Raw genomic sequence first — 83,601 nt, 5'->3', positions numbered from 1 at the left:
CGAGATCGACGACCTTCGTCGCGCGGCCCGCGAGCGGCATCACGTCCGCGTCGTGGCCGACCGCGACGAAGCGGCCGTCCTTGATTGCGACGGCGCTCGCGACGGGGTTCGCGCGGTCGAGGGTCGTGAACCTTCCGTTGTGAAGGATCAGATCCGGTTGGGACTCGGTTGCGGTCATGTGCGTCACCTCGTATCGATCAGAAGCCAAAAAGCTGTTTGACGGCGGGAATGGCCTGCACGCCGATCACCATGCCGAGCAACCCGACAAGGGCAATCAGCGGCGGTGCCGGAGAACGGACCTTGATCGCGCTGTAGATCACGCCGATCAGCAAACCCGCGCCAAGGGAAACCAGATAAGGTTCCATACGATCAATGTCCCGGTCAGGTTGAAATGCAGGCTTTACGTCCTGGAAAACAGGCGCGGGCGACATCCGTGAGGCAGTCACGGCAGCCGCCCGCGATTTTCATGGAGCCGATGGCGCGTATTCGTGCAGAACACGCGGCATCGGCACGGGCAGTCGCAACTGCCCGCAATTACTTCGCCGGAACCGGCGGAATCGACTCGTGCGGCGTCGCCGTGCGCGGTGCAGCCTTGTGGACCATCGTGTACGCGTAGTCGACACCCATCCCGTACGCGCCCGAGTGTTCCTTCGCGATCGCCATTACAGCGTCATAGGTCTCGCGGTGCGCCCAGTCGCGCTGCCATTCGAGCAGCACCTGCTGCCAGGTCACCGGCACGACGCCGGCCTGCACCATCCGCTGCATCGCGAAGTCGTGCGCGTCCTTCGACGTGCCGCCCGACGCATCGGCGACCATGTAGATCTCGTAGTCGCCTTCGAGCATCGCGCAGAGCGCGAACGTCGTATTGCAGACTTCCGTCCACAGGCCCGACACGACCACCTTCTTGCGGCCGTTCGCGGCCAGCGCGTCGCGCACCTTCTGGTCGTCCCACGAGTTCATCGACGTACGTTCGAGCGTCTTCTGGTTCGGGAACACGTCGAGCAGTTCGGGGTAGGTGTAACCCGAGAAGCTGTCGCTCTCGACCGTCGTGATCGTGGTCGGGATGTTGAACACCTTCGCGGCCTTCGCGAGCCCGACGACGTTGTTCTTCAGTACCTGGCGGTCGATCGACTGCACGCCGAACGCCATCTGCGGCTGCTGATCGATGAAGATGATCTGGCTGTTGTGGGGAGTGAGTACTTCAAGTTTCGGATTGCTCATGGCGGTCATATCCTTTGACGCGGGAAAAGAGAGAGCCAGCCTCACCGGCCAACCGGGAGGCGCCCACTGCGCTGTGACGGGAGGTTCGCCTACCAGCCGGTGTCATTCAACACGCGAATTCATCGTAGCGCCAATTAATCGATTTGATTAATAAAAACCCTAAATTCAAGCCTTAAAAGATCTTAAAACCGCCGAATTAAATACGCGCCTCCGGAGCAGACCTGCTACGCTCCAAATTGATTTTCCGATCATCGACCGATCGGTATTTATCCGTATTTTTCACACGGTTGTCATTTCCCTAATTCGAATCATGACGTCCTATATTGCATCGTTATTGGCCGGCATCCTCGCGGGCGTCGTCTACGCGCTGATCGGGGTTGCATCGCCGGCGCCGCCCACCGTCGCATTGGCCGGCCTGCTGGGCATCCTCGCCGGCGAACAGATCCTGCCGGTCGCACGCCGCGTGCTGTCCGGGATCCAGCTGAAAACCGCGTGGAGCGACGCGAAGTGCGGCCAGCACATGTTCGGCACGCTGCCCGGTGCGCAGGCCACCCGGGCCGCCGCGAAGAAAGGGCCGTCGACGCCGGCCTGATGCGCGCCGATCGAGGGCGCTCCGATCGCGTACGCGGCTGAATTGTCGTGAATCGTGTTGGAGCCGGGCGTGCTTGGCGATAACATGACAGCCCGATGCCCCCGTGGAATTCATCATGAAGCTGTCATTCGAAGCGCTCGAGGCACTGGACGCGATCGACCGCACCGGCACGTTCGCCGAGGCCGCCGAGTTGCTGCACCGCGTACCGTCCGCGCTGACCTACCTCGTGCAAAAGCTCGAAAGCGATCTCGGCGTCGCGCTGTTCGACCGCAGCGGACGCCGCGCGAAGCTCACGCACGCGGGGCGCGTGGTCGTCGAGGAAGGCCGCCGGCTCCTGTATGCGGCCGAGCAGCTCGAACTGAAAGCGCAGCGCGCGCAGCAAGGCTGGGAAACCGAGGTGCGCATCTGCATCGACGAGATCCTGCCCTTCGAGGCATTGTGGCCATACGTGCATGCGTTCTACGGGCTCGAGATGGACACGCGGCTGCGCCTGTCCACCGAAGTCCTCGGCGGCACCTGGGATGCGCTGATTTCGCGTCGCGCGGATCTCGTCGTCGGCGCGGCGGGCGAGCCGCCGGAACTGCCGGACATCGTCGCGCGACCGATCGGCTCGCTCCGGCACGTGTTCGCCGTCGCCCCCACCCATCCGCTCGCGGCATTGCCCGAACCGCTGTCGATGGCGTCCGTCGTCGAGTATCGCGGCGCCGTGATCAGCGATACGTCGCGCGAGCTGCAGCCGCGCTCGGTCGCGATCGATGCCGGGCAGCCGTATCTCGCGGTCCCGACCCTCGCCGCGAAACTGGCCGCGCAGTGCGAAGGGCTCGCGGTGGGCACGCTCCCGGATTGCATCGCGGCACGCGCGATCGCGCAGGGCAAGCTCGTCGCACGCGAGGTGACCGGCATGCGCGACACGACGCAGTGCTATCTCGCGTGGCGCGGCGACGAAGCCGGACGCGCGCTGCACTGGTGGGTCGACCAGCTCGATCAACCCGATCTCGTCGACCGGTTTACCGCGCTCGTCTGATGCCGCCGCCCGCGGCCCGCGTTCGCCCCCCCCGGCCGCAGGCAACCGCCCCGCATCAGCCGAACGAATCGTGCAGGCGCTTCATCTCTTTCTCGAGCCACTCGATCAGTTTGAACGACGCATGCGCACTCGCGGCCGGCGGGATCATCATCTTCTCCTCGGTCGCGATGTGTTCGGACAGCGATTCGCACATCAGCCGCCCGAGCTCGGGCTTGCGCGCGATCAGCGGCGACAGGTCGCCGCTGCTCAGCTGAAACGCCGTCACCGTCGTCACCGCATGGACGCTCGCATGCAGTTGCGTGCCGGCCAGCACGACGGACTGGCCGATCGCGTCGCCCGGCGCCATCCGCCTGACCTCGATGTCCCCCGCCGCGCCCGGCACGAACACCGACGCGACACCGGCCCCGACGATGGTCAGCAGGCGCGTATCGGCATTCGACGCATAGATCACGTCCCCTTTGTGAAACACGCGTGACGCGAGCGCATCGGCGAGCACCGCCAGATCGTCGTCGCCGAGCTGCCGGAAGAGTTCGACCGCGCGCAGCAGCCGTTGCCCGCGCGACACCGGCCGGTGCGTCGCGGCCGTCCCGCCCAGCGGGCGCAACGCGATGTCCGCGGCGGCCAGGTGCCGGTGGGCCAGGTCGTAGAGTTGATTGCGCACGGCGATCTTCTTCTGCAGCGCATCGACGTAGCAGACGAGTTCGTATTCGACGGAATTGGTACGGAACGCCTTGACCACCGCAACCGGTGCGGGACGGGTCAGCACGTCCAGCGAGCTGGCGGCGGCGCGGTCGAGCGCATCGACGACGATGGCCGGCCGCACTTCCGGATCGATCTCGATCGTCAACGTCACGCCGTGCACGTTCTCGGGTTCGCTCAGGTTGACGATCGTCGTCTTCGCCGCCGTGCTGTTCGGCACGACGACCAGGTTGCCGAGGCCGTCGATCAGCTTGGTCGCGCGCCAGTTGCTTTCCACGATGCGCCCTTCCAGCTCGCCGATGGCCACCGTGTCGCCGAGCCGGAACGGTTGGGTGGTATTCAGCACGAGGCCGGAGAACACGTCGTTCAGCGTGTTCTGGACGGCCAGCCCGAGGATCACGGCCACCGCACCCGACGTCGCGACCAGCCCGCTCAGCGGCAGGCCCAGCACATAGCCGAGCGCAGCCACCGCGGCCGCGCCGAACACGGCGCCGGCGGCGATGTCGTGAAACAGCCGCTGGGTGCGCCACGCGCGCGGCAGCAGCAGATGGTCGAGCATCAGGCTGAACACGAGCGCGCACTGCAGCCACCACGCGACCCCGATCACCTGGATCGCCAGCCGGTCGAGCCGGTCGGGCGACGGCGGCACCGCGAGCGGGCTCACGCCGGTCGCGAACAGCACATAGGTCAGCGCGGCGAACGACGCGCAGCGCCCTATCGCCTTCGCCGTCGAACGGCCGGGCCCGAGCAACCGCCATGCGACGAGATCGGCTATGACGATCGGTGCGCCGTAAGCGACCGTGGCGGAAAGGTTCAGCATGATGGAGCGGGCGGAAAGCGTGACACACGACGCGCGCGGAACCCGCGCACGCACATCGCCGACCGCCCGATCCGGCGTGTGGCCGCGGGCGGCGAATCGTGGCGCGAAAGGTCGGACTGGACAGGTTTCATGCGGTAGTCGTTCGATGACGCGCGAAGCCGCCGCGGCCGCACGTGTGGCGAACGCCGCCCCGCGCCGGCGTTCAGCGGCGTCGCGACCGCGCGTCGCCGCAGCGCGAGCCGGTGGCGTGCCCGCCTGCCCGCGCATCGCCGACGGTCCGTGCGTCCAATCAATGTAGACGCACCGGCCGGCCCGGTCATGTGTTCAGCCTGAAACGTTCTGAAGCCGCGACGGCCGCGCGCCGCTACGATTCGCGCGGCGGCAGCTCGCTCTCGCCCGTGTCGAACCCGAGCGCGTGCACTTCCGACCACGCGTCGTGCGCGACCTGCGTCGACCCGGCGGTATGGGCAAGCGCGGCCGCATACGCGGCCAGCAGACGCACGCGCGCGTCGTCGCGCGTGCGCGTCTCGTCCATGTCGCGCATCGAATCGAGCGCCGCGCGCGCGCGTTCGCGACATTCGTCGACCAGCGACAGGTCGAACAGGCACGGCACCGCCACGGCCGCCAGCGCGATGCCGATCTCCGCATCGCCGTTCGGCGAAAACGCCCAGTCGAGCGCCGCGCGCAGGTTGCCGAGCTCGCGCCGGATCACGTCGAGCCGCGATTCGGCGAGCGGCCCGCCGTCGTCGACCGGCGCGAGCCGGAACAGCGCGTGGAAGTAGTTCGCGTGAGCGCGGGCGGCGGCCGCGCATTCGCCGTTGTTCTCGAGCTGCTGCAGCGCGTATGCACGCGTCGTCGTCAGCAGACGGTAACGCGGTGCGCCGTGCGCGCTTTCGAGACTCAGCAGCGACTTCGACACGAGGCCGGCGATCGTGTCGAGCAGGTCCACATCGGCCAGCCGCGTGGCCCCGACGATCTCCCGCACCGCGTCGATCGAGAAGGTGTCGCGGAATACGCCGAGCCATCGCAACAGCAGACGCTCCGCATCGCCGAGCAGACGGTAGCTCCAGTCGTACATCGCCTGCAGCGTCTGATGACGCGGCAACGCCGTGCGAAACCCGCCGGTCAGCAACCGGAAATGGTCGTCGAGATGCGCGGCCAGCACGTCGATGCCGAGCACGGCCGCGCGGGCCGCGGCCAGTTCGATCGCGAGCGGCAGGCCGTCGAGGCGCCGGCACACCGATGCCATCAGCGACACGCTGCGTTCGTCGAGCGGGAAACGCGGATCGGCGGCCTGCACACGCGCCGAGAACAGCTGCACCGCGCTCGCGCCCAGCGTTTCGGCATCGTCGGCACCTTCGCGCGGCACCTCGAGCGGCGGGATCGGACACAGCCGCTCGCCCTGGATACGCAGCGCCTCGCGGCTGGTCGCGAGGACGCGCAAGCCGGCGTCGGATTCGGTCAGCGCACTCGCGATCCGCGCGGCCGCGTCGAGCAGATGCTCGCAATTGTCCAGCACCAGCAACATCCTGCGGTTCGCGACGCTGGCCAGCACCGCCTCGAGCGTCAGCGATCCGGCGGACTGTGCGATGCCGAACGCCGCCGCCAGTGCGTCGGGCACGAATTGCGGACAGGCGACCGTGGCCAGCGACACGAACGCGGCGCCGTCCGGAAAACTGGCTTCGGCGCGCATGGCCGCTTCGAGCGCAACCCGCGTCTTGCCGATGCCGCCCGCCCCGACCAGCGTTACGACGCGCGCGGTGTCGAGCGCCGCCAGCACCTCGGCGACGGTCTGCTCGCGGCCAACGAGCGCGGTCGGCGCGGCCGTCAGCCGCGATGTCACAGCGCGCACGGGGGCCGCGACTTCCGCCCGGCCGCCGACCAGCCGATAGCCGCGCCCCGGCACCGTCACGATCAGGTTGCGATCGTCGGCGAGCGCCTTGCGCAACGCGGCGACGTGCACCTGCAGGTTGTTTTCCTCCACGACCGTGTGCGGCCACACGCGCTGCATGATCTCGTCTTTCGAGACCAGGGCGCCGTTCGCCCGAATCAGGAGTTCGAGAATTTCGAATGCGCGACTGCCGATACGCAGCAGTTTGCCGTTCGAGCGAATTTCACGCCTGTCAAGAAATACGTGTAGCGTTCCAATTCGGATCATGAGAATTTTCAATCGATAGCGTGCATCGATGCCCTGTCAAAAATGACATCGATTGGACGCTCATGCTACGGCATTTGCCTCTTGAGATGATTCAAATTATCAGAAGCTATTGAGCAAATTTTTTGAATCGATGAAAACCACGATTTCCCCGGCGTCTCCGCGTGCGGGCGCCGCTGCCCCAGTGCGGTGCGGCATCCCGCGCTCACTGCACGCGAAACAGTGATTCATCCATGAATCTGTTTCGTAGGATAAAACCTGCGATTTGCCGGAATTAACTTCTTCGACTCATCAATTAAATATAACCGCACGCCGGATTTGCGGATAAGACCGGGTAAAAAAGACATGCCGGACGTGGTGTAACCGATTTCGCGGGCGGCGGTCGGTCGGATTTTCCGTTCATAACGATTCAGGCGCCGCTCAGGACATTCAGCGGCGCGGCGCGCAACGATGGGTCGATGGCGCCAGCGTCGAGCGACTTTCACCACGCCGTGAGGAACACGACCATGGGCAACCGTATCGCCGGCATCAGGATTCCCGACGCCCCGCTCGCACGGGACGCCGCCGACACCGTACGCGCGTGCGAACCGGAACTGCTGTTCCGGCACGCGATGCGCGTGTTCGCGTTTGCATCGATCATCGGGCTGCGTCGCGGCATCGCGTTCAACGCCGAGTTGCTGTACGTCGCCGCGCTGTTCCATCACTTCGGCTTGACGGAGCGCTACCGGCATTCGCGCCGGCGCTTCGAGATCGACGGCGCGAATGCGGCGCACGCATTCCTCGGAGGATACGGCGTCGCCGCCGACGACGCGGCGGAAGTCTGGCGCGCGATCGCGCTGCATGCGACGTTCGGGATCCACCCGTACATGACGCCGTTGACGGCGTTGCTCGGCGCCGGCGTCGAGACCGACCTCTTCGCGCATCACTTCGACGAGGTGAGCCTGTCCGAACGCGACGCGATCGTGCACGCATGGCCGCGCGGCCCTTGCTTCAAGGACCTGTTTCTCGAAGCGCTCGCCGCGGGCACCGCGCATCGCCCCGCTGCCGCGTTCGGCAACGTGTCCGCCGACGTGCTCGAGCGTTGCGACCCGGACTATCGTCGGACGAATTTCTGCGGGCTGGTGCTCGGGTCGAAATGGGCGGAGTGAGCCGGCCGTCCGGCCGGGCCCGTGCGGCCGCGTCACCGCCGCCACCGCCGGATCATGCGCGCGCGAACGCCAGCAGTTCGTCGTTCAGGCGTTGCGCATGCGTCAGGTACAACGCGTGCGGGCCGCCCTCGTAAATGCTCAGCGTCGCGTGCGGCACGCGCCGCGCCGTGACGGCGCCCGTGAGCGCGAGCGGTGCCGTCTGGTCGTCGTCGCCGTGAATCACGAGCGTCGGCACGTCGAACTTGTCGAGATCCGCACGGAAATCGGTTTCGGAAAACGCGCCGACGCAGTCGAGCGTCCCCTTCAACCCGGCCTGCAGCGCCATGAACGACGTCCAGTCGAGCGCGGCGCGCGAGATCGTCGAAGCGGCCCGGTTCGACCCGGTGAACAGCGGCCAGAATTGCTCGAAGAACGCCGCGCGATCGGCCACGATGCCCGCGCGAATCCCGTCGAACACGGCGACGTCGACACCGTCCGGATGATCGTCGCGCCGCGCGACCAGCGGCGTCACCGAGCCGATCAGCACGGCTTTCGCGATGTGCCGCGTGCCGTGCCGGCCGATGTAGCGGGCCACCTCGCCGCCGCCCATCGAGAAGCCGACGAGCGTCACGTCGTGCAGCCCGAGCGTGTCGATCAGCGTCGCGAGATCGTCCGCCAGCGTGTCGTAGTCGTATCCCGTCCACGGCTGGCCGGAGCGGCCGAAGCCGCGCCGGTCGTAGGCGATGCCGCGCAGGCCGTTCGACGCGAGGTGATGCATCTGGACGTCCCACATATCCGCGTTCAGCGGCCAGCCGTGAATGAACACGACCGGGCGCCCGGCGCCCCAGTCCTTGTAGTGAATCGACACGCCGTCGCGGGTCGTGAACGTGCTCATACGGATTCCTCAGTGGTGAAAAAGCAGCGCGCGCCGGCGTCGGCCGGCGGACGGGGTATCGCGTCCGCCGTCACGACCGGGACAGCCGGCCGATGAACCGGTCCATCTCGGACGCGAGGATCACTTCCCGGTAGTTCGCGGGACGCTTGGCCCCGCGCCATTGCGGCTTGTAGATCGCGTCGCCGGGACGAATCGTCGTGCCGGTCAGCGCGCAGCGCGCGAGTGCGCGCGACTTCGCGCTGATCCAGCGCTGCTCGTCGTAGCGGCAGCGCGTCGGGTCGCTCCACGACACCAGGACCGACGAATCGGTCTGCCGCTCGGCGGCGATGATCGCGCAACGACGGCGCACGCCGCCGCTCGACGCGGCCGATGCGTCGTTGCAATGGCGGCGGCGCGCGGTGTCCGGGTCGCGCACAAGCGACGGCGCGCAATGGCGTGCGGCCGGCGACGGGTCGAGCAACGTCATCACGTGCTCCCAGCGATCGAATGCGTCCATGGCAGATCCAGGCAGGTGAGGCGGGCGGGATGCCTTGCACCCGCCCGCTACGCGATCGTCATCCGCCGCGCGAGCCGGCACCGGCCCGCGACGGGATGACCTGACACTGACGATAGCGGGCCGCCGCTGAAGAGTCTTGATGCGAGACTTAATTTTTCTGGCCGGTGCGCGCACGCGTCGCGCGGCGTGCACCACATACGGCTTCACGAAAATTCAGCGCGATTTCAGTACAGCCCGCATGGCCGCGGGATAGGCTCCTGTCGGCTTTCGTTCACGACGTCCGCGCGCCGGCCTGCGCGCGGCCTCTCGAACGCACGCCGGCTGCCCGCGGGATTGCCGCCTGCGGGCAGATCCGAACCCACCATCCAACGCGGCATCGTTGTACCGCACGTTCAAGGAGACTTCATGCGTCCCGCAGATACCGACGCCGTTCCCTCGGCACGCCGCCGAGACATGCTGCTCGCCGGCGCGACCGCCGTTGCAGCCGCCGCGCTGCCGGCAGCCGCCGCGGCTGCCCCCAAGCATGCCGCTTCCACCCATCCAGGAGCCCATACGATGAATACGATCACCACGAAAGACGGTACCCAGATTTACTACAAGGACTGGGGCAGCGGCCGTCCGGTCGTGTTCTCGCACGGCTGGCCGCTGTGCGCCGACGCGTGGGATTCGCAGATGCTGTTCCTCGTGCAGCACGGCTTCCGTGTGATCGCGCACGACCGCCGCGGTCACGGCCGCTCGAGCCAGCCGTCGCAGGGCAACGACATGGACACGTATGCCGACGATCTCGCCGCGCTGATGAACGCGCTCGACCTGCACGAAGCCACGCTCGTCGGCCACTCCACCGGCGGCGGTGAAGTCGCGCACTACATCGGCCGGCACGGCACGAAGCGCGTCGCGAAGGCCGTGCTGATCGGCGCCGTACCGCCGCAGATGGTGAAGTCGGCGACCAATCCCGGCGGCCTGCCGATGGACGTGTTCGACGGGATCCGCAAGAACGTCGCGGAAAACCGCTCGCAGTTCTACAAGGATCTCGCGGTGCCGTTCTTCGGCTTCAACCGGCCGCAGGCAAAGGTGTCGCAAGGCACGATCGATGCGTTCTGGGCGCAGGGCATGATGGGTGGCGTGCACGGCCAGTACCTGTGCGTGAAGGAATTCTCCGAGGTCGACTACACGGAAGACCTGAAGAAGATCGACGTGCCGACGCTGATCCTGCACGGCGACGACGACCAGATCGTGCCGATCGACGATTCGGCCCGGCTGTCCGCGAAGATCGTGAAGCACGCGGAACTCAAGGTGATCCCGGGCGGCTCGCACGGCATGTGCGTCGTCGATGCCGCACGGATCAACGCCGAACTGCTCGCGTTCCTGAAGGCGTAAGCCGCGCGACACGGCGCGCCCGGCCGTCTTACTTTCACGCCGGCGCGCCCTTCAGCATTTTTCAGGAATTTTCAGGCCGACGCGATTCCGCATGCCGCATGCGCCGTCGCCAGGATCGCCGCCGCGGCGGCGGGCGCTCACGGCGTGCGCGCCGGCCTGAGCAGCAAGCCGATCAGCGCGCCCGCGATCGCGAACGCCATCGCCACCCTGAAGTTGTCGGCCAGCGCGAGCGTGGTCGCCTGGACGCGAACCGCCCGGTCGAGCAGCGCGTAAGTCGCCTGGTCGCCGGCCGCGAAGGTCGCACCGTGCGCGACCAGCGACGCCGCGCCGGCCCGCATCCGCTCCAGCGTTTGCGGATCCGACAGCGTGACATGCAGACCGACGAGATTCGAATGGGTAGCCTCCATGATGCGCTGGATCACCGCGATCGACGTCGTGCCGAGCTGCCCGCTCAGCAGGCGCGTCGTCTGCACGACCGCGCCGAACGTCAGCGCGTGCTCGGCCGTCACGTGCTTGCCGAAAAAGAAGATCACGGACGTGAGCGCCATCGTCTGGCCCAATGCCTGCAGCAGCTGCGACGGGATGAAATCGGGTTCGGCCCACACGGGCGTGAGGCGCGCGCCGAGTGCGAACGCGAACGCCACCATCACGAAGCCGGTGACGATCAGCCGGCGCGGATCGACGCGTTGCAGCAGCCATGCGACGCATGGCGCGAACAGCAGCTGCGGGATCGCGATCCAGCGCAGCGTGTCGCCGATCTGCAGGGGGCGCAGCCCGTAGGTGCTCGCGAGAAACGCCGACGGAATGAAGCTCGTGTTGAGCACGGTGAAGCGCACGAGGCCGACCAGCACGATCAGCCACGCGATGTTGGGCCGCGCGAGGTAGCCGAGATCGAGCCCGGCGCTGCGCGACGCCAGCTCGTGGATCAGGAACGCGGCCACCATCACGATGCCGACACACAGCAACGTGACGATCAGCGGCGACTGGAACCAGAACAGCCGTTCGCCCTGGTCGAGCGCGACGCACAGGCACGCGAACCCGCCGGCGCCGAGCACCATGCCGCGCGTGTCGATACCGGACGCGAAGCGCTTGACCGGTTCGTTGGACAGCGACAGCATCAGGCACACGATGAACGGCACGGTCAGCAGCGCGTTCTGCCAGAACAGCCAGCGCCAGCTCAGGTGTTCGCTGTACCACCCTTCGAGCGTCGCCGACAGGTTCAGCGACATCTCGAGGTTCATCGCATACGCGGCGATGCCGAACGGAATGAGCCGCGGCGGCAGCGTGCGGACGACGAACCCGACGGTCAACGGCACGAACACGCCGGACGCGAAACCGGCTACGCTCTGCAGTGCGATGAACGTGCCGAAGTCGGTGCACAGCGGCAGCATGCTTTCGACGACCAGGAATACCGCGGCGCCCGCCAGCAGCACGCGGCGCGTGCCGAACACGAAGGCCGCCGCGATCGCGAGCGGCCCGACGAACATCTGCGACGCGGTGAACGCGGTGTTGATCCACGCGCCCTCGTCGAAGCCGACGCCGAGCGCGCCGCGTACGTCGGCGAGCCCGAGCGACGTGATGCGCGAGGTCAGCGTCGAGATGATCGCGCCGAGCAGCACGGCCGCGATCGCGGCGATGGAACGAAACGTCGGTATGTCGGTGGCCGGTGCGGCCGGCCCCGGTGTCGCGCCACCGGGGGCGAACGTGGTATTCATCGTCGTGCGGCTCCCGAATTTGAGGCTCGCGCAAGCATAGCGCGATGTGAAGAAACCTGTCCGTTCGATGGAGTTACCCGATTGTGAGCACGAACCCGACGAACGCGTCGAACCCGCCGCCCGCCTCCCCCGCACGCTCGCGCAAATGGCCGATTGTCCTGATCGCCGGCGCCGCGCTGGGGCTCGTCGCGCTGCTGGTCTACGAATACGATGCGCATGAACGCGGCACCGACGACGCGTACGTGACGGGCCACCTGCACGTGATCTCGCCGCGCGTGGCCGGCACCGTCGAGCGCGTGCTGGTGGACGACAACCAGTTCGTGCATGCGGGCGACCCGCTCGTGCGGCTCGACCCGCGCGATTTCGACGTGCGCGTCGCGCTGCAGCGTGCGCGCGTCGCGCAGGCGCGCGCCGATGCGATGCGCGCGAAGGCGCTGGTCGAGCAGGCCGACGCGACGCTCGTGTCCGCGCACGCCGACGCCGAGAAGGCCGAACTCGACTACGCACGGGCGCGCGAGCTGACCCGCGAGACGCCGCGCGGGTTGTCGCAACAGGAATTCGATGCGGCCAACGCGGCGCGCAAGTCCGCGCGTGCCCGCATCGACGCGGCGCAAGCGCAGCAGCGCAGCGCGCAGGCCGCATGGCAGGCGGCCGACGCCGTGTCGCACCAGGGCGACGCCGACTTGCGCGATGCGGAGTTGCAACTGCAGTACACGACCGTCGTCGCGCCGACGGACGGCCGCGTCGGGAAGAAGACCGTCGAGACCGGCGAGCACGTCGCGCCGGGCCAGGCGCTGCTCACGCTGGTCGAACCGCACCCGTGGGTCGTCGCGAACTTCCGCGAAACGCAGCTCAAGCACGTGCGCGCCGGCGATGCCGTGCGGCTGCGTTTCGACGCGCTGCCGGACCTGACCTTCAACGGGCACGTCGACAGCCTGTCGCCCGCGACCGGCGGGCAGTTCGCGCTGCTGCCGCCCGACAACGCGACCGGCAACTTCACGAAGGTCACGCAGCGGGTGCCGGTCAAGATCCTGCTCGACGGGCAGGCGTCGACCGAGCCGCGCATCCGGCCCGGCCTGTCGGTCGTCGTCACGCTGCAATCCGGCCGGGAACAGCCATGAGCCGCCTCGTCGCGCTGCTCGCCGCCGGCCTGCTGGGCGCCTGCACGATCGCGCCGCAGCCGCTCGCGCCCGTCCCGGTCGGCACCGACCGGTTCCGCCACGCGGATGCGCCCGGCGAACCGGCCGCGTCGCTCGCCGGATGGGCCGCGTCGTTCGGCGATGCGCCGCTCGTCGCGCTCGTCGATGCGGCGCTCGCCGGCAACTTCGACATCCGTGCGGCCGCCGCGCGCGTCGACCAGGCGCAGGCGCTGCTAGGCGTGCGCGAAGCCGCGCTTTCCCCCACCGTCGGCGTCGATCCGTCGTTCAACCGTTCGCGGGTGTCCGGCACGGTCGACAATGCGTTGCCGAAGCGCCTGATGCACAACTGGTCGGTGCCGTTCAACGCGAGCTATGAAGTCGATCTGTGGGGCCGCCTGCGCGGCGACGCGGAGATCGGCAGGCAGAACGTGCTGCAGGCCGACGCCGATCGCGCGGCCGTGCGGCTGCGCGTCGCGACCGAGGTCGCAAGCGACTACCTGACGCTGCATTTCGTCGAGGAGGATCTGGCGACGCTCGCCCGCGCGATCGAGCTGCGCCGCACCGCGCTCGACGTGATCGCCGCGCGCGTGCGGGCCGGCGCGGCGAGCGATCTCGACGCGCTGCGCGCGGCGGCCGATCTCGATACCGCGCGCGCCGATCTCGCGGACAGCCGGCGGCTGCGCGAAAACCTCGTCGATGCACTCGCGGTGCTGACCGGCGTGTCGCCAACCGGCTTCACGGTCGCGCCGACCGCCGCCGCGATTCGCGTGCCGGCGGTGCCGCCCGGCCTGCCGTCCGTGCTGCTCGCGCAACGGCCGGACGTCTATGCGGCGGCACGCCGTGTCGATGCGGCATCGCTCGAAACCGGCGTTGCCCGCACCGCATGGCTGCCGACGCTGACGCTGACGGCCCAGGGCGGGTTCGCGAGCCGCGACCTCGGCTCGTTTCTCGAGCGCAACAGCTCGCTGTGGGGCCTCGGGGCGAGCGTGGCCGAAACACTGTTCGACGGCGGCAAGCGCGACGCCGCGGTAGCCGCCGCGACGGCCGGCACGGCACTCGCCGACGCGAACTATCGAGCGACCGCGCTGGGCGCGCTGCGCGAGGTGCAGGACGCGCTCAACGACATCGCCGCGCAGAACGAGCGGATCGTGCGTTACGACAGCGCCGCGCGCTCGACCGAAGCGGCCGCGCGGCTGTCGCTGAGCCGCTACGCACATGGCTACGTCAGCTATCTCGAGGTCATCGACGCGGATCGCGACGCATTGAACGCGCAACGCCAGTTGATCCACAGCCGCCAGGCGCTCGCGATTGCGACGGTCGATCTGGTGCGCGCGCTGGGCGGCGGGTGGACGCCGCCCTCCGTCGCACCGCAAAACGTCGCGCAACGCGACGACCGGCTTTGAAAGATACCCGCCGTGCGGCCGGCCGGTCATTCTGGCGGCCTCACGAATTTTCAAGTTGCTCTTAAGCTTACCTAACGTTTTTTGTGTTGCCCGGTGCCGGCGCACTGCCTACATTGAGCGTATCGAATTCACCGGAGCGAGACCCGTCATGGATCGCCTGAAAACGCTCGAGATACTCAAGACGGTTGCCGAGCACGGCAGCTTCACGAAAGCCGCCGAGCTTCACGGGCTCGGCGTTCCCTGCGTCAGCCGCTCGATCCAGTGCCTCGAAACGTCGCTCGGCGTGCTGCTGTTTCACCGCACGACGCGCAAGGTGACGCTGACCCGCGTCGGCCACGACGTGCTCGAACAGGCGCTCGCGCTGCTGGAGCAATACGAGCACTTTTCCGTCTGCTGTCACGCCAATGCAAGCGAGATGCAGGGCGAGATCTCGATCGAGGTGTCGAACCTGTTCGGCGCCGACCGGCTGGTGCCGGCGCTCGCCGATTTCAACCGGCAACATCCGCTCGTACGGGTCCGGATCGACTGGACCGATCATCCGAGCGCGGCGTTGAACGGCGCGATGGACCTGTCGATCGTCACCTCACGCACGTCGAGCCTCACGTGCATCGAGCGGCGTCTCGGGCGCATCCCGATGGGCCTGTACGCGAGCCCGCGGTATCGCGCCGCCTGCGGCGAGGGGCTCACGCCGCAGGCGCTCGAGCGCATGGATCCGCACGGTGGCAAGACGGGCGCCGCCGGGTCGCCATGGCCGCTGCGGCATCGGCGCAGCGGCGCGATCGCCGAGATCCGTCTTGCCGGCGCGATCAGCTCGAACTGCCTCGACACGCTGATTCTCGCGACGGCCCGCGGCACAGGTTTCGCGGTGCTGCCCGAGCAGCTTGCCCGGCCGCTCGAGCGCGACGGCGCGCTCGTTCGCCTGCTGCCCGACTGGCAGGTCGGCGATCTCGATGCATCGCTGCTCTATCACTCGCGCCGCAACCTGCCCGCGCGCATCCGTGCACTCGCCGACCATCTCGTCGCCGCGTTCGACGATGCGCCCGCCGCGCGGCCGGCCGTGCAACACGACGTGCGTGCGGTCACGCAAGCCACGGTCGCAGGCAACACGGTGGCCGCGTGAGCACCGTCGTCGTCGCCGTCGTTATCGTCGCGACGCGGCCCGCCACATCGAAACCCGCACCGTTGCGCCGCCAGGCCGGCCCCGCGCGCTCAGTCGCGCGCGCCGGCCGGGCGCACGCCCAGCGCATCGGCCTGCCGCACGAGATCCGGCAGCGTGCGCACCCGCATCTTCTTCATCACCTGGGCCCGATGCACCTTCACCGTGATTTCCTGAAGGCCGAGATTCGCGGCAATCTGCTTGTTCATCAGGCCCGCGACGACCTGGCTCATCACTTCGCGCTCGCGCGGCGTCAACGACGCATAGGCGCCGCGCACCGCGTGAAGCGTGCGGTCGCGCTCCAGCGCGCGGCCGACGGCATCGAGCATCGCCTCGTCGTCGAACGGCTTCGTCAGGAAATCGAGCGCGCCGCCCTTCATCGCCTTGACCGTCGTGGCCACGTCGCCGTAACCCGTCATGAACAGGATCGGCACGTTCAGGCCCGCGCGCACCGCCGCCTCCTGGACGGCCAGCCCGCTCTCGTCGGCGAGCCGCACGTCGAGGATCAGGCAGCTCGGCACGTCGGGCCGCTCGAACGCGAGAAACGCACGCGACGACGCGAAGGTCTCCACGCGAAATCCCGCCGAACGCAACAGCGCGCTCAACGCGCGCCGCAACGTTTCGTCGTCGTCGACCACATAGACGATCGGCGCGGGTTCTCCCGCGCCGCCGTTGCCGCTCGACGTCATGTCCGGCGTACTCGCCATTGCATTCCCTGTGTAGGCATCCGCTTCATTATCAAATGATAAACTAACAAAATGCCGGGCGGAACCGCCACGCGTCGGACGGCGCGGCCGGCCGGTGGAGCGCCGCTCACGCGGGCGGCGTGCCGGATGCGACCTGGTCGATCAGGTTGAGCATGTCGTCTGACGGAAACGGCTTGCGCAGGAACGCGATCGCGCCTTGCGCCAGCGCGCGGCGGATCGATTCGTCGTCGCCGTGCGCCGACATGAAGATGACCGGCAGCGTCGCGTTGCGCTGAATCAGCTGGCGTTGGACGTCGAGCCCGCTCATCCCTTTCATCTTCAGGTCGACCAGCACGCAAATCGCGCCGGCCGGCGCATCGGCCGCCAGGAATTCCTCGCCCGACGCAAACGGCAATGCAGTATGGCCAGCCGATTTCAGCAGGCTGGCGAGACTCTTACGGACCGACGCATCGTCATCGATGATGCAAACAATGGCCATGAAATGAGAACCTGAAAATTGTGTCAATCCAGTACAGCGTGATGCAACGCGGGGCCGCGTCGACGGGCGTCGCCCCGCCCCCGCGATCCGTGCGTCATGCCCACGGCGCCGCGGCCAGCCGCGGCTGCGCGGGCGCGGCCGGCGCCGGCGGACGCGAATCCGCGCGTTCGGCGGCGGTGAACGACGCGCACCGCGCATGCACGCGGCCCGCTTCCCCCGATTCCGCCAGCTTCTCGAGCGCGTACGCGCGCACGACCTCGAGCAGCGAATAACGCTTCGACAGCCCGACCGAATGAACGACCAGCAACGATTTCGACGCGAGACTGACGAGACAGTCGAGCACGCGTGCGCCGCCCAGTTCGTCGCACGCGGCGAGCGCGCACGCCGCGTCGAGCGGGAACGCATCCGGAAACACCGCGAGGCGGCACAGCACGGTGCGTTCCGCGTCGTCGAGCAGCCGGTAGCTCCACTCGATCGTGGCCCGCAGCGTCTGCTGGCGCGGATGGGCGGTCCGCAGGCCGCCGGACAACGACAGCACCGACTTGTCGAGATCGGCGGCCAGCCCCTGGATCCCGAGCAGCGCGACGCGTGCCGCGCCGAGTTCGAGCGCGAGCGGCAGGCCGCTCAGGCGCCGGCAGACGGTCGCGATCGCGTCCAGCGTCCTCGCATCCGCGGGCACGTCGGTGCCCATCGCGCGCGCCCGCGCCAGGAACATGCGGACGGCCCCGCACGCGACGATCTCGCCTTCGGTCGCGCCGGCCGGCGGCACGGGCAGCGGCCCGACACGATACACGCGCTCGCCGGCGACCCGCAGCGGCTCGCGGCTGGTCACGACGAGGATCGCGCCGGCATTCTCGTCGGCGATCGCTTCGCACAGGTCCGCCAGTTCGCCGACATGCTGCTCCGCGTTGTCGAACACCAGCATCACGCGCTGCCCGCCGATCGCGCGCACGACGTCCGCCTGCCCGGCGGCCGGGCCGCCCGGCAGGCCGAGCGCGCCCAGCACCGCGGACTCCAGCGTCGCGCCTCCCGGCCAGCCGGCCAGGTCGATCCGGACCATCTCGATGCCGCGCACGGCCGACCACGCGGCGGCGACCTCCAGCGCAAGATGCGTCTTGCCGACGCCACCGGGGCCGACCAGCGTGACGAACGCCTCGCGTTCGAGCAGCGCGTGCAGCTCGGCCGCTTCCGGCTCGCGGCCGATCAGCGGACACTTGCGCGGTGCGGCACCCGTGCGGACGCCGCGCACCGGCTCGAGCGCGTCCGGCAGGCGGCCGGCATGGGCTGCATGGGTGGCATCGACCGGCGGCGCGAGCCGGTAGCCGCGGCCCGACTCGGTCCGGATCCAGCCGTGCTTGCCACCGAACAGCTTGCGCAGCGTCGAGATGTGCACCTGGATGTTGTTCTCGACGACGATCGTGTCCGGCCACACGGCCTCCATGATCTCGTCCTTCGACACAAGCTTGCCGGCCGCCTTCACCAGCAGCTCGAGAATCTCGAATGCCCGCGCACCGATATACCGGGGCTGCCCGTCGACGCAGACTTCGCGGCACTCAAGGGAAACCGTCACCCGCCCGAACGTATACATGATCCGCACCCGCCTTATGCTGCTCCGCATCGTGCGCCGCCCAGCGAGGCGACACCCCCTGTTCCGCCCGTCCGGTCGCATCGATGCGGGCCGGCAGGCATGACCCTATCGTATGGGGTCGCGCGCGTGCCGGCCATTATCTATTGGTTTAGTGGGACGCTACCCGCGCGCCGGCAACCCCGGGAGGGGGTACTGCAGATTTCCGCGGGCTGTCGGACAATGCCCGGGCATGCCGCGCGTGCGATCGTGCCCGGCCGCTGCCTGCCGACATGCCGTTGCGTCCCGTTCCATCCAGCCTGCCCTCATCGTGAACCAACCCTTGCGTAAGCCCGACGACACGAACCGAATGGATGCCGACTGGCTGGCACGCGCCCGCCTGTCGAACGCAGTCCGCGCAGACGACGTGCTGTGCTTCGACCTGACCGACGCCGAGACCGGACGCGTGTGGTCCGCGTGCCGGACCGGCTGGGAATCCGATGGGCGCTGCCGGCAATTCGAGCGCGAGTACGCATTGAACGGCGTGCTGGATCCGGCATGGGCGCTGCTGCCGGCCGCGCTGATCCGCGCGGCGGACGGCCCGGTGCTCGTCTTTCCGCGTGTCGACGGGCGCACGTTCGACACGCTCGCCGACGCGCAGCTGCCGCTCGACGCGTTTCTCGACACGGCGATCCACGCGGTGCGCACGCTCGGCGCACTGCATCGGCTCGGCTGGCTGCACGGCGACCTGCAACCGGCCAGTTTCGTCGCCCTGCCCGACGGCACGGTCATGCTGCGTGCGTTCGCGCATGCGCGAAATCGTCGGACGGAACACGCCGCGGCGGAGCCGCTGCGCGCGGAATTCGCCGCGTATGCGGCCCCCGAAGTCTCCGAGGGGGCGGACATCGACGAGCGCTCCGACCTGTATGCGCTCGGCATCACGCTGTTCCGCCTGCTGACGGGCGCACTCCCGTACAAGGCGGCGTCGACGTCCGAATGGGTGCACGCGCACGTCGCGATGCAGCCGTCGCCGGCCACGGGGCTGCGCAACGACCTGCCCGCGATCCTGAGCGACCTGCTGCTGAAGCTGATCGCGAAGGAGCCGGCCGAGCGCTACCCGTCCTGCGACGCGGTACAGCACGATCTCGAACGCATCCGGCGCGACTGGCTGGCAGCCGGCCGGGTCGAGCCGTTCGCGCTCGGCGGCAGCGATCCGCTCGCCGGTTTGCGCACGCCCGACCGGCTGGTCGGCCGGGAAGCCGAATCCCGCCGGCTCGCGGCCGCGCTGGCCGCGGTCCTGCAGACCGGCGAGGCGGCCATCGTCCTGGTGGACGGGCCGCCCGGCGTCGGCAAGACCGCGCTGACCGAGGACTTCATGCGCGCGTCGCGCGCGACATCGCGTACGGCCTGGTGCACGTCGGCGAAGGTCGACCAGTTCCAGCCGGCCCGGCCCTACGCGCCGGTGCTGGCGGCGCTGCGCGCGCTGTTCGGCAGCGCGCTCGCCCGGCGCGACGACGAAATCGCCGCGATCGTCGCACGGCTGCGCGCGTGCATCGGCGCCCAGGCCAGCCTGCTGTCCCGCATCTTTCCGGAGATCGCGTGGCTGCTCGATGTCGAGCCCGTCGCGTTCGGCCATACCGACGCGATCCCAGAGTTTCATCTGTGCCGCATCGTCGTGAACGCGTTCCGCGCCTTCGCGACACCGGCCGAGCCGCTGGTGATGACGCTCGACGACGTCCAGTGGGCCGACGACGCGACGCTCGCGTTCCTCGCGTCGGTCGCGCTCGATCCGCCGCCCCACGTCTGCATCGTCGCCGGTTATCGCAGCGGGTCGCAGCACGATCACCCGCCGGCGTTCCGCCGCTTCCTGCAGCAGCTCGCCCCCGCGCGCGTGTCGGCGCTGACGCTGGCGCCGCTCGACGCGCCCGGCGTCACGCACATGCTGGCCGGCCTGCTCGGAGAAGCGCCGGACCGGCTGTCCGCGCTCGGCGACATCGTGACGCGCCGGACCGGCGGCAACCCGTTCTACGTACAGCAGTTCGTGCGCACGCTGATCGACGAGCAACTGCTCGCCTACGACCCGGTGCGGGGGACATGGCAGTGGCAGCCGGCCGACCTCGACGCGCACCACCTCGCCGAGAATGTCGTGAGCCTGCTTGCCGTCCGTATCCAGCGGCTGCCGCATGAATCCAGAACGCTGCTGTCGCTGCTGGCCTGCATCGGCACCGATGCCGACGTCGCGCTGTTGTGTGCCGCCGCCGGCAAGACGCGCGCCGAACTCGCGTTCTGGATGGACCCCGTGCGCCAGGCCGGCCTCGCGTCGCACGCCGATGACCGCTGGCGTTGCGTGCACGACCGCGTCATCGAGTCCGTTCACGCGCTCGCCGGGCGGGCGGAGCGCGCGCAGTGCCACGCCCGGATCGCCGCTGCGATGCTGGCGCGCCCGGGTGCCCGGGCGACCGAAGCGCTGCTGGAACTGGCCGCCCAGATCGAGCAGGCGCGCACCGCGCCGCTCGACCGCACGCTCGCGTTCGCATTCGCGGACGCGCTGGTCGCAGCCGCGGAAGCGGCGGCCACGGTCGCCGCGCGCGATCGCGCGCTGTCGTTTCTCGCGTGCGCGCAGACGCTGCTCGGCCCGCATGCGTGGGCGCAGCATTACGGCCTCGCGAGCCGCATCGGCATGCTGCGCGGCGGCCTGCTGCTCGCGACCGGCGCGACCGCGCAGGCATCGAGCACGATCGACGAACTGATGGCGCGCACGCGCACGCCGGCCGACCGCGCCGAGGCCCACCGGCTGAAGGCCGCGCAGCTCACGGTCGAGTCGCGCTACCGGCAGGCGGTCGACGTCGCGCTGCAGGGGCTGGCGCTGCTCGGCGTGACGCTGCCGGCCGCGCCGACCGCCGCCGATCTCGCGGCGGCCGGCGACGCCGTGCGCGACGCGCTCGCCGGCCGTGCGATCGGCGATCTGGTCGAGCTGCCCGTGATGACGGACACGCGCGTCGAAGCGACGATGGCCCTGCTGACCGCGCTCGAAGCCGCGATGTTCTATCCGAGCGGCGGGCTGCCGCTGCTGCATTTCGCGACGATGGTCCGGCTGACGCTGCAGCACGGCGTCACCGCCGCATCGGTGCAGGGGCTCGCGTGGTACGGCGTGAGCATCGCCGAGCATCACGGCGCGTATGAAGACGGCTTCGAATTCGCGAAGGTCGCGCTCGCGCTGGTCGATCGCCACGGCTTCGAGCGCTACCGCTCGGCGACGCTGATCGCGCTCGACCAGGTGAGCGTGTGGACCCAGCCGCTGTCGTACGCGCTCGAACGCGCACGCGAAGCGAAAGCGGCCGGCAACGCGAGCGCCGAGCTGCGCTGGATGTGCTACAGCTGCAACCACATCGTCAGCGACCTGCTGTCGATGGGCGAAGCGCTGCCGGCGATTCGCGACGAGATCGATTCGTTGCTCGCGATCGCGCGCGGCGCGCGCTACGACGACATCGTCGACCTCGTGTCCACCCAGTCGGAATTCGTCGACGCGCTGCAGTTCGGCTACGACCGGCCGGTCGGCACGTGGCGCATGCGCGTGTCGACGAAAACGCCGATGTCGGTCCTGCAGTTCTGGACCGACGTCCTTGCGGGCCAAGCGGCGTTCATCTTCGGCGATGCACCCGCGGCACGCGCGTCGCTCGACGCGGCCGCGGCAAGCGCGTGGTCGACGCCCGCGCACATCATGACGTCCGATTTCCACCTGTTCAGCGTGCTCGCCGGCATCGCGGCCGACGGCGGCGCGACACCGCCCGGGCCGCTGCTCGAACGCTTCGCGCCGCAGCGCGCGCGCTTCGCCGACTGGAGCGAGCGGAATCCGGCGACGTTCCGCAACAAGCTCGCGCTGATCGACGCAGAATTCGCGCGCGTGCGCGGCGACCACGTCGCGGCGATGCAGCAGTACGACGCGTCGGCCAACCTCGCCGCGGAACGGGGTTTCGTGCACGAACAGGCGCTTGCGCACGAACTGGCCGCGCGCCACGCGATGTCGCTCGGGCTCACCGGCCCGGCGCGCCATCAGTGGCGGCTCTCGCATGCGTGCTACCGGCGCTGGGGCGCGACCGGCAAGGCGCAGGCGCTGGAAGCGCAGCACACGTTCCTCGTGATGGAGCCGCCGCCGGGCGGCGCGGCCGTGCCCGCGCGCGAAGACCTCGATTTCGCGCTCGCGATGCGCGCATCCCATTCGTTATCCGAGGAAATCGTGCTGGAGCGCCTGATCCAGACGCTGATGCGCAACATGATCGTGTACGCAGGCGCCGGCTACGGCCTGCTGCTGCTCGCCCGCAACGACCGGCTGACGATCGAGGCCGCCGCGCGGATCGTCGACAGCGACGTGGTCGTCGAGATCGCCCGCAGCGAACCCACCGAGCACGATGTCCCGCTGTCGATCCTGAACACCGTCGCGCGCACCCGCAAGCCGGTCGTGCTCGCGAACGCGCAGCGCGAGGGCCTGCCCGACCACGTCGACAGCCTGCGCGCGCACCCCACGCGTTCGCTGTTCTGCCTGCCACTGCTGAAGCAGGGTGTGCTGATCGGCGTGCTGTACCTGGAGAATGCGCTGAGCAACGGCGTGTTTTCGCCGCGCCGCATCGCGATGCTCGAAATGCTCGCGCCGCAGGCGGCCAACGCGCTGGAGTCCGCGCGGCTGTACGCGGAACTGATCGACGAAAACGCGCGCCGGCTCGAAACCGAGGCCGCGCTGCGGCATGCGCGCACCGAGCTCGCGCGCACCGCGCACATGACCGTGATGGGCGAGCTGGCCGCGTCGATCGCGCACGAGATCAACCAGCCGCTGACGAGCATCGTGTCGAGCGCCGGCGCGGGCATGCGCTGGCTGCGCGGCACCCCGCCCGATCTCGACGAGGCGCTCGCGAGCCTCGACGACATCCGCGCGTCCGGCGTCCGCGCGGCCGACATCGTGCGCGCGCTGCGCTCGCTCGCCCGCCAGACGCCGCCCGCGCTCGCGCCGCTCGCGATCGACGACCTGATCCGCGACATGCTGCACCTCACCGCGACCGAAATCGACGCGAAGCAGGTCGCGCTGCGCGTCGACCTGCATTGCGCCGCGATCCGCGTGATGGCCGATCGCACGCAGATCCAGCAGGTGATCCTGAACCTGGTCACCAACGCGCTCGACGCGATGGACGGGCAGGCGGCATCACGCGAACTCGACATCGCGTCGCAGGCCAGCGACGGCTACGCGACCGTCTCCATTGCCGACCGCGGCGCGGGCATCGACGCCGGGATCGCGAACCGGATCTTCGACGCGTTCTTCACGACGAAATCGAACGGCATGGGGATGGGCCTCGCGATCTGCCGCTCGATCGTCGAAGCGCACGGCGGCACGCTCGAAGCCGCGCCGCGCGGCGACGGCGGGTCCGTGCTGACGTTCCGGCTGCCGGTGTCGACGGCGGGCTGACGCAAGCGACCGGCGCGGGCCGGCACCCGCGCCGCGCGATTCAGGTTCCGCTCGGCCGGTGCGCGTCCTCGCCGAGGAACCGGTGCACGAACGTGACGGCCATCGCCCCTTCGCCGACCGCCGACGCCACCCGCTTGACCGACCCCGAACGGACGTCGCCCGCCGCGAACGAGCCGGGCACGCTGGTTTCCAGGTAGTACGGCCGGCGCTCGAGCGGCCACACGCGCGCGAAGTCCGGGCAGTCGTACAGGTCGCTGCCCGTCACCAGGTAGCCGCCCGGATTGCGGATGATGTCGGTGTCGCGCGCCCATTCGGTGTTCGGCGCGCCGCCGATGCAGACGAACAGGTGCGTGGCCGGCAGCACGTCGCGCGCGCCGTCTTCCGTGCGCAGCACGATCGCCTCGAGCCGGCCGTCGCCCTGCAGCGCGTCGACGGTCGTGCCGTAGCGCACCGTCACGTTCGGCAAGCGCTCGATCCGGTCGATCAGGTAGCGCGACAGCGTCGCCGCGAGCGACGCGCCCCGGACGATCATCGTGACTTCGCGTGCGTGCCGCGCGAAGTTCATCACGGCCTGCCCGGCCGAATTTCCGCCGCCGACGATGAACACGTGCTTGCCCTCGCACATCGGCGCTTCGCTCGATCCCGCGCCGTAGTACAGGCCCGCGTTGAGAAACTTCGGTTCGTCGGGCAGGCCGAGACTGCGGTATTCGATCCCCGTCGCGCAGATGTTCGAGCGCGCGGTCAGGATCGAGCCGTCGGCCATGTCGACGCGGATCTTGCCGTCGACGAACGTCGCATGCACGCCCTCGCGCATCATCAGCAACTCGACGCCGAACTTCACCGCCTGCTGGCGCGCGCGTTCCGCCAGCTCGGCGCCCGGGATGCCGTCCGGAAAGCCCATGTAGTTCTCGATCAGCGAACTCGTGCCCGCCTGCCCGCCGATCGCGTCGCGTTCGATCACGACGGCCCGCAGCCCCTCGGACGCCGCGTAGACGGCCGCCGACAGGCCGGCCGGGCCGGCGCCGTAAATCGAGACGTCGTACTCGATGAAGCGCGGCCCGGAGACCCAGCCGAGCTTCGCGGCGATCTCCGGCAGCGTCGGCTGGTAGATGCACGTGCCGTCCGGAAAGACGACCACCGGCAGCCGGACGTCGCGCAGCGGCGCGATGCCCAGCTCGCGCACGCAATCGGTGTCGGACGTCAGCTCGCACCATTCGTACTCGACCACGCCGCGCTTCAGGAAGTCGCGGATCGCGTAGGCCTCCTTGCTGTGAGGCAGGCCGATGACCTTGACATGCTGCGACTGCGCCATGAGCGTCTCCCGGTGACCGCGTATCGGATCCCGGCCGGCTCCCGCGCCGGCCGTACGCGTGACTGTACGTCGTCATCGCCGCCGCGGCCGCCGCATTTCATAAGAATTAAGGTTCGCGCGCGGTGCGCGCCGTCCACAATGAATCGGGTTCCCCCCGCTCGCAGCTTCGCGCCGGCCGCGCTGCGAGCGCCCCCCCGGCGCCGGCATCGGAGCGACAGATGGCCACGACCTGCACCCATCTCGGTGAAGCGCGCATCCTGAACACCGACAAGGACTACTGCGAGGAATGCGTGAAGTCCGGCAGCCGATGGGTGCATTTGCGCCTGTGCCTGAGCTGCGGGCATGTCGGCTGTTGCGACTCGTCGCCGAACCGTCATGCCAGCCGGCATTTTCATGAAACGACACACCCGCTCGCCCGTTCGATCGAGCCCGGCGAGCGCTGGGTCTGGTGCTATGCGGACGACGTGATGGCCGGCGAAATCACGCCGTAACCCGCCGCGCACCGCTATCCGGCACCGTTTTCGACCGAGGGTATACACGGTTCGATCGCGGCTTCTTCTCGCCGCTTTTTTCGACTAGTATTTATCGAACGATAACTTATCTATCGATAAACAAGAGGTTCGTCATGACGGTATCCAGACTCGCGCACTACTCGATCCGCACGCTCGATCTCGAGCGATCGTGCCGGTTCTACGAACGTGTGCTCGGCTTCAAACGCGGCTACCGGCCGCCGTTCGACTTTCCCGGCGCATGGCTCTACAAGGGCGGCGACGAAAGCGATTACGGCACGGTCCACATCATCGGCGTCGACCCGGCCAACCCGGACGGGCTCGCGGCCTATCTCGGCGACAAGGCGCTGCCGGCGTCGGGCACCGGCACGGTCGACCACATCGCGTTCCTCGCGACCGGCGTCGAGGCGATGTGGGACACGCTGCGCGCCGAACACGTCGCGTGGCGCGATCGCACCGTGCCGAGCCTCGGGCTGCACCAGGTGTTCATCGAGGACCCATCCGGCGTGACGATCGAACTCAACTTCCCCGCCGCCGAAGTCGCGGGGCTGACACTGCCCGCCGCGGTACCGGCCGGCGGCTCGCAAGCACACGGAGACTGACATGAACCACGGCACTTCGACCAAACGCAAGGCCGCGATCGTCGGCGGCTCGCTGGGCGGCCTGTTCGCCGCGAATCTCCTGCTGCGCAACGGCTGGGACGTGGACGTGTTCGAACGGGTGCCCGACGCGCTGTCGGGCCGCGGCGCCGGGATCGTCACGCACCCCGAACTGTTCGACGTGATGCGCGCCGCGGGCGTGCGCATCGACGCATCGATCGGCGTGAAGGTCGAGTCGCGGATCACGCTGGGCCGCGACGGCACCGTCGTATCGGAACGCCGGATGCCGCAGACGCTCACCGCGTGGAGCAAGATGTACCACGTGCTGCGCGCGGCGCTGCCCGACCAGCATTACCGCGCGGGCGCGGTCGTCACCGACGTCGCGGACGGCCCCGGGCACGCGTCGGTCACGCTCGCCGACGGCTCGGTCGTGCATGCCGACCTCGTCATCGCGGCCGACGGCTTCCGCTCGGCGATCCGCGAGAAATTCCTGCCGGACGCGCGGCTGCAATATGCGGGCTACGTCGCGTGGCGCGGGCTGGTCGACGAACCCGGGCTGTCGGAGTCCACCCACGCGACGCTGTTCGGGAATTTCGCGTTCGGCCTGCCGCCGCACGAACAGATCCTCGGTTATCCGGTCGCCGGCCAGGGCAACAGCACGAAGCCGGGCGAGCGCCGCTACAACTTCGTGTGGTATCGCGCGACCCGCGAGGACACCGACCTGCCGAACCTGCTGACCGACGCGACCGGCAAGCTGTGGGCGGGCGGCATTCCGCCGACGCTGATCCGGCGCGAGGTGCTCGACGACATGGAAGACGCCGCCCACGCGCTGCTGGCGCCGCAGTTCGCCGAGGTCGTCGCGCGCGCGACGCAGCCGCTGTTCCAGCCGATCTACGACCTCGAAGTGCCGAACATGGCGTTCGGCCGGATCGCGCTGCTCGGCGACGCCGCGTTCGTCGCGCGGCCGCATTGCGGGATGGGTGTCACGAAGGCCGCCGGCGATGCCCTTGCGCTCGTCACGGCACTCGCCACGCGCGCCGACACGCTCGACGCGCTGTGCGAATACAGCGAGACGCGCACGGCATTCGGCACGGCGATCGTGGAGCACGCGCGCCACCTCGGCGCCTACATGCAGGCGCAACTGAAGAACGACACCGAGCGCGAAATGGCCGAGCGCTATCGCACGCCGGAAGTCGTGATGCGGGAAACCGCCGTCCCGCCGCATTTCTGAGCACGCACGTGCGCCGTGCGCGACACGCGCGGCGCCCGTCGCCAAGCCAAGCCAAGCCATGCCATGCCAGGCCAGGCCATTCCAGACGAGAAGGAGACACCGTGAACCACCCGCTTTCGGCTACCGCCGGCACCGCGCCCGAACCGGCCGCACCGTCACATGCCACGCATCCGCTGCTGCGCGATGCCCGCTTTCGCGAGCACGTCCGGCGCAGAAGGCTGTTCGCCTGGTCGCTGACGTTCGTCATGCTCGCCCTCTATTTCGCGTTCATCCTGACGCTGGCGTTTTCGCCGACGCTGCTCGGCGCGCCGATCGTGCCGGGCCGGCCGACTCCGTGGGGCATCCCGGTCGGGTTCGGCATGTTCGTCGCAACGTTTGCGCTGGTCGCGTTTTACGTGTTCCGCGCCAATGCGGTGCACGACACGGTCGTCGCGGCCCTTCGCCACGGAGACGCATCATGAAACGCCTGCTCCCCGCACTGCTCGCCGCTTGCAGCTGTGCACCGGCGTTCGCGGCCGGCCCCGCCGCGCTCGCGCACGGGCACAATCCGGTCGCGATCGGCATGTTCGTCGTGTTCGTCGCGTCGACGCTCTTCATCACGCGCTGGGCCGCGCGCAAGAACCACAGCGTGGCCGACCACTACGCGGCGGGCGGCAAGATCACCGCGTTCCAGAACGGCTGGGCGATCGCCGGCGACTACATGTCGGCCGCGTCGCTGCTCGGCATCTCCGCGCTGGTGTTCGCGAGCGGCTACGACGGGCTGATCTATTCGGTCGGGTTTCTCGCGAGCTGGCCGATCATCCTGTTCCTGATCGCCGAGCCGCTGCGCAACCTCGGCAAGTACACGCTCGCCGACGTCGTGTCGTATCGCCTGCGGCAACGGCCGATCCGCGCGTTCGCGGCGTCGAGCTCGATCGTCATCGTGCTGCTGTATCTCGTGTCGCAGATGGTCGGCGCGGGCAAGCTGGTCGAGCTGCTGTTCGGCCTGAACTACACGGTCGCGGTGCTGATCGTCGGCGTGCTGATGGTCATCTACGTGTTCTTCGGCGGGATGCTGGCCACCACCTGGATCCAGATCATCAAGGCCGTGCTGCTGCTCGCCGGCGCGGCGTTCATGGCGATCATGGTGCTGAGCCGTTTCGGCTTCAGCCTCGACGCGCTGTTCGCGCAGGCGATTCTCGTCCACCCGAAACACGCGGCGATCATGCGCCCCGGCGGACTGGTGTCCGATCCGGTCTCGGCCGTGTCGCTCGGCCTCGCGCTGATCTTCGGCACCGCGGGCCTGCCGCACATCCTGATGCGCTTCTTCACGGTCGGCGACGTCAAGGCGGCCCGCAAGAGCATCCTCTACGCAACCGGGATCGTCGGCGCCGGCTACGTGCTGATCGTCGTCATCGGCTTCGGCACCATCGCGCTCGTCGCGTCGGACCCGCAGTACCACGACGCGTCCGGCGCGATCGCCGGCGGCGCGAACATGGTGGCGATCCACCTCGCCCACGCGGTCGGCGGCAACGTGTTCCTCGGCTTCATCTGCGCGGTCGCGTTCTCGACCATCCTGGCCGTGGTCGCCGGGCTCACGCTCGCGGGTTCGTCGGCGATCTCGCACGACCTTTACGCGAACGTGCTGCGGCGCGGTCAGGCATCCGACCGGGACGAAATGCGCGTGGCGCGCGCCACGACCGTCGTGCTCGGCGTGCTCGCGATCCTGCTCGGCATCGCGTTCGAGAAGCAGAACATCGCGTTCATCGTCAGCCTCACGTTTTCGATCGCGGCCAGCTCGAATTTCCCGGTGCTGCTGCTCTCGATCTACTGGCGCGGGCTGACGACGCGCGGCGCGGTGTTGGGCGGCCTGCTCGGGCTCGCCACCGCGGTGACGCTCACCGTGCTGAGCCCGACCGTGTGGGTCCAGGTATTGGGCCATGCGCACGCGGTCTATCCGTACGAATACCCGGCGCTGTTCTCGATGGCGGCGGCCTTCGCCGGCGTCGTCCTGTTCTCCGTCACCGATCGCTCGGCGCGTGCGCAACGCGAGCGCGCGCAGTTCGACACGCAACTCGTCGCGTGCGAGATGGGCCTCACGGCGGGCACCACCACGACCATCACGCAACGCGGCTGAACCGCACGTCACGCACCCTCGATACACCATGAGAGACACCATGCTGAATTGCACCTGCTGCCCGTCGCCGGGACGCCGCCGCCTGCTCGGCGCGCTTGCCGCGTTCGCGGGCACCGCCGTCGCCGGACAGTCCGCGTCGGCCGCCGGCAGCGCCGGCACCCCGGCCGCGCCGCCGCCGCACCGTCCGCGCTCGATCGACATCCACGCGCATTACTACCCGGAGAGCTTCTGCGACCTGGTCGGCGGCGAAGGCAAGCGCTTCGGCGGCTCGTTCGTGTGCGACGACACGTCGTTCACGTTCCGCACGCCCGCCGGCGGCCTCGGCCCGCTGCCGATGAAGTTCATCGACATCGATGCGCGGCTCAAGGACATGGATGCGTCCGGCGTCGACGTGCAGGCGCTGTCGCTCAGCGTGCCGATGGCGTACTGGGGCGACCGGCCGTTCAACGCGAAGCTCGCGCGCGACTGGAATGCGTCGGCGTCGCGCGTCTACCAGCGGCACCCGACGCGTTTCGTCGTGCTCGCGACGCTGCCGATGCTGAACGCAGCCGACGCGATCGACGAGCTCGAACGCGCCGCGCAATTGCCGGGTGTGCGCGGCGTGTACATGGGCACCAACATCGACAACCGCGATCTCGACGATCCGCTGTTCGCGCCCGTGTTCGCCCGCATCGAGCAGCTGGGCCTGCCGGTGTTCCTGCATCCGCAGCAGACGGTCGGCGGCGCGCGGCTCGGCGATTTCTACCTCAGCAACCTGCTCGGCAACCCGTTCGATACCGCGATCGCAGGCTCGCACCTGATCCTCGGCGGCGTGCTCGACCGCTACCCGACGCTGGAGATCACGTTGCCGCACGCGGGCGGCGCGCTGCCGATCCTCGTCGGGCGCCTCGACGCGGGCTGGACCGTGCGGCCCGAAACGCGCCGGCTCGCGCAGAAGCCCAGCAGCTACCTGCGGCGCTTCAGCTATGACACGGTGTCGCATTCGGGTCCCGTGCTGAACTTCCTGATCGAGAACGTCGGCGTGGACCGGCTCGTGCTCGGCAGCGACTACTGTTTCGACATGGGCTACGAGCAGCCGGTGCGCTTTCTCGACCGTGTCGACCTGAGCGCGCGGCAGCGCGCGATGATCCTCGGCGGCAATGCGGGCAAGCTGCTGCGGATCTAGCAGGCCGGGGCGCGGCGGCCTGCCCGCCGCGCTTGCACCGTCGGCGCAGCCCGCGGCCGGACATGGCAAGATCCGCAGCAGCCGTGGCCGCAGGCGCGCGGCGCCGTGCATCACGACGCCTGGCCGACGGGGCGCACGCCATCGGCCGCACACCGGAGTCACCCACGATGAAGATAGTCATTGCAGGCGGATCGATCGCCGGTCTCGCGGCCGCGCTGACGCTCGACTGCGTCGGACACGACGTGACGGTCTGCGAACGCTCGCCGTCGCCGCTGCGCGGCCAGGGCGGCGGCGTGGCCGTGTTGCGCCGGATGATGGCGTTTCTCGAACAGCATGGCCGGCATTGCCGCCACGCGATCAGCGTGCCGACACACCGGCGGCGCTGGATCGATCGCGACGGCATCGTCACGCGCGACGAGCCCGAGATGCTGCCGTTTTCGTCGTGGGACGCCGTCTACCGCTCGCTGTGCGAAACGCTGCCGCACGGGCGCATCCGGTACGGCCGCACGGTCACCGGCTTCGACCAGGACGCCGACGGCGTCGACGTCCACCTCGGCGACGAGCGCCTCCGCGCGGACGTGCTGATCGCCGCCGACGGGGCCGGCTCGACCCTGCGCGCGCAGCTCTTTCCCGGTTACGCGCCGTCGTTCGCCGGTTACCTCGCGTGGCGCGGGATCGTCGACGAAGCGGATTTCGACGCCGCGTCGATCGCGCCGCTGGTCGAGAACATGACGCTGCACAAGGCGCCGGGCGAGCTGTTCATGGCGTTCCTGATTCCCGCGCTCGACGGCTCGCTCGTGCCGGGCACGCGCCGCTTCAACTGGCTGTGGTATCGCAACGAAGCCGATCGCGACGCGCTGCGCCACCACCTGACCGATCGGGCCGGCCACGTCCATCACGCGTCCGTGCATCCGGGGCAGCTCGCCGACGACGTCGTCGCGACGCTGCGGCAACTCGCCGGCGAACGCCTGCCGGCCCTGCTCGCGCAACTGGTGCACGCGACGCGCATGCCGTTCAACCAGGCGATCTTCGATGCGTTGAGCCCCGCGTTCGTCGATGGCCGTGTCGCGCTGATCGGCGATGCGGCGTACACCGTGCGCCCGCACACCGCATCGGGCACGTCGAAGGCCGCGAGCGATGCGGTGTCGCTCGCCGAAGCGCTGCCGGCGGACGCGACCGACGTCGTCGCGCGCCTCGCGCAATGGTCGGCGCGACGGCGCGACGAAGTGACGTCGCTGCTCGAGAAGGGCCCGCAGCTGGCCGCGGCGTTCGGCCTCGGCACGCCGCGCTGACGCGGCGGCGCCCGCGCCGGGCCGCGTCGCGGCGGAGTTCAGAACGTTTCAGCGCCGTTTCAGGAAATGCCGCCGACGCCCACGTAGACTGCCCTCCATCATCCGCCTCGCACACGATGACGCGATTGCGTCATTGCCCGCGCGGCCTCCCCATACCTGGAGCAACGACATGATCTCCGCCGCGAACCGCTGCCACCGGGCCGCCTCGCCATGGCCGGATCGCCCGGCGATGCGCCGCCGTCATCCGGCCGCGTCGACCGGAACGACCGCCGCCTGCACGCGCGAGCCCGACCTTCCATCCTGCCCCGCGTGCCGCGGCAGCCGAACCCGCGCCGTCGCGCGCGGCCGGCATCCGCGCCATTGCCCCGCCGCTCGAACGATCGCCGGCGAACCGGTTCGCGTGGAGCGCGCATGAAGCACAAACGACTCTGGTTCGGCGCGGCCGGCATCGCGGTCGTCGGCCTGGCGGTCGCGATCGGCATCATGGTCAAGCCGTCGATCGCGCCGATCGATCCGCCCGCCCGCGCATCGTTCGATCCGCAACTCGTTCGCGCCGGCGCGCGCGTGGTCGCGCTCGGCGATTGCGTCGTGTGCCACACCGCGAACGACGGCAAGCCGTTCGCCGGCGGGCTGCCGCTCGCAACGCCGTTCGGCACGATCTACGCGACCAACATCACGCCGGATGCCGACACCGGCATCGGCCGCTGGTCGCGCGACGCGTTCGCACGCGCGCTGCGCAGCGGGATCGCCCGCGACGGCCATCCGCTCTACCCGGCATTTCCGTACATCCACTTCACGCGGATGTCCGACGACGACATCACGGCCGCCTATGCGTACCTGATGACCCGCGAACCGGTGCGGACGAAAACGCCGCCGAACGACCTGATCTTCCCGCTGAACTTCCGGCCGCTGGTCGCGTTCTGGAACGTGCTGTTCCTGCGCGAAGGCGCGTACCGGCCCGACCCGTCGCAATCCGCGCAATGGAATCGCGGCAAGCTGCTCGTCGACGGCCTCGGGCACTGCGCGTCATGCCATTCGCCGCTCAATGCGATCGGCGGCGAACAGGCCGGCAAGGCGTTCGACGGCGGCATCGTCGACGGCTGGGAGGCGCCGCCGCTCAATGCGCTCGGCAGCGCGGTCAAGCCGTGGACGCAGGCGCAGCTCGTCACCTACCTGCGCACCGGCCGCGCGAGCGAGCACGGCGCGGCGGCCGGCCCGATGCTGCCCGTCACGCGCGATCTCGCGACCGTGCCGCAGGAAGACGTCGAGGCGATCGCCGCGTACATCCTGTCGATCCAGAAGCCGGCGCCCGCCCGGCCCGCGACGGCCGGTGCCGGACACGGCCCGACGACGCCCGCCGGCCAGCGCGGCGCGGTGCTGTTCCAGGCGTCGTGCGCGCAGTGCCACGGGCCGGCAGCGCCGATGCAGTCGATCGGCGAGCGGCCGACGCTCGCATTCAGCACGGCCGTCGCCGCCGATACGCCGCGCAACGCGATCCAGATGATGTTCAACGGGATCGGCTGGCACGGCGAAGACACGCTGAACTACATGCCGTCGTTCATCGACCAGTACGACGACGCGCAGATCGCGGACCTCGCCGCGTACCTGCGGGAAACGTATTCCGATCGTCCCGCGTGGAGCGGCGTCGACACCCTGGCCGCGAAGCTCAGAAAGGAGGACAGCGCGCGATGATCACCCTCACCGTCAACGGCGTGCGGCACACGCTCGACATCGATCCGTCCACGCCGCTGCTGTACGCGCTGCGCAACGACCTGCACCTGCACGGCGCGAAGTTCGGCTGCGGCCTCGGGCAATGCGGCGCATGCACCGTGATCGTCGACGACAAGCCGATGTTCTCGTGCCTGATTCCGGTGTCCGCGCTCGGCGAGCGCCGCGTGCGGACCCTCGAAAGCCTCGGCACCGCCGGGCATCCGGGCAAGCTGCAGCAGGCGTTCATCGATCACCAGGCCGCGCAGTGCGGGTATTGCATCGCGGGCATGATCATGCGCGCGCAGGCGCTGCTCGAGCGCAACCCGAAACCCACCGAACACGAACTGCGCACCCAGATGGAACCGAACCTGTGCCGCTGCGGCACGCACATGCGGATCCTGGCGGCGATCCGCCAGGTCGCCGGCCTGCCCGACCCGGAGCCGGCCGCCGCGCCCGTCATGATCAGCAAGGGACTCTGATGAACCCACCCGACGACATCGACGAAAGCCGCCGGCACTTCATGGTTTCCGGCGCGCTCTTCGTCGCGTTCAGCCTCGCGCCGGTCACGCGTGCCGCCGCGCAGCTCGTGATCGCGGACGAAGGCGCCGCCGTCCACGTCGCCAAGGCGACCGAAACGCTGGCCGGCAGCCTGAAGACCAACCCGCTGCTGGACGCGTGGATCAAGATCACGCCCGACGGCAAGGTCACCGTGTTCACCGGCAAGGTCGAGCTCGGCACCGGCGTGCGAACCGCGCTGCTGCAGGTGGCGGCCGAGGAGCTGAACATGAAGCCCTCGCTGATCACGTTCCTGACCGCCGACACCGGCGCGTCGCCGGACGAGGGCCTGACGGCCGGCAGCCACACGATGGCCGACAGCGGCTCCGCATTGCTGAACGCGGCCGCGCAGGTGCGCGGGCTGCTGGTCGACGGCGCGGCGAAACAGTTCGGCGTCGAGGCGCGCACGCTCACCGTCGCCGACGCGGTGATCAAGGCGCCGGACGGCCGCACGATGCGCTACGGCGACGCGGTGCGCACGGTCGACCTGCACCGCAACGCGACGCCGACGTCGCCGCTGAAGCCGCCGGCCACGTTCTCGGTGATCGGCACGTCGCTGCCGCGCGTGGACATTCCGAACAAGGTCACGGGCGGCGTCAGCTACGTGCAGGACATGGAGCTGCCCGGCATGCTGCACGCGCGTGTCGTGATGCCGCCCGTGTACGACGCGAAGCTGCTGTCGTTCGACGAAGCCGCGATCCTGAAGATGCCGGGCGTGGTGCGGATCGTGCGCAACGGCAGCATGCTCGCGGTCGTCGCGCAGGGCGAATGGCAGGCGGTCGTCGCGCAGCGCGCGCTGGCCGCCGGCAGCCGCTGGTCGCCCGGCCGCGCGCTGCCCGAGCGCGGCACCGTGCATCAGGACCTGAAGCGGATCGCGACGCAGCGCATCGAGATCGCGAACACGAAGGGCAACACCGCGCCGGCCACGAAGACGCTGTCCGCGACGTTCCTGAAGAACTACCTGCTGCACGGCTCGATCGGGCCGTCGTGCTCGGTCGCGCATCTCGAGAACGGCATGCTGACCGTGTGGACCCACTCGCAGGGCGTGTATCCGCTGCGCGACGCGCTCGCCGAGATGCTGTCGATGCCGAAGGCGAGCGTGCGCTGCATCCACACCGAGGGTTCCGGCTGCTACGGGCACAACGGCGCGGACGACGTGGCCGCGCATGCGGCACTGATCGCGGCGGCGCTGCCCGGCAAGCCGATCCGCGTGCAATGGATGCGCGAGCAGGAACATACGTGGGACCACTTCACGCCCGCGATGGTCACCGAGCTCAGCGCGTCGCTCGACGCGAGCGGCCATATCGTCGACTGGAACTACGCGCTGTGGAGCAGCTCGCACAACGAACGGATCGTCAATGCGGGCCGGCTGCTGCCCGCGCGGATGCTCGAGCCGCCGTTCGTGCCCGCGCCGTCGACGCCGATGCTGCAGCCCGAGGGCGGCGGCGATCGCAACGCGATCCCGCTGTACGCACTGCCGACCATGCACATCGTCAACAACTTCTCGCCGACGATGCCGCTGCAGACCTCGGCGATGCGCTCGCTCGGCGCGCACACCAACGTGTGGGCGATCGAGAGCTTCATGGACGAGCTGGCGCACGCCGCCGGCGTCGATCCGGTCGAATTCCGGCTGCGGCACTTGCAGGATCACCGCGCGAGCCAGGTGATCAAGCTCGCCGCGACGAAATTCGGCTGGCCCCGGCCGCCGCGCGAACGCAATCGCGGCGTCGGTTTCGCGTTCGGCAAATACAAGAACCTGATGGCCTACGTCGCGATGGCGGTCGAGATCACGGTCGTGCCGGAAACCGGCCACGTGACGCTCGAGCGCGCGGAAGTGGCCGTCGACGCGGGCCAGGTCGTGTCGCCGGACGGCATCCGCAACCAGATCGAAGGCGGCATCGTGCAGGCCGCGAGCTGGACACTGTACGAGGCGCTGAAATACGATACGCAGCGCATCCGCAGCTTCGACTGGAGCAGCTACCCGATCCTGCGTTTCGGCACGGCACCGCAAAGCATCAAGGTGCACCTGATCAACCGCCCGGGCGCGCCGTTCCTCGGCGCGGCCGAGGCGTCGATGGGGCCGACCGCGGGCGCGCTGGCCAACGCGATTTTCGATGCGACGGGCCAGCGGATGCGCGAAATGCCGTTCGCGGGCGACGGGCTCAGGAAGCGCATCGACGCGTAGCGGCGGTACCTCGACATAAAAGCCGCGCCGGCATGCACCGGCGCAGGCAACGAACAGGCTGGAGAGTTCCGAACGATGGATACCTTGCTTTCGATGCGCGTGTTCACGCGCATCGTCGAAACGGGCAGCTTCACGCGCGCGTCCGACACGACCGGGCTGACGACGCCGCGCGTCTCCGCGCTGCTGAGCACGCTCGAACAGCATCTCGGCTGCCGGCTGCTGAACCGCACCACCCGCCGGATCTCGCTGACCGAGGACGGACAGGCCTACTACGAGCGCTGCGTCGGCGTGCTGCGCGAGATCGACGACATGGAGGCGGCCGTCTCGCAGGCGCGCAACGTGCCGCGCGGCCGCCTGAAGGTGAACCTGCCGCCGGCGATGGCCAAGCAGATCATGGTGCCCGCGCTGCCCGAGTTTCTCGCCGCGCATCCGGGCATCTCGGTCGAACTCGGCGTGACCGACCGGCAGATCGACCTCGTCGGCGAAGGCGTCGATTGCGTCGTGCGCATCGGTGCGCTCGACGACTCGGGGCTGGTCGCGAAACGGATCGGCAGCCTGACCACCTGCACGTGCGCGGCGCCCGCGTATCTCGAGCGCTGCGGCGCGCCCGAAACCGTCGACGATCTCACGCAGCACATCGCGGTCAGCCACATGTCGGCCGATACGGGCCGGCCGCGGCCGTGGGACTACGTGGTCGACGGCGAAACGCGCATCATGCAGATGTGCGGCACCGTCGCGGTCAACGATGCCGACACCTACATCGCATGCGGCCTCGCCGGCATCGGCCTGATCAAGACCTCGCTGTACCTGGTCGAGCCGTACCTGCAATCGGGGCGCCTGCGCGAGGTGCTGACCGATTTCAACACGCCGCCGCGGCCGATCTCGATCCTGTATCCGCCCAACCGGCATACGCCCGTCAAGCTCAAGGTGTTCGTCGACTGGCTCGCCGGGCTGTTCGCGCAGATTCCGACGCTGCAGGGGCAGCGCCGCTGACGCCCGCCGTCGATGCCCGTCGCTGAAACCGCGCGGCCGCGCCCGCGCGCACCCCGCATCGATCAAGTGAATTAAGACGCGGTTTAGGACTATTCAGTCCGCCCGATCCAGACTGCTCTCAGGGGCCTTGCGATCCGCGATATCCGCGCCGGAGGCCCGTTTCGAGAGGCTCGACATGACGATCGCGACCGCCGGCCCGTCCGTCCAGGACGTTTTCGATGTCCTCGACCCCGCGTTCGCGCACGCGCCGCATCGCAGCGGCCGCCCTCGCCCTCGCCGGCATGCGGCTCGCGACCGGTCTCGGCCTCGCCCCCCTCACATGAATCCGCACACGCTCCGACCCCTTTGCGTGGCACGCAAAGCTCGATTGCGCGCCGGCCGTATTCTCTTGTTATCGCTCGATCAATAACCTTGACGGCAATGCGGCGGCTTGCGTTTCACCGCGGCGAACACCGGAACAACCGAACACCCGTATCCCATCACGCCCGCCCGACGACCGGGCACCCGACATCTCTTTCGAAGGAGTCGACCATGTCAGCAGAATCCACCCCGCTCGCGGCCCACGGGCACGCAGCCAAGCTCACGCAGGGCCTCATCCTGCTGTTCGCGTTCAGTTGCGGCGCGATCGTCGCGAACCTGTACTACGCGCAGCCGATCACCGAACTCATCGCGCCCAGCCTGCACATGTCCGGCGCAACCGCGAGCCTGATCGTGTCGCTGACGCAGATCGGCTATGCGTTCGGCCTGTTCTTCATCGTGCCGCTCGGCGACCTGCTCGAGAACCGCAAGCTGATGATCGTCACGGCCGTCGTGTCGATCGCGAGCCTCGCGGCGGCCGCCGTCGTGCAGACGCCCGGGCTGTTCCTCGCGATCTCGCTGCTGATCGGCTTCAGCTCGGTCGCGGTGCAGATCCTGGTGCCGCTCGCCGCGCACCTCGCGCCCGATCATTCGCGCGGCCGCGTGGTCGGCACGATCATGGGCGGGCTGCTGCTCGGCATCCTGCTCGCGCGCCCGCTGTCGAGCGTGGTGGCCGACGCGTTCGGCTGGCGCTTCGTGTTCGCGGCCGCCGCGGTGCTGATGACGCTCGTGACCGCCGTGCTCGCGCTGACGATCCCGTCGCGCCAGCCCGATCATCGCGCGACCTATTTCGAGCTGATCGGCTCGCTGCTGCACCTGGTCCGCACGATGCCGGTGCTGCGCCATCGCGCGTTCTACCAGGGCCTGATGTTCGCGTCGTTCAGCCTGTTCTGGACCGCCGTGCCGGTCGAGCTCACGCGCCACTACGGGCTGTCGCAATCGGCCATCGGCCTGTTCGCGCTGGTCGGGGCGATCGGCGCGACGTCGGCCCCGGTCGCCGGCCGCCTCGCCGATGCCGGCCACGGCGTGCGGGCGACGCTGATCGCGCTGGTCGCCGGCGCGCTGTCGTACGCGGTCGCGCTGATCCACGGCGCCGGCCTGTACGGCCTCGTCGTCACCGGCATCGTGCTCGACTTCGCGGTGCAGATGAACATGGTGCTCGGCCAGCGCGAGATCTATGCGCTGCACGCGGCAAGCCGCAACCGGCTGAACGCGCTGTACATGACGAGCATCTTCGTCGGCGGCGCGATCGGCTCCGCGCTCGCGAGCCCGCTGTACGAACACGGCGGCTGGCCGCTCGTGGCCGCGGTGGCCGGCGCGTTCCCGGTCGTCGCGCTCGCCCACTACCTCGCGATCGGGCGTCCGCACGCACGACGCCACGCCCAGTCCTGAACCGGCGCCGGCACCGGTTCACGCGCGGCGCCCTCCGGGCCGCTCGCGCGCCGGAACGCTGCCGGCACGTTACCCCCGTCTTTCCCGAACTCTCCGCAGGGCCCGCCGCCCGACCGGTCGCCACCACGCGACACGCGGCGCCGCCCTGCCTCACGCAAAAAGGAATCCATCATGTCTTCCCTGCTCAGCCACTACGACCTGCGCGGCCTGCCGCTTCCCAACCGTGTCGTGATGGGGCCGATGACGCGCTCGCGCGCGCCGTCGCGCGGCCAGCCGACCGAACTGATGGCCGAGTACTACGCGCAGCGCGCGTCCGCCGGCCTGATCGTCACCGAGGCGACCAACGTCAGCCCGGCGTCCGCCTCGTTCGAACTGACGCCGGGGCTCGTCACCGACGAGCAGGCGGCCGGCTGGAAGCAGGTCACGGACGCCGTGCATGCGAACGGCGGCCGGATCTTCGCGCAGTTGTGGCATGGCGGCCGCGTGAGCTCGCTGACGCTGCTCGGCGGCGACGCGCCGCTGTCGCCGTCCGGCGTCAACGACGATCTCGAGCAGTTGCAGGTGTGGGCGCAGTTGCAGAACGGCTATTACACGAAGATTCACGCGACGCCGTCGCGCGCGATGACGACGGACGAGGTGGCCGACACGGTCGACGAATTCCGCGACGCGGCCGTACGCGCGATGGCGGCCGGCTTCGACGGCGTCGAGATCCACGCGGCCAACGGCTACCTGCCGCACCAGTTCCTGTCGTCGACGCTGAACCGCCGCGACGACCGATACGGCGGCTCGGTCGCGAACCGCGCGCGCTTCCTCGAGGAGATCGTCGACGCCGTCGGCGCCGTGATGCCGCTCAGCCGCGTGGGCGTGCGCATCTCGCCGTACGCGAAATACAACAACGTGCGTGACGCGGATCCGGATACGACGTACGCGTACGTCGGCCGCATGCTCGACGAAGCCGGCGTCGCCTATGTGCACGCGGCGGACACCAACGGCTGGAGCGGCGAGCCCGACCTGCCGCGCATCGTCGCGAACACGCGCAAGCATTTCGGCGGCACGCTGATCGTCAACGGCGGCATCGCGCCGGATGCCGCGAATGCGCTGATCGACGCGGGCGACGCCGATCTCGTCGCGTTCGCGCGTGCGTACATCGCGAACCCCGATCTGGTCGAACGCCTCGCGGCGAACGCACCGCTCGCCGCGCCGAAGGCGGTCGGCTGGTACGGCGGCGACCGCGCGGGCTACGTCGACTATGCGCGTCACGATGCGGCGGGCGTGAGTGCGTAAGCGCCCGGGTGCGCAGGCGCGCGAGCGCCTGTGCACCCGGCTCACGCCGCCCGAACCAGCCGGAACCCGCAGGACGCCGTCAGGCGTCCTGCCAGCGCGCGCCGAGCACGCGCCCGCAGAAATTCAGCCGGTGGAAATCCGGATCGGCGCGTTCGAGCACGTCGGCGCTCCACGTGCCGAACGTCGACGCCGGCCGGTGCGCGACGCCGCGCGCGACCGCATCGAGGAACGCGTCGCCGAAGCCTTCGCCGCGCGGGTAGGCGGCGAGCAGCGCGCGCCGCTCGTCGGCCGAATACGCGTCGAAATCGGTGGCCATCAGGTCGGTCGAGACGGCGGCCGCCAGCACGCGCGCGAGCGGCGACACGCGCGCGGCCACGCCGGGCGTCGTATGCAGCGCGATCGCGTGCCACACGTCGTCGCGCAGGCGCTGCGACGTCTGGTGGCGCAGCAGGAACGTATCGGCGGCATCGGCGCTGTCGAGCTCGTAGCGCGCGGCCGAGCGGCCATACGCGGTGCTCAGTCCCATGTTCGCGTACATCGCGGCCACGTAAAGCGCATCGGCATCGCAGGTCTCGCCGGCACGCTGCGCGGCCAGCGACGCAAGCACGAACACCCGGCTCGCATGCCCGGTGATCGCCCGCGGCAGCGACGCGCGGGCTGCTTCGGCCGCTTCGATCGCCATCGGCGTCCGCGGAATGCGGACACCGGCGACTTCGTCATCGGCCGACGCGCACGTGTGCGCAGAACTCATCTCGTCTCCTTCTGCCCCTCGCCGGGGGCGGAAAATTGTCCATGCCTCGCGCGGCCCGCGCCGACGCAGCCGGCGCGGGCACGTTGGCGGCCGGTACGGCGTCGGCCTAGTACGCGAAACCGGGGTAACCCGATGCTTCGCACTGCTCGGCGGTTTCCATCGCGGCCGCATGCAGGCGCTGCACGAACGCGCGCCCGAGCCCGCGCGCGGCACCGGCCGCCGGCAGGCCCGCGTCGGCCGCGGCGCGCAGCGAAGCCGACTCGGCCGAACGACGCCGGCCCGCACCGCCGAATTCGGCGACCGGCGACCACGCGGGGCTGACCGCCGGCGGCGGCGGTGCGAGCGACGCGAACTCGTCGTCCGCATGCACGATCCTGCCGCCGACGACCGTCAGCACCGACGACAGCGACGTGATCCGCGCTTCGTCGATCGTGAAGTAGTCGTCCGTCAGCACCGCGAAATCGGCGTAGTGGCCGGGCACCAGCGCGCCCTTGCAGTCGTCCTCGCCGGAAAACCACGCGCTGCCGACCGTATAGCAGCGCAGCGCCTCCATCCGGCCGAGCCGGTTGCGCTCCGGATACAGCGCCGTGCCGCCGACCGTGCGTCCCGACACCATCCAGTACAGCGACACGAACGGGTTGTAGCTCGCGATGCGCGTTGCGTCGGTGCCCGCGCCGACCGGCAGCCCGGCCGCCAGCATCGCGCGGATTGGCGGCGTGCGCATCGCGGCTTGCGCGCCGTAACGCGCGATGAAGTACTCGCCCTGGAACGCCATTCGGTGCTGGACCGTCACGCCGCCGCCGAGCGCGGCGATGCGCGCGATGTTGGCATCGGTGATCGTCTCGCAGTGATCGAAGAACCAGCGCAGGCCGTCGAACGGCGTCTCGAGGTTCACGGCTTCGAGCACGTTCAGGAAGCGGCCGATCGATTCGTCGTAGGTCGCATGCAGCCGGAACGGCCAGCGGTGCCGCACCAGCAGCCGTACCACCGCGGCCAGTTCGGCCTCCAGCGCCGCCGGCAGATCGGGGCGCGGTTCGAGAAAATTGCCGAAATCGGCGGCCGAATACACCAGCAGCTCGCCGGCGCCGTTCATCCGCAGGAACGCGTCGCCGTCGCCGGGTTTCGCGAGCGTCACCCAGCGCGCGTAGTCGTCGAGCTCCCGCCCCGCATGCTGCACGAACAGGCTATACGCAACGCGCACGGTCATTTCGCCGCGCCGCGCGAGTGCCAGGATCGCGCCGTAGTCGTCCGGAAAGGCCTGGAAATCGCCGCCCGCGTCGATCGCGCTCGTCACGCCGAGCCGGTTCAGCTCGCGCATGAAATGCCGCATCGAATTCATCTGGTCGTCGTGGCCGAGCTTCGGGGCCCGTTCGAGCGCCTCGTGCAGCACGGCCATGTCCGGGCGCGCGATCAGCAGGCCGGTCGGCCGGCCGAGGCGATCGCGCTGGATCTCGCCGCCGGGCGGGTTCGACGTGTCGCGGCCGTAGCCGATCGCGCGCAGCGCGGCCGCGTTCAGCAGCGCGCTGTCGCCCAGGTGCATGATGAAGACCGGCGTGTCGGGCGCGATCTCGTTCAGTTCGGCCGCCGTCGGCCCGCGCTTTTCGGCGAACTGGAATTCGGTCCAGCCGCCGACCACGCGCACCCAGTGCGGCGCGGGCGTGCGCAGCACCTGGCGACGCAGCATCGCGAGCGCGTCGGCCAGCGTCGGCACGCCGTCCCAGCGCAGTTCCAGGTTGAAGTTCAGGCCGCCGCGGATCATGTGCAGGTGCGAATCGTTCAGCCCCGGGATCACGGTGCGGCCGTTCAGGTCGATGCACTGCGTGCCGGCATGCGCATGCCGCATCACGTCGTGCCCGCTGCCGGCCGCGAGGATCCGGCCGTCCTTCACGGCGAGCGCGGTCACGAACGACTGCCGGTCGTCCTGCGTCGCGATCTTGCCGTTGCATACGATGAGGTCCGCCGCCGCGGCGGATGCCGTCGCCCTAAGCACCGTCAGGCCCTCCGCTTGTGCCGTGAGCCGGCACGCGGCCGCATGCCGCCTGCCTCCGGTTCGACGATACACGGACCATCCACTCCCCCTTGAACATTGAACGATCGGACCGACGGGCCGCGGCGCGATGGCGCGGTGTCGTCCTGCGCGAACCGGGCATGCCGTTACGCCACCTGCTGCATCGCATCCGCCGCCTCGTGCCGCATGCGCGACCGGCCCGCCGGCAGTGCCGGCTCCGGGCGCACGAAGTTCTGCAGGCGCGCGAGCCGGCGCACGTCGAACGCGCGCGATTGCGGATCGAAATGCCCCGACAGGTTCGCCACCAGCGACGACGCCTGGCCCGTCCGCCCGCGCTCGATCAGGTGATCGGCGAGATCGAGCGTGCCGCGCAGCGCCCACATCGCGGCGCCTTGCCCGTTCGCGGTATGGATCCCGGTCAGCAGATGCCGGTGCCCTTCGACTTCGTACGCGAGCGCGGCATCGGGCTCCGCGGTGCGGGCCTGCTCGAGCATAGCGAGCCCCCGGACGCGCAGCAGTTCCGGCACGAACAGGTGCTCGCCGTGCGCGCGGCAGCGCGCGAGCGTCGCGTCGAGTTTCACGCATGCCTCGGCCGCGCGGCCGGTGCGCGTCAGCCCTTCCGCGTACGCGACGACCAGCGGCGCGAGCAGGCGCCGGAACCCGCTCGCCTCGATGCGCCGCAGCGCGGGTTCGAGCCGCGCGAGACCGGCGCCGGGATGCCCGGCCTGCATGTCGAACTGCCCGGCGAGGCCTTCCGCGTGGCTGAGCCAGATGTCGAACCCGTTCGCCTCCGCGGTCGAGCGCAGCGTGCCGAGATAGTCGGAAATCACGTCGTGATCGCCGTAGCGCAGCGCGATCGGCACGGCCGCGGCGCCGAGCACGACGCACAGCGCCAGCCCCGACCCGGTGCGGCGCGCGGATTCGACCGCCTGCGCGGCCAGCCGCATCGCGTATTCCGGATCGCCCTGCATCCAGACGAGCCGCATCAGCATCGTGCGGCCGAGCGTCGCGACGTCGACCCCGAGCGCGGCTTCCGCGCAGGACGGTTCGCCGGCCACAGCCAGCCCGGCGGTCGCGGCCTCCAGCCGCTCGCGGGCCTGCGCGTGTTCGCCGAAGTAATGCAGCGACGTCGCGACCATCGCGTTCGCCAGCAGCCGCTGCGGCCGGTCGCCGCGCCGTTCGGCCGCGCGCTCGAAGCGCGTCGCGTAGCGCAGCGATTCGTGGATGTCGGAGCGCGTCAGCATCGTGTTCCACAGCCCGACCAGCGCGCACGCGTCGAACGCCTCGTCGCCGATCCGGCCCGCGAGCACGAGCGTCCGGTCCCACATCGCGGCCGCCGCGTGCGTATCGCCGTCGGTATGCAGCAGCGCCGTCGCGTAGGCGGCGCGCAGGCGCAGCTCGCGTGCCGCGTCGATGCCGCCGGTATCGCCGGTTCCAGCGGCCTCGATCGCGTCGAGCGCCCGCCGCGCCGGATGCGCGCATTCGCGCATCCGCGCCGGTTCCAGCAACGCGAGCGCCAGTGCGTCCGCTTCGTGCCCTCGCGGCTCGACCGCGACGGGCTCGCGCGGCGCCGGCGCCGGTGCGTCCGCGGCGACACGCGGGCTCGCGAGATCCGCGGCCGGCGCCGGCGCCTGCATCCGCGCCTCCCCCTGCCCGCGCTCGTAGCACGCATGACGCTCGGCGACGAGGTCGAATTCGCCTTCGTTGCGCAGTTTCTCGAGCGCATACGCGCGCGTCGATTCCGTCAACCGGTAACGCGCGTGCGCGCCGTGGAACTCGACGGTCACCAGCGACTTCGCGACCAGTTCGCCGAGCACCGCGATCGTCTCGGCGGCCGACATCCCGGGATCCATCGCGACTTCGCGCGCGGCATCGAACGTGAACGGGCCGGTGAAGCACGCCATCCGGCGAAACAGCGAGCGCGCGGCCGCATCCAGCAGCACGTAGCTCCAGTCGAACGTCGCCCGCAACGTCTGGTGGCGCGGCAGCGCCGATCGCAGCCCGCCGGTCAGCAGGTTCAGCCGGTCGTCCAGACGCGCGGCGACGGCCTCGAGCCCGAGCGTCGCGACGCGCGCGGCAGCCAGCTCGATCGCGAGCGGCAGCCCGTCCAGGCGCCGGCAGATGTCGCCGATCAGCCGGATGCCGGCCGCATCGACCGCGCAGTCGGGCGTGGCGGCGCGGATCCGCGCGAGGAACAGCTCGACGGCCGAATGACGCACGATCTCGTCGAGCGGCGCGTCGCTGTCCGGCACCGCCAGCGGGCTCACGCGAAACACGGCTTCGGCCGAGATATGCAGGGGTTCGCGGCTCGTCGCGAGCACGCGCAGCGACGGCGCGCGCGACGTCAGCGTATCGACGAGATCGGCCACCAGATCGACGACGTGTTCCGCGTTGTCGAGCACGATCAGGGCCGGCGACGCGGCGAACGCTCCGGCGATCCGGTCGATGCCCGGCACGCCGTCGGTCTCGAGGCCGAGTTCCGCGGCGATCGCGAGCAGCACGTCGTCGCGCGTCGCGGCGCTCGCGAGCGCGACGAACAGCACGCGTTCGCCGGACCGCTCGCGCAGCTCGTGGGCGACGCGGCCGGCCAGGCTCGTCTTGCCGATGCCGCCTGCCCCGACGAGCGTGACGACCGGTGCGCTTTCGATCATGTCGACGATCTGCCCGATCTCCGCCTGACGCCCGACGAGCGAAACCGGGCGGGCCGCCGCGACGGGGTCGGCCGGCAACGCGGCCGCGCGCGGCGCGGCCTCGTGCGCGACGGCGGGAGGCGCGATCAGCAGGTAGCCGCGGCCCGGCACCGTCTTGATCAGGTCGCGGTCCGCGCCCAGCGCCTTGCGCAGCGTCGCGACGTGAACCTGCAACCGGTTTTCCTCGACGATCAGGCCCGGCCACACGGCATCCATGATGTCGTCCTTCGACACGACGGAACCGTTGGCGCGATGCAGCACTTCAAGTATGTCAAGCGCGCGTGCGCCGATACGCAGCGACGCGCCGTGGTGGCGAATGTCACGCTGCTCGAAATCCACCGACAACGTCCCGATCTGGATCATGGCCGCCTCCAGGTTCCCCACGATGACCGCCATGTGAACACGGCCGTTCACCAGGGCGGGAATGCACACCCGTCCAGCGCTGCCGGCCGGGCGCAAAGTCTCAAAATGTGGACTGAGTGTAAACACCGAATTAACAAAAATCTTGAAGGAAAATGCGCTGGCCTCCCGCCCACCGGCGCGCCCGTGGGTGGGCGCCGCGCCGAATGAAAATGGGGTGACATCGCCCCCGCGTTGGCCATGGCGGCGCGCTCGCGTGCCCGTCGAGGCCGGCGCGGCGCGGGTCGGGCCGCTGGCAAGCATTTCGTCAGCAAGTGGACATTTATTCAAGTTAACTTGGGCCGGTCGAGTGCACCGTTTAAACTTCGCGTAAATATGTTCGCGCGCCGCCCCCCATCGAAGGATTGTTCCGCCATGCCAGATTCCCTCGTCGCGTCCCCGGCCGCACGGCCGAAAGACACGCTCGGCTGCCTGTCGAGCCTGCTGTCCAAGGACATCGAACGCCCGGTCGGCGGGCTCACGCTCCATCGCAAATGCATGCGCGACGAGCACTTCGAGCGCATCGAGATGGCGGCCAGCGATCGCGGCTTCCTGATCGGCGTGTCGCTCAACGGCGGGCACCGGCGCACGATCTACGGCGGCACCGGCCAATCCCGCTCCGAGCGGCGGTTCCAGCACAACTCGATCTACATTCGCGACTTCTCCCGGAATTTTCGTGCCGACCTGTACGGCAAGTTCGACTTCCTGCTGGTCGAGCTGTCGCACGCGTATCTCGACGGCCTCGGCCGCGAGCACGACGGCACCGAAATCGGCGGCCTGACCTGCGCGCCCGACGTACAGGACGAAGTGCTGGGACATCTCGCGCACGCGGTGGCCGACAGCCTCGACGAGCCCGGCGTGCTGAACGCGCTGTTCGTCGAGCAGATGGGGCTCGCGATCGGCGCGCATCTCGCGCGCCAGTACGGCAACGCGGATGCGCGCGACCTGCAGCACAAGGGCCTGCTGTCGCCGGCGAAGACGGCGCTCGCGAAAGAGCTGCTGATGGAGAAGGCCGATCTCGGCGTGTCGATCGAGGAAGTCGCGCGCGAGTGCGATCTGTCGCGCGGCTATTTCATTCGAGCGTTCTCGCGCACGACGGGGCGCACGCCGCATCAATGGCTGCTCGAACAGCGCGTGATCCGCGCGCGGCAACTGATCGAGACGACCGACATGTCGCTCGCGGAAATCGCGGCCGCCTGCGGCTTCGCGGACCAGAGCCACCTGAACCGCGTGTTCGCGCGCATCGTCGGCCATCCGCCCGGCGCCTGGCGGCGCGAACTGACGCGCTGACGCGGCCGCGCGCCACCGCTACGCGCGCGCCCCGCACCTCACTGCACGACACGGCACGTCACGGCGCACATCGCCCGTCGCTCACCGGAGCGGCGTCGCGTCGTAATTGACCGGCACCCAGTCGTACTGCTCCCCGTCCCTGCGCAAATGCCCGAGCCCGGGAAACGCGATGTGCGCGGCGCCGACGAGGTAACGCTTGTCCGCGACGCGCTTCAGCGTATCGCGCCGGGTGCGGCGCGCCGCGTCCGCATCGCTGTCGTACTGGACCGTCGCGTCCGGGTCCTGCAGCTGGATCGCCGCGACGTGCACGATGTCGCCCCACGCGAGCAGCCCGGCGTCGCCGCTCTCGATCAGGTACGCGGTATGGCCCGGCGTATGGCCAGGCATCGGCACCGCGCGAATGCCGGGCGCGAGCGTCGCTTCGCCGCGAAACGTCCTGAAGCGGCCCGCCGCGACGTACGGCGCGACCGACGCGGCAGCCGCATCGAAGAACGACGCGAGGAACGCCGGCGCCTGTGCCTTGTTGTCCGGATCGAGCCAGTAGTTCGCTTCGATCTCGTTCACGCGCACCACCGCGTTCGGGAAGGTCATCCTGCCGTTCGTCACGATGCCGCCGACATGATCCTTGTGCAGGTGCGTGAGCAGCACCTCGTCGATCTGCTCCGGCGCATAACCGGCCGCACGCAGGTTCGCGAGCAGCTTGCCGCAGCAATCGCCGTACAGCACGCCGGCCCCGGAATCGACGAGGATCCGCTTCGTGCCGGTATCGACGAGGAACGCATTGATCGAGCCCTGCACGGGCGGCTCGAGAAACGCGCGGTCGAGATCGCGCCGGATGTCGTCCTTCGAGATGTCGCGGAACACCGTATCGACCGGAAACGGATGCGTGCCGTCGGACAGCGCGACGATCCGCAGGCTGCCGAGCTGCTGCCGATAGAAGCCGGGCGCCTGATCCGCGCCGCCCGGTCCGGCCGCACACGCGGCCGATGCGAGGATGCCGAAGCACCACGCGATGACCAGCATGCCGCCGGTACGCCAGTTCAGGTTCTTCATGTCCGCTCCCCGGTTGCGTATCGAGATATCGCGCGCGTTGCCGGCCCGGCCGGTCAGGCGCGCGACACCGAGCTTACCGGCCGGTTTCGCAATAATCCTGAGCGCGACATGAATCGTTCTGAAAGCCGGCACCCGCCGGCGCCGGCCCGGCTTACGCGGCCCGATCCCGCGCGCGCTGCGCGTCGAGCAATGCGGCGCGAAACACGTCGGCCGGCTGCGCGCCGCTGACGACCGTCGACCCGATGCGCGTCGACGGCACCGACGCGATGCCGTCGCGCACCGCCGCCTCCTCGAGCGCGACCACCGCGTCGAGCCCTTCGCCGGATGCGAGGAATGCACGCACCGCATCGCCGGCCAGGCCGGCGCCGGCCGCGATCTCGACCAGCACGTCCGTATCGCCGATATCGCGGCCGTCGCGGAAATACGCGGCAAACAGCGCATCGACGAGCGCGACCGCGCTGCCGCGCTGCTGCGCGAACCAGACGAGCCGGTGCGCGAGCCGCGTGTTCGGCGTGCGCGCGATCCGTGCGTGGTCGAACACAAGGCCCGCCGCGCGGCCGGCGTCGGCTACATGCGCGTCGAGCGCCTGCGAACGCGCCCAGCTGCCGAACTTCGCGCTCCGGTACGCCTTGCGGTCGATGCCGCCGGCCGGCATCGTCGGGTTCAGCTCGAACGGCACGAACCGCACGTTCACGGCGCCGGCCAGGCCGGCTGCTTCGATCGCCTCCGCGAGCCGGTGCTCCGCGATCCAGCACCACGGGCAGATCAGGTCGTAGGTCACGGTTACTTCGACGGGTTTCATCGTCATCTCCTGTACATTGCAGTCCGGAAGATAACGCTTGCGCGGCGACGATAGAATGCGAACGGCACGCAACGCATCGTTGCGGCCTGCACAAAGGCACAAAGACTCGAAGAGCACGACATGGACAAATTCTCCGCGCTGCGCGCGTTCGTCGAAGTAGCGGAAGCCGGCGGCTTCTCGAGCGCGGGGCGCCGCCTCGACCTCGCGGCATCGTCGGTGGTACGCGCGGTGGATGCGCTCGAGGCGTCGCTCGGCACCGTACTGCTGAACCGCACGACGCGCCAGGTCACGCTCTCCGATGCGGGCGCGATGTACTACGCGCGCGCGAAGCAGCTGCTCGAGGAACTCGCGGAAGCCGACGCGCTGGTCTCCGATCGCGGCGACGAGCCGTCCGGGCCGCTGCGCGTGTCGGTGCCGGTCGCGTACGGCGTGCGCCGCATCGCGCCGCACGTCGCGGCGTTCCTCGCGCGCCATCCGAAGCTCGACCTCGACCTGCAGCTCACCGACGAACGCGTCGATCTCGTCGCGGGCCGCATCGACGTCGCGATCCGGCTCGGCGAAGCGGCACCGTCCGCCGAAGTCGTCGCACGGACGCTCGGCACGTTCCACCGCTACGTCGTCGCGAGCCACGACTACCTCGCCGCGCACGGCACGCCGGCCGAGCCTGGCGAGCTCGTCGATCACGCATGCCTGCGCTTTCACTTCGGCGGCGACCAGCAGGCGTGGTCGTTCGTCGACGCGCACGGCACGGCGCAGGTGCGCGTTACCGGGCGCCTGAAATCGAACCACAGCGAAGTGCTTCGCGATGCGGCGCTCGACGGCGCCGGCATCGCGCTGCTGCCCGACTGGCTGGTCGAGGCCGACGTCCAGTCGGGCCGCCTGCGCCGGCTCTTCGAGCAATACGACGTGACGCCCGGCACGGCCCGCTCGGTCGTCACCGCGCTCTACCTGCCGACGCAGCGCGGCTCGAAACGCGTGACCGCGTTCATCGATTTCGTCGAAACGCTGGTGCGCGCGCCGCACTGAGCCGTCCGGCGGCGTGCCGCGCGACGCGCGGCGCCGCGCTACCAGCCGAACTTCGCTTCGACGCCTACGTAGTCGGCATTGCGCGCGCCGAGCGCGCGGATCGAGTCGGCGATCTGGAAGTGCACGGCCTCGACGGCCAGCGCCATGTTCGGATTGACGAGCCAGTCCACGCGGGCCTGCGCATACATCCCCGTGTACGAACCGCCCTTGCCGGCCGTGCCGGGCACCGCCGACATCCCCTGCCCGTAGATCGCGTCGGCCGTCGTCTCGCGCCACTGGAAACCGACCGCGGTCAGCACCGTCACGCTGCTCGACGGCTTGAACGTCAGCGACGGCTTCACGTGAATCAGGTTGCTGTAGCCGGTGTAGCCCGCGAGCGTGAAGTAATAACCGTTCGGGAACAGCGGGTTGAAGGTGCCCATGCGTCCGTCGCCGGGATGCTTGTCGCCCGATGCGCCGTCGACCTGGATGCCCACGCGCGGCGTGCCCGGCGTCTTCGCGAACGTGTAGCCGCCCAGCGCGCCGAATGCCCACGCGCCGATCGTGTCCTGGCCGATGTGCCCGGTCTGGAGCATCGCCTCGACGTCCCAGTCGAACCCGCTGGACTTGCCCGCGTAGCGCATGTCGAACACGTCGCGCCGCTCGGTGCCGGCCCCCGCGACATAGCGCGCGTTGTCGCGCGTATAACGCGACCAGTACGCCGACAGGTCGCCGGGGCCCGTGTTGGTGCGCTCGACACGCACGCCGTCGAACCGCAGGTGCCGGTTCGACACGTCGTCGAACGCCGCGTCGTTGCGATACTGCACCGGTCGCGTCACATAGCCGATCAGCCGCCACTTGCCGATTTCGTAATCCGCCCACAGCGCGTCGAACGCCTGGCGCACGTTCGGGCCGTCGCGCACCGACACGAACCGCTGCAGGTCGTACGCCATCTCCTGCCGGCCGATCCGCGCCTTGAACGTGCCGCCGCCGATCTGGTCGACATACGCGACGAACGCCTGCTCGATGTCGAACTGATCCTTGTCGACGGGCGACACCGTGTCCTTGCCGAACGGCCGCGCATCGACGAACTGGACGAATGCCTGGAAATGCCCGGCGTAACGCAGGTCCGCATGCACCGTCGCACGCTGGATCACGTAGTTGTCGTCGTGCGCGGCGCCGAGGCCGAACAGCGGCGCGTTGTTCAGCTCGAAGCGCTCGCGCAGGTTCGCGCCGAGCGACAGGTAGGTCGACGGGTCGCCGCCGAGCGGGATGTACTTCAGCGCATCGCCCGGCTGGCGCGGCACGCACGGGTTCGCGAGCACCGACCAGTCTTCCTGCCAGCGGTTGAACAGCACCGTGGGCCGCTTCGCGGTACACGTCGTGCCGGCGGCCGGGGCCGGCGAAGCTGTCGAAGCCGCCGAAGACGCCGAAGCGGCATCCTCGGCCCCGGCCGCCGTACCCGCATAGCCCGCGACGCCACCCGCCAGCACGGCGGCCGGCAGCACGCGGCGCCAGGCGCGCCCCATCGACCCGCGCTCCATCACTTCGACCGCGCGTGGATCTCGGCGACGTAGCCGCCCGGGAACTGCACGAGCGCCGCATCGCGCCCGTCCGACGTGAACGTCGGCACCAGCACGGTCACGCCCGCGGCCTGCGCCTGCTTCAGCGTCGCGGCCAGGTCCGGCACTTCGTAGCCCGTCATCTCGCGGCCGAACGGGTAAGGCAGATGGCCGTCGGTGGCGAGCACGGTCATCTTGCCGAAACCCGATTCGATGCGGATGCGGCGATACGTATCGTTCGGCCGGCCGATCTCGATGCCCGGCGCCTTGCGCACGTCGGACACCACCTTGCCGCGCGAGAACGCGACGAAGTCGTGCACCAGCTTGCTCGCGCTTTCCGGCGACACGTACACGCGGTTTTCCGGCACCGTCTGCAGCGGGTCGTATTTCGGCGCTTGCGTGTGCCAGTAGAGCTGCATGTTCACGCCGCCCGGCCAGCGGATGATCGCGTCGCGGCCGATCGGGTCGGGGAACGTGTCGACGACGACGTCCGCGCCGTGCGCGCGCGCCGATTTCATCGCGACGTCCATGTCGGTGACGAGGTAGCCGGTGCGCTCCTCGCAGAACGGATAGGGGATCGGCGTCTTGAAGCCGAACACCGAGATCGTGCCGGCCGGCGTGAACACGAGCTGCGACATCGTCTGGCTCGGCGTCGGCGTGACCTGGAACACGCCCTGCTTCGACTTGCTGCCGCCGAACGTCGCGACGAAGCTGTCGGTGAAGCGGTCGAAATCCTCCGGCGCGACGCACACGTGCGTCGTGTCGTACTGCGGGCCGACCGCGACAGCCGGCACCTTCGCGGACGTCGTCTCGAGCAGGCGCGTCTCGTCGGCATGGGCCGGCGCGGTGGCCAGCAATGCGCCGAGCACGGCCGCCGACGCGGCCGTCAGCCGCCATGCCTGTTGCAATTTCAGTGCGATCATCGGGTTCTCCTTGAAAGTGGCACGCGCGGCCACATGCCGCGCGCGCATTCAGCGTGACGTCGGCCGCTCGTCGGGCCGACCGGATTGATAGGCGAGGAAGCACAGCACCGCGAGCGGCAGCGCGAGCGCCCAGAACGCCGCGAACAGATAGGCCATCGCACCCGCGCCGGCGCCGAGCGCGAAGCCCGCGACCGGCGGCAGCGTGCGCCGCAGCCGCACGCGTGCGGCTTCGCGTTCGGCCGGCGCGGCGAGCGGCACCAGCCAGTCGAATGCATCGATCACCGCCTGCGTGACGTTGCCCGTCATCACCGTGTTGGCGACGACCGAGCGGGCCGTCAACCGCGCGTGCGCGTTCTGGACGCCCATCGCCGCGGCGCCGAGGAGACCGCACAGGATCGTCCTCGGCGCGTCGGCATCGGCGATCGGCGAGGCCATCACGCCGGCCAGCATGAAGCCGGCCAGCAGCACGGCCTGCAGCGCATACAGCGAACGCGCACGCACGCCGTGGCCCAGCTGGCGCATCCGGTGGTCGAGCACGCGCGCGACGACGATGCCCGCGATGAAGGACGGAAACGCGAGCCACTTGATCGCGAGCCCTTGCCCGACGCCGGCCAGGCCCGAGCCGATCAGGATGAAGTTGCCGGTGACGTGCGCGGTGAACAGGCCGAACAGCGCGACGAAGCCGAGCGTGTCGACATATCCCGCGATCGACGCGAGAAACACGTCCTCGCCGCGCACGCGGTCGGGCACGGCGCCCGCGGTTACCGGCTGCGACGGCATGACCCGGTTTCCTGGATGGTGGCGCCGGCGCCCGGCGAGATCTGATAACGCATGTTCCGCTCCGGTTGCGCCGACCGGCCCGGCTTGCCGACTGGCATCCGGCCCGTGCGGCGGTTCGGAAGCCAGACTAGTGAAGGCTGACCTTAATGTCATGGCGGCCGCCTGAATTTTTCTGAATCGGCGGCGGGCTCGCGTGGCCGGGGGGCCGGGCCCGCACGACGCGGATTGCGCGCCGCACCGGCCCCGCAGCGCGCCGAAAGCCCCGCCGCGCGCGGCATGCGGCCCGTCAATCGTGCTATTTTTCGATCGATAGTTAACGCAGGCGCACCATCGGGAGCCGATGCATGACCGAAAGAAAACGCAGCACGCCGGCCCGCGAGCGCGGGACGGACGCCGACGGCAACGCCGTCACGCCGGGCCGCCGGCTCGCGCCGGAAGCGCGCGAGCGGCAGATCGTCGAGAAGGCGATCGAGCACTTCGCGACGCACGGCTTTTCCGGCAGCACCCGCGAGCTCGCGCGGCAGATCGGCGTCACCCAGCCGCTGCTGTACCGCTACTTCCCGAGCAAGGAAGCGCTGATCGACCGCGTGTACGACGAGATCTACACGTGGAACCCCGACTGGGAAAAACTGATCGGCGACCGCACGGTGTCGCTGCAGGAGCGGCTCGTCGCGTTCTATCGCGACTATGCGCAAACCATCCTGCGGCGCGAATGGATCCGCACGTTCATCTTCGCGGGGCTCAGCCGCGAGGGATTCAACACGCGTTACCTGTCGCGGCTGCGCGAACGCGTGTTCCTGCCGGTGCTGCGCGAGCTACGGCACGAATACGACATCGCGACGCCCACCACCGAGGCCCAGCGCAATGCGGAAGTCGAGCTGGTCTGGAGCCTGCACGCGAGCATCTTCTATTTCGGCGTGCGCAAGTGGGTCTACGGCCTGCCGGTGCCCGACGATCTCGACACCGAGATCGAACGGCTGATCGACGCGTTCCTGCACGGCACGCCCGCCGCGCTGAAGCAGCTCACGTCGGACGCACCCGCGCGGCGGCGCCGGCGCGGCTGACACGGGTGGCGGGCATGCCGGTCGACGACGGTCGCATCGTCGTCCGGCATGTTCACGCTCGTGCGCCTTCGTCAGGCCCGCACGCGACGGGACGCCACCGGCCGAGCGAATCGCACGAGGATCGGCAACCGCCTGCCACGGCCGGCCCGTGACCAGGCAAGCCGGTTCCGGCCGTGCGCGCAATCACGCGAATTCAGAACAATTTATCCGGCGCGCCGCACGATTCGCCTATTCTCGAAAGGCATTTGCGGCCGCGCCGGTTTCGCGCGGGCCGAACCGAACAGCGACCGACCCATGACCCTCTCCATGCCCTCGATCACCCATCACACCGTCACCGCGAACGGCATCCGCCAGCACTACATCGACGCCGGCAGCGGGCCTGCCGTCGTGCTGCTGCACGGCTTCCCCGAGACCAGCTTCGCGTGGCGCTTCCAGATTCCCGCGCTCGCGCAGCGCTACCGCGTGATTGCGCCCGACCTGCGCGGTTACGGCGAAACCGACAAGCCGGCCGCCGGTTACGACAAGCGCAACATGGCGCGCGACGTCGCCGGGCTGCTCGACGCGCTCGGCATCGGCCGCATCGCGCTCGTCGGGCACGACCGCGGCGCGCGCGTCGCGACGCGTTTCGCGAAGGACTTCCCCGAGCGCGTCGACCGGCTCGTCGTGATGGACAACGTGCCGACGCGCATCGTCGCGCAGAACATGACCGCGCAAACGGCGCGCGCGTACTGGTTCTTCCTGTTCCACCAGGTTCCGGATCTGCCCGAGGCGCTGATCGCCGGCAAGGAAGCCGAGTGGCTCAGCCACTTCTTCTCCGACTGGTGCTACAACCCGCACGCGATCTCCGGCGACGCGTTCGACACCTACGTGCGCGCGTACCGGCGCCCGGGCGCCGTGCGCGGCGCGCTGGCCGACTATCGCGCGAACGCCGAGGACGTGCAGCAGGATCTCGTCGACGCGGACGTCAAGATCGCGTGCCCGACGATGGCGCTCTGGGGCGAGGATTTCTACGCGGTCGGCAAGATGTTCGACATGAAATCCGTGTGGGAAAGCATGGCGACGGACCTGCGCGCCGAGCCGATCGCACAGTGCGGGCACCTGCCGCAAGAGGAGCAGCCGGAGCGCGTGAACGCGCTGCTGCTCGACTTCCTGCAGCACTGGGAAGGCTGATTCGATGCGCACGCAACGAACCATCGGGAGGCAGGCAGCATGAGCGACGTTTCGGGCCCGCTGGCGGTCGTGATCGGCGGATCGGTGGGCGGGCTGTTCACCGCCACTTCACTGCGGGCGGCCGGCTGGCGCGTCAAGGTCTTCGAGCAATCGCCGAACGAGCTCGACAGCCGCGGCGGCGGCATCGTGCTGCAAACGCCGATCGAACGCGCGTTCGCGTTCGGCGGCGTGCCCGTGCCGCACGATGCGGGTGTCGATTCGGGCGACCGGATCTATCTCGACGCGCACGACCGGATCGTGCAGCGCCTGGCCATGCCGCAGACGCAGACCGCATGGAACGTGATCTACACGGCGCTGAAGCGCGCGCTGCCCGCCGGCGTCGTGCACGGCGGCGTGTCGTTCGAGCGCTTCGAGCAGGAGGGCGACCGCGTGATCGCGCACTTCGCGGACGGCCGCGTCGAGCCGGCCGACCTGCTGGTCGGCGCCGACGGCGGCCGCTCGAACGTGCGCGCGCAACTGCTGCCCGATGCGCGGCCCGCGTATGCGGGTTATGTCGCGTGGCGCGGGCTCGTCGACGAGCACTTGCTGCCGGCCCCGGTGCTCGACGTGCTGCGCGACCGCTTCACGTTCCAGCAAGGCGACGCGCACCTGTTCCTCACCTATCTGGTCCCCGGCCGCGACGGCGCGATCGAGCCGGGCAAGCGGCGCGTGAACTGGGTCTGGTACCGGCGGCTCGCACCGGCGAGCCTGCCGTCGCTGTTTCTCGCGCGGGACGGCACGCAGCGCGACGGTTCGCTGCCGCCCGGCGCGATGCGCGACGACAACCGGCTCGAACTCGTGGACGCGGGCCGCCGGTTGCTGGCGCCCACGCTCGCCGCGCTCGTCGACGCGACGCAGGCGCCGTTCGCGCAGGCGATCCTCGATCTTTCGGTCGAGCGCATGGCGTTCGGCCGCGCGGTGCTGCTCGGCGACGCGGCCTGCCTCGTTCGGCCGCATACGGCCGCGGGCGTCGCGAAAGCGGCGGAGAATGCGGTCGGGCTCGCCGAGGCGCTGCGCGGCGTCGTGCACGGCCCCGCGTTCGACGCCGCGCTGGCGGGCTGGGAAAGCCGTCAGCTCGCGACCAACGCATCGCTGTCCGACCTCGGCATCTCGCTCGGCACGCGGATCATGGGCCGCGCGTGACCGTCCGGCGGTGCGCGCCGCTCCGGTCGATCGCGCGTGCGGGCCGGGCCGTCACGCGTGGCGCACGACGATATCCCACGCGGTATGACACGCTTGCCCCGGCAGCGTCAGCGCGCGCAGCACCACCCGATCGCCCTGCTGCGTCGCGACGCTGAACTTATGCGGCGCCAGCAGCGCGACCGTCGCGCCGTTGTGCTCCAGTTGCAAGCCCGGCGCCGCAGGCTGGCCGCTCAGATGCGACAGCCAGATGTCCAGCACCATCCGGTCGCGCGTCACCGCGAATTCGACCGTGTGCGCCGCCCACGCATTCAGTGCATGGCCCTGCGGGTTGCGGAACGACGGCCCCGCGGCCAGACGCGGCACGTTCGCCAGTACGTCCTCGTGCGCGGCCAGCACCGACAACCCGCTCGCGACGAAGCGTTCGGGCTGAAGCAGGCCGGGATCGGCCGGCTGCGCGCGCTTGCCGGCTTCGGGCGCCAGCGCGAACGCCTGCCCGAGCGCGATCGCATGCTCGGCATGACGCGCCAGGTAGCGCCAGTGATTCAGGAAGCGCACGTCGCCCGTCATGTGCAGGCCACGGATCGGTTTGCCCTGATGCTCGAGCACGATGCGGACCGCGTCGAAATCGTGCCGCTCGTGCAGCCCCCATTTCGTGACGAAATTCTGCTCGCAGCCCACGAGCCGCACGTGGCCGCGGCCGCCCCACAGATGCAGGAAGGTCGTGTCCAGCCCGTAGATCGCCGCGAAGTCCCGGCCGATCCTGCCGGCCTGTTCGCGGACAAACCGCGCGAATCGCGCCCAGGGCTCGCGGCCGCCGACCACGAGCCCCGCCTGTAGCGGCTGCCCCAGCCGCTCGAGCACGTCCTGCACGCACTGGTGGATCAGCGCGTCGCGCCGTTCGCCGATGAGCGGCGTCATCACGAACGCGCAGAAGTGCGCATCGGGTGCGACGTGAAGGGCGTCGTCGTGCGGCACGACGTCGAAGATGTCGAACCGCGGCCCCGGGAACCAGATGTCGGCATCGTAGAGCGCGAGCGTCTGCAACGCCGGATCGATGTCGAAGATCGCGGCCGCGGAGATGTAGCGGTCCCAGGCAAGGTCGCCGACGCCCGCCGCCGCGTACACCTCGATCCCGTTCGCGCGCAGCCGCTGCTGCTTCTCGTCGGACAACCCGTAGCCGATGACGCCGATGCGCCCCCGGTAGTCCGTCGCGCGCAGCGAGACGATGAACGGGATGACCATTTCGTACCAGGCCTGCGTGTTGTCGTCGATCGCGAACGCGACGAGTTGATGGCGGTCGGTCTCGTTGTTGTCGGACGTGTTCATGCGTGTGGTGAGATTGGTCAGTCCGTCGTTCCGATCGGTCCGGCTGCCGGTGTTCCTTTACACGCGACGCCGATTATCGGAAGGCAGGCGAATACCCGTTATCGTCATACGATTGCGAGCGATATCCATTCGGCGGCGGCCCGTTCGCCGGGGCCGTTCTCCAGAAAATGGATGCACGATTTTTACCACGGCGCGATATTCCCGCGCGACCTGAAAATGCGTCGCGATCCGGAACATTTGTTAAATAGCTTGAATGACCGACAACCGGCCGGCAATTTGCCTTAACATCCGGCCGTCATCTCGACTGACGCCGATCACGGTTGACCGACCCTGGACTCCGGCCGTGGCTTTCATTTTTCAGGTGCCCGAACGCGGCGCCGATTTCATCCGGACGCTACGACCGATCATGTTCCAGACCCCGGGAGATTCATTCGTCAACGGCTCGTTGCTGGGCCTGTGCGTCGAGGTGCCGCTCGCCGCGCTGGTGTCGCTCGCCATGCACGGCGTCGACTGGAACGGGCAGCGCATCGCGATGCTGATCGCCACGCCGGTGCTGCTCGCCTGCATTGCGCTGCTGACCCGCCCGGTCGCATTCAGCACGGTGTGGAAGCACAAGCGCTCGCCGTTCGTGCTCGACGACAACGTGCGCGCGTCGATCTACGGCCGGCTCTGCGGGATCGCGCTCGGGCTCGTGTTCGGCATCATGGTCGCGACGACGTTCGCCTGATCCCGCCGAACCGGAGCGCCCGACGAAACCTGCGTCGGGCCTGAAGCCGCCGGGTCACGAGCGCGTCTTCCCGGCGCATCGCGTCACGCCGACGCCACCAGCGTGTTGAACGACGTATCCCACAACGGCGCGACATTCGCCGGCCCATCCAGCACGCCGATCCGCGCGAACACATCCGCGACCTGCTGATGCTGCGCCACCACGTCGGGCGTCACCGGCAGCAACGCATAGTCTTCGCTGCGCTGGTCGAACATCGCGACGAGATCGGCCACCGGCACGCGCGTCTCCTGGTTCTGCACCCGTGCGTAGTCGCCGAAATGCCCGTTCGCCCACGCATACGCGCGCCGGAACCGCAGCAGCAGATCGCCCGTCGCCGCACGACGGCGCGCATCGTCGAGCGTGCGCGGGTTCGCGTACACCGGGAAATTGCCCGACAGATAACCCTTCCCCGTCTTCAGCACGCGCGCCCCGTAGCGATTGCGCGCGAGCTGGCCGTTGTAGCCGTAGATCGCCCATGCGTCGATGTCGCCGCGATCGTAGGCCGACAACCCGTCGGTCGGCGACAGGTTGATCGGCTGGATGTCGTCGAAGCCCAGGCCCGCTTCCGTAAGCTGGCGATACAGGAAGTAGTGCGACGTCGTCGCGCGCACGTAGCCGACGCGCTTGCCCTTCAGGTCCGCGATGCTGCGGATCGGCGTGTCCTTGCGTGCGAGCGTGACCTGGTTGTTCAGGTCTTCGCGCACGCGGGTGATGAGCCGGACGCTGGCCTTCTGGCGCGCGGCGAACACGGCCGGAATTTCGCTGCCCGAACCGATATCGAGCGCATCTGCATTGAGCGCCTCGATGTGCAGCACGCCGTTGTTCAGTTCGCGCCAGTCGATCCGGTACGGTGTGTCGCCGAGGCCGGCCGCCTGCAGCAGTGCGCGCCAGCCGCCCTTGTAGGTCGCGACGCGCAACGTCGTGCCGGCGAGATCGGTGTTGACGGCCGGCGTGGCGAACGCGGCCTTCCCGGCGAACGGCGCCGCCACGGCCGCGGCGCCGGCAAGAATCAGGCGGCGGCGCGCCGCCGACGTTGACGCCATCGAATCCTCCTGTCGATCGGTTGCGAATTGAGCGGAAGCCTGCGCGGCTGCATCAATGCAGCACCGGGAACCCGTGGCGCTCGGCCAGCAGCTCGAGGATGCGGCGCGCGTCGGTGACGAACCGCACGTCGCCGAGCGTCTGCGCGTCGTCCGGCGCCGGCTGGTCGCGACCGAGCACGAGGACCGGCAAGCCCTGGTGCGCATCGTCGAGCGCCTCGATCACCGCGTGGCGCGGCCGCTCGAAGCCGACGCGCTTCACGTCGATGCGGCCGGCATGCTCGGGCGCGCTCGCCAGCAGCCCCTCGATCGACAAACCGTGCGGACAGACGAAACGCTGGCCCGGATGCTTCGGGTCGGCAAAACCCGGTTCCAGCAAAAACAGTACATCGCGACTCATGTCAAACGGCTCCCGTGTTCGTTGTTCAGCCGGGACGCATGCGCACGTCGGCGCCGTCATGGTCCCCGAGCAGGCCGGCCCGCGGCCGGATGCCCGACTCTACCGTTGCGCGTCGCACCGCCCTACCAACGTTTTGAGAAATCGATATGCCGGCGCGCATAGCGCATCGATCGTGCGCCGCACAGACGGCCGTTGCGTAAATGCATCGCCCGTTGCATCGCGGACATTGCGGATATCGAACCATTTCATCGATCGATATGACGGCGGCCGCGGGTAGCCGGCGCCCGACGTTCGCCGTTCGAGCGATGCGTTCGCCGCAGCAGGGGTGCCGGACGCGATCGCGACGCACATGCCGGACTTGCAGCAATGCACATTACAAATCGGCCGCGCAGCGATTTACAAACCACGGATCGACCGTTCGCCGGTTCAACCCGCGTCAATAGCATCGTGCTCCTTACAGTCTTACTCATAAAAACAGAGGAAAGTCATGATCAAAAAAACGATAGTCCTGGGTTTGGTTTCGATCGGTTCGGTCAGCGCGCATGCGCAGAGTTCGGTCACGTTGTACGGCGTCGTCGATGCCGGTTTCGCCTATACGAACAACCAGGGCGGCGCGAGCAACATCCAGCAGACGAGCGGCAAGCTGAGCGGCAGCCGCTGGGGCCTGAAAGGCGTGGAAGATCTCGGTGGCGGCCTGCAGGCGGTCTTCACGCTCGAAAGCGGGTTCCGGCCGAGCGACGGCGGGCTCGGCCAGGGCGGCCGGCTGTTCGGCCGTTCCGCGTACGTCGGCCTGGCCAAGTCCGGCATCGGCACGCTGACCTTCGGCCGCCAGTACGAGCCGATCACCGATCTCGTCGCGCAGTACTCGGGGTCCGGCTTCTGGTCGCCGGCCACGCACGTGGGCGACAACGACAACATGAACCAGAGCTTCCGCCTGAACAACGCGGTGAAGTTCCGCAGCGACACGATCGCCGGCTTCACGGCCGACCTGCTCTATGCGTTCAGCAACCAGGCGAACGGCGGCGCCGGCACCGGCTTCTCGAACAACAATGCGTGGGGCGTGTCGGCGAACTACGTGAACGGGCCGCTGTCGGTCGGCGGCGGTTACGTGCGACTCAATCACCCGAATGCGACGTCGAATACGACCGGCGCGGTGGGCGGCGCGACCTCGACCACCGGCAACGACTACAGCGGCGCGTTCTTCTACGGGCTGAACGGCGGTGTGCTCAAGCAGCAGATCGGCGTGGCGGGCGCGAACTACGCGCTCGGCCGCGCGACGCTCGGCTTCGCGTGGAGCCACACGCAGCTCAACTATCTCGACGGCTCGTCGCGCAAGTTCAACAACTACGACGTGAACGCGCGTTACCAGATCACGCCGGCGGCTACGCTGATCGGCGTCTATACGTTCACCGACGGGCGCGCGAGCGGCCTGCCGGGCACCGGCGGCCAGACGCTGAAGCCGCGCTGGCACCAGTTCACGCTCGGGTTCGACTATGCGCTGTCGAAGCGCACCGACATCTACGTGTCGGGCATCTACCAGCTCGCGGCCGGCGATGCGAGCACGGCGACGGCGGGCGGTTATCGCAGGATCGCGGCGATCTCGAACATCGGCAGCGCGTCGTCGACGAACCGCCAGGTCGCGCTCGTCAGCGGGCTGCGCGTGAAGTTCTGACGGCATGCGCAGCGGGTGCGGTGCGGTGCGGCGTGATAAGCAAAGCGGGAATCGTTGTTTGCCGCGCCGTGCCCGGTTGCCGAGAATGTGCGTTTCCCGTGCGCTGCCCGCAGGCGCGATACGCGTTCGACGATGACCGACTCCCTCCCCGCGAGCCGCGCAGCAGCCGGCTCGCCGGCGCATCGGGCATCGCACCCGGGCGATTCGCCGCCGCACGTACCCGCCATTGCCGTGCGGTGCGTGCCCAACCCGCAAGGAAGCCATCATGAGCGCCCCCTCCGTCGCTGCCCCGGTCGCGACGTCATCGTTCGTCGACGTCCGCTCGCCGGCGGACTTCCCCGACAGCCCCGTGTCGCGCGTGCTCGCGCAGCCGCTGATGCTCGGGCTGTTCCTGCCGATCCAGGCCGGCGGCTGGAGCGCGTCGACGCTGCCGCGCACGACCGACTGGACGTTCGACTACAACGCCGAGCTGGTCGCGCGCGCGGAAGCGCTCGGCTTCGATCTCGTGTTCGCGCTGTCGCAATGGCTGCCGAAAGGCGGTTACGGCGGCGTGTTCGACGGCCACGCGCTCGACTCGTTCATGACGCTGGCCGCACTGACCGCACGCACCGAGCGGATCATCCTGGTCGCGACGAGCCACGTGCTGTACGGGCCGTGGCATCCGCTGCATTTCGCGAAGTTCACCGCGACGCTCGATCACATCTCGCGCGGGCGCTGGGGCATCAACGTCGTGACCGGTCATCGCGCCATCGAGCACGAGATGTTCGGCTGGAACCGGATCGAGCACGACCGGCGCTACGAGATGGCCGCCGAATTCGTCGACGCGGTGCAGCAGTTGTGGGCGCAACCGGACAATTTCAGCTACACGCCCGCGCTGTCGGGCTGGCGGCTGGGCGGCGCGTTCGTCACGCCGAAGCCACGCTACGGCCGCCCGCTGCTGATCAACGCGACCGGCTCCGACGCGGGCATCGAGTTCGCGGCGCGCTATTCGGACATCGTGTTCGTCACGAGCCCGGCCGGCCCCGACGCCGAACGCGCGATCGACGCCCTGCCCGCGCATACCGCGCACGTGAAGGCGGCCGCCGCCGCGCGCGGCCGGACGATCCGCACGCTGCTCAACCCGCTCGTGATCTGCCGCGAAACGGCAGCCGAAGCGCGCGCGTATCGCGACGCGATCGTCGCGCATGCGGACGAAGGCAGCTTCCACCGTTTCGACAGCGACGCGCATGCGTGGCGAGGCGGCTTCGAACAACGCGCGCAGGCCGACGCGCGCGCGATCGGCGGCAATATCTCGATCACGGGTTCGCCGGAGGAAGTGGCGGACACCATCGTGCGGCTGCACCGTGCGGGCATCGACGGCATCCAGTTGAGCTTCTACGATTTCAAGCCCGATCTCGACTTCTTCGGCGAGCGCGTGCTGCCGCTGCTGCGCGACGCCGGCTTGCGGCGCTGACGCGGGCGGCGGACGCATCGCCCGCCGCGGCACTCACCGTTTCGACACGACGTGGTCAGAACACGCGGCCTTCGGTGAGGTGCGTCGTCACGCCGTTCAGGTCGTAGTCGCCGATCACGCGCGCCTTGTGCAGCAGCGGATTGTGGCTGAAGATCGTGCGCAGGTTGCGCCAGTGCCGGTCGAAGTTGTGTTCGCGCGCCGTCGCCGATGCCCCGCCGACTTCGAACAGCCGCTCGGCCGCGTGCAGCGCGAGCTTGCTGACGATGAGCTGCGTACGCGCGGTTGCGAGCGCGCTGTCGAGCACGCGTGCATCCGCATCGGCGTCGCCGGCCTCGATCGCGTCGGCGGAGCGGTCGAGCGCCCGCGCGTTTTCGCGCACGAGCGCGTCGATCGCGTGACTGTGCGCGGACAGTTCGCCGACGACCTGCTGGATGAAGTGATCGTCGCGCGCGGTCGGCGCCGGGCTGTGCAGCACCGGGCGGCCGTGCGCGAGCACGTAACGGCGCGCATCGGCAACCACGTTGCGCACGATGCCCGCACCCGTCGCGACGAGATGCAGCTGGCGCAGCGCGCCGCAATGGCGGCCGACGAGCGTCGAGCCGTCGCGCGGGGCCACTTCGTCCGCGAACACCTGCACGTCGTCGAGCAGCAGGCTGCCGCTCGCGGTCATGCGCTGGCCCATGCCGTCCCAGTCGTCGAGCACCCGCACGCCGTCGCGCGCGACGGGAATGATCACGGCGACCGCGTCGCCCTGCTCGTTCTCCACGTTGATGCGTGCGAAATCGGCGAACGCGGTGCCGGTCGAATAGTATTTGCGCCCCGTCACGCGATAGTGCTCGCCGTGCCGGCGCAGCACGGTGGTGTTCTCGCCCGGCCGCGACGTGCCGCGCTCGGTCGACGCACCGCCGAAGATCGCGCCGGCCAGTGCCCGCTCGAGCTGCACGTCGTTGAACGGCGTGCGCGGCGACAGCCGCAGCGTCTCGGTCTGGTCGTAGTGGATCCGCAGCGCGTGCGCGAGGTTCGAATCGGCGGCGGCCAGCGTCGCGATCGTGTCGAACAGGTCGACCAGCGTGCCGCCGAGGCCGCCGCGCGCGACCGGAATCCGCAGCACGCCCAGCGCCGAGCGCCGGAAGCGTGCGAAGCCGTCGAACGGCAATTCGCGACGCGCCTCGCGTTGCGCGGCATCCTGCCCGATCGCGGTCGCGAGATCGGGCAGTGCGGCGAGCGCATCGCGCAACGCGTCGCGCGGATCGACGGCATCACGGGCGGTCATTCTGCGGTTCCTTGTACGAGAGGTTCGGGAATGCCGCTGCGCGGTGCGATCGCGACATCCGCGAACCGGCGCACATACGGCACCGCAAAGTATAGGGACGCCCCCGGTGTGCGTGAAAAGCCGATTTCAGCTTTTGTTATGCGTGTGCCGGGAATGGTCGAGCGACATCGCAGCGTCGCGCCATCGCGCGATACCCCGGCGCGGCGCGGTCGTGCGTGGCGACCGTCACGATTCCGTCGACGGGTCGGGTACGCGCACGATGCCCTCCGGATACCGGATGTCGATCAGCCCGTGCTTGTCGCGGATGCGGATCGGCGGCACGACCTCCACGCTCGCACGGTCGACGCCCTCGCACACGGCCAGGTTCGTATTGGTGCGGTAGTACACGCGCTGGTCGTCGACCGCAAAGGCCCAGTTCAGAAAGCGCAGGCTTCGTGCGTCGATCCCCGGCAACGGCTTGCGGTAGTTCTTCCCCCACAGCACGTGACCGTCGGCGTCGATCAGCATGTCGTGAAAGACGCCGCGCGCGGTCTCGACGTCGACGCGCCCCGGCTTCGTCACGATCTTGCCGTCGTAAAGGATCTGCGCGCCGAGCCGCGCATACCGGTAGCCGAGGCTCACCACGCCGGCCGGATCGTCGATGCCGCGCTTGCGCACACCGGCGCAGAACAGGTGCTTCGCATCCCGCGCGTACGCGCCGCCGATATGCGTCAGGCTGGCCACGTCGGCCTTGACGACGGTCAGGCGGCATGGGCCGCGATCGGGATCGTGGATGTCGCGCTCGACGTGGTAAGCCTGCCGTGCATCGCGATACCAGCCGCCGCCCAGGGGTTCCAGCGTGGCGGCATCGCCGTCGGCAACGAGCCCTTCGCCTGCGTCGTCGTAGCTGAACGCGGCGCCGCCCGCGTAGTAGCGCAGCCCCGACGCATCGACGGCAAAGTGGTCGACCAGGTGCCGGAAGCTGCCCAGATCGAAGTTGTTGAGCGCGCGATACTGATGCCCGCTGCCGGTGCGGGCCCAGACGCGTTCGCCATCGCTGTGGAACGGCCCGCCGAGCGGGGCAAGCGGCTCGTTGCGCGTGTCGCGCCGCCGCCGCGCTTCCGCCTCCTCACGGCGCTGTGCCTCCTCGGCGTCGTAGATGGCCTGCTGCTCCGGCGTGACCCGCGCCGCATCCTCGTACTGCTGCATGTGGCGCGCATGCAGCGACTGCACGGTCGCGATGCAGTACACCGAATGCGGAACCGAGCGCAGATACAGCGCCCAGTCCTCGTCGTCGCACCGGTAGAACCAGTGGATCGCCTCGCCGTCCCATCCGGCCGGGTCGGTGCGCGCGAGCAGCGCGGCCTTGACGTCCCGGACCTTGCCGGGCACGACGAAGGAAAGGCTGTAGCTGGTGTCACGGACGATGTCGAGGCTCTCATCCTCGAACAGGCTTCGCATCAGTTTTTCGAGTTCTTGCAAGGTCATGGGCGCGTGTCGACCCGGTGACGGGCCACGGAATGAACGGACGTGCGGCGGTCATTCTAACCATGGCGACGTGCGCTGCCCGGCCTCCTTCGGGACATTCGGTCGATCCATCGCGTATCCGCCCGGATACGAACACGTCGACGATCGTCATTTCACCGCATCCGGTTCCCGATCGGGAACGAAACGGGCATTCCGCTGCCGGCACGATCAATTCGTTTCCGTTCGGATACGAATTGATGCCTGCGCCAACGAGTTGTGCAATACTGTTCCCGATCAGATACGAAGCACGGAGGACGTCATGCACGAGATCCTGCCCGTCGGCACGATCGGCGCACTCGCCAACCTTATCCGCGCGGCACGGCTCCAGCAGGGATTTACGCGGGACGAACTCGCGAACGCCACGGGGCTTTCGCCGAAATTCATCAGCCAGGTGGAGGCCGGGAAACCCACCGCGCAGGTCGGCAAGATCCTGCTGCTGCTCGGCGAACTGGGCATCACCCTGCTCGCGCAATCGTCCATCGAGATTTCGGCGGCAAACGTGCTGAAGGCCGCGCAACGCCGCAGGAGCCGCCATGGCGAGTAGAACGCTGATCGCCTCCGCGAACGGGTTGCGCATGGGCGCGCTGACCGACGACAAAGGCGTCTGGTCGTTCACGTACGACGCACAGTGGCTGGCATCGCCACGCGCGTACCCGCTGTCCCCCGCTTTCCCGCTGCGCGCCGGCACCTTCATCGATACCTCGACCGATCGCCCGGTCCAGTGGTTCTTCGACAACCTGCTGCCGGAAGAAGGCATGCGCACGTCGCTTGCGCGCGAGGCCAGGGTCGACGCCGCCGACGCGTGGGGCCTGCTCGCGTACTTCGGGCGCGAATCGGCCGGCGCGCTCACGCTGCTCGCGCAAGGCGAGCAGGAAGCGGCCGGCAGCATGCAGCCGCTCCCGCTCGACGAACTCGAACGCCGCATCCAGGCGATGCCCGAGCGCGCGCTGACGGCCACCGCGCCCAAGCGCATGTCGGCGGCCGGCGCGCAGCAGAAGCTGCTGCTGATCCTGCGCGGCGACGCGCCGGACTACACGCTGTTCGAGCCGGTCGGCAGCGAACCGTCGATGCATCTGCTGAAACCGGACATGCGCGCCGCCGGCTATCCGCATTCGGCGATCAACGAGTTCTTCTGCATGAAGCTCGCGAAGCGGATGGGCCTCGACGTGCCCGACGTGCACTTTCTGCGCGCGCCGTCCGCATGCTACGTGATCGACCGTTTCGACCGCGATACCGCGTCGGAGCCGGCCGCACGGCTGCATACGATCGATGCGATGCAGTTGCTGAACTACGATCGCGGCTTCAAGTACCAGCGCGCGAACGCGGAAGAACTCGGCCGCGCGATCGGGCAGACCAGCACGCGCGCGCTGGCGCGCCTGTCGGTGTTCCGCTGGACGATCTTCAACGTGGTGGTCGGCAACGGCGACGCGCACCTGAAGAACCTGTCGTTCTTCGTCGACGCGCGCGGCTACCGGCTCGCGCCGTTTTACGACATCGTCAGCACGGTCGTCTATCTCACGCCCACGCACCGGCCCGATCATCGCGGCGATCATTGGCCGCACTGCGAGCTGACGATGCCGCTCGGCGCGGCGGCGCGCTTCGCCGACATCGACCTGGGCGCGCTGGTCGCGTTCGGCCACGCGCTCGGGCTCAGGGAGAAGGCAGCCGAAAACGAGCTGCGGCGCTTTCTCGAACCGCTCGATCGCAGCGTCGCGCAGACGCTCGACGAAGTGCGCGAGGTCGCGCGCCCCGACGCCGGGGAAATGCGCCTGCTGAACTCGATCGTCTCGATGCCGATCGCGGAGATGGGCCGCGCGCTGCGGCAGGGGCGCGGGTAAGCGGCCGCGCACGGGTCGCGTGCCGTCCGCTCACCGCGGCCGATGCCTGACGAACCGGCCCCGGCCCGTGGTGAATGCCCTTCACAGGCTCGTCACGCCGCGAGTCCGGTCGGCGACGCAACCGCGACATCCGGATTGAACCGGGTCATGCAGTTCAGGTCGAGTGCGCGTATCTGCTCGGTCATGAAGTCGACGAAGATACGAATGCGCGTCGGAAGATGCTGCCGGCTGAGATAGCAGATATAGTGGCCGCGATCTTCCGGCACATGCTGCGCCAGCGCGACGACGAGTTCGCTCGAAGCGATATGGTCGCGGATCTGGTAACCCGCCATCTGCGCGATGCCCGAACCGTTCAGGACCGCACGCAGCACCAGGTCCGCGTCGTTGAACGTCAGCCGCGACTTCGGCAGGTATTTCTGCACGCGGCCGTCGACGTTGAACTCCCATTCGAATATGCGGCCGCTCGCAAAACGAAAGTTGATGCACTCGTGCCGGCCCAGATCCTCCAGACTCTGCGGAAGGCCGTGCGCGGCCACATACGACGGCGACGCGCAGAGCGCCATCTGCATCGGGATCAGTTGCCGGGCGATGATGCTCGAATCCTCGATGCGTCCATTGCGGAACGACACGTCGATTCGTTCGGATACCAGATCGACCGGCCGGTCGTCGAGCAGCAGATCGATGACGATGTCGGGGTAGGCTTTCGCAAACGTTTCCAGCAGCGGCGCAACGATCTTCCGGCCGAAACCCACCGCCGAGCTGATCCGGATGAGGCCGCGCGGCGGCCCCTCCCGCAGTTCCAGCATGTCGTTCATGGCTTCGACGATCTGCGCCACGCCCTGGTGGCAGTTCTCGAAGAATCGCTGGCCTTCGCAGGTCAGTTCCGTCATGCGCGTGGTCCGCTGGAACAGCCGCGTACTCAACTGCGCCTCCAGCTTCTGGACGTTGCGGCTCACGGCCGGCCGGCCGACGCCGAGACGTTCGGCGGCCTTGGTAAAGCTCCCCTCGCTCGCCACCGCGACGAACGCAAGGATGCCCGCGTAGCTTGCACCGAAGCTGGCCGACAACGCGTCGGCGCGCCCTGGCAAGTCGCGACGAACGCCGTGCTCCGACGTATCCGATCGATTCATTTCCGCTGCCCCCAGACATCCCGCCCATCCCGATTGCCCGTCGCAGGCGTACGCCTGCACCCCCACCTTCGACACGCGAATCAGCTTCCTGCGAGCCACCGGTCCAGGCCGATGCTGCCGAGCCGCGCTGCCCCGAGCGGCACGAGCGATCGTTCCTCGACACGGCCGCCGTAATAGCGGGCCTCGCGATCGGTCACCACCGCACGCGTGTCGCCGACCGACTTCAGGTAGCGCGCGACGATCTCCGCGAACGGCGCGCGATCCGGTCCCGCGATCTCGACCGTGCCGTTCAGCGGCCCGGCCAGCGCGATCTGCGCGAGCAGCGCCGCGACGTCTTCCGCGGCAATCGGCTGAAACAGTCCGTCGCCGATGCGCACGGTCCCGTCTTCGGTGCCGGAATCCGCAATGCCGCCGATGAACTCCATGAATTGCGTGGCACGCACGATCGTGTACGGCACGCCGGCCGCCTCGATCGCCTGTTCCTGCGCGACCTTGGCCGCGAAATAGCCGTTCTCCGGCATCCGGTCGCAGCCGACGATCGACAGCGCGACGTGATGGCGCACGCCTGCGGCCACTTCGGCCTTGCCGAGATTGCGGGCCGACGTGCGGAAGAAATCCAGCACCGCCTGCGGTTCCCATGACGGCGCGTTCGCGACGTCCACGACGACGTCGGCGTCCGTCAATGCGTCGGTCAGGCCTTCGCCCGTGATGGAATTGACGCCGGTGCGCGGCGACGCCGCAAGCGCCTGGTGCCCTGCCTCGCCGAGCAACGTGACGACGCGTGAGCCGATCAGGCCCGAACCACCGATGACAACGATCTTCATCGCAAAATCTCCTGACGAAAGGGTTTTCCTGGAACGCGCGCGGCGTGTGACGCTCGCCGCCTCCGATGAAAACGGTCATGACCGTCGCATCGCATGGCGCAATTGTGGAAGAATCATGTCCTATCCATCAGTGCCAAGAATCGTCGATCGGACTGGTCCATGCCGTCCGCTCCCGTCGCCCACGAGACCGTGATGCCCGCCCAAACGCCCGCCCTGACCATCGAAATCGACCGGCACCATCAGTTGCCGATCTACCTGCAGATCTGCGAGCGATTCAGAACCGCGATCGCGGCGGGCCATCTGCGCCCCGGCGACCGCGTGCCCGCGCTGCGCGGCCTCGCGACGCAGCTGAACACGGCGCGCGGCACCGTCGAGCAGGCGTACACGATCCTGGTCGACGAGGGCTATCTGCAAATGCGCGGCGCGGCCGGCACGTTCGTCTCGCCGTCCCTGCCGAAATCGCTGACGCGGCCGACGCCCGCGCGCGGCGACGAGCAGGCATGGCGCCCCGACGACGCCCCTCTCCGGGTGCCGGGCGTGTCGCGCGAGATTCCGCCTCCGCGCCGCCCACAGCCGATCGCGGTCGCGCTGAGCGGCGAGCCGCGCCCGTTGCAACCGGGGCTCCCCGCACTGGACGCGTTTCCGCGCAAGGTGTGGCACCGGCTCGTGTCTCAACGTGCACGCAGCGCCGAACGCGCGTTGCTCGGCTACCCGAATCCGGCCGGCTACCGGCCGCTACGCGAGCACATCGCCACCTATCTCGGCTTGTCGCGCGGCGTCACCTGCGTGCCGGAACAGGTGTTCATCACCGGCGGTTATCGCGCCACGCTGGAACTCGTGCTGCGCAGCCTCGCGCGGCCGAACGATCGCGTATGGTTCGAGGATCCCGGCTACCTGCTGGCCCGCACCTTCCTGTCCGAGACCGGTGTGCAGCTCGTTCCGGTACCGGTGGACGCCGAGGGCATCGACGTCGAGCGCGGCAAGCAGCTCGACGCGCACGCGCGCTTCGCGCTGGTGACGCCGTCGCATCAGAGCCCGCTCGGGCACACCCTGTCGCTTGCCCGGCGCATCGCGCTGCTGGACTGGGCGGAAAAGACGTCGGGCTGGATCGTCGAGGACGACTACGACAGCGAGTTTCGCTATCTCGGCCGCCCGCTGCAGGCGCTGAAGAGTCTCGACCGCCGGGATCACGTGATCTATTGCAGTACCTTCAGCAAGGCGATGTATCCCGGTTTGCGGCTCGCCTACGCGGTCGTGCCCGAGCGCGCGGTAGAGCGTGTCGATCGCGTCGCATGCAGCATGAATGCCGGCTCGCCGACCCTGCTGCAGGCCGCCCTGGCGGATTTCATCGAACAGGGGCACTTTGCCCGGCACCTGAAGCGCATGCGTGCGTTGTACGGCGAGCGGCGCACGCTGATCGTGAACGCATTGCGGCAGGCATTCGGCGAGCGGCTGATCGTCGAGCTGCCGCCCGGCGGAATCCAGTTCGCGGTGCAGTTCCCGGACGGGCCCGACGGGCCGGTCGACGACGTCGCCGTCGCCGCGCGCGCCCGCGAAGCGGGCCTTGCGATCCTGCCGCTCTCGATCTGGTATACGAACAGCCACACGCGGCAGACGCCGCGCGGGCTCGTCATCGGGTTCGCGAACATCGTCGATGCGGCCGAAGCGCACCGTCACGCGCACACGCTGCGCGCGTGCCTGGACCGCTGACGCACGAATTCGCGGCTGCGCCCGTCGCGCCGGGTTCCGGATTGGTGTCCGACGGGAAACAGACAATCGCCCTGAACGGCTATACCGCCGCCATGTGCACGCCTCTAGCATGGAAACGTCGTTCTTTCGTGGACGAACCAGGAATCAGGCTGCACCGGGCGATTGCCGTATTCGTCATACGATCGCTCGACACCCACCATTCGCGGCAGACGCAATTCGCGTGGGGCGTGCAGCCCCCTTCGCAAGACGTTTCGACCGTCGAAGCGCGTCGCTGAACTCGAGCAAGCATCATGGATGACAAGAAGCTGCAGGCCCCCTCGCTGTCTCTCCTCGACAGGTATCGGGGCCGTGACTTTCAACCCCTTTACACGACGACCGTCACCGTTTCCGGCGGTGAGACGGGACACGGCCGCGCATCCGGCGTGGCCCGCTCCGACGACGGCAATCTCGCGGTCGACCTGCGCCTGCCCGCCGAGTTCGGCGGGCCCGGCAACGGGACCAATCCGGAGCAGTTGTTCGCGGCAGGGTTCGCCGCGTGCTTCCACGGCGCGCTCAATCTGCTCGGGAAACGCGCCGAAATGGAGGCCCCCGATACGGCCGTGGAAGTGCAGGTGTCGTTCGGCCGCGACCCGATGGACGGTGGCTTTGCATTGCTCGTCGACGTTCGGGTGCGGATGCCTGGCGTCGATCGCAGCCTCGCGGAGGAAATGGTCCGCACCGCCGAGCGCCTGTGCCCGTATGCAAAGATGGCGCGGCAAGGCACCGTCAACATCATGACCGTCGTCGACTGAATCGACGCCTTGCGTGCCGCGGCGGCGTCTTGTTCGCCGACACCCTTCAGCCGCCGCCGCGTGACTGCACGCCCCGCCGCGCATCTCGTGACACGCGCGGGGCGCCGACCGATCAGCCGAACGATGCCAGCGGATTACCCGCTGCCAGCGCGTCGGTACGATTCGGCGCCGGCGGGTAGATCCACTGCGTGTTGATCATCTGCTTGCGCGCCTTTCCTTCCGCGTGCGTCAGCTTGATCTGCCGATCCCAGCCTTCCGAGTAGACAGCGCCCCACTCGCCAAGGTCGACGCATGTCGCATAGAACGGCTGGCGGTACGTCAGCGTCGGCACACCGATCAGATCCGCGGCGACGTTGTGTCCGCCGAATTGCCCCATCACGATCGCGTGCTGGCACGACATCAATGCATCGTGCCCGTCGTCGTCGCACCGTGCCCGCGCCACGTCTCCCGCCACGAACACGTGCGGTGCGTCGGCGACCCGAAGATCGGCCGTGACCGCGACACGTCCGAGCGCGTCGAGATGCGACGAGACTTGCGCCGCCAGCGGGCTGGCACGCATTCCGCCTGCCCAGATCACGGTCATCGCCTCGATATGCGTGCCCGACGCGGTGCGAACGCCGTCGGCCGCGATCGACACGACGCGCGAACCGAGCACGGCTTCGACGCCCAGCGAATCGAAGGCTTCAGCGACGTACGGGCGAGGATTGGGCCCGAGATCGGGACCGATGTCGTCCTGCGCGCCGATCACGACGACACGGCTCTTCGCATCCGGGCCAAACCACTCGCGCAATCGCTTGGGCAACTCGGTGGCGACCTCGATACCCGTGAAGCCGCAGCCGACCACCGCGACCGTATTGCGTGCCGGCGATTCCGGCAGTTTCGCGAGCGTCGCGAAGTGCGCGTCGAGTTCGACCGCGTCCTCGATGCAGTCGACGGAGAACGCGTGTTCCGCGAGCCCCGGCACCGGCGGCCTGCTCAGCTTGCTGCCGCTGGTCAGCAACAGCCGGTCATACGCGATCAGGCGCTTCTCGCCGTCGGCGCAAGCAACACCGACCGTCTTCTCGCGAACGTCGATCTCCTCGACACTGCCCTCGATAAATTTCACGCCGACGGCATCGAGCAGCGGTAGCAGCGGCGCGGCCATTTGCTGCGGCCCGCTTTCGTACAACCGCGGCCGGATCTGCAATTCCGGCTTCGGGGAAACCAGCGTGATTTCAACGTCACTGCCCGTGACGCCGGCACTGTCCAGCACGCGAGCCGCGCCCAGTGCGCCCCACACGCCGGCAAAACCGGCACCCACTATCAGGATTTTCTGCGACATGATCATTGCCCTCGGTTGATGTCGACAGCGGCCATCCGCCGCGCGAAATCATCGTAGGGGGATGCTGCCGCGTGCAGTAGATCCGCAACCGTGCTCACGATGTTGCCTCTGCGGCACCAATCGATCGCATGTCACCGGAATCGATCACAGGCATGATGTGCGGCGAAGTTCGTGCGTTGCTGCCCCCCCTTCGTCACCCACCTGAATCGTCGATGAGGCAAATGAAATGCATCTCGGAAGATCGTACAAGCTATCGGAATTCCTGATCTGGACGCGCTGGAAGATCTACGAGCTGCTCATTTTCGGTTCCGTTCCGGTCGTGCTGTACAAGTTCTTTTCGATCACGTGGCTGTCGATCCCCCTGACGATCGTGGTGCTCCTCGGCACCGCGACGTCGTTCATCGTCGGCTTCAAGAACGTCCAGACGTACAACCGTGCAGCGGACGCGCTCGAAATCTGGACCGGCATCCTGGGCAAGAGCCGCCGCTGGGGACAAATTGCGCGCGACTTCGTCGCGGATGAAGAGGTTGCCCGAAAGCTGGTATACCGCCACCTCGCCTGGCTGACCGCGCTGCGATACGACCTGCGTCGCCCGCGGGTCTGGGAAAGCACGACCAAACGCTACAACGCGGAGTACCGCCGCTTCTATCGTGTTCCCGAATGGGAAAAGGACATCAGGGAATTGCTACCCCAATACCTGTCTCCCGCGGAAACGGCGCAGGCGCTGTCGTCCTCCTCCATCACGACATGCGTGCTGAGCCTTCAAGGTACGTCGCTCAAGACGCTTTACCTGGCCGGCCAGCTGAATTCGGGTTTTTACATGGAGCTTCAAAAGACGATCGGGGACTTCGTCGATCTCCAGTCGAGGTCGGAGCGATTCAAGAACTTCCCCTATCCGCGTCAGTACGCGACCGTCAGCTCGCTGTTCGTGCGGTTCTTCTGCCTTTCGCTTCCATTCGGTCTTCTGAACGAATTCAATCGGTTGAACGACAGCGTGAGCGGCTTCATGCACGGCAACATGGTATGGCTGGTCGTGCCGTGCAGCGTCGCCGTTTCATGGATGTATACGTCGCTCGAACAGGTGGGCGAAAGCACCGAGAATCCGTTTGAAGGCGGCGCGAACGATGTGCCCATTTCAACGCTGTGCAGCACGATCGAGCGCGACCTGAAGGCGATGCTCGGAGAACACGAAAGCGAATCGTCGAGCCGCACGATCATCGCACTATAGGGCGTTCAGCGTCTTTCCGACGCCGCTCGGCACGAATTCACGCTGCACGTGCCGCCGTCGATGCCGTCGTTCGGGCCGCACCGCGTGCCCTGCCGGGCAATCCTCCTTTCGTCGATTGTTGTCGCCGAGACAACATGGTGAGGTCCTTCGCGGCGCTACTGCCGCGCGACCGCATCGCCTACGCTTGGCGCTGACGGTGGCCGTACATGCTGCCCGGTGCGTTCCGGGACACAGGAACGACACCGCAAGCGCAACGCGCGAAACCATGCGGCGAATCCGCGCCGCGTCGCGTCTTCACGCGTCATTGGCCGCGACGGTAAACGCCGTCGCGACGGGTGCCCCCGGCACCTCACCTACCGAGGAACGATCCGTGACAGAAGAAGATATCCGCAGCAAAGCGTTCGCGATGCCCGTCCCCAACCCGGCGTATCCGCGTCCGCCCTTCCGCTTCGTCAATCGGGAGTACTTCATCATCTCGTATGAGACGGACCTGGATGCCCTCCGTGCCGTCGTGCCGGCACCGCTGACGGTCGACCATGCCGTCGTTCACTACGAGTTCATCCGCATGCCCGATTCGTCGGGATTCGGCGACTACACGGAAAGCGGTCAGGTGATCTCCGTTCTGGACGCGGACGGCAACCGGGCCAACTTCACGCACTCGATGTACCTCGACGACGAAGGCCCGATCGCAGCCGGACGGGAGATCTGGGGATTTCCGAAGAAACTGGCCTCGCCCAGGCTCTGCATCGACGGCAAGGACACGCTGCTCGGCACGCTCGACTACGGCACGCAGCGCATCGCCACCGGCACGATGGGCTACAAGTACCGCGCGCTCGACACGGCAGCGGAGCGGCGCAAGCTCGCCGACACGCCCAACTATCTGCTCAAGGTCATTCCGCACGTCGACGGCTCGGCGCGCATCTGCGAACTGGTGCGTTTCTTCCTGCGCGACGTCGACGTGATCGGCGCATGGGAGGGGCCCGCCGCGCTCGAGCTGCGTCCGCATGCGCTCGCATCGGTTGCCGATCTGCCGGTTCGCAAGGTGATCGGCGCGCGTCACGTCATGGCGAATCTCACACTCGATATCGGCGAAGTCGCCCATGACTACCTCGCCCCCGCCGAGCCGTTGAAGCTCGCGGTCAACCAGTAAGCTCCCGGAGGACATATGGCACTGAATGACAAGGTCGCGCTCGTAACGGGCGCAGCAAGCGGTATCGGCGAAATGTGCGCGCGCAAGCTCGCGGCGGACGGCGCGACGGTCGTGATCGCCGACCTGAATCTCGCGGCAGCGCGACAGGTCGCCGACGACATCGTCGCCGGCGGCGGGAAAGCATCGGCGGTCGCGATGGACGTCACCCGCGAGGAAGCCGTCGATGCGGGCGTGGCCGACACCGTGAACCGGCTGGGCGGCATCGACGTGCTCGTGTCGAATGCGGGCATCCAGATCGTCAACCGGATCGAGGACTACACGTTCTCCGACTGGAAGAAAATGCTGGCCATTCACCTCGACGGGGCATTCCTGACGACCCGCGCCGCGCTGCGGCACATGTACGCGTCGAACAAGGGCGGCTCGGTGATCTACATGGGCTCGGTGCATTCGCACGAAGCGTCGCCGCTGAAGTCCGCCTATGTGACCGCGAAGCACGGGTTGCTCGGCCTCGCGCGCGTCGTCGCGAAAGAAGGCGGGGCGCGCGGCATCCGCGCGAACGTCGTGTGTCCGGGCTTCGTCAGGACCCCGCTGGTCGACAAGCAGATTCCCGAGCAGGCGAAAGTCCTGGGCATCTCGGAACAGCAGGTCGTCAAGGACGTAATGCTGAAGGAAACGGTCGACGGCGAATTCACGTCGGTGGCCGACGTCGCGAACACGGTTGCGTTCCTGGCCGGCTTCGAGTCGAACGCACTCACCGGACAATCGATCGTGGTCAGCCACGGCTGGTTCATGCAGTAAGGAGAACACCATGCAACCGAGCCAGCGAAACAAGCTGAAGCAGCCCCATCGGATCGAGCTCCCCGCCTATGACGAAATCGGGCTCGTGCTGCAGGGCGGCGGCGCCCTGGGCGCATACCAGGCCGGCGTCTATGAAGGCATGGCCGAGGTCGGCGTGGAACCGACGCAAATCGCCGGCGTCTCGATCGGCGCGCTGAATACCGCGATCATCGCGGGCAACGCGCCTGCCGATCGCACGGAAGCGTTGCGCGGCTTCTGGAACACCGTCAGCCAGCCGACCGACCCGCTCTCGCACGTCGGCGCGTACCTGTCGGCTTGGCCGGGGCTTGAAGACGTGGGGCGCAGGTGGTCGAGCGCATGGGCCGCCACGCGCACACTGATCGAAGGCCAGGGCGGATTCTTCGCTCCGCGCATGCATGCGCCTTTCGGCGGATTCGGCAGGAAGCGTCCCGACCAGGTCAGCTATTACGACACGTCGGCTTTGCGCGACACGCTTCTGCGGTACGCGAACTTCGATCGCATCAACGACGGGAACATTCGCGTCTCCGTCGGCGCGGTCAACGTGCGGACGGGCAATCTCGTCTATTTCGACAATTCGAAAATGCGTCTGGCGCCGGAGCATTTCATCGCGTCAGGCGCATTGCCGCCGGGCTTTCCCGCCGTCGAGATCGACGGCGAGTTTTACTGGGACGGCGGCCTGGTGTCCAACACGCCGCTCACCGAGATCATCCGGGAAAGCCAGCACAAGGACACGCTCGTGTTCCAGCTCGACCTGTGGAGCGCGCGAGGCAAGCTGCCGGGCGACTTTCTCGACGTCAGCGAGCGCACCAAGGACATTCAGTATTCGAGCCGCACGCGCGCCATCACCGCGTTCATGTCGCAGAACCAAAAGCACGCCCAGATGATCAAGGCGTTGCTCGAACACATTCCCGAACACGTTCGGCTTGCCCACCCGCTGCTGCGCGACGCGCAGAAAACGGCGGACGGCAGCGCCGTGAACGTCGTGCACCTGATCTACAAGAACAAGACGTTCGAGGGGCACTACAAGGACTACGAGTTCAGCAAGGACACGATGCGCGAGCATTGGGCAAGCGGCCTCGAGGACATTCGCCGTACCTTCGGGCACCCGGAGTGGTTCGAGATTCCGAGCCGGGAAATCGGCTTCGTCACGCGGGACGTGCACCGCTATCGGCAGGACGTCGACGAACCAGGCTGGTCGGGCAAGGATGCGTTGCCGGCACGGCAACATTCGCCGGAGCAGGAATCGTCCGTCGCCAGGTAACGCGCGTCCACACTCGCCACGGGGCAGCAAGGCGGTCGTTCAAGTTCAAGCGCCGCATCGCGTGACGGGCGGCCCGGCCGGTACTGCCCCCGACTCGACGCATCCGCCCTGCAAGACCGGATCAGGCGGCGCCAAGGCCGGCCCTCGGGGCCGGCTACGCGGCAGCCTCAAGGAGAGCATCATGATGTCGCATGAATTGATCGCGCGGTACGGCACATGGGTCGTATTCCTGAACGTGCTCGGGTCTTCGCTCGGCCTCCCGTTGCCTGCCATACCGACGTTGATCACGGTAGGTGCGGGCACCGCGCTCGTCACGCATGTCGGGTCGTCGACGCTGCTGCATTTCCTGACGATACTGGGTGCCGCGGTGATCGGCGGCCTGCTCGGCGATCTGGTCTGGTTCCAGGGAGGCAAACGGTATGGCAAGCGCACGCTTCACACCGTCTGCGGCCTGTCGCCGTCGCGCGAAGCGTGCGTCACGACGACCGAGCGCTTTTTCGGGCGCTGGGGCGTTCGCGTGCTCGTCGTTGCGCGGTTCGTACCCGGCCTTTCGCTCGTTGCCGTTCCGCTCTGCGGTGCGATGGCCGTCCGGGTGCGCGCCTTCGTCCTGCACGATTGCGCCGGCATTGCACTGTGGGCGTCGATCGGCCTCGCCATCGGCACGCTGTTCGCGTCGCAGATCGATGCGATCTTCGCGACTGTCGCCCGTCTCGGCTGGCAAGCGCTCGTCGTGATCGGCATCGCCCCGGTGCTGTACTTTCTGTATGGCTACTGCCGCAGGCAGATGATGGCAAATGCGCTCGGGAAGGCGCGGATCAGCGCGGGCGAATTGCATGCGCTGCTCGCGAACAAGCCGCGGCCGGCCGTGATCGATATCCGTTCCGCCGAATGGAGAACGCGCGATCCGTTTGTCATTCCGGGCGCGCTGATCGCCGATGAACGCCAGCCCCGCCAGATCATGGAGCGTTATGGAACGAACCGGACGCTGGTCATCTATTGTGCGTGTCCGCACGAAGCGTCTGCTGCGTCGGTGGCCAGGCAGTTGCGGCTGTCCGGCGTCAAGCTCGCATTGCCGCTCACCGGCGGCATCGAGGCATGGCGTGTCGCGGGTTTCGACGTGGAACCGATGATCGCGATGAACGACACGGCAATCGGCGCCGCCGGGCAGCAGCTTTTCACGCAATGACTGCCATGGCGCCTTCATGCGCCGAAGCAGCGCGTATCGCCCGGCTCGTGCGGCGGACGACCGAATCGGCATCACGACTCTTGCTGCCCCGGCTTCGCGCGTCCTCCCACCCCGATCCTCGACGAGCCGGGCCTTGCGCTCCCGCGACTGCGCGCCTCGCGACAACCGGGCCGGTACTTTGCTCGGGTACACTCATGCCTCCGTTAAACGCGCCGTCACAGCATGGACAGTCAGCTTTGGATCATTTGCGGGCTTACATTCGTCATCCATGTGATCGCGACACTGGCCTATGCGGTGCGGATCGCCGGCGTTCGAACGCGCCGGATCGCCCTGTCGTTTTCCTTGTTCGGGATCATCGCGCTGGTTTCCCGGACGGCCAACTCCTTTCAGGGGCCGTTCATCGCGAAACGGGTCGAAATGGATATTGCGCATCGGATGGGCAGCGGGCTGCTCACCGATTTTCGGCTCTTCCTGCTGAGCGCCACCGTGGCGAGCATTGCCGGCGCATTCCTGATCCCGACTTTCCAGCGTTATTTCAGCCGCGCCGTCGAACACTTTCAGGTGAACCGTTCGATTCCGCGGCTGCTGGTGGACGCCTGCAGTCGCGCCGGCGTCAACTATCTTCGCGTGGGCGCACGACTGCCTTCCCGCCACAACGTCACGCAACTGACCGCGAGCACCGGCGTGTCCTGGAAAGTCATCGTGCTGAACGTGGCAGCCATGGCGATCTGGACGGTCGGTGTGTTCGCGTCGCTGTATGCGGGTTACCTGAAACCCGACCTGAGGGTGACATGCGCGAACCTGTCGTCCGTCATCAACGGCTTCGCGACCGTGGTGCTGGCCGTCGTCATCGACCCGCAGGTTTCTGTCATGACCGACGATGTCATCGAAGGCCGGATATCGGAAAACAGCTTCCGGCGGGCCATCACGACGCTCGCCGGTGCGCGGGTTCTCGGCACGCTGTGCGCTCAGGCGGCGCTCGTTCCGGCGGCGTTGGTCATTGTCCGTGTTGCGGAAATCATTTAACCAGGAATAGTCGTCTGCAGATGCTGTATCGTAAGCACCCTCACAGTCAGACGGGCCCCACAATCTCCGCCGAGATGTCCCAGATGATTCCACTCCATCGCGATCCAGCGTTCTATCAGCTCCTTGCCGACAGCTACGCCCGGCTGCTTGGCCGCCCCCTGGTGCCTCAAGCCATGCCCGTGGACGAAGCTACCGAATGGCTCTATGAGCGTGCGCCGTTCGCGGTACTCGCGCACAACACCGATCCCGACCCGGTCTTCATTTACGGCAACAAGGCCGCGCAGCGCCGGTTCGGGTACAGCTGGGATGAAATCACCCGACTGCCGTCCCGACTCTCAGCAGAAGCCCCGAATCGCGAGGAGCGGCAGCAATTCCTCGCACGCGTACAGCGGCTCGGCTACGAGGCGGGCTACAAGGGCGTGCGGGTCACCAAGTCAGGCCAGCGCTTCATGATCGAGGAAGCCACGCTGTGGCAACTGCTCGACGCCAACGGCACACTGCACGGCCAGGCGGTTGTCATCCCGCGCACGCGTGACATCTGATCGGACGACCCGGTGTCTGGACCAGGGTCTGGCCGCCCTGCACGCCCTACCCTTCCATCGACTGCATTGGTGCGGACCGGGCAACACCATGCATCCCGAGTCGATCTGGTGCGTCGGCTCGTCTTTGCCTAGCATGCAAGTACGTGTGGTCCATCGACGGGATGGCGCTCGTGGGGATTGACTGGCAGGCAAGCGCTGCGCCGTTGCGCTGATTCGCTTCGAAGAACAACGCATCGCCTCGATACCCAAGGTTCGAGAGCCGCTCGCGTTGGCCATACCGGCAACCGGGAGGCATATGGAGAACGAGAGGTTGCAACCTCCGCCGCTGACACTGCTCGACAAATATCGCGGGAAGGAATTCTCCCCGCTCTACACGACCACGGTCACGGTCTCTGGCGGCACGTCCAGGCACGGCCGTGCATCGGGCGTCGCGAAATCCGACGACGGCAGTCTCGTCCTCGATCTGCGCTTGCCCGCCGAACTGGGCGGCCCGGGCGGCGGCACCAATCCCGAGCAGCTTTTTGCCGCCGGTTACGCCGCGTGCTTTCACGGCGCGCTGAGCCTGCTGGCGCAACGCGCGCGGGTCGATGTCCGGGAAACGACCGTCACCGTCGAAGTCTCGTTCGGCCGCGATCCGGTAGATGGCGGATATGCGCTGGTTGCCAACGTCACCGTCCGCATGCCGGGTGTCGAGTTGCCCGTCGCGGAAGGTCTCGTACGCGACACCGAACGTCTCTGTCCTTATACGAAGATGGCACGACAAGGCATATGCGGCTTCATCGCCGTGTCGGCATGATGGGCGATTGGTTCGGAAGCGGCAACAGAGTGCGCACCTTGCCGGCACTACTAGCTCCCGGGACGCACGATTACGATGGTTGCCGGGCAGGTGCTGCGGCGAATCGCCATCCGACGCGCCCACGGCACCGCTTCAACCGATCAGGAGAACAGATCATGACGCAACGTATCAACTACTTTCAGCAATCGCCGGAACTGGTCAGGAAGCTCATCGAGCTGGACGGCTTGTTTCAGAAGACGACGATCGAGGCGCCGGTCCGCGAGCTCGTCGAGATCCGGGCATCGCAGCTCAACGGCTGCGCATTCTGCGTCGACATGCACATCAAGATGGCAAAGATTCATGGCGAGCGTGAATTGCGCCTGCATCACGTCGCGATCTGGCTCGAATCGACGCTGTTTTCACCCCGCGAGCGCGCCGCGCTGGAATGGACCGAGGTACTGACCCGCCTCCCTGCGCATGGCGTGCCGGACGATCTCTACGCACGCGTACGGGAACACTATTCCGAGCAGGAATTGTCGGATCTCACCGTCCTCGTGGGCGCCATCAATAGCTGGAACCGGCTGAATGTCGCATTCCGCATCGCGCCGGGATCGTTCGACAAGATGTTCGGGCTCGACAAGGCCAACCTGGAGTGACGACATGAAACGCATCATGCTCGTACTCGCGCCGCTGGTATCGTCGCTGCTGATGGCCGTTCAGCCGGCCGTCGCCGCACCGCAAGCGAAGGTCACGCCGCTGACCACGGAGCCGTTGCCCGAGTATCCGGGCAAGGAAGTCCAGATGATCGTCGTGGACTATCCGCCCGGCAGCGTCGACCCCGTTCATCGTCACGACGCGCACGCGTTCGTCTACGTGCTCGACGGCAGCATCGTGATGGGCCTGAACGGCGGCAAGGAGGTCACGCTCCACGCCGGCGACACGTTCCACGAAGGCCCGGAGGACGTCCACACGGTCGGGCGGAATGCCAGCAGCACGAAGCCGGCAAAATTCGTCGTGTTCCTGATCAAGAACAAAGGCGCGCCGGTCCTCACCCCCGTGAAGTAAGGTAATCGTCGTCGCGGGGGCGGCCGGGCCGGGGCGCCGGGGGCCGCGGCCCGCGTGAAGCACCAGCAGGAGGGGCGGCGACCCGGCCCCCCGCCCC

Annotated in this window: 71 protein-coding genes; 44 read left to right on the top strand and 27 right to left on the bottom strand. The window is 68.6% G+C overall.

Features of this window, described 5'->3' with window-relative positions; translation table 11 throughout:
- Positions 1–197: 197 nt before the first annotated feature.
- Positions 198–365: a DUF1427 family protein gene (locus ABIC51_RS35770; RefSeq protein WP_009692709.1), complete on the bottom strand. Its 168-nt coding sequence runs from the start codon at positions 363–365 to the stop codon at positions 198–200.
- 169 nt (positions 366–534) lie between these two features.
- The gene (locus tag ABIC51_RS35765; RefSeq protein WP_027792645.1) at positions 535–1,221 is read right to left on the bottom strand and encodes a hydrolase; all 687 of its coding nucleotides are present in this window, start codon (positions 1,219–1,221) and stop codon (positions 535–537) included.
- Positions 1,222–1,531: 310 nt separating this feature from the next.
- Between ABIC51_RS35765 and ABIC51_RS35760 the strand changes: the two genes are divergently transcribed.
- A complete protein-coding gene (locus ABIC51_RS35760) occupies positions 1,532–1,813 on the top strand; it encodes a XapX domain-containing protein (RefSeq protein ID WP_027792644.1) in 282 nt (93 codons plus the stop codon).
- Between the two features lie 115 nt (positions 1,814–1,928).
- On the top strand, positions 1,929–2,837 hold the full coding sequence (locus ABIC51_RS35755; RefSeq protein ID WP_146254279.1) for a LysR family transcriptional regulator: 909 nt from the start codon (positions 1,929–1,931) through the stop codon (positions 2,835–2,837).
- A 55-nt stretch (positions 2,838–2,892) separates the two neighbouring features.
- Here the strand turns inward: ABIC51_RS35755 and ABIC51_RS35750 are convergent, their stop codons facing one another.
- Positions 2,893–4,356: a mechanosensitive ion channel family protein gene (locus ABIC51_RS35750; RefSeq protein ID WP_060373486.1), complete on the bottom strand. Its 1,464-nt coding sequence runs from the start codon at positions 4,354–4,356 to the stop codon at positions 2,893–2,895.
- A 364-nt stretch (positions 4,357–4,720) separates the two neighbouring features.
- Positions 4,721–6,514, bottom strand: coding sequence for an ATP-binding protein (locus ABIC51_RS35745; RefSeq protein ID WP_175862247.1), 1,794 nt, complete (start codon positions 6,512–6,514; stop codon positions 4,721–4,723).
- A 503-nt stretch (positions 6,515–7,017) separates the two neighbouring features.
- On the opposite strand from ABIC51_RS35745, the gene ABIC51_RS35740 reads away from it, so the two are divergent.
- Complete coding sequence (locus ABIC51_RS35740; protein ID WP_060084583.1) at positions 7,018–7,659, top strand: HD domain-containing protein; 642 nt, start codon at positions 7,018–7,020, stop codon at positions 7,657–7,659.
- A 52-nt stretch (positions 7,660–7,711) separates the two neighbouring features.
- Here ABIC51_RS35740 and ABIC51_RS35735 read toward each other — a convergent pair whose 3' ends face one another.
- Both ABIC51_RS35735 and ABIC51_RS35730 read right to left on the bottom strand, forming a co-directional pair.
- On the bottom strand, positions 7,712–8,533 hold the full coding sequence (locus ABIC51_RS35735) for an alpha/beta fold hydrolase (protein WP_175854816.1): 822 nt from the start codon (positions 8,531–8,533) through the stop codon (positions 7,712–7,714).
- 70 nt (positions 8,534–8,603) lie between these two features.
- Complete coding sequence (locus ABIC51_RS35730; RefSeq protein WP_027792638.1) at positions 8,604–9,029, bottom strand: DUF3331 domain-containing protein; 426 nt, start codon at positions 9,027–9,029, stop codon at positions 8,604–8,606.
- Positions 9,030–9,584: 555 nt separating this feature from the next.
- Between ABIC51_RS35730 and ABIC51_RS35725 the strand changes: the two genes are divergently transcribed.
- Positions 9,585–10,406, top strand: coding sequence for an alpha/beta fold hydrolase (locus ABIC51_RS35725; protein WP_027792637.1), 822 nt, complete (start codon positions 9,585–9,587; stop codon positions 10,404–10,406).
- 137 nt (positions 10,407–10,543) lie between these two features.
- Here the strand turns inward: ABIC51_RS35725 and ABIC51_RS35720 are convergent, their stop codons facing one another.
- Complete coding sequence (locus tag ABIC51_RS35720; RefSeq protein ID WP_226128932.1) at positions 10,544–12,121, bottom strand: MFS transporter; 1,578 nt, start codon at positions 12,119–12,121, stop codon at positions 10,544–10,546.
- A gap of 83 nt (positions 12,122–12,204) precedes the next feature.
- On the opposite strand from ABIC51_RS35720, the gene ABIC51_RS35715 reads away from it, so the two are divergent.
- The 3 genes from ABIC51_RS35715 to ABIC51_RS35705 all read left to right on the top strand — a co-directional run bounded on the left by ABIC51_RS35715 (position 12,205) and on the right by ABIC51_RS35705 (position 15,783).
- Complete coding sequence (locus tag ABIC51_RS35715; protein ID WP_155647898.1) at positions 12,205–13,242, top strand: HlyD family secretion protein; 1,038 nt, start codon at positions 12,205–12,207, stop codon at positions 13,240–13,242.
- Positions 13,239–14,663 carry an efflux transporter outer membrane subunit gene (locus ABIC51_RS35710; RefSeq protein WP_175854812.1) on the top strand — a complete coding sequence of 475 codons (1,425 nt, stop codon included), beginning with the start codon at positions 13,239–13,241 and terminating at the stop codon, positions 14,661–14,663. The genes ABIC51_RS35715 and ABIC51_RS35710 overlap by 4 nt, the downstream gene beginning before the upstream one ends.
- Positions 14,664–14,811: 148 nt before the next feature.
- Complete coding sequence (locus ABIC51_RS35705; protein ID WP_226128934.1) at positions 14,812–15,783, top strand: LysR family transcriptional regulator; 972 nt, start codon at positions 14,812–14,814, stop codon at positions 15,781–15,783.
- A gap of 89 nt (positions 15,784–15,872) precedes the next feature.
- Here ABIC51_RS35705 and ABIC51_RS35700 read toward each other — a convergent pair whose 3' ends face one another.
- The 3 genes from ABIC51_RS35700 to ABIC51_RS35690 form a co-directional block, all read right to left on the bottom strand.
- Positions 15,873–16,526, bottom strand: a complete 654-nt coding sequence (locus ABIC51_RS35700; protein WP_027792633.1) for a response regulator transcription factor — start codon at positions 16,524–16,526, stop codon at positions 15,873–15,875.
- Between the two features lie 106 nt (positions 16,527–16,632).
- On the bottom strand, positions 16,633–17,004 hold the full coding sequence (locus ABIC51_RS35695) for a response regulator transcription factor (protein WP_027792632.1): 372 nt from the start codon (positions 17,002–17,004) through the stop codon (positions 16,633–16,635).
- A gap of 94 nt (positions 17,005–17,098) precedes the next feature.
- Positions 17,099–18,574, bottom strand: coding sequence for an ATP-binding protein (locus ABIC51_RS35690; protein WP_158605811.1), 1,476 nt, complete (start codon positions 18,572–18,574; stop codon positions 17,099–17,101).
- A gap of 364 nt (positions 18,575–18,938) precedes the next feature.
- On the opposite strand from ABIC51_RS35690, the gene ABIC51_RS35685 reads away from it, so the two are divergent.
- Positions 18,939–24,023 (top strand): trifunctional serine/threonine-protein kinase/ATP-binding protein/sensor histidine kinase, encoded by a 5,085-nt coding sequence (locus ABIC51_RS35685; RefSeq protein ID WP_354006950.1) that lies wholly within the window; start codon positions 18,939–18,941, stop codon positions 24,021–24,023.
- 40 nt (positions 24,024–24,063) lie between these two features.
- On the opposite strand, the gene ABIC51_RS35680 is transcribed toward ABIC51_RS35685, so the two are convergent.
- The gene (locus ABIC51_RS35680; RefSeq protein WP_354006949.1) at positions 24,064–25,335 is read right to left on the bottom strand and encodes an NAD(P)/FAD-dependent oxidoreductase; all 1,272 of its coding nucleotides are present in this window, start codon (positions 25,333–25,335) and stop codon (positions 24,064–24,066) included.
- Between the two features lie 218 nt (positions 25,336–25,553).
- Between ABIC51_RS35680 and ABIC51_RS35675 the strand changes: the two genes are divergently transcribed.
- The 13 genes from ABIC51_RS35675 to ABIC51_RS35615 all read left to right on the top strand — a co-directional run bounded on the left by ABIC51_RS35675 (position 25,554) and on the right by ABIC51_RS35615 (position 40,723).
- Positions 25,554–25,826 carry a ubiquitin carboxyl-terminal hydrolase 14 gene (locus ABIC51_RS35675; RefSeq protein ID WP_027792630.1) on the top strand — a complete coding sequence of 91 codons (273 nt, stop codon included), beginning with the start codon at positions 25,554–25,556 and terminating at the stop codon, positions 25,824–25,826.
- Between the two features lie 134 nt (positions 25,827–25,960).
- The gene (locus ABIC51_RS35670; RefSeq protein ID WP_060084574.1) at positions 25,961–26,446 is read left to right on the top strand and encodes a VOC family protein; all 486 of its coding nucleotides are present in this window, start codon (positions 25,961–25,963) and stop codon (positions 26,444–26,446) included.
- A 1-nt stretch (position 26,447) separates the two neighbouring features.
- Complete coding sequence (locus ABIC51_RS35665) at positions 26,448–27,674, top strand: FAD binding domain-containing protein (RefSeq protein ID WP_354006948.1); 1,227 nt, start codon at positions 26,448–26,450, stop codon at positions 27,672–27,674.
- A 101-nt stretch (positions 27,675–27,775) separates the two neighbouring features.
- Complete coding sequence (locus ABIC51_RS35660) at positions 27,776–28,135, top strand: DUF485 domain-containing protein (protein ID WP_027792628.1); 360 nt, start codon at positions 27,776–27,778, stop codon at positions 28,133–28,135.
- Positions 28,132–29,790: a cation acetate symporter gene (locus ABIC51_RS35655; protein ID WP_354006947.1), complete on the top strand. Its 1,659-nt coding sequence runs from the start codon at positions 28,132–28,134 to the stop codon at positions 29,788–29,790. Before ABIC51_RS35660 ends, ABIC51_RS35655 begins: the two co-directional genes overlap by 4 nt.
- Positions 29,791–29,818: 28 nt before the next feature.
- The gene (locus tag ABIC51_RS35650; RefSeq protein WP_354006946.1) at positions 29,819–30,955 is read left to right on the top strand and encodes an amidohydrolase family protein; all 1,137 of its coding nucleotides are present in this window, start codon (positions 29,819–29,821) and stop codon (positions 30,953–30,955) included.
- A gap of 167 nt (positions 30,956–31,122) precedes the next feature.
- A complete protein-coding gene (locus ABIC51_RS35645; protein ID WP_175854799.1) occupies positions 31,123–32,247 on the top strand; it encodes an FAD binding domain-containing protein in 1,125 nt (374 codons plus the stop codon).
- Positions 32,248–32,658: 411 nt separating this feature from the next.
- Positions 32,659–33,939 carry a c-type cytochrome gene (locus tag ABIC51_RS35640; RefSeq protein WP_060084568.1) on the top strand — a complete coding sequence of 427 codons (1,281 nt, stop codon included), beginning with the start codon at positions 32,659–32,661 and terminating at the stop codon, positions 33,937–33,939.
- A complete protein-coding gene (locus tag ABIC51_RS35635; protein ID WP_027792623.1) occupies positions 33,936–34,436 on the top strand; it encodes a (2Fe-2S)-binding protein in 501 nt (166 codons plus the stop codon). The genes ABIC51_RS35640 and ABIC51_RS35635 overlap by 4 nt, the downstream gene beginning before the upstream one ends.
- Positions 34,436–36,697: a xanthine dehydrogenase family protein molybdopterin-binding subunit gene (locus ABIC51_RS35630; RefSeq protein ID WP_119338724.1), complete on the top strand. Its 2,262-nt coding sequence runs from the start codon at positions 34,436–34,438 to the stop codon at positions 36,695–36,697. Before ABIC51_RS35635 ends, ABIC51_RS35630 begins: the two co-directional genes overlap by 1 nt.
- Positions 36,698–36,772: 75 nt before the next feature.
- Positions 36,773–37,690 (top strand): LysR family transcriptional regulator, encoded by a 918-nt coding sequence (locus tag ABIC51_RS35625; RefSeq protein WP_027792621.1) that lies wholly within the window; start codon positions 36,773–36,775, stop codon positions 37,688–37,690.
- 531 nt (positions 37,691–38,221) lie between these two features.
- Positions 38,222–39,439: an MFS transporter gene (locus ABIC51_RS35620; RefSeq protein WP_027792620.1), complete on the top strand. Its 1,218-nt coding sequence runs from the start codon at positions 38,222–38,224 to the stop codon at positions 39,437–39,439.
- Positions 39,440–39,610: 171 nt separating this feature from the next.
- Entirely contained in the window at positions 39,611–40,723 is a 1,113-nt protein-coding gene (locus tag ABIC51_RS35615; protein ID WP_059693326.1) for an alkene reductase, read from the top strand.
- Between the two features lie 79 nt (positions 40,724–40,802).
- Here ABIC51_RS35615 and ABIC51_RS35610 read toward each other — a convergent pair whose 3' ends face one another.
- From ABIC51_RS35610 to ABIC51_RS35600, 3 genes are all read right to left on the bottom strand, one after another.
- Positions 40,803–41,474, bottom strand: coding sequence for an HD domain-containing protein (locus tag ABIC51_RS35610; protein WP_021158258.1), 672 nt, complete (start codon positions 41,472–41,474; stop codon positions 40,803–40,805).
- A 106-nt stretch (positions 41,475–41,580) separates the two neighbouring features.
- Positions 41,581–43,464, bottom strand: coding sequence for an amidohydrolase (locus ABIC51_RS35605; RefSeq protein WP_354006945.1), 1,884 nt, complete (start codon positions 43,462–43,464; stop codon positions 41,581–41,583).
- Positions 43,465–43,628: 164 nt separating this feature from the next.
- The gene (locus ABIC51_RS35600) at positions 43,629–46,535 is read right to left on the bottom strand and encodes an ATP-binding protein (RefSeq protein ID WP_175900707.1); all 2,907 of its coding nucleotides are present in this window, start codon (positions 46,533–46,535) and stop codon (positions 43,629–43,631) included.
- 411 nt (positions 46,536–46,946) lie between these two features.
- Here ABIC51_RS35600 and ABIC51_RS35595 point away from each other — a divergent pair, with 411 nt between their 5' ends.
- Positions 46,947–47,861 (top strand): helix-turn-helix domain-containing protein, encoded by a 915-nt coding sequence (locus tag ABIC51_RS35595; protein ID WP_027792615.1) that lies wholly within the window; start codon positions 46,947–46,949, stop codon positions 47,859–47,861.
- Between the two features lie 81 nt (positions 47,862–47,942).
- Here the strand turns inward: ABIC51_RS35595 and ABIC51_RS35590 are convergent, their stop codons facing one another.
- Positions 47,943–48,914, bottom strand: a complete 972-nt coding sequence (locus ABIC51_RS35590; RefSeq protein WP_404842234.1) for an MBL fold metallo-hydrolase — start codon at positions 48,912–48,914, stop codon at positions 47,943–47,945.
- A gap of 151 nt (positions 48,915–49,065) precedes the next feature.
- A complete protein-coding gene (locus ABIC51_RS35585; protein WP_175810943.1) occupies positions 49,066–49,716 on the bottom strand; it encodes a DsbA family oxidoreductase in 651 nt (216 codons plus the stop codon).
- Positions 49,717–49,836: 120 nt separating this feature from the next.
- Here ABIC51_RS35585 and ABIC51_RS35580 point away from each other — a divergent pair, with 120 nt between their 5' ends.
- Positions 49,837–50,742 (top strand): LysR family transcriptional regulator, encoded by a 906-nt coding sequence (locus ABIC51_RS35580; protein WP_027792612.1) that lies wholly within the window; start codon positions 49,837–49,839, stop codon positions 50,740–50,742.
- Positions 50,743–50,780: 38 nt separating this feature from the next.
- Here ABIC51_RS35580 and ABIC51_RS35575 read toward each other — a convergent pair whose 3' ends face one another.
- The 3 genes from ABIC51_RS35575 to ABIC51_RS35565 are packed head-to-tail and all read right to left on the bottom strand — an operon-like array spanning position 50,781 to position 53,986.
- The gene (locus ABIC51_RS35575) at positions 50,781–52,250 is read right to left on the bottom strand and encodes an alginate export family protein (protein WP_354006944.1); all 1,470 of its coding nucleotides are present in this window, start codon (positions 52,248–52,250) and stop codon (positions 50,781–50,783) included.
- Between the two features lie 14 nt (positions 52,251–52,264).
- Positions 52,265–53,206 carry a glyoxalase gene (locus ABIC51_RS35570; RefSeq protein ID WP_027792610.1) on the bottom strand — a complete coding sequence of 314 codons (942 nt, stop codon included), beginning with the start codon at positions 53,204–53,206 and terminating at the stop codon, positions 52,265–52,267.
- Positions 53,207–53,254: 48 nt separating this feature from the next.
- Positions 53,255–53,986, bottom strand: a complete 732-nt coding sequence (locus tag ABIC51_RS35565; RefSeq protein ID WP_027792609.1) for a YoaK family protein — start codon at positions 53,984–53,986, stop codon at positions 53,255–53,257.
- Positions 53,987–54,330: 344 nt separating this feature from the next.
- Here ABIC51_RS35565 and ABIC51_RS35560 point away from each other — a divergent pair, with 344 nt between their 5' ends.
- The 3 genes from ABIC51_RS35560 (at position 54,331) to ABIC51_RS35550 (ending at position 57,402) form a co-directional block, all read left to right on the top strand.
- Positions 54,331–55,050, top strand: a complete 720-nt coding sequence (locus tag ABIC51_RS35560) for a TetR/AcrR family transcriptional regulator (protein ID WP_027792608.1) — start codon at positions 54,331–54,333, stop codon at positions 55,048–55,050.
- Between the two features lie 294 nt (positions 55,051–55,344).
- Positions 55,345–56,220 carry an alpha/beta fold hydrolase gene (locus ABIC51_RS35555; RefSeq protein ID WP_027792607.1) on the top strand — a complete coding sequence of 292 codons (876 nt, stop codon included), beginning with the start codon at positions 55,345–55,347 and terminating at the stop codon, positions 56,218–56,220.
- 39 nt (positions 56,221–56,259) lie between these two features.
- On the top strand, positions 56,260–57,402 hold the full coding sequence (locus ABIC51_RS35550) for an FAD binding domain-containing protein (protein ID WP_226231030.1): 1,143 nt from the start codon (positions 56,260–56,262) through the stop codon (positions 57,400–57,402).
- A 51-nt stretch (positions 57,403–57,453) separates the two neighbouring features.
- On the opposite strand, the gene ABIC51_RS35545 is transcribed toward ABIC51_RS35550, so the two are convergent.
- Positions 57,454–58,728, bottom strand: coding sequence for a hypothetical protein (locus tag ABIC51_RS35545; protein ID WP_226231029.1), 1,275 nt, complete (start codon positions 58,726–58,728; stop codon positions 57,454–57,456).
- On the opposite strand from ABIC51_RS35545, the gene ABIC51_RS35540 reads away from it, so the two are divergent.
- Together ABIC51_RS35540 and ABIC51_RS35535 are read left to right on the top strand one after the other, a co-directional pair.
- A complete protein-coding gene (locus tag ABIC51_RS35540; RefSeq protein WP_226128956.1) occupies positions 58,693–59,013 on the top strand; it encodes a hypothetical protein in 321 nt (106 codons plus the stop codon). The genes ABIC51_RS35545 and ABIC51_RS35540 overlap by 36 nt on opposite strands.
- 58 nt (positions 59,014–59,071) lie before the next feature.
- The gene (locus ABIC51_RS35535; protein ID WP_226151248.1) at positions 59,072–59,455 is read left to right on the top strand and encodes a hypothetical protein; all 384 of its coding nucleotides are present in this window, start codon (positions 59,072–59,074) and stop codon (positions 59,453–59,455) included.
- Between the two features lie 83 nt (positions 59,456–59,538).
- Here the strand turns inward: ABIC51_RS35535 and ABIC51_RS35530 are convergent, their stop codons facing one another.
- The gene (locus ABIC51_RS35530; protein WP_060317642.1) at positions 59,539–60,537 is read right to left on the bottom strand and encodes an ABC transporter substrate-binding protein; all 999 of its coding nucleotides are present in this window, start codon (positions 60,535–60,537) and stop codon (positions 59,539–59,541) included.
- A 52-nt stretch (positions 60,538–60,589) separates the two neighbouring features.
- Positions 60,590–60,934, bottom strand: a complete 345-nt coding sequence (locus ABIC51_RS35525; protein ID WP_027792602.1) for a DUF3088 domain-containing protein — start codon at positions 60,932–60,934, stop codon at positions 60,590–60,592.
- 487 nt (positions 60,935–61,421) lie between these two features.
- On the opposite strand from ABIC51_RS35525, the gene ABIC51_RS35520 reads away from it, so the two are divergent.
- Together ABIC51_RS35520 and ABIC51_RS35515 are read left to right on the top strand one after the other, a co-directional pair.
- Positions 61,422–62,606 (top strand): porin, encoded by a 1,185-nt coding sequence (locus tag ABIC51_RS35520; RefSeq protein WP_027792600.1) that lies wholly within the window; start codon positions 61,422–61,424, stop codon positions 62,604–62,606.
- 265 nt (positions 62,607–62,871) lie between these two features.
- Positions 62,872–64,059 carry an LLM class flavin-dependent oxidoreductase gene (locus ABIC51_RS35515; protein ID WP_354006943.1) on the top strand — a complete coding sequence of 396 codons (1,188 nt, stop codon included), beginning with the start codon at positions 62,872–62,874 and terminating at the stop codon, positions 64,057–64,059.
- 55 nt (positions 64,060–64,114) lie between these two features.
- Here ABIC51_RS35515 and ABIC51_RS35510 read toward each other — a convergent pair whose 3' ends face one another.
- Positions 64,115–65,332 (bottom strand): acyl-CoA dehydrogenase family protein, encoded by a 1,218-nt coding sequence (locus tag ABIC51_RS35510; protein WP_175862227.1) that lies wholly within the window; start codon positions 65,330–65,332, stop codon positions 64,115–64,117.
- A 225-nt stretch (positions 65,333–65,557) separates the two neighbouring features.
- Positions 65,558–66,799 (bottom strand): DKNYY domain-containing protein, encoded by a 1,242-nt coding sequence (locus ABIC51_RS35505; protein WP_059693466.1) that lies wholly within the window; start codon positions 66,797–66,799, stop codon positions 65,558–65,560.
- A gap of 298 nt (positions 66,800–67,097) precedes the next feature.
- Here ABIC51_RS35505 and ABIC51_RS35500 point away from each other — a divergent pair, with 298 nt between their 5' ends.
- Both ABIC51_RS35500 and ABIC51_RS35495 read left to right on the top strand, forming a co-directional pair.
- Positions 67,098–67,382: a helix-turn-helix domain-containing protein gene (locus ABIC51_RS35500; RefSeq protein WP_021158233.1), complete on the top strand. Its 285-nt coding sequence runs from the start codon at positions 67,098–67,100 to the stop codon at positions 67,380–67,382.
- Complete coding sequence (locus ABIC51_RS35495) at positions 67,372–68,676, top strand: HipA domain-containing protein (RefSeq protein WP_226128962.1); 1,305 nt, start codon at positions 67,372–67,374, stop codon at positions 68,674–68,676. Before ABIC51_RS35500 ends, ABIC51_RS35495 begins: the two co-directional genes overlap by 11 nt.
- Before the next feature lie 92 nt (positions 68,677–68,768).
- Here the strand turns inward: ABIC51_RS35495 and ABIC51_RS35490 are convergent, their stop codons facing one another.
- Together ABIC51_RS35490 and ABIC51_RS35485 are read right to left on the bottom strand one after the other, a co-directional pair.
- Positions 68,769–69,806 (bottom strand): LysR family transcriptional regulator, encoded by a 1,038-nt coding sequence (locus tag ABIC51_RS35490; protein WP_027792595.1) that lies wholly within the window; start codon positions 69,804–69,806, stop codon positions 68,769–68,771.
- 80 nt (positions 69,807–69,886) lie between these two features.
- Positions 69,887–70,630, bottom strand: coding sequence for an SDR family oxidoreductase (locus ABIC51_RS35485; protein WP_091921770.1), 744 nt, complete (start codon positions 70,628–70,630; stop codon positions 69,887–69,889).
- Positions 70,631–70,822: 192 nt separating this feature from the next.
- Between ABIC51_RS35485 and pdxR the strand changes: the two genes are divergently transcribed.
- Together pdxR and ABIC51_RS35475 are read left to right on the top strand one after the other, a co-directional pair.
- On the top strand, positions 70,823–72,340 hold the full coding sequence (pdxR, locus tag ABIC51_RS35480) for a MocR-like pyridoxine biosynthesis transcription factor PdxR (RefSeq protein WP_060357020.1): 1,518 nt from the start codon (positions 70,823–70,825) through the stop codon (positions 72,338–72,340).
- Positions 72,341–72,630: 290 nt separating this feature from the next.
- Positions 72,631–73,131 (top strand): Ohr family peroxiredoxin, encoded by a 501-nt coding sequence (locus ABIC51_RS35475; protein ID WP_027792592.1) that lies wholly within the window; start codon positions 72,631–72,633, stop codon positions 73,129–73,131.
- 112 nt (positions 73,132–73,243) lie between these two features.
- On the opposite strand, the gene ABIC51_RS35470 is transcribed toward ABIC51_RS35475, so the two are convergent.
- Positions 73,244–74,452, bottom strand: coding sequence for an NAD(P)/FAD-dependent oxidoreductase (locus tag ABIC51_RS35470; RefSeq protein WP_146254304.1), 1,209 nt, complete (start codon positions 74,450–74,452; stop codon positions 73,244–73,246).
- A gap of 226 nt (positions 74,453–74,678) precedes the next feature.
- On the opposite strand from ABIC51_RS35470, the gene ABIC51_RS35465 reads away from it, so the two are divergent.
- From ABIC51_RS35465 to ABIC51_RS35420, 10 genes are all read left to right on the top strand, one after another.
- Complete coding sequence (locus tag ABIC51_RS35465) at positions 74,679–75,680, top strand: bestrophin family protein (protein ID WP_060194533.1); 1,002 nt, start codon at positions 74,679–74,681, stop codon at positions 75,678–75,680.
- A 370-nt stretch (positions 75,681–76,050) separates the two neighbouring features.
- On the top strand, positions 76,051–76,830 hold the full coding sequence (locus tag ABIC51_RS35460; protein WP_081072653.1) for an acetoacetate decarboxylase: 780 nt from the start codon (positions 76,051–76,053) through the stop codon (positions 76,828–76,830).
- 15 nt (positions 76,831–76,845) lie between these two features.
- On the top strand, positions 76,846–77,628 hold the full coding sequence (locus ABIC51_RS35455) for a 3-hydroxybutyrate dehydrogenase (protein WP_174392296.1): 783 nt from the start codon (positions 76,846–76,848) through the stop codon (positions 77,626–77,628).
- Between the two features lie 10 nt (positions 77,629–77,638).
- Positions 77,639–78,910 (top strand): DUF3734 domain-containing protein, encoded by a 1,272-nt coding sequence (locus ABIC51_RS35450; RefSeq protein ID WP_146254358.1) that lies wholly within the window; start codon positions 77,639–77,641, stop codon positions 78,908–78,910.
- A 181-nt stretch (positions 78,911–79,091) separates the two neighbouring features.
- Positions 79,092–80,096 carry a DedA family protein/thiosulfate sulfurtransferase GlpE gene (locus ABIC51_RS35445; RefSeq protein ID WP_119336817.1) on the top strand — a complete coding sequence of 335 codons (1,005 nt, stop codon included), beginning with the start codon at positions 79,092–79,094 and terminating at the stop codon, positions 80,094–80,096.
- Between the two features lie 222 nt (positions 80,097–80,318).
- A complete protein-coding gene (locus ABIC51_RS35440; RefSeq protein ID WP_027792585.1) occupies positions 80,319–81,122 on the top strand; it encodes a lipid II flippase Amj family protein in 804 nt (267 codons plus the stop codon).
- An 83-nt stretch (positions 81,123–81,205) separates the two neighbouring features.
- Positions 81,206–81,664, top strand: a complete 459-nt coding sequence (locus tag ABIC51_RS35435; RefSeq protein ID WP_226257432.1) for an MEKHLA domain-containing protein — start codon at positions 81,206–81,208, stop codon at positions 81,662–81,664.
- A gap of 295 nt (positions 81,665–81,959) precedes the next feature.
- Positions 81,960–82,460: an Ohr family peroxiredoxin gene (locus tag ABIC51_RS35430; protein WP_354006942.1), complete on the top strand. Its 501-nt coding sequence runs from the start codon at positions 81,960–81,962 to the stop codon at positions 82,458–82,460.
- A gap of 155 nt (positions 82,461–82,615) precedes the next feature.
- A complete protein-coding gene (locus ABIC51_RS35425; protein WP_027792582.1) occupies positions 82,616–83,095 on the top strand; it encodes a carboxymuconolactone decarboxylase family protein in 480 nt (159 codons plus the stop codon).
- A 4-nt stretch (positions 83,096–83,099) separates the two neighbouring features.
- Positions 83,100–83,504 (top strand): cupin domain-containing protein, encoded by a 405-nt coding sequence (locus ABIC51_RS35420; RefSeq protein ID WP_027792581.1) that lies wholly within the window; start codon positions 83,100–83,102, stop codon positions 83,502–83,504.
- Positions 83,505–83,601: the final 97 nt, after the last annotated feature.

Origin of the sequence: Burkholderia sp. 572 (genome assembly GCF_040545135.1) — a bacterium.
Lineage (GTDB): Bacteria > Pseudomonadota > Gammaproteobacteria > Burkholderiales > Burkholderiaceae > Burkholderia > Burkholderia cepacia.
This window is presented reverse-complemented; position numbering and strand designations above follow the sequence as displayed.

Coding starts and splice junctions, on each gene's coding strand:
- ABIC51_RS35760 (WP_027792644.1), top strand. CDS start 1,532: ATGACGTCCTATATTGCATCGTTATTGGCCGGCATCCTCGCGGGCGTC.
- ABIC51_RS35735 (WP_175854816.1), bottom strand. CDS start 8,533: ATGAGCACGTTCACGACCCGCGACGGCGTGTCGATTCACTACAAGGAC.
- ABIC51_RS35700 (WP_027792633.1), bottom strand. CDS start 16,526: ATGGCGAGTACGCCGGACATGACGTCGAGCGGCAACGGCGGCGCGGGA.
- ABIC51_RS35755 (WP_146254279.1), top strand. CDS start 1,929: ATGAAGCTGTCATTCGAAGCGCTCGAGGCACTGGACGCGATCGACCGC.
- ABIC51_RS35750 (WP_060373486.1), bottom strand. CDS start 4,356: ATGCTGAACCTTTCCGCCACGGTCGCTTACGGCGCACCGATCGTCATA.
- ABIC51_RS35580 (WP_027792612.1), top strand. CDS start 49,837: ATGGACAAATTCTCCGCGCTGCGCGCGTTCGTCGAAGTAGCGGAAGCC.
- ABIC51_RS35550 (WP_226231030.1), top strand. CDS start 56,260: ATGAGCGACGTTTCGGGCCCGCTGGCGGTCGTGATCGGCGGATCGGTG.
- ABIC51_RS35500 (WP_021158233.1), top strand. CDS start 67,098: ATGCACGAGATCCTGCCCGTCGGCACGATCGGCGCACTCGCCAACCTT.
- ABIC51_RS35745 (WP_175862247.1), bottom strand. CDS start 6,514: ATGATCCGAATTGGAACGCTACACGTATTTCTTGACAGGCGTGAAATT.
- ABIC51_RS35610 (WP_021158258.1), bottom strand. CDS start 41,474: ATGAGTTCTGCGCACACGTGCGCGTCGGCCGATGACGAAGTCGCCGGT.
- ABIC51_RS35730 (WP_027792638.1), bottom strand. CDS start 9,029: ATGGACGCATTCGATCGCTGGGAGCACGTGATGACGTTGCTCGACCCG.
- ABIC51_RS35615 (WP_059693326.1), top strand. CDS start 39,611: ATGTCTTCCCTGCTCAGCCACTACGACCTGCGCGGCCTGCCGCTTCCC.
- ABIC51_RS35650 (WP_354006946.1), top strand. CDS start 29,819: ATGAGAGACACCATGCTGAATTGCACCTGCTGCCCGTCGCCGGGACGC.
- ABIC51_RS35705 (WP_226128934.1), top strand. CDS start 14,812: ATGGATCGCCTGAAAACGCTCGAGATACTCAAGACGGTTGCCGAGCAC.
- ABIC51_RS35635 (WP_027792623.1), top strand. CDS start 33,936: ATGATCACCCTCACCGTCAACGGCGTGCGGCACACGCTCGACATCGAT.
- ABIC51_RS35475 (WP_027792592.1), top strand. CDS start 72,631: ATGGATGACAAGAAGCTGCAGGCCCCCTCGCTGTCTCTCCTCGACAGG.
- ABIC51_RS35665 (WP_354006948.1), top strand. CDS start 26,448: ATGAACCACGGCACTTCGACCAAACGCAAGGCCGCGATCGTCGGCGGC.
- ABIC51_RS35600 (WP_175900707.1), bottom strand. CDS start 46,535: ATGATCCAGATCGGGACGTTGTCGGTGGATTTCGAGCAGCGTGACATT.
- ABIC51_RS35725 (WP_027792637.1), top strand. CDS start 9,585: ATGAATACGATCACCACGAAAGACGGTACCCAGATTTACTACAAGGAC.
- ABIC51_RS35670 (WP_060084574.1), top strand. CDS start 25,961: ATGACGGTATCCAGACTCGCGCACTACTCGATCCGCACGCTCGATCTC.
- ABIC51_RS35470 (WP_146254304.1), bottom strand. CDS start 74,452: ATGTCGCAGAAAATCCTGATAGTGGGTGCCGGTTTTGCCGGCGTGTGG.
- ABIC51_RS35560 (WP_027792608.1), top strand. CDS start 54,331: ATGACCGAAAGAAAACGCAGCACGCCGGCCCGCGAGCGCGGGACGGAC.
- ABIC51_RS35545 (WP_226231029.1), bottom strand. CDS start 58,728: ATGAACACGTCCGACAACAACGAGACCGACCGCCATCAACTCGTCGCG.
- ABIC51_RS35435 (WP_226257432.1), top strand. CDS start 81,206: ATGATTCCACTCCATCGCGATCCAGCGTTCTATCAGCTCCTTGCCGAC.
- ABIC51_RS35555 (WP_027792607.1), top strand. CDS start 55,345: ATGACCCTCTCCATGCCCTCGATCACCCATCACACCGTCACCGCGAAC.
- ABIC51_RS35445 (WP_119336817.1), top strand. CDS start 79,092: ATGATGTCGCATGAATTGATCGCGCGGTACGGCACATGGGTCGTATTC.
- ABIC51_RS35510 (WP_175862227.1), bottom strand. CDS start 65,332: ATGACCGCCCGTGATGCCGTCGATCCGCGCGACGCGTTGCGCGATGCG.
- pdxR (WP_060357020.1), top strand. CDS start 70,823: ATGCCCGCCCAAACGCCCGCCCTGACCATCGAAATCGACCGGCACCAT.
- ABIC51_RS35490 (WP_027792595.1), bottom strand. CDS start 69,806: ATGAATCGATCGGATACGTCGGAGCACGGCGTTCGTCGCGACTTGCCA.
- ABIC51_RS35495 (WP_226128962.1), top strand. CDS start 67,372: ATGGCGAGTAGAACGCTGATCGCCTCCGCGAACGGGTTGCGCATGGGC.
- ABIC51_RS35685 (WP_354006950.1), top strand. CDS start 18,939: ATGGATGCCGACTGGCTGGCACGCGCCCGCCTGTCGAACGCAGTCCGC.
- ABIC51_RS35695 (WP_027792632.1), bottom strand. CDS start 17,004: ATGGCCATTGTTTGCATCATCGATGACGATGCGTCGGTCCGTAAGAGT.
- ABIC51_RS35675 (WP_027792630.1), top strand. CDS start 25,554: ATGGCCACGACCTGCACCCATCTCGGTGAAGCGCGCATCCTGAACACC.
- ABIC51_RS35485 (WP_091921770.1), bottom strand. CDS start 70,630: ATGAAGATCGTTGTCATCGGTGGTTCGGGCCTGATCGGCTCACGCGTC.
- ABIC51_RS35425 (WP_027792582.1), top strand. CDS start 82,616: ATGACGCAACGTATCAACTACTTTCAGCAATCGCCGGAACTGGTCAGG.
- ABIC51_RS35575 (WP_354006944.1), bottom strand. CDS start 52,250: ATGGGGCGCGCCTGGCGCCGCGTGCTGCCGGCCGCCGTGCTGGCGGGT.
- ABIC51_RS35465 (WP_060194533.1), top strand. CDS start 74,679: ATGCATCTCGGAAGATCGTACAAGCTATCGGAATTCCTGATCTGGACG.
- ABIC51_RS35590 (WP_404842234.1), bottom strand. CDS start 48,914: ATGAAGAACCTGAACTGGCGTACCGGCGGCATGCTGGTCATCGCGTGG.
- ABIC51_RS35740 (WP_060084583.1), top strand. CDS start 7,018: ATGGGCAACCGTATCGCCGGCATCAGGATTCCCGACGCCCCGCTCGCA.
- ABIC51_RS35565 (WP_027792609.1), bottom strand. CDS start 53,986: ATGCCGTCGCAGCCGGTAACCGCGGGCGCCGTGCCCGACCGCGTGCGC.
- ABIC51_RS35770 (WP_009692709.1), bottom strand. CDS start 365: ATGGAACCTTATCTGGTTTCCCTTGGCGCGGGTTTGCTGATCGGCGTG.
- ABIC51_RS35450 (WP_146254358.1), top strand. CDS start 77,639: ATGCAACCGAGCCAGCGAAACAAGCTGAAGCAGCCCCATCGGATCGAG.
- ABIC51_RS35645 (WP_175854799.1), top strand. CDS start 31,123: ATGAAGATAGTCATTGCAGGCGGATCGATCGCCGGTCTCGCGGCCGCG.
- ABIC51_RS35585 (WP_175810943.1), bottom strand. CDS start 49,716: ATGAAACCCGTCGAAGTAACCGTGACCTACGACCTGATCTGCCCGTGG.
- ABIC51_RS35620 (WP_027792620.1), top strand. CDS start 38,222: ATGTCAGCAGAATCCACCCCGCTCGCGGCCCACGGGCACGCAGCCAAG.
- ABIC51_RS35420 (WP_027792581.1), top strand. CDS start 83,100: ATGAAACGCATCATGCTCGTACTCGCGCCGCTGGTATCGTCGCTGCTG.
- ABIC51_RS35595 (WP_027792615.1), top strand. CDS start 46,947: ATGCCAGATTCCCTCGTCGCGTCCCCGGCCGCACGGCCGAAAGACACG.
- ABIC51_RS35720 (WP_226128932.1), bottom strand. CDS start 12,121: ATGAATACCACGTTCGCCCCCGGTGGCGCGACACCGGGGCCGGCCGCA.
- ABIC51_RS35430 (WP_354006942.1), top strand. CDS start 81,960: ATGGAGAACGAGAGGTTGCAACCTCCGCCGCTGACACTGCTCGACAAA.
- ABIC51_RS35520 (WP_027792600.1), top strand. CDS start 61,422: ATGATCAAAAAAACGATAGTCCTGGGTTTGGTTTCGATCGGTTCGGTC.
- ABIC51_RS35630 (WP_119338724.1), top strand. CDS start 34,436: ATGAACCCACCCGACGACATCGACGAAAGCCGCCGGCACTTCATGGTT.
- ABIC51_RS35440 (WP_027792585.1), top strand. CDS start 80,319: ATGGACAGTCAGCTTTGGATCATTTGCGGGCTTACATTCGTCATCCAT.
- ABIC51_RS35680 (WP_354006949.1), bottom strand. CDS start 25,335: ATGGCGCAGTCGCAGCATGTCAAGGTCATCGGCCTGCCTCACAGCAAG.
- ABIC51_RS35505 (WP_059693466.1), bottom strand. CDS start 66,799: ATGACCTTGCAAGAACTCGAAAAACTGATGCGAAGCCTGTTCGAGGAT.
- ABIC51_RS35530 (WP_060317642.1), bottom strand. CDS start 60,537: ATGGCGTCAACGTCGGCGGCGCGCCGCCGCCTGATTCTTGCCGGCGCC.
- ABIC51_RS35515 (WP_354006943.1), top strand. CDS start 62,872: ATGAGCGCCCCCTCCGTCGCTGCCCCGGTCGCGACGTCATCGTTCGTC.
- ABIC51_RS35570 (WP_027792610.1), bottom strand. CDS start 53,206: ATGATCGCACTGAAATTGCAACAGGCATGGCGGCTGACGGCCGCGTCG.
- ABIC51_RS35455 (WP_174392296.1), top strand. CDS start 76,846: ATGGCACTGAATGACAAGGTCGCGCTCGTAACGGGCGCAGCAAGCGGT.
- ABIC51_RS35625 (WP_027792621.1), top strand. CDS start 36,773: ATGGATACCTTGCTTTCGATGCGCGTGTTCACGCGCATCGTCGAAACG.
- ABIC51_RS35765 (WP_027792645.1), bottom strand. CDS start 1,221: ATGAGCAATCCGAAACTTGAAGTACTCACTCCCCACAACAGCCAGATC.
- ABIC51_RS35540 (WP_226128956.1), top strand. CDS start 58,693: ATGGCGGTCGGTCTCGTTGTTGTCGGACGTGTTCATGCGTGTGGTGAG.
- ABIC51_RS35710 (WP_175854812.1), top strand. CDS start 13,239: ATGAGCCGCCTCGTCGCGCTGCTCGCCGCCGGCCTGCTGGGCGCCTGC.
- ABIC51_RS35525 (WP_027792602.1), bottom strand. CDS start 60,934: ATGAGTCGCGATGTACTGTTTTTGCTGGAACCGGGTTTTGCCGACCCG.
- ABIC51_RS35640 (WP_060084568.1), top strand. CDS start 32,659: ATGAAGCACAAACGACTCTGGTTCGGCGCGGCCGGCATCGCGGTCGTC.
- ABIC51_RS35655 (WP_354006947.1), top strand. CDS start 28,132: ATGAAACGCCTGCTCCCCGCACTGCTCGCCGCTTGCAGCTGTGCACCG.